Raw genomic sequence first — 113694 nt, 5'->3', positions numbered from 1 at the left:
AAAAGCAGCGTCCCCGTCCAAGCGGCGGCGAATAAGACGCCGCTGAACAGCAGGGCATTCGGAACGGGATCCCCATACAGCGCCGCCTCCCTGAAATTGATACTTTCCAGATTGGGCAGGACGAAATACAGCGCGTTCAGGATACCCTTGACCACCTGCGACTCGGTGTTTTTGGCGAACAAACGCAGATCGTTGCACCAATGGCCCAAAAAGGCCACTCCGGTAAGGAAAAAGTTGTGCAGAAGAGGGCTCGTAAAGCCCGCGAAGAAAATACTGAATGCCGCCAGAAGAACCCACTCGACAAAGATGAAAAACATCGCGAGGATGTGTTGTGCGCTCACCTCGATGCCTGAAAGCAGCATCACACCGATAAAGCTAAGGCTCAGAATGAAAAAGTTCGTGCCGAGAACCAGGATCATGCCGCAAAATTTTCCCAGCAAAAAAGAGCTGCGGGTGACAGGCCGCGATAATATCAGGTAAACAGTCCTGTTCTGTATCTCCATTCGGACGAGATTCGATCCCAGATACAAAACACCCAGAAGCCCAGAGATCCAGAGGACCCAGAATCCCATATCCTGTATCACCCTGGCATGGCTCCCGATCGCCATGCGGCTCAGGACAATCGAGAATGCCTGAAGGGTCAGGCCGATCACGCACAGGACCTGAATGACCCTGTCACGGAGCGCCTCGATCCAGACATGTCTAGCCAGAGCCCAAATCTGAAAACCCCAAGTATAGGTCACAGCCGGTCCCCAAAATTTACAGGGTTTCTGTCAAACCGGAAGAGCACTTCCTCCAGGTCCGCCTGGACCGGATTCAAGGATTCCAACCCGATTTTCCTGGCAACAGCCAACGCAAGGACCTCCTCCAACACCCACCCTTCGATGCGCAGGCGCCATCTATTACGCCGGTCATCCGCTACGAGAGCCCCTTTCCCCGACAATTCGGACAAGATTTCCTGATCCTCCGATTCAAATCGGATATCAAACGTTTGACCGCTCCTTTCGAAGACCGACAAATCGTCCATCCAGCGCACTACCCCCTGATCGATCAAGACCGCTTCGTCGCATATCTTTTCCACATCGGACAAGATATGCGAACTGAAGACTATCGTACGACCGTCCCGCTTCAACTCTTTTAAAATTTCCAGAAAGCGGTGGCGCCAATAGGGATCCAGCCCACTCATCGGCTCGTCGAGAAGGAGGATTGCAGGGTCATGCAGCAGGGCCTGCGCCAGGCCGGCCCGCTGCAGTTGCCCCTTGGAAAGCGTTTTCATCTGCCTCGGGCCCTGTTCCTGGAGATCCAGAAGATCGAGGCATCTGTCCACAGCACGGCGCCGCTCGACGAGGCTGATCCTGCTGAGCCCGCCAAGCATGTGAAGCCATTCGAAAAGAGTCAGGCGAGGATAAAAATAGGGCCTCTCCGTCAGATATCCGATCCCCCTCTTGGAAGCAGCATCGCCAGCTTCTTTTCCTGCCACTTTGACGCTTCCAGCATGGGGCTTCAGAAGCCCGGCCCCAAGCATGATGGTGGTCGTCTTTCCTGCGCCGTTAGGGCCCACCAGCCCCAAGGCCATACCCTGCATTACACACAGGCTCAGATCATCGATAATCACCTTTCTCCGGAGCCAAAAGCCCTGGCGGACGCCGAAGCTCACATGCTGCCACTCAACGGCCGGTAGCTTCATCGGAACGGATCTCCTCCAGTTTTTGCATCAGCACCTCCTGCTGGATAGGGTCGCTCGTTCTGCGCAGGGCATCCTCGAGAAATCGGACGGCCAACTCGTGCTGCCCTGCCCTGGTCGCCAGGGTGGCGGACAGCGCCTTCAGAAACGGGGGCGCTCCCGGCAAAAGAGCAGCCTCGTTCAGGGCATCCGCCGCACCCAGGACATCGTCGGCAAACTTCCAGAGATAATACCCTTTGTAGAACCAGAGCTGCCAATCGCTCCGGTGCTTCTGCAACCCTTTCTCAATCAGGTAGATGCCTTCGTCACGGGCCTGGACCTCCGTCGCAAATATGGCGGCCCCGAAGAAAAAGGGCCATTCCCACGCAGGTGAAAGATCCGTGATCAGATCCAGCATGTGCAAAAGATAGGGGTACTCCCTGTCTGTCAAGGCATGCTTTCCAAAATAGTAGGCGGTCCGGAGCCACAAGAGATCGGCGATGAAATTGGGGTCGGCCGGGGCCAAGAGGCGGAGCATCGAGGCTTTGACAGGCAGAAAGACGACGTCCTCGGCATGCCTTTCATCCTCACACCAAGGGCACTCAGGCACCGAGTTTTTGACCTCGCCAAACCTCAGCAGGACATAATGGCGCTGAATCCCCCAAGCGAGGAATAGAACGAGCATCAGGAGGATGGGTTGAACAACGGTCCGTTTGCTTGTCAGTTTCATTCCGCCTGGCAATATTCTCTGCGCAGTTCGTGAATGTGCACCCTGGTCTCCTGCGTAAGGTCCGCAGCGCCAATCCCGCCCAAGAGCCTGCAGCCTTCCGCCGTCTTCCCCGAGGTCATTATGGCTTCAGCATATCGAACGGCTGCCCCGGCATCGTCAGGACCTTTCCCTGCAGCGCGCCCAAGATCCGTCGCCGCCTCGTCCCACCGGCCTTCAGCCGCCAGGCATCGCCCCCGCAGCATCCACACCTTACCATAATCGAAATCCGGGAGCATCCGGTCAATTAGAAAAAGAGTTCTTGTATAATGACCGCCTTCATAATAATACGTGGCGAGATTCCACAGAGCCATCCCATCTTTTCTCAAGCCGAAACGCCCGGCCAGCAGAAGACCCTCAATCTGCTGATAAACCTCCTCCGCTAAAGCTTCATCCTTTAATTCGTACACCACATAGTTATGCCAGTTCTGCAGGACCTGGACGTCCTCGGGGTGCTCCTTCACCAACTCGGACAACAGTGCACCACCATCCTCCCGCGCACCGCTCTTTATCAAGGTGATCGCCAGATTCAGCTTGATGCGCTTCGACCCGGGTGCCTTGGCCAATTCAGAGGTGTAAAAGGTGATGGCATTCCTATAATCCATATTCCGCACAAAAGTAGAAGTCCCCAGCATAATAACGACGGCTGAGCACGCCGTCCAGAAAAGCCCCTTTCTAATCTGTAACCGCTCAAAAACATCGTATCCGACGATAACAGCGGCGAATGCGATGCCGACGCTTGGCAGGTACATGCGGTGTTCATAGATGATCTCTAGAGGGATAATCGACGACTCGATCGAATGCGACACGAAGTACCATGCAACAGCCCAGAGAAAGATAGGATATCTCTTTCGGTAGACAAAGGCAGCGCCCAAGCATCCAGTCCAACCCACGATGCTCACAAAGGTCGTGACAGGTCTGAAAAGCCCGCGCGAGATCTCATAATCGTAGAGCAGCCTGAAGCGCGACGCCTCGGGCCAAAAATAGAGGGACAAGTAGTGCCACAAAACGCGGGATTCGGTCAGCAGCCGCTCATACAAGGTAAAATCACGCTGCGCGTAGGTCGCTTGGAGACAAGCAATGGGCTCGATCCCTAAATAGAGAAAACCCAGCAAACCAAACAATAAAAAGCCCAGTAAGATCCACCGCCATTGGAATGTTGCCGTGGAACGCTGCAGCAATAGATATTCGTGGACTAAAATGAGGAACGGTAATACCGCGATATGCTCCTTGCAGAGAAGCCCGAGCCCCCAACTGAGTGTCGCGAGCACCCAGCCCGCCCAGGCCCGCCGGTGGTGTCCGGCAATCCACAAGGATCGTCCCTTCATCCACAGCACGAGGCTTAGAAGCGCGAACAGGACCGCCAAGCTCGTCATTCGCTGCACGATATAGGTTACCGCATTGGTCTGGATCGGATGAAGGGCCCAAACCATCGCTGCAAACCAGGCGAGCCAACGAGCATGTTCCTTAAATCTGTCTGCCAACCAATTTGATTGGAGAGTCTTTAGCAGAAAGGCGTAAAGTAAGATCGTATTGATGATATGTATTGAAATATTGACAACGTGATACCATAGTGAATCTTGACGATCAATATAATAATTAACTGCAAAGCTCAAGTATGATAATTTTCTATTGGTACAGCTAAAAGACGCACAAAATACCTCGAAAATTTCATTCCAACTGAGGCTATCTATTTTTACGAATTGATTATTTATTATATTAGGATAATCATCAAAAATAAATGCGCTCTTCCATGTATTCGAATAACAACAACAAGTTACTATTGCAATACCAGCAATCATACAGAATAATACTAATATTTCTTTTTTCTTTTTAACTCTCAATATTTTATACATTATGCATTTTAGGTTATTTTAATATATTGAGGCTAATCAGCCTCCCAAGGGTATAATTTGGAAGGCTGATTAGCCTCAAAAATGTTATATATGCAAATCAAATCATTGTTATTAGCAGCACTGACAACGCTATCCTCTTTAAACCTGGGATTTGGCAAGATGGATTTGAAATGCAGCTAGGAAATCGTTTTCTTACTGACATGCATTTTGGGTATTTGTCAATATGCGATCTTCAGTAATAGTCCATGTATCCAGGTTACCAGCAGAATCTTCCGGACCCTTGTTATCTATAGCTGTGGCTGTAGCTGTGAATGCAGTTGCACTTGCTGACACAGAATAATTATACCGCTCATCACCCTTACTGGCAAACCCTATAGCTCCTAAAACACCTTTATAGGTATCGTATTCAGTAAAGTAAGCCTCTTCTGCGGTCGCAATATTTCCGAGCAGGGTTTTCGCCTCGGACTGCTTCGCCTTGCACTGGTAGTTCAGGAAGTTGGGGATAGCGATTGCGGCGAGGATTCCGATGATGGCGACGACGATCATCAGTTCGATCAGGGTAAAACCTTCCATTCTCTTTCTCATTTTCTGCAGCATGGTCCGTCTCCTTTTTTAACGATAAGATGGTGTGCTCAAAGCAGCCTGGTGCCAAACAATGTGATCGGCGGTCGACCATCACCTCCTTTCGCCTGTCTGTTCACATCTATCAAACCGTCTTGACGGTTTTTAGGCATTTCCTTGAACAAATGACGTTGGCTTTCTTACCCTGGATGGTCATGATTGCGCTGCTCTATGAGATAGCAAGGAATATGCCTGCTTTGGCATCACTTCGATGCTGCTGTGGCTTTAGCTTCGTCTTACCTTATAGTTAGCCATTTGGGAACGTTCCCCTAGCGGATAAAGACTGCCGTACCACGCACAAAATTTTGTGATTCCTGCCAATTTTTGTCACAGTGGTACCAAAAATTGGCAGGAATCCTTTTTTCGGGCTCGATGCTTAAGATAGAATGATCTGTCGAATATGAAGGCAGCATGTCATCGGGTGTTTGATTCGATTTGCCAGGTAAATGCATCTACCACCCGGAAATCGTCGCCTTTGGGGATTGCCGCGTGAATTTGCACCTTTGTCTGTGGGGACCCTGCCTATCGCTTCCGCGCAGGGGCCTGATCTACGGGACATCGCGAAAATGCTCCTTTCCGGATCGGAAACTTCATTGTGCTGGATAATCAGTTCAGGAAGGAGGCAACCACGATGCGGTAGACCGGCCTGCAGCATCCAGGGACAGCACTCGAAGGCTTCGAGCCGTCAAAACCCCAGCTTTTCCATGCGGTAACGGAGAGAGCGCATGTTGACGCCGAGAAGTTCTGCAGCGCGCTGTTTGGAGCCTTGGGCAAGATTGAGGGCCTTCAGGATATAATCCCGTTCAATCTCGGCCATGGCTTTGTCCAGGTCGATGCCTTCGGACCCGAGGTCCAGGCGGCGGCGGTTTTCGCGGGGGGTCCCGCTGGAGGCCAGGTGGGAAAGGCTCAGGCTTTCCGGAAGCACGATATTGGAGGTCTCGAGGGCTGCGCTGCGCTCGATGATATTCTCCAACTCCCGGACATTACCAGGAAAGGGGTACTCTGCCAGGATGTCCATGGCGTAGGCCGAGATCTTCCTGATCTCCTTCCCGAATTCACGGGAAAACCGCTCGAGGAAAAACTGAGCGAGGAGAGGAAGATCCCCTTCACGCTTCCTGAGTGGGGGCATCGGGATCCGGATCACATTCAGGCGGAAGTAGAGATCTTCACGGAAATGCTTTTCAATGACGGCGTTTTCGAGATCTTTGTTGGTGGCGGAAACAAAACGGACGTCAACGGTCCTTTCCTCCGTTCCGCCTACAGCCGTGAAGGTCCTTTCCTGTATGACCCGCAGGAGCTTGACCTGGATCGCGGGGCTCAACTCTCCAACCTCGTCCAGAAAGACCGTGCCGCCGTGGGCCACATCGAACAAGCCCTGCTTGTCGGCCATGGCGCCCGTAAAGGCCCCTTTTCTGTAACCGAACAACTCGCTCTCGATCAGATTCTCGGGAAGCCCCGCACAGTTGATGACCACAAAGGCCTTTTCACGGCGCTCACTCATGCGGTGTATAGCGCGGGCGACCAACTCCTTGCCTGTGCCGCTTTCTCCGGATATGAAAATATTGCTCTTGGTCCTGGCGACGCGTTCGATCAGGCCGTATACCTTCCGCATCTCGGGGCTTTCGCCGATCAGACAGCCGAAATGGAGGCCCTCTGTGGACGATCCTGACTCGAAGACTGGTGAGGCGGAGCCCGATGCGGCAGCAGTTTTGCGGGATTCGAGGCCCTCTCGGATGATCCGCTGAAAATCGCGGATTTTGAAAGGCTTGGGGACAAAGTCATAGGCACCCTCGCGCATCGCTTCGACAGCCGTCTCGGCGGTCGCAAAGGCGGAGATGAGGACCACCACTGCACCGGACTGAACAGCCTTGGCCTTTTTCAGCACACCGATCCCGTCGATGTTCTTCATACGGATGTCCGTAATGACAAGGTCGAAGCCCTCCTCTTCCAGGATCCGGCAGGCATGCTCACCACTTTCAGCGAGCTGGACCAGATAGCCCTCCTGAATCAGCATGATCTCCAGGAACTCCCGCATGCTCCTGTCATCATCCACAACCAGGATTCTATGGGATCCGCCGCCAGACAACCTTGCCTCCCATCAGGGTCAAGTCGCTCCGGCCTTTGAGAACCCTGCCTATAAACGGCGAATTTTTGCTCTTGGACAGGACATCCGAAGCCTTGAATTCGTACTCGACATCCGGATCGATCACGGCCAGATCAGCGATTGAACCCGCCTCGAGATGCCCGCTTCCGAGTCCGAGGATCCTCGATGGGCGCAGCGACAGCTTGGCGATCGCCTCCGGCAGACCGAGCACACCCTCCCGCACCAACTCAAGGGTAAGAGACAGCGTGGTCTGGAGGCCGATCAACCCGAAAGCCGCCTTGTCGAATTCAACCTCCTTCTCGAGAACACTGTGCGGTGCGTGGTCGGACGCAATCACGTCGATGACCCCCTCGGCCAACCCGCGCTTGATAGCTTCCACATCCTTGAGCGCCCGCAAGGGCGGATTCACCTTGGCATTGGTGTCGTAGCCCCGCAATGCGTTGTGATCCAGGCTGAAATAATGCGGGGCGGTCTCCGCGGTGACGGGAAGGTTCTCTTCTTTAGCCCTTCGGATCAATTCGACGGAGGTCGCCGTGCTCACATGCGCGATGTGAACCGGACACCCTGTCAACCGAGCCAGTGAGATCTCCCGGTAGACCATGATGTCTTCAGCCGCATCCGGTATACCCGCGAGGCCGATCCGCGTGGAAACGAACCCTTCATGCATCACCCCGTCGCCGCTCAGAGTGCGATCCTCCGAATGCGATATGACCATGAGCCCGTGATACCGGCCATATTCCAATGCACGCCGCATCAGCTCACTACTGACGACCGGAAACCCGTCATCCGAAACCGCTAAAGCTCCACCTTCTTTCAAATCGCCGAAATCCGTCAGCATCTCACCTTTCTGACCGACGCTGATAGCGGCAATCGGATAGACCCTGGCAAAACCCGCCAGGGCCGCCTTTTTGAGAATAAACTCGGTCACCGCACGGCAGTCGTTCGGCGGAGATGTATTCGGCATGCAGGCAACTCCGGTGAAGCCCCCCGCCAGGGCCGCCAGCGTCCCGCTCGCAATCGTCTCCTTGTATTCAAATCCGGGCTCGCGCAGGTGCACATGCATGTCCAGAAGTCCCGGTACAACCACTTTGCCGGCCGCATCGATGACCTCGATCTGCTCCCCCTCGGGCTTGAAAACACCGCGCGGCGGCTGCTGGGCAATCCGCCCGTCCTCGATGACGAGGTCAAGCTGCTCCATTACCCCTTTGATGGGATCAACCAGCTGTCCGTTCTTTATCCACAGCATCCGCCTTCGATCCTCCGATTAAAAGATAAAGGATGGCCATACGAACCGCAACGCCGTTGGCAACCTGATCCAGTATCAGCGATGCAGGCCCGTCAGCAAGCTCCGAGGAGATTTCAACGCCGCGGTTGATCGGACCGGGGTGCATGATTACACAGTCAGGCTTCGCGGATTTGAGGGCCTCGGTGTCAAGCCCGAAGGCCGCGGAATACTCGCGCAGGCTGGGGAAAAGGGTCTTTCGCTGGCGCTCCAGCTGAATCCTCAGCATCATCACGACATCCTTCTCCCGGATCGCCTTTCGGGGGTCAGGGACCACCTCCACCCCAAAGGCCTCCATTCCGACGGGAATCATCGTCGGGGGACCGCCAATCGTCACATTTGCCCCCATCTTCGTCAACCCGATCATATTGGACCGGGCGACACGACTGTGCGCAATATCCCCGATAATGGCCACGTTCAACCCCCTGATACGCCCCTTTCGTTCGCGGATCGTATACAAATCCAAAAGGGCCTGAGTGGGATGTTCGTTGATGCCGTCCCCAGCATTGACGACACACGCCTTTACACCCTTTGCAAGCAAATGCGGTGCTCCGCTCGACGAATGGCGGATCACGATTACATCGGGGCTCATCGCCTGCAGATTGCGACCGGTGTCGAGCAGTGTCTCTCCTTTGACCATGCTGCTGGCCGACGCGGTGAGGCTGAACGTGTCAGCGCTGAGGCGCTTGGCGGCGACCTCGAAGGAAGTTCGCGTCCGGGTGCTGGCCTCATAGAAAAAATTCACGACGCTTTTGCCTCTGAGCGTCGGAACCTTTTTGATCTCACGCAGAGAGATGTCTTTAAATGAATCGGCCGTATCCAGAATAAGCTGGATATCGTCGACAGACAGCTGACCCATGCCGAGAAGATCCTTATGATTGAATTTCCTCACTGGAACCTCTCAAAAAAAACCCCCTTACCGTCGTGCGGCAAGGAGGTTTCTGTTGTAAACCCATCAGCAATCATGCGAGTGGATCTCCCCTTCTGCCCTCCAAATCAACAGGGCGTCGGACAGGGCTGCAATCAGTCCTGTTTCGCCTGACCCTTGACCTTCTCCTTCATATTCACAAGCTGAACGATGGACAACGGTGCGCCATCCCCTTTACGGGTGCCAACCTTGATGATCCGCAAATAGCCTCCCTGCCGGTCCGTGAATCGCCCCTTGAGCTCTTCGAAAAGCCGGTGCGCCACACGCGCCTCCTGAAGATAGGCGATCGCCTGCTTGCGCGCATGCAAATCACCGCGCTTGGCAAGCGTGATCATCTTCTCGGCGATCGGCCGGATCTGCTTCGCTTTTACGTCCGTCGTCTGAATCTGCTCATGTGCAAACAGGGAAGTCACCATATTCCGCAGCATCGCGCGCCGGTGGCTGGAGTTTCGACTCAATTGTTTCCCTGAATTCTTGTGCCTCATTCGTCCTCACCCTCTTCCTTTCCATCTTCCTCATCCGGCAACTCAAGCTCCGAAACATCTGGGAAACTCGACAGCTTCATCCCCAACGAAAGGCCCATCTCTTCCAAAATCGCCTTGATCTCGTTCAAAGATTTGCGCCCGAAATTCTTCGTCTTGAGCATCTCGCCTTCGCTCTTCTGAACCAGTTCCCCGATAAGCCGGATATTCGCATTCTTCAGGCAATTCGCAGACCGAACGGACAACTCGAGCTCGGAGACGGGCCTGAAAAGATTCTCATTGAGCTTCTCTTCCCGCTCCTCAATCTCTTCCTCGACCGGCTCGGGCTCCTCCTCGAAGTTGATAAACGGATTCATTTGTTCTTTCAGAATCTTCGCCGCATATGCAACCGCGTCTTCAGGTAAAATACTACCGTCCGTCCAAACCTCGAGCGTCAGCTTGTCGTAATCGGTAATCTGCCCGACCCGTGCATTGCTGACCACATAATTCACCTTTTCGATAGGCGAAAAAATCGCGTCGATCGGAATGGCTCCAATCTCGTCATCACGCCCCTTGTTCCGCTCAGCGGGCACATATCCCTTCCCGGTCCGAACAACCATGGTCATATCCAGCCGCGCTTCACTATTGAGGCTGGCAATATGCTGCTCGGGATTCATGATCTCGACAAGCCCATCGGTTTCGATATCACCGGCCGTTACCTTCCCATCCCCCTCCCGGAAAAGCCGGACAACAGCCTCCTCACCTTCCAGAAGCTTCAGATTGACCTCCTTCAGATTCAGGATAATATCGGCTACGTCCTCATACACACCAGGAATAGTGGAAAACTCGTGCAGCACCCCCTCGAACTTGACCGTTACGATACTGGCTCCCTGCAGCGAAGACAACAGAATTCGCCTTAAGGAATTTCCAATGGTAATGCCAAAACCTCTCTCCAGCGGTTCACATGTGAACTTCCCGTACGAGGTCCCATATGTCTCAGGATCGATCTCAATCCGCCGGGGCTTGATCAGTTCCCGCCAGTTCTTGCTTTTTAGAGCCACCAAGAGGTCTCCCCCATTTTATCTTATGCAAAGGTTCCGAAGCTTTTTCTCGAGCACGGAACATCCTATCCAGCTTCCGACCGGACCTTGCCGTGCCCTTACTTCGAGTACAGCTCCACAATCAGCTGCTCCTGGATCGGCATGGTCAAATCCTCACGGTTGGGCAGAGACTTCAACGTCCCGCTGAAATCGCTCTTATTTACATCAACCCAGTTCGGGATGCCACGCCTCAGTACAGTCTCCATCGCATCGACAATCTGATGAACCTTCTGGCTCTCAGCATGCACCTTGACTACATCCCCCGCCTTCACCTGATAGGAAGGAATGTTAACCTTTCGATCGTTCACGAGAAAATGGCCGTGTCTCACGAGCTGCCGCGCCTGCGTGCGCGAACTGGCGAATCCCATCCTGTATACGATATTGTCGAGCCGCGACTCAAGGCTCATGAGGAGGTTCACGCCTGTAATTCCCTTCTGGCGATCAGCCCGGTAATAATATCCTCGAAACTGCTTCTCGAGCACGCCATAGATACGCTTCACCTTCTGCTTCTCACGCAGCTGCGTACGATAGTCGGAATATTTCCCGGCACGCCGCTGTCCATGCTGCCCAGGCGCATAAGGCCTTCTCTCGAAGGCGCACTTATCGCTGTAACATCGATCACCCTTCAGGAATAACTTCAGATTCTCCCGCCGACATAATCTGCACGACGAGCCACAATATCTGGCCAAGACAGCCCCTCCTCATCAATCGCTTACGTTATCTTCTCTAGATCCCATGCTGAAACCCCATACCACCCTTTAGGGATCAGCCAGGTCCATATATCTCAAACCCTGCGCCTTTTCGGAGGCCTGCAGCCGTTGTGCGGGATGGGCGTCACGTCACGGATCATGTTCACACTGAAGCCTTCGACCTGCAAAGCGCGCAACGCAGCCTCACGACCCACGCCAGGCCCCTTGACGCGAACCTCAGCCGTTTTCATACCTTGATCCATTGCCTGCCGGATGGCGTCCTTCGCCGCCAGTTGGGCTGCGAACGGGGTGCTCTTCCGGGATCCCTTGAATCCGGACCTTCCCGCACTCGATTGGGCAATGACCCGCCCATCGGGGTCGGTAACCGTAACGATGGTGTTGTTGAACGTAGATTGGATATGCACCACCCCGGTGGGGACGTTCTTTTTCTCCTTCTTGACCTTTCCTCTTTTCCTAGCGGTCTTAGCCATCTCGCACCCTTCGTATCGTTATTTCTTTCGCTTCCCCATCACGGCACGTCTGGGACCTTTGCGCGTCCGGGCATTCGTACTCGTTCTTTGCCCACGCACGGGCAATCCTTTCCTGTGCCTCAAACCACGATAGGCGCCAAGATCCATCAACCGCTTGATGTTCATGGACACTTCACGCCGCAGATCACCCTCAACCTTGTAGTGTTCATCGATGACCTTACGGATCTGAGTCACCTGCTCACCGCTCAAATCATCCGATTTGACATCCCAATCGATCCCGGCTTCGGAGAGAATCCTCTGGGACGACGTGCGACCGATGCCATAAATATAGGTGAGGGCGATTTCGGCTCGTTTCCCTTTGGGCAAATCGACACCAGCAATTCTAGCCAATCTCAAACTCCTTTTTCTAACCGAGTGGTAAATGCAACGGTGAAACAGCACAAAGCCGTCCCTTACACTGCTTCAACACATGCTTCAACCCTGCCTCTGTTTGTGCCGCGGGTTCTCACAAATTACACGCACAACACCTTTCCGTTTGACGATCTTGCACTTCTTGCAAATACGTTTTACCGACGGTCTGACTTTCATGATCTGATTTCCTTCCTCAGTCCTGCTTCCGGCTACTTCTGTCCACGGTAAACAATGCGGCCCCTGCTGAGATCATATGGCGACAACTCGACCACAACCGTATCCCCAGGCAGTATTTTTATGAAATGCATACGCATCTTCCCTGAGATATGGCCCAAGACTCTGTGTCCGTTCTTCAGCTCAACCCTGAACATGGCGTTGGGAAGCGTCTCAATGACAGTCCCCTCAACCTCAATCGCCTCTTCTTTCGCCATACCCCTTCTTAGGCCCCCCGTGTCAGGCTGCACATCTTCAGAGTTAACGCGCCTTCCCGAACCCCTTTTTCATAAATCCTTCATAATGGCGCGTCAGCATGTGAGACTCTATCTGATTCGTCGTATCCATCGCCACACCAACAACAATCAGCAACGCCGTCCCCCCGAAATAAAACGGCACATTGAGCCGGTAAATCAGTATCTCCGGCAGTATGCATATCAGAGAGACATAGACTGCGCCTGCAAACGTGATCCTGGTCAAGACTCGGTCGATATATTCGGCGGTGTTCTTCCCGGGCCTGATACCAGGGATAAAACCACCGTACCGCTTCATATTGTCGGCGACATCAACAGGGTTGAAGTGTACGGCCGTGTAAAAATAGCAGAAAAAGAATATGAAGGCAACGTATATCAGCGTATACACAACGTGCCCGGGAGAAAGGGTGTTCACGATCCCCTGCAGCCACGGCAACTGCTCGACGTTCAGAAAGTTAGCAATCGTTGCTGGAAACATGATGATCGACGATGCGAAAATCGGGGGGATAACTCCAGCCGTATTGATTTTCAATGGCAGATGCGTGCTCTGTCCGCCGTACATGCGCCGCCCGACGACCCGTTTGGCATATTGAACCGGTATTCTCCTTTGTCCACGCTCGACAAAAACAATCACCCCGATCACCACGATCATAAAAACCAACAAAAGGATCATGAAGAAAGGCGCGATCTCTCCCGTCCCCATCAAGCGGAACGTATTGACTACAGCAACGGGCAGTCCGGCCACGATGCCGGCAAAGATGATCAACGAAATCCCGTTGCCAATTCCCCTCTCCGTTATCTGCTCACCAAGCCACATCAGGAACGCAGTCCCCGCCGTCAAGGTAACGACCGCCATGATGCGGAAGCCCCAGCCCCCTGCCGGCACCACCATCGCGCCGCCGGGGCTTGACATCCTCTCCAGCCCAACGGCGATCCCAAAACCCTGTATGACACTGAGCACGACCGTGCCGTACCTCGTGTACTGCACGATCTTCTTCCGACCCTGCTCCCCCTCTTTCTTGAGCTTTTCCAGATAAGGAATCACGACGGAAAGCAGTTCAATAATGATGGAGGCGCTGATATAGGGCATGATGCCAAGTGCCATAACGGACATCTGGCTCAATGCCCCCCCGGAGAACATGTCAAAAAGACCAAATAGCGTCCCCTGCTTTGAACTGAAGAACGCTGCGAGTGCCGTGCCGTCGATCCCTGGTGTCGGAATATGGCAACCAAGACGATAGACCGCCAGCAACATCAGCGTGAAGAGGATCCGCTTTTTCAGTTCAGGAATCTTGGGGATGTTCTGAAAGCCGCCTATCAACGCACTCCTCCCCGCGCTAAATAACCTCTACCCTGCCGCCAATGGCCTCGATTTTCTCTTTTGCGGTCCGGCTCACACGATGGACACGCACCACGAGCGGATGGTTCAACTCCCCGTTGCCAAGCAGCTTCACTCCCGCGCGATCCTTGCGAAGAAGCCCAGCCTGCTGAAGAGTCTCGACATCAACGGTCGCGTCACGATCAAAGCGGTTCAGGGCTTCAAGATTGACAACCGCGTACTCCGTTCTAAAGGGGTTCTTGAAACCGCGCTTCGGCAATCTCCGCTGCAACGGCATCTGTCCACCCTCGAACCCCGGGCTGGCCCCACCCCCTGATCGCGACAACTGCCCCTTGTTGCCGCGGCATGCCGTCTGCCCATGGCCGGATCCCGGCCCTCTCGCCACTCTCTTGCGCTTCTTTCTCGATCCCTCTGCGGGCTTCAACTCATTCAATTTCATAGCGTATTCCTAAATGCCTAATCGATCTTGACAAGAAACGAGACCTTGCTGATCATGCCTCGGATCGCGGCGGTATTCTTCAACTCCACTGTTTTGTGGAGCCGCGTCAACCCCAGCCCCTTCAGGGTCTCCCGCATCCTGCGGTCCTTCCCGATGCCGCTCTTCACAAGCGTTACCTTGATCGTGTCTGCTGCCATCGTATGCCTTCTCTTCTGGTTCCTAGCGCGTTAACTCTTCGGGAGTCTTTTCTCTTCTCCGTGCGATCTCTTCCGGTCCCCGGAGCGAGCGCAGCCCGACGACCGTCGCCCGGACGATGTTATGCGGATTATGGGAGCCCAGGCATTTCGTCAGAATATTCTGCACCCCGGCAGCCTCGAGAACCGCTCGCACCGCGCCGCCGGCGATCAAACCTGTTCCGGCCCTCGCCGGCCTCAAAAGGACCCGCCCGGCCCCCCATTGCCCGACGATCTCGTGAGGGATGGAAGTATTCAGCAGCGAAACCTTCTTCATATCCCGCTTCGCCCTCTCGACGCCCTTTTTGATCGCCTCGGGAACCTCATTGGCCTTCCCTAACCCAGTTCCCACGGTCCCTCTGCCGTCGCCGACAATCACCAACGCGCTGAAGCTGAACCGCCGCCCACCCTTGACGACCTTCGCTACACGGTTGATGTGCACGACCTTTTCAATCAGTTCCTTTTCTTCTTCTTTGAACAATGCCACTCTCCCCAATATATTTGACAGATTGCATAGAGGGCGCGAGCCCTGAAAGAAAAGCCGCCTAGAACTCCAACCCCTGACCACGTGCGGCTTCGGACAGAGCCTTTACCCGCCCGTGGTACAGAAAACCGTTTCTGTCGAATACTACCTTGCGGATGCCTTTTTCGAGCGCTCTCAGCCCGATCTCGGAGCCAACCACAGTGGCCTCGCCGATGTTTCCCTTCGGCTGCGGCAGCCTCTCCCTGAGCTCCTTCGACACAGTCGACACCTGAACGAGCACGCTTCCAGTCGAATCATCGATGATCTGGGCGTAAATGTGCCTCGCGCTTCTAAAGACACACAGCCTCGGCCTCTTCGAGGTCCCCAGCACCTTTCTCCGAACCCGCCTCTGCCTTCTCCTTCTAGCTTCGGCCCTGCTTACAGATCCCATCTAATCAACCTCTTGCCCGAAATTTTTCCAAAAAGGACGCATCAGGAAGGCATTGTCCATCCGGCGCCTCAACGGCCAGTTGAATCGCCCCTATTTTCCGCCGGCCTTTCCAGCCTTCCGCTTGATCTGCTCCTCGGCATATTTAACGCCCTTGCCTTTATACGGCTCAGGGGGTCGAAAATTGCGGAGTTTGGCTGCCGCCAAGCCGAGCTTCTCTCGGTCTATCCCACTCAAAACGATCTTGGTCTTATCGATCCGCGCATCTATCCCGTCCGGCAACTCAAAATGAATCGGATGAGAGAATCCAAGGCTCAAAACAGCCACACGCCCGTTCAACTCCGCACGGTAGCCGACGCCCACAATCTCCAACGCCCTCTCGAAGCCTTTGGTCACACCCGTCACCATATTGTCGATCAGGACACGATATAACCCATGCAGTGAACGGGCCTCGCGTGAATCGTCGGCAGCGCTGACACGGATATCATCCTCGCCGATCTCGACCCTGACCTTCGGATGAAGCTGCCGGGTGAGTTCCCCCTTCGGTCCACGCACCGTGATCACATCCCCATCTATGCTGACAGACACCTTTTCAGGATTCGCTATCGGCCTCTTCCCAATACGAGACATTCAAACCTCCGCAATTTCCAATCAAGCCACGACTACCAGACAGAGCACAAGATCTCACCGCCCACGCCCTGTCTCATGGCCTCACGGTCCGTCATCATCCCCTTGGATGTCGAAACGATGTTGATGCCGAGTCCGTTCAACACTGGCGGCATCTGGTCGTGCTTTCGATAAACACGGCAACTCGGCTTACTGACCCTCTTGATCCCGTCTATGACAGCAGAGCCATCCTTGTCGTAACGCAGAAAGATCCGTATCTGTCTGTGCCGCCCGTCGGAAACGATCTTGAAATTCTTGATATACCCCTCGGACTTCAACACCTTCACCATACTGAGCTTCACTCTTGAGGCGGGTACATCCAGGACTTCATGAGACGCGCGCAAGGCATTTCTGATGCGTGTGAGCATGTCCGCGATGGGGTCCGTCATTGTCATCCCAAACACTCCTTCAAACCATTGTCATTAAGGGTCGTCTTTTATCTACCAGCTGGATTTGACCACGCCGGGTATCTCACCGCTCAAGGCCAGATTTCTGAAACAGATTCGGCAGATCCCGAATTTCCTCAGAAACGCTCTGCTGCGCCCGCACATCGGACAGCGATTGTAGTTACGTGTAGAAAATTTTGCATTCCTCTGTGCCTTCACGATAAGCGATGTCCGAGCCAAAATAACCCCCTATCAATTGCGAAATGGCATACCAAGTTGCTTCAACATGAACAGGGCCTCTCCATCGGTCATGGCACTGGACACGATCGAGATATTGACGCCCTTAACCTTGTCGATCTTGTCGTACTCGATTTCCGGGAAAATGATATGCTCCTTGATCCCGATGGTGCAATTGCCAATTCCGTCAAAGATCTTATCTGAGATCCCGCGGAAGTCGCGCACACGCGGCATGGCGACATTGAACAGTTTATCCAGGAAGTCGAACATCCGCCCGTGCCGGAGTGTAACCATACAACCGATGGGCATCCCCTGTCGCAGTTTGAAACCTGCAATAGACTTCTTCGCCTTCGTGATGACTGCCTTCTGCCCAGCAATGCGGGTAAGCTCATCAACACCGTAGTCAAGCACCTTGATGTTCTGAATGGCCTCACCGAGTCCCATATTCAACACGACCTTGTCTATCCTCGGAACTGCCATGATCGACGTATATCCGAACTCCTTCATCAGAGCGGGCACAACCTCAGTATCATACTTTTCTTTCAATCGAGACACGTTGTCCTCCTCGAAACCGATCCATCACGAATCTGAATTATCAGCGGCCCCACCGTATCAGGCATCTACCGCTTCCCCGCACTTCCTGCAGGTTCGGATCTTCGTTCCGTCCTCAAGGACACGCTTGCCGATCCTGGTCGGCTCAGCACACTTGTTGCAGACAATCATGACGTTCGAGATGTGTAAAGAAGCCTCCTTCTCGATAATCCCACCCTGTCCCGTGCGCGGATTCGGCTTGGCATGCCGTTTCACTACATTCACCTTTTCAACGATCAGACGCTCTTTCTCCGCGTCGACCTTGAGCACGGTGCCGATCTTCCCCTTCTCTTTGCCAGCAATGACGATAACCTTGTCATTTTTTTTAATTGCAGGATGTTTCTTTAGCACTTTAAAGGCTCCTTCTCCGCAACGCCCCTCGGGACATCTACAGCACCTCGGGTGCCAGCGACACGATTTTCATAAAATTCTTCGCCCGCAGTTCCCTCGCAACGGGACCGAAAATTCTGGTACCGATCGGCTCTTTCTGCGTATTGATGAGAACCGCCGAATTGTCATCAAACTTGATGTACGATCCATCGGGGCGACGGATCTCCTTTTTGGTCCTGACAATGACAGCCTTGGCCACATCACCCTTTTTTACCTTGGAGTTCGGCATCGCCTCCTTGATCGAAACGACGATAATATCCCCGACGCCGGCATAACGTCTTTTTGCACCACCAAGCACCTTGATGCACGAAAGAAGCTTCGCGCCGGAGTTATCCGCAACCTTAAGCTGACTTTCCATCTGTATCATTTGTCGTCTCCAACCACAGGCCTGTGAACAGCTAAAGCGTCACTGCCTTCTCCAGAATCTCGATCACCTGCCATCTCTTGCGCTTGCTAAGCGGGCGACTCTCGATGATCCGAACCTTGTCTCCGATCTGGCACAAGTTTTTCGGGTCATGAGCCAAATATTTCGCGTGCCTGCGGATATATTTTCCATAGTTCCCATCCTGCGTCAAACGCTCGACAAGCACACCGGCCGTCTTATCCATCTTGTTGCTCACAACGGTTCCGACCAATTTTCTGCGTAATCCACGCTCTGCCATCGCTTCCTCGCCCTACTCAGTCATATTCCGGGTTGCATTTTCCAGGAGAATCGTCTTGACCCTTGCAAGATCGCGCTTCGTCTTACAGATCATCGCCGTATTTCCGAGCTGCCCTGTTGCCTTCTGGAACCTTAGGTTGAATATCTCCTGGCTCAGGTCTTTCTCCTTCTGCCGGAGTTCCTCCGCACTCAGATCCCTCAAATCTTTCGCCTTCATCGCCTCATGATCTCCTGCTGACAAAGCGGGTTGCAAAGGGAAGCTTAAACCCGGCAAGACGGAACGCCTCTCCCGCGATATTCTCGGCTACGCCCTCGAGCTCATAAAGGATCCTACCGGGTTTCACGACTGCAACCCATGCCTCGGGCGCCCCCTTCCCCTTGCCCATCCGAGTCTCAGCTGGTTTTTTGCTGATGGGCTTATCCGGGAAGATGCGAATCCAGATCTTGCCGCCACGCTTTACATGACGCGTTACAGCGACACGGGCGGCCTCGATCTGCTGCGCGCTCATATGGCCGCATTCGACCGCCTGCAGCCCATAATCCCCGAATTCAAGGGTGTTGCCACGCATGGCCTTTCCCTTCGTGCGGCCTTTCTGTTTCTTCCGATATTTGACCTTTTTAGGGCTAAGCATAACATCTATTCCTTCTTGCTCTTTTCAGGGAGTATCTCACCCTTGAAGATGGTTACCTTGACTCCAATCACGCCATAGGTGGTAAAGGCCTTGGCAAAACCGTAATCAATGTCGGCGCGGATGGTATGCAACGGAACCCTGCCCTCACGATACCACTCCCGGCGGGCCATCTCAGCCCCCCCCAAACGCCCGGCGCAGGCGATCTTGATACCCTGGGCGCCGAAGCGGAGTGATGAACTGACGGCCTTCTTCATCGCCCGGCGGAAAGCGATCCGCCTTACAAGCTGCATGGCGACGTTCTCCGCCACGAGTTGGGCCTCCACCTCAGGCTTCCGGACCTCCTGAATGTCGACGATGATATCCCGCTTGACCTGTTTTTCGAGTTCCTTTTTGAGCTTTTCAATCTCTGCGCCCTTCTTGCCGATGACAATGCCGGGCCTTGCCGTGTGAATCCTGATCCTGATCTTGCTCGCTGCCCGCTCGATCTCGATTTTAGCGACGCCTGCCTGCTGGAGCTTTTCCTTCAGGAATTTGCGGATTTTGAAATCCTCAAGTATGAACTCGCTGTATTCCTTCCCCGCAAACCATCGTGAATCCCAATTCTTGTTGATCCCCAACCTGAAACCGATGGGATGAACTTTCTGTCCCAATTGACACCTCCAGCACGGTCATACAATCCTGTCCAAAACAGCGTGACAGCGTATTATTTCCCAAACACCCCGCACCTCCCGCAGCCCATCGGGAGCGTCTTTTTCCAGCCCGGGGCTCACACGCGGCGCGCCGAATTCCTAAGCCTCGTCCAAAACAACCGTCAAATGGCTTGTCCGCTTCCTGATGCGCGTCGCACGTCCAAGCGCCCTGGGCCGCCATCGTTTCATCAACGGTCCCTCGTCGGCATAAATGCGCTTGATATAAAGCTTGTCGACATCCGCCCCAGCGTTCTGCTCCGCGTTGGCAATCGCCGATTGAACCAGCTTTCGAAGCATCCGCGCGCCTTTCTGGGGCGCGTACCCCAGCCTCTGCACTGCTTCATCGACCTTTATCCCCCTCACCTCATCCATCACCAACCGGATCTTCTGTGGGGAGATATGAACAAACCTCGCCTTTGCTATCGTTTCCATCTCTTTGCCTTCAGCTCATATCACCCGCAGGCTATTTCTTCTTGCCTTTGAGTTTGGATTTCTTGTCTCCGGCATGACCATAAAAGGTGCGCGTCGGTGCAAATTCGCCTAGCTTGTGACCCACCATGTCTTCCGAGACGAAAACAGGCAAAAACTTCTTGCCGTTATGCACAGCGAAAGTGATGCCGACAAATTCCGGTAAAATAGTAGATCTCCGCGACCATGTCTTGATGATCTTCCTGCTCTGCGTGTCTGCAGCCACCTGCGCTTTCTTCAACAGATGGTCGTCCACAAACGGGCCTTTTTTCAGGGATCTCGGCAAAGTTCTTCCTCCTCACACTCGGTAGCCGCAGTTCCACACACCCCCGCCACAGACGGCGCGGGCTGCTCCTACCTGCTTCAAATCACTTTTTGCTTCTTCGCTTCACGATGAGCTTGTCACTCGGCTTTCGCACACGAGTCTTGTACCCCTTCGTCGGGACGCCCCACGGTGTCACGGGATGGCGTCCCCCAGAGGATTTCCCCTCGCCGCCGCCATGAGGATGGTCAACCGGGTTCATGGCAACGCCCCTCACGTGGGGACGCTTCCCAAGCCAGCGGTTCCGTCCAGCCTTCCCAGCAGAAAGGATCTCGTGTTCAAGATTGCCGACCTGCCCGATCGTCGCACGGCACTCCTGCAACACCGCCCTGACTTCCCCGGAGGGCAGCTTGATCTGCGCATACTTGCCCTCTTTCGCCATCAGTTGTGCATAGGCACCCGCGCTTCGAACCATCTGACCCCCGTGCCCAAGATTCAGCTCGATGTTATGCACATGCGTGCCGAGCGGGATCAGGCGTAGCGGGAGGCAATTCCCCGTCCGGATCTCCGCGTCGCTCCCGGACACGACCTGGTCACCGATTTGGATCTTGTTCGGTGCAAGGATATAACGCTTCTCCCCGTCGGCATAATGCAGCAGAGCAATCCGCGCGCCCCGGTTAGGGTCATATTCTATGGCAGCCACCTTGGCCGGGATCGAGTCTTTGTCCCTGCGGAAATCAATCACACGGTAGCGGCGCTTATGCCCGCCCCCCTTGTGCCGGGCGGTCAACCTTCCGAGTGCATTGCGTCCGCCGGTACTTCTGAGCGGCCTAACGAGGCTTTTCTCAGGATCCTTCTTGGTAATTTCATCGAATGTCGATGTCGTCTGATATCGCCTTCCAGGGGAGGTCGGCTTGTGTTTTCTTATAGCCATGCTTTTCTCCGCAGCGCCCTCTTCGGAATCTTTCTAAATTAAAGTCCTTCGAAGAACTCGATATTCTCGCCGGGCGCGAGTTTGACGATCGCCTTTTTCCAGTCGGCGCGTTTCCCGAAATGTCGACCGACACGGCGCTTCTTACCCTGTACATTCACGGTCCGTACGTCCAAAACCTTGACCTTGAAAAGGGTCTCAACCGCCTTTCGGATTTCAATCTTGTTTGCGTGCTTATGCACCTTGAAGGAAATCCGATTAGCCTGACTCTTTTGCAGTCCGGACTTCTCGGTGATATGCGGGGCATCTATGACCTGATAGGTATCCACTACGATATCAGTGCCTCCTCTATCCTGTCGATGGCAGGCTTTTCAAGAAACAGATGCTCAAACTTCAAGAGATCATAAACGTTCAATCCCTCCGACCGCAGGACCTTCACCCAAGGAACGTTTCTCGAGGACTTCTCGAGATTTTCGTTCTTACCGGCCGTCACGATCAAAACCTTCGCAACGTCAAAGCGGCGCATGACCCCTACGAACGACTTCGTCTTGATCTCGGGCAGATTGAAATCCTCGACCACAAACAACTGACTGCCCGACAGCTTATCGCTGAGGGCCATACGCAGCGCCGCCTTCCGGACCTTCTTCGCAACCTTCCGAATATAGGCCCTGGGCTGCGGACCAAAGGCAACACCACCCCCCTTACGAGTCGGTGAGGAGGCCGATCCCGCTCTGGCCCGTCCGGTCCCCTTCTGCCTGAAAAGCTTGCGTGTCGATGCATTCACGAGCGACCGGCTTTTCGCCGCCGCCGTTCCTGCGCGCCGCCGGTTCAACTGGGCAACCACGACCTCGTGCAGGATATGATCTTTGACCGGCACGCCGAAGATTTCATCCTTCAGCTCCGTCTCAGATACCTTTTCTCTCTGAAGATTATATACGTCTATAAGACTCATTCTCGGCCTCTGCTCTCTCACCCTACCCGGTTCAGACCTTGCAGATCTCGACGATACTGTTCCGGCTTCCGGGGACAGCCCCTTTCAGCATGATCAGGTTCGTCTCAGGACGGACATCCACCACGCGTATGTTTTTGACCGTCAGGCGCTGTGTCCCCATTCTGCCTGGCAACTTTTTTCCCTTGATCACCCGCCCTGGGGTAGTATTGCAACCAATCGATCCCGGAACGCGGTGCGACCGGCTCCCGTGCGTTTTACGTCCACCGCCGAACCCCCAGCGCTTGATGACGCCGGCGAAGCCGCGGCCCTTGCTGGTACCGACGATGTTGACGGTCTCCCCGGGGAAGAACACATCTACCGTGATCTCTTGCCCAAGTTCGAACATCTGTGGGTCATCGACCCTCACCTCGCGCAGGTGAGCGAATCCCGCCGTGCCTGCCGCCTTGAAGTGTCCCTGCAAGGGTTTGTTAAGCCGCTTCTCTCTTTTCGATTCATAGCCCACCTGGACAGCGGCGTACCCGTCCTTCTCCGGAGTCTTTTTTTGCACGACAACGCAAGGACCCACCTGCAGCACCGTCACCGGAATGCTCTTGCCTTCCTCGACAAAAACACGCGTCATGCCAATCTTTTTTCCAAGCAGCCTGTTAAGCATCTGAATCAGCTCCAATCCACAGCACGGCAGCAAGCGGCCGTCTTACCATCTTTTACGACTCTACAGTTTAATCTCCACATCAACACCCGCAGCCAGATCAAGCTTCATCAACGCGTCCACCGTCTGCTGGGTCGGTTCGAGAATATCCAGAAGCCGCTTATGCGTTCTTATTTCGAACTGTTCCCGCGATTTCTTGTTGACATGTGGAGATCTCAATACACAGTATTTATTGATGATAGTCGGCAACGGAATCGGCCCCGCAACCCGCGCACCGGTTTCCCTGGCTGTCTCCAGGATCTCCATCGCCGACTGATCAAGCAGCTTGTGATCGTAAGCCTTTAAGCGTATCCGGATTTTCTGGTTGGCTAGCATTCGCTTATCCCTTATTCGATAATTTCACTGATAACGCCGGCGCCGACCGTCCTGCCGCCTTCCCGGATGGCGAAACGCAGTTCCTTCTCCATCGCGATCGGCGTGATCAGCTTCACTTCCATCGATACGTTGTCGCCGGGCATCACCATCTCGATCCCTTCAGGGAGCGTCACCACCCCCGTCACGTCCGTCGTCCGGAAATAAAACTGCGGCCGATACCCGTTGAAAAACGGCGTGTGCCTCCCGCCTTCCTCTTTCGTCAGAACGTAGGCCTCCGCCTTGAACTTCGTGTGCGGCGTGATGCTCCCCGGCTTCGCCACAACCTGCCCGCGCTCCACATCGTCGCGCTTCGTGCCGCGCAGCAGCACCCCAATGTTGTCCCCCGCCTGACCCTGATCCAGAATCTTGCGGAACATCTCCACACCCGTACACACCGTCTTCAGCGTGTCCCGGATCCCCACTATCTCCACCTCTTCGCCAACCTTGACCACACCGCGCTCCACACGGCCCGTCACCACCGTACCGCGCCCCGATATGCTGAAAACGTCCTCGATCGGCATCAGAAACGGCTTGTCCGTGTCGCGCACCGGCGCAGGTATGTAGCTGTCGATCGCGTCCATCAACTCGAAGATCGGCTTCGCCTCAGCTGAATCCGGATCATCGCTCTCCAAGGCCTTCAGCGCACTCCCTCGGATGATCGGTATGTCATCCCCCGGAAATTCGTACTTCGACAGAAGCTCGCGCAGCTCCAGCTCCACCAGCTCGATCAGCTCCTCGTCGTCCACCATGTCACATTTGTTCAAAAACACCACGATGCTCGGAACACCCACCTGCCGGGCCAACAGTATGTGCTCCCGCGTCTGAGGCATCGGCCCGTCGTCCGCCCCAACCACCAGGATCGCACCGTCCATCTGCGCCGCGCCCGTGATCATGTTCTTGATGTAGTCCGCGTGCCCGGGGCAGTCCACATGCGCATAATGCCGGTTCTGCGTCTCGTATTCCACATGCGCCGTCGCAATCGTGATCCCCCGCGCCTTCTCCTCCGGCGCCTTGTCGATCGCGTCAAAAGGAACAAAGTCCGCCCAGCCCTTCTTGGCAAGGTGCTTCGTAATCGCTGCTGTCAACGTCGTCTTCCCATGGTCGATATGCCCAATCGTCCCCACGTTTACATGCGGCTTCGTCCTTTCAAACTTCTTCTTCGACATCTCCTATCCTCCTTGATAGTCCCTCTGACTGCGGCATCGCTTCCCGGGACACGTGATCAGTTTCCTTCGGGGGCTCCCCTTGGGCAATTACCAGCGATAATGGGCAAAGGCCTTATTGGCTTCAGCCATCTTATGGGTATCTTCCCGCTTCTTTACGGCTGATCCGCGCTGATTTGCAGCATCCAGCAACTCGCCGGCGAGTTTGGCCGCCATGGTCTTTTCGCCCCTACCCTCCGCAAAAGAGATCAGCCATCGAATGCTGAGCGCCTGTCTTCTCGCTGGCCGCACCTCTGTCGGAACCTGGTATGTCGATCCCCCGACACGGCGCGATTTGACCTCCACGATGGGCTTCACGTTCTCGACCGCTTTCTGAAAAACGCCCAACGGGTCCTCTTTGGACTTGGATTCAATGATGTCAAATGCATCGTAGAGGATGGTGCGGGCAGTGCTCTTTTTCCCTTGTTTCATCAAATTGTTGATGAACTTCGCCGCAAGGACGTTCTTAAAGCGCGGATCCGGTGTAATCTCCCGCTTGGCGGCTACTCTCTTCCTCGACATGATGGAAACTCCGCAATTCCTGTATTGGTTGGTTCCGCTGATGCCTCAGCCATGACCTAAAGACCCTTCGGCCTCTTGGCGCCGTACTTGGACCGGCCCTGTCTCCTGTCACCCACACCCGTCGTGTCCATGGTGCCACGGATGATGTGGTACCGCACACCAGGAAGATCCTTGACACGTCCCCCACGGATCAGAACGACCGAGTGCTCCTGGAGATTGTGCCCCATCCCGGGGATGTAGGAGGTGACCTCGATCCCATTGGTCAACCGAACCCTGGCAACCTTCCTTAGAGCTGAATTCGGCTTCTTGGGGGTTGAGGTGTAGACCCGCACACAAACCCCTCTTTTCTGAGGTGCGCCCTGCAGAGCAGGTGTCTTGGTCTTCTTCTTGGGCGGTCGACGGCCTTTTCGGACGAGCTGGTTTATCGTCGGCATAGCATCTCCTCAACGCGCTGTCTATCGTAGACTAAGGGACCCCGCCGATGATGGGGTCCCTGAGTAATTAAAAGACTATACATATTATTAAAATTTAACTTTGTCAAGCGGTTTTAATCCGAGCCGTAAAAAATCATCATTCGACGGATAGATCGATATCCCGGTAGGCGTGTACGCCCGTGCCCGCAGGTATCAGGCGCCCCATGATGACGTTCTCTTTGAGCCCCTTGAGGTAGTCCACCTTTCCGGCAACGCTCGCATCGGAAAGGACTTTCGTCGTCTCCTGAAAAGAGGCCGCCGATATAAAACTTTCCGTGCTCAACGAGGCCTTGGTAATCCCGAGCAGCAGAGGCTCAGCGCTTGCCGGCGCGCCTCCGCGGGCGATGATGGTCTTGTTTTCCTCCTCGAACCGCCACTTCTCGATGTGCTCGCCCAGCAGGAACTGCGAATCGCCGACATCGGTGACGCTGACCTGCCGGAGCATCTGGCGTACGATCACCTCGATATGCTTGTCGTTGATCTTGACGCCTTGCAGGCGGTAGACCTCCTGGACTTCGTCCACGAGATATTTGGCAAGCTCCTTGACGCCACGGATCCTCAGAATGTCATGAGGGTTGACCGACCCGTCCATCAGCGGTTCGCCCGCCCTGACATAGTCTCCCTCGAGCACACTCACGTGCTTGCCGCGCCCGATAAAATAATCCACGGCTTCGCCTATGTCCGGCGTAATCGTCATTTTCCGCTTGCCCTTGGTGTACTTCCCGAAGGAGACGACCCCGTCGATCTCGCTGATGATCGCGGTTTCCTTGGGTTTCCGGACTTCGAAGAGTTCAGCCACGCGAGGCAGACCGCCGGTGATATCCTTCGTTTTCGTCGTCTCCCTCGGGATCTTGGCCAAGACCCCTCCGGCCCCGACCTCGTTCAGCTCGTTTACCATAATAATTGCACCGACCGGTAGATGATATCGGGCCTGCGCCTTGGTGCTGCTAGGCAGATTGGCGGTTTTTCCGCTGGCATCCTTGATGGATATGCGGGGACGGATGTCCACTTCACGGGATTCCACGATGACGCGACTGATCTTCCCGGTCACCTTGTCCCGCTTCTCCTGCATGGTCTTCCCCTCGATGATATCCCCGAATTTGACCACGCCGCCGACCTCGGTCATGATCGGGATGGTAAAAGGGTCCCATTCGGCCAGCACCTGATCCGGCTTGATGGGCATGCCGTCTCGAACCCGCAGCGTCGCACCGTAGATGATGGGATAGCGCTCCACCTCGCGGCCGCCCTTGCCAAGGATCGCAATCTCCCCATCGCGGTTCATCACCACGAGGTTCCCTTCAGAGTTTTCCACCGTCTTCAATTTGACGAATTTGACGTGCCCCTCGTTCCGGGGCTGGATCGTGGTCTGCTCCACGCGCTTGCTCGCCGTGCCGCCGATATGGAAAGTCCGCATCGTCAACTGGGTTCCGGGCTCACCGATAGACTGGGCAGCGATGATTCCAACGGCCTCACCGATATTGACCGCCCGCCCATGCGCCAGATCGCGCCCATAGCACTTGCGGCATATCCCGCGGCGGCATTCACACGTCAGCGCAGAGCGGATCTTCACCCTTTCGAGCCCGGCCGCCTCGATCGCCTCGACCTTGGCCTCGTCGATCTCGTCGTTAGCCTTCACGAGAAGCTCCCCTGTGATAGGATCGAAGACATCCTGCAGGGCAACGCGTCCGAGAACCCGATCGCCGACGCGCTGAAGGACCTCTCCGGCCTCCACCAGCGCATCGACCCAGATTCCGTCCATGGTACCGCAGTCTTCCTCCGTGATGATCGCGTCCTGTGCGACATCGACCAGCCGCCTCGTCAGATACCCGGAATTCGCCGTCTTCAATGCCGTATCCGCCAGACCCTTGCGGGCGCCGTGGGTCGAGATGAAGTACTGCAGCACCGTCAAGCCCTCGCGGAAGTTGGAGGTAATCGGCGTCTCGATGATCTCGCCCGAGGGCTTCGCCATAAGTCCCCGCATCCCGGCCAACTGGCGCATCTGGTCCTTGCTGCCCCGCGCACCGGACTCCGACATCATGAAAATGGCGTTGAAGCTCGTATCTCTGACCTTTTCACCGCTCGGCCCGATCACCTCCTCGGTGGCCATTTCCCTCATCATCTCCGAGGCCACCATTTCGGTCGACTGCGCCCAGATATCGACCACCTTGTTGTATTTCTCACCATTGGTGATCAATCCGCTCGTGTACTGTTCTTCGATTTTCTTCACTTCAGCTTCGGCCTTCTGGATGATCTCGGTCTTCCGCTGCGGAACCACCATATCGTTCATCGAGATGGAAATACCGGAGAGGCTCGCGTACTTGTACCCAATATCCTTCAGCCGGTCGGCGAGGATAACGGTCGATTTGATCCCGACCCGGCGGTAGGCCTCATTGATCAGCCCACGCAACTCCTTCTTCGACATCACCCGGTTGATCAGGCTGAAGGGCAGCTCCGGAGGCAGGATGTCCGAAAGGATGATCCTCCCGGTGGTCGTATCCTCGAGCCTCCCGTCCATCCGCACCTTGATGCTCGCATGGAGATCCAGCTCCCCGGCATCATAGGCGATCCTGACCTCTTTAGGGCTCGAAAAGGTCTTCCCGCTTCCTTTGGCAAAGGCCCGGTCACGGGTCATGTAATAGATTCCGAGAACGATATCCTGGCTTGGAACGATGATCGGATCACCGTGGGCGGGCGAAAGGATATTGTTGGTCGACATCATGAGAACCCGCGCCTCGATCTGCGCCTCGATCGACAGAGGCACGTGGACGGCCATCTGGTCGCCGTCGAAGTCCGCGTTGAATGCCGTGCAGACGAGCGGGTGCAACTGGATCGCCTTGCCCTCGATCAAAGTCGGCTCGAAGGCCTGTATCCCGAGGCGGTGCAGCGTCGGAGCGCGATTGAGCAGCACGCAGTATTCCCGAACGACTTCGTCCAATGCGTCCCACACTTCCGGCGTTTCCCGTTCCACCATCTTCTTTGCGCTTTTAATGGTGGTTACCAGGCCCTTTTCATCCAATTTGTTGTAGATGAACGGCTTGAAAAGCTCCAGGGCCATCTTTTTCGGCAGACCGCACTGGTGAAGGCGCAGATCGGGCCCGACAACGATCACCGAACGGCCCGAGTAATCAACGCGTTTCCCGAGCAGGTTCTGTCGAAAACGGCCTTGCTTTCCCTTCAGCATGTCGCTCAAGGATTTGAAGGGCCGCTTGTTCGCGCCTGTCACCACCTTACCCCGGCGCCCGTTGTCGAAAAGGACATCGACAGCCTCCTGAAGCATCCGCTTTTCGTTGCGCACGATGATGTCAGGCGCGCTCAGTTCCAGGAGCCGCTTGAGGCGGTTGTTCCGATTGATCACCCGGCGGTAGAGATCGTTCAGATCCGAGGTTGCAAATCGGCCGCCATCCAGCGGAACGAGCGGTCGCAGATCGGGAGGCAAAACCGGCACCACATCCAATATGGTCCATTCCGGACGGTTCTTCGACTCCCGGAAGGCGTCCACGATCTTGAGCCTCTTGGCCAACTTCCGCCGTTTCGCATCCGACTTTGTCGCCATCATTTCTTCGCGCAGCGATTCCGAGAGGACATCGAGGTCCAACTCTTTCAGCATGTTCTGAATCGCTTCGGCGCCGATGCCAGCCACGAACCGGTCACCAAAGTCCTCCCTCGCCTGCTGAAGCTGCTCGTCGCTCAGAAGAGTCCCCTTGATGAGGGGCGTATCCTTCGGATCGATAACGATGTAACTCTCGAAATAAAGCACCCGCTCGAGGTCTTTCAGGGTCAGATCAACCAGGTTGCCGACCTTGGAAGGCAGACATTTCAAAAACCAGATATGGGCTACAGGCGCCGCCAGCTCGATATGCCCCATCCGCTCCCTGCGCACCTTCGACTGAATCACCTCGACGCCGCACTTCTCGCACACGATACCCCGGTGCTTCATGCGCTTATATTTGCCGCAGTTGCACTCGTAATCCTTGATCGGTCCAAATATCTTCGAACAGAAAAGCCCATCCCTTTCCGGTTTGAACGTTCTGTAGTTGATGGTCTCCGGCTTCTTGACTTCTCCGTGCGACCATTCCTTTATCTTTTCAGGCGAGGCCAAGGAAATCCGCACCGCGTTGAAGCTGGACGGATCCTTCGGCTTGGCGAAAAAGCTATATAACTCTTCCAATGCTCAACTCCTTCGATACGCAAACACGTTAGGCCCCTGTCAGACCACAGATCCCGCATCTTCTTCAGGAACCCGTCCGAACAACCGACACTACAGGCCTTCAGGCCTGGCTGTCTTCGAAAAGCTGGATGTCCAGCCCCAGACTCTGCAGCTCTTTCATAAGGACCTTGAAGGATTCGGGGATACCAGCCTCGAGTACGTTGTTCCCCTTCACGATCCGCTCGTACATCCGGGTCCGGCCAGCGACATCGTCGGACTTCACCGTCAGGAACTCCTGCAGCGAATAGGCGGCCCCGTAAGCCTCCATGGCCCAGACCTCCATCTCTCCAAGGCGCTGACCTCCGAACTGCGCCTTTCCACCCAGGGGCTGCTGCGTCACAAGAGAATAAGGACCGATCGAGCGCGCATGCAGCTTGTCATCCACCAGGTGGTGCAGCTTCAGGATATACATGATTCCGACCGTCACCCGCTGATCGAAGGCCTCGCCTGTGCGCCCATCATAGAGAACCGCCTCACCCGTGACGGGCAATCCGGCCTCTTCGAGGCAGCGCTTGATTTCGTCCTCCTCCGCCCCGTCGAAAACGGGGGATGCCATGGGGACGCCGTCCCTCAGCAAACGCGCCTTATCAAGAACCTCTTCATCGTCCCTGCCGGAAAAATGCTCGCGGAAACTGTCGTCAGGGAATATCCGCTCCAATTTGGCCCTGAGTTCTTTCTTGTCGTGCAGCGAGTCGAGAAGCACCCCCACCTGCCTTCCAAGCTCCTTCGAAGCCCAGCCAAGGTGCGTTTCGAGCACCTGCCCGGCATTCATTCGAGAAGGAACCCCCAGAGGATTCAAGATGATATCTACAGGCGTTCCGTCGGCAAAATAGGGCATATCCTCGACAGGCAGGATACGGGAAAGCACCCCTTTATTGCCGTGCCGGCCCGCCATTTTATCTCCTACCGAGAGCTTGCGCTTCACCGCGATGTAGACCTTGACCATCTTGATCACGCCGGGCGCGAGTTCGTCCCCCAGGCTCAGCCGGTCGATTTTATCCTGGAATACGTTCGTTGTCCGCTCCACCTTTTCACTGTAGCTTTCCACTACCCCTTCAATCCGCTCGATGACCTCCATCGGTATTTTCAGATCAGCTGTAGCCCAGAGCTCGACGGGGACCGTATCGACCGTCTCCTCGTCGATGGTCCTGCCGGCCCTCACGAACGTATCGGTCGTGCTGCGGTCACGCAGATCCGTCTTGAGCTGTTTGCCCACCAGCAATTCCTTGAGCTTGTCACGCGTGCTTCGTCCGATCAGGGCAATTTCATCCTCCTGATCCTTCCGCAGTCGCGCCTCCTCCTCCGCCTCGATAGCAAGGCTGCGCTCATCCTTGTCGACGCCGCGTCGTGAAAAAACCTTCGCATCGATGACAATGCCTTCCACACCCGGCGGCACCCGCAGGGAGGTGTCCTTGACGTCTCCGGCCTTATCCCCGAATATCGCCCTCAGGAGCTTCTCCTCGGGTGAAAGCTGCGTTTCACCCTTCGGAGTGATCTTGCCGACCAGGATATCGCCGGCCTTCACCTCGGCGCCGACCTTGACGATCCCGCTTTCGTCCAGATTCTTCAGCGCCTCCTCCCCGACATTGGGGATATCACGGGTGATTTCTTCCTTGCCGAGTTTCGTGTCACGCGAAACGACTTCGAATTCCTCGACATGGATGGAGGTGTAAATATCCTCCTTTACCACCCGTTCGCTGATCAGGATGGAATCCTCGAAGTTATACCCCCCCCATGACATGAACGCGACCATCACGTTCTGCCCGAGCGCAAGTTCACCGAGCTCGGAGGCCGGGCCGTCGGCGATGATCTGGCCCTTCTGAACTGAATCTCCTTTCGCCACGATCGGCTTCTGGTTGTAGCAACTGTTCTGATTCGATTTCTTGAATTTGAGCAGCTTGTAGATATCCACCTCCGGCTCAGTTCCGTCCTCACCGCCGCCGGACCGGATAACGATCCGGGAAGCATCCACGTCCTCCACGACGCCGTTCCGCCGCGCGATAACGGAGATCCCCGAATCACGGGCGACTATGCGCTCGAGGCCCGTGCCGACCAGGGGCGCCTTCGCGCGAAGCAACGGGACCGCCTGGCGCTGCATATTGGATCCCATCAGGGCACGGTTGGCGTCGTCGTGCTCGAGAAAGGGGATCAATGAGGCCGATACGCTCACCAACTGGTCCGGAGACACGTCCATGTATTTAACCTCGGACACCGGAACTTTCGCCGCCTCACCTTCGATCCGGACGGCCGCCTCCTCCCGGATGAACCGTCCTTCTTCATCAAGCGGAGCATTGGCCTGCGCAATCGGATCTTTCCCCTCGTCCAGGGCAGAAAGGTATTTCAGCTCAGCCTTGGCGACGCCGCTTTCGACAAATCGGTAAGGGGTCTCGATAAACCCGAAATCATTGACGCGGGCATAGGTGCTCAACGATACGATCAAACCGATATTCGGACCTTCAGGCGTCTCGATGGGGCAGATACGCCCGTAGTGGGTCGGGTGGACGTCGCGGACCTCGAACCCCGCTCTTTCCCGAGTGAGACCACCGGGCCCGAGGGCGCTCAAGCGCCTTTTGTGGGTCACTTCGGAGAGTGGATTGGTCTGATCCATGAATTGTGAAAGCTGACTGGTCCCAAAGAACTCTTTGACAATCGCAGAAACAGGTTTGGAATTGATGAGATCATGGGGCATAAGGGTCTCCACCTCCTGGAGACTCATTTTTTCCTTGATAGCCCTTTCCATCCTGACCAACCCGATTCGGTACTGGTTCTCCAGCAGTTCACCCACCGCCCTGACACGCCGGTTTCCGAGGTTGTCGATGTCGTCGACCATGGCCTCCGCCGTCTTCAGATGGATCAGTTCCTTGACCGTCATCAGGATGTCTTCCCGCCGCAAGGTCCTCTGGTCGAGCGGGACATCGAGGTCGAGCCGGTGATTCAGCTTGAGTCGGCCAACTTTCGACAGGTCGTAAGTATTGATGTTGAAGAACAGGTTGTTCAGAAAGTTGTTCGCCACTTCCTGGGTCGGCGGGCTGCTCGGTCGCATTTTCCGGTAGATGTCGAGAACGGCCTCGTCCGGACTGTCGATTCGGTCGAGCAGCATCGTATCCCGGATCGTCGTGCTGACACCCTGTGCGTCCAGCACCAGACATTCGATCCGGGTGGCTCCCTTCTCGATCAGGGTTTCCACGACCTCATGGGTCAGGGTCTGGTTCCCTTCGATCAGGATCTCGCCGGTTTCTTGGTCCATCACATCCTGGGCCAAAACGCGCCCGATCACCTCATCGAGATCGATCGGAATGCGCCCGACACCGGCAGTTTCCAGAATTCGATGGAGTCGCTTGGTGTATTTATCCCCTTTCTTGGCCAGCACCTCACCGCTTTCGGGATCGACGATGTCTTTCGTGATCTTCTTCTGGTAGAGATTTTCGATCCGCGCCTCCTGCCAGCAGACCGTCCTCCCGATTTCGATGGTTTCCTTGTCATAAAATTGCTCGAGGATTTCCCTCGAGCTGTACCCAAGCGCCTTCAGCAGGATTGTGACAGGAAACTTCCTCCTCCTGTCGATGCGTACATATAGAAGGTCCTTCGGATCGAATTCGAAGTCCAGCCAGGACCCCCTCAGTGGAATGATCCTCGCAGAATAGAGCAGTTTCCCGCTCGAGTGGGTCTTGCCTTTGTCGTGATCGAAGAAAACCCCCGGCGACCGATGGAGCTGACTGACGACAACCCGCTCCGTCCCGTTCACGATAAAGGTCCCCCGCTCCGTCATCATGGGCAGGGTTCCGAAATAAATATCCTGTTCCTTGATATCCCGGATGCTCTTCGTTCCATCCGTGGAATCCGTGTCGAAAACCACCAGTCTTACGGTGAGCTTGACCGGCGCCTCGAAATTCATTCCCTTGTTCATGCAGTCGTCTTCGTCGTATTTCACCGGCTCAAAGCTGTATTTCACGAACTCGAGCGACGCCGTCCCGGCAAAATCATGAATGGGAAATACACTCTCAAAGGCCCCCTGAAGGCCGATATCCTGCCGCTCCTCGGGCGGTACACCCTTCTGCAGAAAACGCTCATAAGAGATCTTCTGCATCTCGATCAGGCTCGGAATCTCCATGACTTTCTTAATCTTCCCAAAATTCCTTCTTGGGCGGCTTCTGACACCATTTTTTCCCGGCATGGTATCTCCTCAATCTTTAATGTCTCAAAACGCGCCTTTTACCCATATTCGGGCAAAAGCACACTGGTTTGGAGGCGCCCTCTGAAAGAGAACCCCTCCAAACCACGACGGATGTCATCCCAAAACCTCTCGAGTCTCGGGCGACCCCGTCCGGGCACTGCTTACTCCCTCTCCCAATAAGGCCCTTAGGCCACCTACTCGAACACCTGGCAGGGAGAGGACGCTCTGATCTCTCGAAGATCGATCAGATGCGACCTGTTTTTCTCTCGTCAGCCTGCCTGGACATTCTTCCTTCGCCAAAAAAACTATGGCAGGGCCCTGAAATCCTGACAACACCCACCTGCCTTCTCTTCGAAAAGGACTTTGCAGCGCTTGAAGGCTTGGCATCAGGAAATCAGGATTTTTCTTCGCAGGCTTCCCCTGCTCAGTCCGACCTCTGCAGGAGTAGTCCTGCTTCGGCCAAGATTGACCAAATCGTGTGCTTGCCCGGAAGCGACCTGTATGGTCGCCTCGCAAGCAAACGGGCGAATCGACGCACCGATCGGCCTGAAAGAACATCTCCGCAGTGAAGCTACTTGATCTCGGCGGTCGCTCCGTTTTCTTCCAGTTCCTTCTTGATGTTCTCCGCTTCCTCTTTCGGAACACCTTCCTTGACCGGACTCGGCGCACCGTCAACCAGGGCCTTTGCCTCCTTCAGTCCGAGCCCCGTAATAGCCCGCACCACCTTGATGACCTGGATCTTCTTGTCACCTACCGCAGAAAGAATGACGTCGAACTCCGTTTTTTCCGCCGCCTCTTCCTGCGCCTGCGCAACCGGAGCCGCCGCTGCCATGGCCATCGGCGCCGCCGCACTCACGCCGAACTTGTCTTCAAGCTCTTTGACCAGTTCCGAGAGTTCCAAAACGGTCATATTCGCGATGAATTCGATTACATCTTGCTTCGTGATATGGTCTGTCATGATGTTTCTTTATCCTCCGTATGCTAAGGAGATCCGTCCTAGGCGGACTCTCCCTTCTGCTCTTCGATTGCTTTCAATACGTTCATAAATTGAACCATTACACCGTTCAGAACCCTGACAAAGCCCGCCGGCACGGCCTGCATGGCAGCCAGAACCTGAGAAAGCAGCACTTCCCGCGACGGCAATTCCGCCAAGCGCTTGATGCCTTCCTCGTCCATGGCTCTGCCTGAAATCTGGCCACCTTTAATACTGAACTGCTTCGCCGTCCTCCCGAACTCGACCAGTGCCTTTGCAGTCTTGACGACATCCTCATAGGACAGCGCCACAGCCGACGGCCCGGTCATATACTTCTCTATACAGGCCGTTTCCGTATCACAGCTGGCCAGTTTGAGAAGCCGGTTCTTGACGACCTGAACCTCGCCGCCGGCTTCCCTCAGCTCCTTCCTTAGCTTGCTCAAAGTCTCGACATTCAGACCCTGATAATTCACCAGAAAAGAACCCTGAGCCTTCTTAAGCCGCTCCTGAAGCTCAGCGACAAACTCTTCCTTCCGCTGTTTATCCATTTTTCACCTCCTCTCCGTGGGGCGTTCATTTGCCAAAGCCAGAGGTGCTGAAAGCGTCATCTCAAGCAGAACGTCTCGGTAGGCCTCGGGTTTAAGCCCTTCTCCAGCCAGCAACCGGTAAGGCTGCGACTGGTCAAGGCACCTACTGTCTTTGACATCATCCAACCAGCATCTGAAATCGAAATGCAATCGGCCAGGCCGACGCATCTCGAACGGGAGCACCTTTTTGAAACTGCGCTCCGAGCGTACCTTCATCCTATTTTCAGGAGGAAAATCCCTCAGGGAAACCATCGGGGTATCCCTCCCCAATCGGCTATCATTCATCAGCAGACGCCTTCGCACCCCCGCCGTTTAGCGGATCGGGGAGGCCCCGCTCACTGTGATGGCCCTGATAATCCCTTCCGGATGGGAGCTGATCCGCCTGAACCAGCATAAACAGCTATACTCTCGGATGGAACACCGCTCGCGTGCGCCGAATTTCAAGCGACAAAACCGAACGGCAGCTTCGAAAGGCAAAGCGGAAAGCGGAATCACGATCACAGAAGCACTGAAAGCCGACGAGATTCACCCGGACGGAGCCCCTCCGCCCCTCCAGTTCTCATCGGCGTTTCAATCTGTCAACTCGTCAGGAGGGCCTTCTCACTGCGCTGTAAGATCCTTTACGTAAGCCGGATCGATCTTGATGCCGGGACCCATCGTCGTCGCCACAGCGATGCTCTTGAGATAGGTTCCTTTACTTGCGGGTGGTTTCAATCTCTGTATCGTTTCAAAAAATGCGGCCAGGTTATTCAGAAGTTTCTCGACGCCGAAAGAGGCCTTCCCGATAGGCGCGTGTACGATGCCGGCCTTCTCGACCTTGAAATCGATCTTTCCGGCCTTGATCTCTCTGACAGCCTTCGCAACCTCAAAGGTCACCGTACCCAGCTTCGCATTCGGCATCATTCCACGGGGGCCCAGGATTCTGCCCAGTTTGCCTACGGCTCCCATCATGTCAGGGGTCGCTATGGCCTTGTCGAATTCCAGCCACCCCTTCTGAATCCTGTCAACCAGTTCGTCGGCACCAGCTACATCCGCGCCCGCATCGAGCGCCTCCTTTTCCTTTTCACCCTTGGCGAACACAGCGACCCTCACCACCTTCCCGGTCCCGTGAGGAAGAACCACCGTTCCCCTAACCATCTGATCGGCATGGCGGGGGTCGACCCCCAGCCTCACTGCCACATCGACGGTCTCGTCGAATTTCGCGAAGCGGTTCTCGACCGCAGTCCGCAAAGCTTCATCAAAGGCATATTTTTTCTGCCGGTCAACCTTCTGCAAACTCTCCCGATATTTCTTGCCCATCTTTTAAACGTCCTCCCGGGCTAAGCCTCAGCCACGATGATGCCCATGCTGCGCGCGGTGCCCTCGATGATTTTAGCGGCGGCTTCGATATCATAGGCATTCAAATCTTCAAATTTGAGTCTGGCAATCTCCTCGATCTGTTTCCGTGTCACCGTGGCGACCTTATCCTTGTTGGGAACAGAAGATCCTTTGGCGATCTTTGCGACCTGCTTCAGGAGAACAGAAGCAGGCGGAGTCTTCGTAATGAACGAGAAGGAGCGGTCCGCATAAATGGTGATCACTACGGGAATGACGGTACCCATCTGATCCTGCGTGCGGGCATTGAAGGCCTTGCAGAATTCAGCGATATTCACGCCGTGCTGACCCAGAGCCGGGCCGATCGGAGGTGACGGGTTGGCCTGTCCACCCTTTACCTGAAGCTTCACTGAACCGATGATTTTCTTAGCCATGATGCACCTCTTTAAATCTTCTTGACCTGAATAAAATCCAATTCGACAGGCGTGGGCCGTCCGAATATCGTAATGAGTACGCGCAATTTCTCCTTGTCAGGTTTGATCTCCTCAACAATGCCCTGGAAATTGCTGAAGGGGCCGTCAACAACCCGTACGTCATCGCCTTCCTCAAACCGAAAGCGCGGCTTGGGACGGCTCACCCCTTCCTCCATCTGGCGCAAGATCACTTCGGCTTCGGAATCCGGTATTGGGCTGGGTTTGACACCGCCTCCGACGAACCCGGTCACCTTGGCCGTATCCATGACAATATGCCAGGTCTCATCGTTAAGGATCATCTGGACGAGGATATAGCCGGGGTAGAATTTCCTCGAGGAAGTCCTCTTCTGCCCTTTCTTCAGTTCGACGACCTGTTCCGTCGGCACGAGGATCCGTCCGAACAAGGCCTCCTGCCCCAACGTCTTGATACGCTCCTCGAGGTTCCGTTTGACCTTGTTTTCAAACCCCGAATAGGTATGTACAATATACCATCTCAGTTCCACAAAGACACCCGACTAGGTATTGAATCAGCCACTGGTCATCCGGCAACGAGGTCCACATAACGCACCGGTGATCAGTCGACCAGGGAACACCATAAGACCCATCCCTTGCTAACCATACGGATGAGGAACCCGCTAGCCCACAATTCCTTTGATAATTTTAATCAGACCGAAATCCACCAACCCCAGATAAATAGAAATGATCATTACCAAAACGATAACCACAGTAGTCGAGGCGATCAATTCCTTGCGGGTAGGCCACTTCACCTTCTTCAGTTCGATCTTGACCTCTCTCAGAAACTGACGGGCCCTCTGGACGTAGATGGCAATGGATCGCTCTCTTCGCGTCGGCTTCTCTGGAGGCTTTTTCCCTCCTGCGCGATTGGCCGGTGTTTTGGACCCTGTCTTCGCACCTGCGCGCCCTCCGTGCTCGGACACCCCCTCGGACCCAGCCTTGATCTCGCCGCCCGTTTTTCCAACCTGCTCCTGGGTTCTCATCTGCCTCTCGAAAAGCTCCGCTGTTCCGGTTCAACCGCCTGGTCAGACGCGGCAGGAAATGGCCCAATAAAAAATGGCAGGCCAGGAGGGATTCGAACCCCCAACACCCGGATTTGGAGTCCGGTGCTCTAGCCGTTAGAGCTACTGGCCTGCAGGAACAAAAACGCTACTTCGTTTCCTTGTGCACCGTATGCATACGGCAGAATGCACAATATTTTTTGAAAGCGAGTTTGTCCGGTGTCTTCCGCTTATTCTTGGTCGTGGTGTAATTCTTGTTCTTACACTGCTCACAGGCCAAAGTGATGATATCTCGCATGCCCGAAGTGTCTCCTATTCGATAATTTCACTGATAACGCCGGCGCCGACCGTCCTGCCGCCTTCCCGGATGGCGAAACGCAGTTCCTTCTCCATCGCGATCGGCGTGATCAGCTTCACTTCCATCGATACGTTGTCGCCGGGCATCACCATCTCGATCCCTTCAGGGAGCGTCACCACCCCCGTCACGTCCGTCGTCCGGAAATAAAACTGCGGCCGATACCCGTTGAAAAACGGCGTGTGCCTCCCGCCTTCCTCTTTCGTCAGAACGTAGGCCTCCGCCTTGAACTTCGTGTGCGGCGTGATGCTCCCCGGCTTCGCCACAACCTGCCCGCGCTCCACATCGTCGCGCTTCGTGCCGCGCAGCAGCACCCCAATGTTGTCCCCCGCCTGACCCTGATCCAGAATCTTGCGGAACATCTCCACACCCGTACACACCGTCTTCAGCGTGTCCCGGATCCCCACTATCTCCACCTCTTCGCCAACCTTGACCACACCGCGCTCCACACGGCCCGTCACCACCGTACCGCGCCCCGATATGCTGAAAACGTCCTCGATCGGCATCAGAAACGGCTTGTCCGTGTCGCGCACCGGCGCAGGTATGTAGCTGTCGATCGCGTCCATCAACTCGAAGATCGGCTTCGCCTCAGCTGAATCCGGATCATCGCTCTCCAAGGCCTTCAGTGCACTCCCTCGGATGATCGGTATGTCATCCCCCGGAAATTCGTACTTCGACAGAAGCTCGCGCAGCTCCAGCTCCACCAGCTCGATCAGCTCCTCGTCGTCCACCATGTCACATTTGTTCAAAAACACCACGATGCTCGGAACACCCACCTGCCGGGCCAACAGTATGTGCTCCCGCGTCTGAGGCATCGGCCCGTCGTCCGCCCCAACCACCAGGATCGCACCGTCCATCTGCGCCGCGCCCGTGATCATGTTCTTGATGTAGTCCGCGTGCCCGGGGCAGTCCACATGCGCATAATGCCGGTTCTGCGTCTCGTATTCCACATGCGCCGTCGCAATCGTGATCCCCCGCGCCTTCTCCTCCGGCGCCTTGTCGATCGCGTCAAAAGGAACAAAGTCCGCCCAGCCCTTCTTGGCAAGGTGCTTCGTAATCGCTGCTGTCAACGTCGTCTTCCCATGGTCGATATGCCCAATCGTCCCCACGTTTACATGCGGCTTCGTCCTTTCAAACTTCTTCTTCGACATCTCCTATCCTCCTTGAAGAATCGGTCACTTGCTCGAGCTGGAACTCAAATTCGCACAAGGGCCACTGGCTCCACGCTCCGGAGAGCGATCCATTCAAACAACTGGAGCCCACGACCGGGATCGAACCGGTGAACCTCATCCTTACCAAGGATGTGCTCTACCTACTGAGCTACGTGGGCGTTCGGCTTGAGAACTCCGAGACCGGCAAAGCCTCGTCTCCTGAGCACACTACAAGCCCGCAGCACCTATCCGGTGCCTGATCAGGCTTTTCTCATCTTGGAGCGGGAAACGGGATTCGAACCCGCGACCCTCAGCTTGGAAGGCTGACGCTCTAGCCAACTGAGCTATTCCCGCTTGGATCCACAGAGGCGATAAATCCGAGGCGATACGCGAGGCTCACCACGATTGAGATCCTACAACGCAGGGCCTCCAGGGATTTGACTGGTGGAGAGGGGAGGATTTGAACCTCCGAAGGCTTCGCCGGCAGATTTACAGTCTGCTCCCTTTAACCACTCGGGAACCTCTCCATTCAAAACGGCTTCTTTGACGGCCCATCGCTGGGACCGGCCTTCACCCAACTTGGAGCCAGCGAAGGGAATCGAACCCCCGACCCACTGATTACAAGTCAGTTGCTCTGCCGTCTGAGCTACGCTGGCCAAAAGCGTAAATATGTACGTTAATGGCAAACATCAACAAATTCAAACTCGATTAAACCCGAGAACAGACGATCTCATCCTTCTCAATTCGATTATCTCGTGAATATTTCCAAAATCGCCTGTTTTCAGATAATACCATTAAAACAGGGCGCAGAAACGCACACAGCTCAGGTCGTACCGCCAAGCGGCCGCCCCGAGTCCGCTCATGCCCAATCATTCTTCGACTCTTCTCCGCAACGGGGTTACGGGTTGAGGAGACTCGAGGAATCACGCGTTTCATAGCCAGTTTCGATCCGGAAATGCTCCTTTCGCCCAATCTCGGCGTCAATCTGCACCTTTGCTTGTGCGGCGACCACCAGGTCGCTTCCGCGCAACCGCTTGATTTCCTTGACATTGGCCAAACCGGGACCCGCCGCGTAGCGGTGGGACTGAGCGGCGAAGCGGTCAAGAAATATCCTCATTTCCGGATTTAAAAATCGGTAGCGCTGGATAAGCATTTCCGAATGGAAACCCGCCACAGTGCACCAGACCCTGGAGTTGCACTGCTGCAAGCATGAACCACCGACCCGGCCAAGGGACTCGACCCTATATTTTCAAATATGGCATTATGCGCTTGAAAACGCAAGAACCTTATGGTAGAAGCTAATCTGGAGATGGGATGCGGCTGCCGGGCATCAGAGCTTCAGTGTGGCGTGTGCCATCTGAATCTTTTTGGATCATCCCTGTCGCTTTACATGTTCAGTGTCAGCGCTGATTTAGGGATTTTGCCTCCTCCAGCCTTGGGGATAATGCCAGTCTCATTGTCCAGCAAGAACGTTTTACAGTTCCAAGGTTCAATTTGCACATTTTTCTGGGTTGTCAAAGATTGTTAGCTGTAGGCACAGAAATATCGTGCCTAAGAGGATCGGTGTTTCAACCCGGAAACGAGGGGTTTTACACCAAGATCTGAAGAAATCGAGCAGTTGCGCTGAGTCGACATCTAGATCGTCGCGCCCGGAAACATGCAGAATGCTGCCGAGATTGGATGGAAGGACCCTTTCCGAATGGAAACCTGCCGGTGCCGCAACAGGCCGGGGCCCGAACGTTCGTTGCAGCAGTGCCGAAAGATGGCCGCTGCTTGGAATAATTATCATCATCACTTTTCACGTATGTTAAGGAGGATTTCAGAATGGTCGCATTAGCTGGTGGATTGGCGGCGTTCGTGCTGGGCGTCATCGGGATTTTCTTGTGGTGGGAAGCCTTCCTTCATCTCCTGATGGGCGCAGTGCCTGTCATGCTGATTCTCGGAGGTGCCCTCGCCGCTTATCTCGGCTTCGAAGAGATCAAAGACAAGAAGGCCGCCGAAAGCTTCGACGATAGCGGCTCAGGTCTGAAGACCGAGGTCGAATCCTTGAAACGTGAAATTGAAGATTTGAAGGCCGAGAAGAGTAAACTCGAAGGGCAAGGCGAATCCGCATCCTGAGTGCCTCTCGCTTACCGTGGCGGGTTTTGAATCATTCTGGGTTTTTTGGGCTTTGCGGGTGGGGCCGCCCCAGGCGAGGCGGCCTCGCATCTCATAAATTTTTACCGGATTTTAACCCACTTCCATCGCACTGAAGAAATATCCGATCTCGAAAGCGGCGGTCTCCGGAGAGTCCGACCCGTGTACGATGTTCTTTTCGATGTCGGTAGCAAACTCCTTTCTGATAGTTCCTTCGGCCGCTTTTTTGTAATCTGTGGCGCCCATGATGTTTCTATAGTGCGCAATGACATCCTCGCCCTCCAGAACCATCGCGACGCAGGGGCCTGATGACATGAAATCCGTAACGCTATCGAAAAAGGGTTTGCCCTCGTGGACTTTGTAGAAACCTTTGGCCTGCACTTTCGTGAGACGGATCATCTTGATCGCCGCCAAGTGGATAGCTTCGCGCTCCAACCTCTGGATCACCGTGCCAACGAGGTTGCGCGCTACGCCGTCCGGTTTGATAATAGCCAGTGTCCGTTCCATTGTGAACCTCTGCTCCTTTGCTCTCATTATTTGGTTGACCCCTCCATTTCTTTGCTGCTATAGACCTCCTGAAATCGCACGCAGGAACAGCATAACATGCTGTTTTTACATTAGCAGCGGTACGTGAAGGGGCTCGACGCTCCGCGTATGAGAATAGATCTCCACGCTCGAGTCAAGCGATTTATTTTCCGAAAAACACCTGCATCGAAAGGACTGAAAACCTCCATGAAACATGATATAACCCAAACTGCCCCTCAGATGGAAAGGATGGACGCGGATTTCACCTTCCAGTTCGACTGTTCTCCTGAGGTCCCCTGCTTTACCCAGTGCTGTAGCGATGTAACCATCGTGCTGACACCGTATGACCTTCTCAGGATAAAAAACAGCCTGGGGATGTCATCGGATGACTTTCTGGATCAGCACACACTTATCCTGCCCAAACCCAACCGCCTCATTCCCATGGTTGTTTTGAAGATGAACGAAGACGACAAGAAATGCTCCCTCGTCGGGCCGCGCGGGTGCCGTGTCTACGTCGATCGACCATGGGCCTGCCGCATGTTTCCACTCGACATGAACGACGACGGCAGCTTCCGCCTGATCACCGACTCATCCCGCTGCAAAGGGCTTCTGCAGCCCAAACGCTGGCGCATCGCCGACTGGCTCGTGGATCAGGGCATCCCAATGTATGACCAGATGAACACCCTTTTTACCGAAATCACGGCCCCTTTGAAAGCACAGAGCCCGGATATCGACAACCCGCAGATACTTAAAATGATGTTCATGGCGCTTTACAACCTGGACAAGTTCCGTGAGTTCGTCTTCAACAGCTCCCTTTTGCAGCGATTTGAAGTCGATCCAACCCGCATCCAGAAGATGCTGCGCAGTGATCTCGAATTGCTTAAATTCTCATATGATTGGATTCAATTCGGCATATTCGGGAAAAAAACCCTCACAGTCAAGGAAGCTGCGACGGTTACGGAATGAATCACTCCCCTGAGATCTCTGCGTCGAATCCAGACCCGTCCTGTCCGGGCCCCTCATCCAAGGCGCAGTTCGAGCCGATTGAGACCGACCGGGTCTTCCAGTTCGACTGCCATCCCGGAATTTCATGCTTCACGGCCTGCTGCGCAAAACTCCGTCTGATCCTGACGCCTTATGATATTCTCCGCCTCAAGCGGCGTCTCGGTATGACCTCCAGCGAATTCCTCGAGACCCACACCGAGATGATTTTCGCCACCGGCACACGCTTCCCGATGGTCAAGCTCCGGATGCTGGACGCTGAAGAGGGCCGCTGTCCTTTCGTCTCAGCGGCGGGCTGCACCCTGTACGAGGACAGGCCTTCTGCATGCCGCCTCTATCCCGTCGGACGCGCCTCAGCCTTTACGGAAGCGGAGTCCGCCGCCCGCGAACGCTTCTTCCTTGTCAAAGAGCCACACTGTAAGGGGTTTTCCGAAACCAGGAATTGGACCTTGCAGGAGTGGCTTTCACACGAGGGCCTTGATGACTACGGACGGATGAATGACGTCTGGTCGAGGATCGTAACGGCCTCAAAGCCGCTTGTCATGAAAACGGCCACGGAAAGAAGCATCCAAATGTTCTTCATGGCCTCTTACGACCTGGACCGCTTTCGCGCGTTTGTCTTCGAGAGCAGCTTCCTGCGCCATTTTCACGTCGATCCCGATCTGCAGCGAAACCTGCGCACCAACGATGAGGAACTCCTGCAATTCGCCTTTCGCTGGCTTCGCTTCAGCCTTTTCGGCGAACAAACTTTGGAGATTGCCCCAAGATAACTTCAGGAAGAGCAGATCGAGCGAGCCGCGTCGCCCTCTCGATCCGCCCCTTGAATCCGAACGGCCTGTGGTGCATGGTCAATCCTCCGCAAGGCGGCTGCCTATGTACCCCTGCCGCTCACAAATAAGCGCATCGAGTTCCTGCCCTTTCTGCGACAAGAACTTGAATATCCTCTGGGATTGCTCCTTGATAGCAGCCACATCCTGCTTTTCGATATCCCGCCCTTTGACGAGCACCCGGTTCTCATACAGAAAATCGATCACCGTATCGTCGGCATCCAGTTCGACTCCGAGTTTTTCTTGCACATAGTGCAGCCAGTACCCGAATTCCTGGGGATGCTCCAGATGGTCGGCCGGAATCCCCAATTCATAACTGAGCGCCCTCATCGAACCGGGCATCAGACCCGAGCCAACCACGTAATCCAAAACATGGGCGATCTGGTGGGCGAGAGCGCTCCGGCCGATATCGGGCGAGATCGCCACGTAAACATGCGCCGGGTCTGCCTGACGCGTCTTCAGAACATTGATCAGAACTCCGCCGGCAGCATCCTGCTTAGACTCGCCCCCTCTCTCTCCGCTAATCTCGAGTTCCTGATAGGCCTTCAGGTCGACGAACCGGATGCCTAACTCTCCCTTGGTCAAGCCTTCCAACGCCAGGGTTCGCACCATTTCATGGGCACCCCCATAATCCACTTCGGGCAATGCAATGATGCGGGCGCTCAATTCTGCAGCGAACGCTCCGCCTTCCTCCTGAACAAGCTCATCCTCACGCCCGAGGTGGCATTTCTTGAACTTCTTGCCGCTGCCGCAAGGGCAAAGGTCATTCCTTCCGATCTTTTTCATGCAAACCTTTCCGCCGGGCACAGGCAGTCAGTGCCGTCCCATCAGTCCTCGGGGATAATCTGATCCTTGTGGGCCTCCGGTGACCAGCACGGAAGCGGTCCACCGGACCCGGTATGAGGATCCTTTTTATATCGATAAGAGGCCTTTATATTCTGCGTCTTGAACATATGATCCCAGCCCCTCAGGTAATAGGGGCAGTCATCGTTGAAGCATACCCATTGAAATTCCGTATCCCAGGTGGAATTAGCCGGGGGCCGCCACTTGAGCAGTATTTCGCCGCAATGCGGACATCTTTCCGTATTTTCCGCCACCATTGCCTCCTTTTTTCTCCGTCCTTACGGATTCCCATAACGGCGGAAAAAAGAGAACCAAATCCGCACGGTCACAACCCGCCGAATTTGGTTCTCAGTAGAATTCCCAAATTTCGGATCATCCCAGAGCGGCTTGAATCACCGTCTCAGGCGGGATGATGTTATAGTCCAGCGCCGCGTCCTTCCGCATGTCCATCCCGAAAGCCACAGCCATCAATTGCGTCAAGTAGACGATAGGGACATCGAAATGAGACCCCAACGCCTTGTTGATCCGCGACTGGTAATTTTCGAGATTCATGGCGCACATGGGACAAACCGTCGAAACGAGCTTTGCCCCATGGTCAAGAGCGTCATCCAGGATATCCTTCACCAGATGCATGCAGTGCTCCATCTCCGTCAGAAAGATGCCGGAGCCGCAGCAGCGCATCTTTTTCGGAAAGGGAACCGCCTCTGCACCGAGGGCATTCAGGATCCGATCCTGGATCACGGGTCTTTCCACACTGTCGTACTCTCCGTAGGGCCTGACCGACTGGCAGCCGACATACCCCGCAACCTTCAGACCATTCAGAGGCTTGACAGCCCGCTCCTTAATCCTGTCCGTCCCGATATCGTTATACAGCACATCCAGGATATGGCGTACGCGAACCTTCCCGCTGTAATGCAGCCCGCCTTCGGCAAGGATCTCGTTCACCTGCGCGGCAAGGGTTTCGCTTTCCTGTATCTCGTGGTTCACCTTGACCATCTGGATATAGCAGGAACTGCAAGGCGCAACGATATCGTATCCGCCCAGCTTTTCCGCCAGTGCAAGATTCCGGGCGTTCAGGACCTTGATGGACAGATCGTTGGCGCCGACATAGGAGATGCTGGCTCCGCAGCAGTTCCAATCCTCGATCTCGACGAAGTCCATCCCAAGCGCCTTGCCGACCGGCTTCAATGAGACCAGAAAATTCGCCCCGCTGGACTCCAGGCTGCAGCCCCAATAGAGAAAATACTTCATGCCCGGGCACCTCCTTTCCCCATCTGCTCGGCCTTGTCGAGCATCCTGCGCAGAGACTTGATCCCCTTGATCGGGCGCTCCGGCAAGAGCTTCATGCGCTTGTGCAGAAGCATCTGAAGACCCATATCCATCATTTCCAGGCTCATCTTGATGCCAGGGACCAGTCCATCCGCGAAAAAGTAACGCCGGGAAAGGTCCTTTTCGTCGATTCGACCCAATTTATAGATCTGCCGCCAGAACTCCCCTGCGAAAACCGCGGTGTTCTTGCGGGGGACGAAACCCTGACGCAGGGCGTAATGCGCCAACCCGTGCATCACGTCCACCACCGGGATCTTCCTCGGACATCGAACCTTGCACGAGTAGCAAGAGGTGCACAACATGATGGCTTGACTCCCCAGAACCTCCTCACGCTTGCCGGCTCGGATCAAGGTGAAGATCTTGCGGGGCGAAAAGTCCATTTCGAGGCTCAGCGGACAGGATGCCGCACACACGCCACACTGCATGCACATCTTGATCTCTTCGCCAAAATCGACATTCCGGAAGACCTCCTCAGCGAAGGATGTGTTGTACCCCGCCGGTCGACCCTCTCCCTTGTTCTCAATCTTTCCCATAAGCGACCTCTTCCTGCTGGAGAATGTGAGGGTTTCAGATCTTCTGCCTTCTCACCTTCGACACGCCTACCAGCCTTTATAGGGGTTCGGTCCGACCGACTCGATCGTCTCCATGAACTCGCCGATGATCTGAGGGATCTTGTGGTAATCCGAGATCCCCACTTCAACGAATTTCACCCGATCGGACTCGAGTGCAAGGCGGTCCAGGGTCTCAGAGACCTTCCCCAAACGGGTATTGGCAAGTTCACTGCCTTTGATGAAGTGGCACTGATAGTCATCGCCGTGCCGGCAGCCGAAAAGCAGCAGACCGTCGATCCCGCGCGACAGGGCATCGGCCACCCACACCAGATTGACCGAACCGAGGCACCGGACCGGGATGAAGCGTACATAGGGGCTCCATTTCATCCGTTTGATGCCGGCCATATCCAGGGCGGGATAAGCGTCGTTCTCGCAGATGAGCGCCACCACTCTGGGCTTTTCCTCGTCTTCCTCGGGCACATGAATAGCCTTGATCATGTTGCCGATCATTGGCACAGAGTAATTCTTGAAGGAAATGATCCGCTCGGGACAAGCACCCATACACACACCGCATCGACGGCAGCGCGTGGGATTGGGCAGCGGATTCCCCTTTTCATCCTCGTTGATAGCCCCAAATGGACACTCTTCCGTACACCGTTTACATTGCGTACACCGATTCATGTTGAATTCGGGATAGCTCATGTCGCCTGCCCGCGGATGCACAGCAATCCCGTTGGCGGTCGCCTCACAGCACTGGATCGCCTTCATGGCTGCGCCCACCGCATCATCGACCACTTTTGCGGTTTCCATGGGTTTCCGCACACAGCCGGTCGCATAGATCCCCGTCCGTCTGCTTTCATACGGGAAACAGATAAAATGCGAATCCGGGAAACCGTATTTGAGCGTCGGCAGCTCGGGACCCTGACGATAGGCAAGCCTCAACGCCGGTGCTGCGAAGAACCCGGAATCGGGCTTCACCTCGATCATCCCCTCTTCATCCTTGTCAGGCGCATCCTGCGGCGCCTTGATTCTCGGGGTCACCAACGGCTTGGTCGCAGGGACCATCCCCACCGCGAGAACGATCAAGTCCAGATCCTCGATCCTGATCCTCTCGGCCAGCAGTTCGTCATTGGCCTCTATGTACAGCTTCCCTCCTGACTCGCCTACCTCCTCAGCGCTGCCGCGGATGAAGACGTTTCCATCGTTCTGCGCCTTACGATAAAAATCCTCGGCCTGCCCGACCGTCCGCATATCTTTATAAAGGATGTAATTGACCGCTTCCGGGTCCTGCTCTTTGAGGTAGGTCGCCTGCTTGAGGGACACCATGCAGCATACGGAGGAGCAGTAGGGCAGATGCTCGGGATCACGCGACCCGGCGCACTGAATGAACAGGGTGTTCTTGACCTCTTTCCCGTCCGATGGCCGTGTAATCTTTCCAGCCGCCGCCATCAGTTCGAATTCGACGTTCGTCACAACGTCCTTGCTCTTGCCGTAGCCAAGATGGCCCAGCTTGTTCGCGTCGTAGGGGACCCAGCCGTTGGCCTGCACGATGGCCCCGATCCGCTCGCTCACCACATTTCCATCCGTCTTGATCGCGACCGAAAACAGTCCCGGCCCGCCTTCGACCTTCTCGACATTCGCCGAGGTGTACACCTTGACCTTCGGGTTACCCGTCACGGCGGAGACCAGTTCTTCGATGCCCGTATCGCTCAGTTCCTTGTAGGGCATGGTGATCCGCTTCTTGTTCCGGGCCAGCCAACCCCCAAGAGTCGCCTCCTTTTCGACCAGAACGGCGTTATAACCCGCCTTCGCGGTCTCCAGAGCCGCAGTCAATCCGGCCAGACCTCCTCCAACCACCAGAATATCCTTTACATATTCTTCCTCGGCCTTGAACGCTTCGGGCAGTTTGGTGTCTTTGACCTTGGCACAGGCCATGCGCAGGTTATCCTCAGCCAGCATCTGCGTATCTTCATCCTGAGGCGGCATGCTCCAGGCAACCTGTTCCCTCAGATTCACACGCTCCACGATCGCCTCGGCCCCAAGGTTAAACACATCATAGTTCACACGTCCCGAACACGCTGCAAGCACGAAGGTATTGACTCCTTCGCTCTCCATATCCTGCTTCAGCATCGCCACGCCTTCCGGTCCGCAAAGAAAAGGATGATCCTTGCAGGGCAGGCTGAAGTCCTCGTCTACAACCTCTTTCAACTGATCCACATTCACGGCGTCGCCAATGCCGCATCCTGTGCATATATATACGACTGTCTTCTTGTCCATCGGGTTACCTCCTCGCGATTGATTGAATGGCCTTCAGGGCTGAGGCTGTGGCGTCCTGCACACAGGAAGCGACATCAGTGGGTCTACGAGCACATCCGGCACCGTAGATTCCGGGCTTTCCGGGGTCACAGGTAAAAAATCCGTATTCGTTCCAGGAAATATCCCCGGTAACATCTGCGCTCATCCGATTCGGGACCATTCCCGTAGCAAGGACCACCAAATCGAATCGCATACGGATCTGCTCGCCGGTCTGGGTGTTCTCACCTTCAAGCAGGAGGTCTCCTGTGCCTTCGTCCTCGGTGATCATGGCGATCTTGCTCTTCACAAAACTCACCTTTTCATCCTGCTTGACCCGGGTGTAGAAATCTTCCAGACGATCCAGCGCACGGATATCGATGAAAAAAATCGTCGCCGCGGATTCGGGGTCCTTTTCCCTCAGGTAGCTCGCCTGCTTCATCGAGGCAAGGCAGCAGATGCCGGAGCAGTATGCGAGGTGATTTTCGTCCCGCGAACCGGCGCACTGGATAAAGGCCACGTTTTTCGCCGGCTTTCCGTCAGACGGCCTCAGGATACGGCCAGCGGTCGGCCCCTCGAGGGAGGCCAGGCGCTCCATCATGACATTCGTGATGACGTTTTTGTAGCTACCAAATCCGTAGTACTCGATCTTCGACGCATCATAGGGATCCCAACCGCCTGCCCAGACAATAGCGCCCGCTTTCAGATCAAAACGGCTTTCCTGCATGTCCAGATCGATCGCATCATAGGTGCACGCCTCTTTGCATTTTTGCCCCTGTTCCGTCTTCACGATGGACGGATCGAGGACATAGCGCATGGGAAAAGCGAAATCGTGCGGCAGGTATGCCGCTTTCATTTTATCCATACCGTAATTGAACGGATTGTCGATCTCGGTTTCACAGACCTCGGCACACTTTCCGCAGCAGGTGCATCTCTCGTTGACGTAGCGGGGCTTCAAGGTGATCGTTACATCATAATCCCCCTCTTTTCCACCGATCTTGCTCACCTCGGCCATGGTAAAAAAACGGATCCGCGGGTTCGCCTTCAACCGCCGGAAATTGATCTCCAAACCGCAGTTCGGAGGGCACAGCTTCGGAAAGTATTCATACAGTTGGGCAACGCGGCCGCCAAGATAAGGCCTCTTTTCGACCAGGACCACATCATACCCTGCTTCCGCTGCTTCGAGGGCGGCCGTAATCCCGCTCATGCCCCCGCCCACAACCAATATGCTCTGGTTTGTCGTTTGTACATCTGCCATTGTATCCTCCAGGGTTGAATTTTTTCATCATCTCATCGTGCTGTATGCCCATCCATACAAAAAGCGTACCTCGTCCATACGCATCCAATGCCTCCGTCTTCCGGTCAGCGGAATGCCCATCGACCAAATACGCTTCTATTCGTTGTATTTATGGAGAGCAACAACCAGCATGCGCGCTGCTTTCCTAGTCGGCCGGATTAAGTCCTTCGCGAGACAACGCAAAGGATCTCCATGACGGAAATGCTCCAGGCAGCTGAAATGCCTGGAGCATTTTTTCAACGGTCAGCCATTACACACCGGGAATGTTCCACACGTCGCGCTTCATCATTTCCCATTCACCCTTCGCGGGGTCGAAGCGGCAGTTGGCGAAACAATGCCAGTTCTTCTCATCCATCTTCGGGGTATCGGCCCTGAAGTAGTAGCCCGGCCACCGGGTCTCCTCCCGGAAGAGCATCGTCCGGACATGGGCCTCGCCCTGCCACATTCTGTGGACATTCTCCCAGCATCTTTCGAGCTGATAGATATCCGCAGCACCCAATTTCTCTGCATCTTCCTTCAGGAAGACGAAGAGTTCCATAGCCCTGAGCAGGTTCGACTTGCTGGTCTTGAAGGCCGCAGTCACGCCGCCCGCGTATTCGTCCATGATCTTCTGCAGACGATGCATGAACTGCAGGGGCAGGATGTAGTTGGGGTTGATCTCGGGAGCCGTGGTCTCTTTGCAATGCGCTGCATAGTTGTCCAACGGGGCCAAAATCTTGGCCTTCAGTGCATCCAGCTTGCCGGCATCGACCTTCGGGTCGGCGCCCTTCTCCACGATGTACTTGATCGCAGCCTTGCCGGCGATGCGGCCTTCAGCATGCGAACCGGAGGAGAATTTGTGGCTGGAGGCACCGGAGGCGTCGCCGGCCGCAAACAGACCTTCCACCGTGGTCATGTTGGCATAACCCCATTTGTAAGGGGTGTTCATGTCCTCGGGACCGCTGACCCAGGCACCGGAGGCGCCGGAATGGGAACCGATGAAGTACGGCTCGCAGGCCGCGATTTCCGAGTGCTTCTCTTCGGGCTTGACGTTCTGGGATGCCCAGAGATGCGCCTGCGAGATCGTCATGTCCAGGAAGTCTTCCCAAGCTTCCGCCTCGAGTTCCTTCATCTTCTTCTTGAAGGCCTTCGGGTCGTCTTTGTAAGCATCGGCAATCTTGCCAATGGCTTCGGCCGTTTCCATATACAGCGGGCCAAGGCCGGCGTCCACGTCCAGCATACCGAGATAGTTTCTCAGGTTGGCCGGGATGGGTTTGGCCAGGCCATAGGGGGCCCAGTTCTGAAGTTCGTCCTTGCGGACGGCCATATACTCGCCGCCTTCAGCGCTGACGGCCCGGGACTTGAACAGCAAGAACCAGGCGCCGACCGGGCCGTAGGCATCCTTGAAACGAACGGGGATAAAGCGGACTTCCTGACAGGTCATCTCGGCGCCGGCCTTCAGGGTGAAATAGGCGCTGGAGCCGGTGTTGAACGGGGGATACCAGGAACGACCAAAGCCCTCGCCGACGGACCGCGGACGGAACACATGGACCGCACCGCCCATGGCGCAGATGACCGCCTTCGCCTTGAAGACATAGAATTTATCCTCGCGGGTGCTGAAACCGACGGCGCCCACGACCTTGTTGTTTTCGACCAGCGGCTCTACGACGAAAACGCGCTCGAAGATCTCGCCGCCCGCGTCCTTGATGGCGTTCTTGGCGGCTTCAGCGATGATGATCTTGTAGGATTCACCGTTGATCATGAGCTGCCAGCGGCCTTCATGGACATACTTGCCTGCCTCGTCCGTCCAGATCTTGAGGCCCCACTTCTCGAAAAGATGCACGGTGGAATCAACGTGACGGGCAATATTGAAAACCAGGTCCTCGCGGGAAATCCCCATCAGATCCTGGCGGACATAACGGACATAATCTTCACAGGTGTTTTCGCCGTCTTTGACGCCGACGTACTGGTTGATGGCGGAAAGGCCCATGGCCACTGCGCCGGACCTGTCCAGGGCGGCCTTGTCGACCAGGGTGACCTTCAAACCTTTCTTTTTCGCCCAATAGGCCGCCTCGGTGGCGGCGCCACAAGCTGCAAATCCCCCACCAACGATCAGGAGGTCGGTACTCACTTCAACAGTCTGAAAATTTGCCATAACTTACCCTCCTTAAACTACTTTATTGTGGGGACTTCCTTCAGTCCCAATGATGCCGGTTCGGTGGCCAGGGCCGGGCTGTTGAGGTCATCGTGTGCAGCAAAGCCGCCCAATGGATCCGCGGTCCCTTCTTCGGTCGTACGGATGGGAAACTTGAAGCGCTTGAGGCTGCCATCACGGAACTTGACCGTCCACATGATATCCTGAGAACCGCGCAAAGGCACAACACTGGCACCCATCGGGATAAAATCGGCATATCCGCGGACATCCATCGCCTGCTGCGGACAGATCTTGACGCAGCACTGGCATTCCCAGCACATGGACGGATCGCGGTTGTAGGCCTTCATCCTCTCCTTATCCAGCACCATGAGGTCGTTCGGGCAAATATACATGCAAGCGGTCTTGTCCTGCCCTTTGCAACCGTCACATTTCTCAGTGATCACATAACTTGGCATTATCTACACCTCCTGATAAGCAAATGAATGGATTCTACAAAGACAAGGGTGTTTAAGAACGTTGTGAGTGACACCTCCTTTCTCTAGAATACGATCTTTTTCTAGACTGCGATCTCACATAAACAAGGCCCAGGAACCGGTATCGATCTCAGGTAAACTTGCCACGCCCCCACAGCGTCAACGCCTCCCGGATTCAATCCGGCTCTCCACACCCCTGCGTCAGCCCTTCCGAGGGCATCCCGCGCGCACAGGCCGAAACCCTGCGCCTTGCCAGACTTTGAGCCGGTGGGAAGCAGCGCCGCAATCGCACAGGAGCGGTACCCGGTCCTCCTGCTCCGGCGGTGGCCTAGCTCAGCATCCCCACCGCCGCACTCCTCAGGGGCAAAAAGCAGGTTTGCGGCATGCCCTTCGGACATGAGCAACCTCATTGCCCTCGTTTTTGATTCGTCAACCCAAAAAGCTCTACTGCCAAGGTCTATCCCGCATACTTTGTGCTTTTTGTAACAAGCACCCTTTTATATATAATTCCCCTTTGGTGTCAAGAAAAAATGAGCCTGCCGATAATGAGTCTCCCATGGCTCCCCGTTTACGTACCCTCCCGGCATGCAGCCAATGCATCTCGCTGAGGGGTGCATTCAGGAACTTGATTTTTCACTGAAAATGCGCCTTCCTTTTGTCTGCTCGCCACGGAACGGGCGTACCAACTTCTATCCCTGGGTGAAATCCTCATCAAGAGACATGCCACTTGAGAGCATGGGCGGCAAAAAAACGCAACCTTGCGAGACGACAACCGATCCGAGAACCACGTAAGAAGACTGAGCAGACCCTCTAAGCGCAAAGATGTGTCAGGTTTTCTTACACTCTGTCAAGTTCCCGTTTCACGTTTTGTGCTCGTGGTCCATCAAGGATTGACCACGAACCGATTCATGGATAAGATGCCAGCCAGATAGTTTCCATCCTGAAATGGACTTTTTTGCCGATCCAGGCGTCAATCTGCACGTTTGCTTGTGCTGCGACTACCAGGTCGCCTCCGCGCAAACGCTGGATTTCCTTGATATTGGCCAAACCGGGACCCGCCGCGAAGCGGTGTGACTGAGCACGCGAAGCGTGTGAAGAAAAAATCCTCATTTCCGGATTGGAAACCGGCTTGTACCGCGAAATCATTTCCGGACAGATACTAATAATCGTCAAAGTGAAAGCAGTGGACCACCACCCCATGATGGACATCATCCTTCTCGGCACCGGAACCGCTTTGCCTTTGAGCGATCGCGCATCGCCCGCCATTGCGGTGCGCGACGCGGGGCATCTTTTCTGCTTCGATCTCGGACCTGGTACCCTGCGGCAAATGGCTCGCGCGGGGCTGCCCTTGACGTCTCTGCTAGGGGTGTTCCTGACGCACTTTCATCCCGACCATTGCGCCGATCTCGTTCCTCTTCTCTTCGCCCTGCGCAATCCGGTGTTCGTAGCCTCCAGGCCCCATCTGGTTCTAGCCGGCCCGCCCGGCCTGGTTGATTTGCTTTCCTGTCTCCAGGCAGCCTATGGAGGCTGTGCTTCACGACCGAACGACCCTGTATCGGTCAAGGAGATCCACCCCGAAAACGAAGAGGTCGTACACATCGGCCCTCTGGAAATCACGGTCGCCGGTACACGTCATTCTGCGCACGGCATCAGCTACCGCATTCGCTCGTCCGACGGGAAGGCCCTTGTATATTCGGGCGATACAGACTATAGTGATCAGATCGTCCGCCTTGCGCACGATGCGGATATCCTTATCCTCGAGTGCTCCTTTCCAGACCAATCCCCTGTGCCCGGGCACCTGACGCCTTCTCTCGCCGGCCGTATCGCCGAACAATCCGGCGCCCGGCACCTGGTGTTGACCCATTTTTATCCGGAGTGTCTCAAAACGGACATTGCGAGGGATTGCCGGCAGGCGTATAGTGGGATGCTCACTCTGGGCTCCGATCTGCTGCTTCTGAGAATTTGAACAGCTCGTTCCGCAAGGCTCCTGTCTGGAACGTACAGCGACACCCCTCCGGAAATCGGATTCCAAACGATATGCTTTTCGAGGAGAAGCTTTATGGCAGGCAAATACAAATCATCAGCGACCATCATCCCTGTCGACGAGGCCGTCGGGACCGTCCTGGCACATGACATCACCGAGATCAGACCCGGCCAGTTCAAGGGCCCGGCCTTCAAGAAGGGACATATCATCCGGGAGGAAGACGTTCAGCATCTGAAGCGTCTCGGGAAGGAACATCTCTATGTTTTGAAGCTCGAGCCGGGCGAACTCCATGAAGACGAAGCCGCATTCAGAATCGCCCGAACCATCGCGGGACCCGGCGTGCGCTTCGACGGCTCCCCTTCCGAAGGAAAAATCTCGCTGAAGGCGGCGTACGCCGGACTTTTGAAGGTCAACGTGGAAGCCCTGGTAGAATTGAACATGACGGCGGAGATCTCCTGCTCGTCCCGCCACACCCACACCGTAGTCCAGGCCGGAGATATCCTGGCCGCCACCCGCGCCATACCGCTCATCATGAAAGAAAAGACCCTCATGGATGCCCTGGAGTCCATTCGGCTCCATGGGCCCATTTTCACGGTCAAGGCACTGGCTCAACCTCCGGCGGGTCTGGTCGTGACGGGCAACGAGGTCTACACCGGCCTGATCGACGACAAGTTCGCGCCCATCATCCGCGGCAAACTGGCTGCCTACGGATGTGAAATATGCAAACTGGTCTTCTCGCCCGACAAAATGGACCGGATTGTGGACGGCATCCGTTCGGTCCTCGAGGCCGGTGCACGACTCGTATTGGTCGCCGGCGGCATGAGCGTGGACCCGGACGACATCAGCCGCCTGGCGGTGGCTGAAGCAGGGGCCGACCCTGTCGTTTATGGCACACCCGTCCTCCCCGGGGCGATGTTTCTTTACGGTCGGATCGGGAACATCCCGATCCTCGGTCTACCTGCATGCGTCCTTTTTTACAGGGCGACCGTACTCGACCTTGTCCTCCCGAGGGTGCTCGCCGGGGAAGAAATCACGAGGCGTGACCTGGCCGAAATGGCCCACGGTGGCATGTGCCTTCAGTGCGAGGCATGCCGCTATCCCGTCTGCCCCTTCGGAAAATGATCGGACCCCGATAAATCCACTTTTCCCCCTGCAGGAGCCGAATCGCCATCCGTCCGCCGGGAGGCCGTGCACCACCTCGGAGAAAAAGGACCGTCGCTTTCTTCCCTGCACCTCCCGTGAGCCAAGCGCAGGTCAGTAGCTCCGATCAACGATATAACGGTTCATTTGAAGCAGATCGCGCTTTGCAGGGGAGTCGGGAAAAATCGTCAGGCAGCCCGCCGCTCGGTCAACGCTTTCAGAGGCCTCCCGGCGAACCCTCTCCAGGCAGCCGCCGGTCCTCACCATCTCCAAAACCCAGTGGAAATCCGCCTCGCTCGGAAACGTTCCTTCAGGTGTAAGCCGCGTGCCAAGGGCCGTCCGATCCGTTTCTTCCAGATCCGCAAGCGCATAAATCAAAGGGAGCGTGATCTTGCCTTCCCGCAGATCTTTGACCACCGGCTTGCCGAATACCTCTTCTTCGGCCGTATAATCCAGGAGATCATCCATCAATTGAAAAGCCACGCCCATATGAAAACCGAACTGCGCGAGCGCCTCCCCGGCCTCTTCACCGCCACCGCTCAGAATCGCGCCGGACTCGCAGGCCGCTGAAATCAACACCGCCGTCTTGGCCTTGACAATCTCCAGGTAAGAGTCCCTCCCGATATCCCAGTCGAAGGTATGTTCGAGTTCCAGGATCTGACCTTCCGCCATGCGGGTGGTTGTCTCCGTCAGTCGCCGGAGAAACGGACGATGCCCCGTATCGAAAGCCACGGCGAAGGCCTTGGAGTACAAAAAATCCCCTACGAGCACCGCCGCATGGTTCCCCCAGAGGCGGTTGGCGGAGGGCCGGCTGCGCCGAGTTTCGGCGTTGTCCAGCACATCGTCGTGCAGGAGCGATGCGGCGTGAATGATCTCGAAGATGCCGGCCAACCGGTAGCACTCGTGGACCTGGGACCCAAAAAGGCCGCATGAAAGGACAAAGAGGAGGGGCCGGATCCTCTTTCCTCCGCCGAGGAGCGTGTGCCGGGATATCTCCTCGATCTTCACGACACGGGAGCCGACGGAATGGGCCAATTCGGCCTCGATCCGCTCGAGGTGATCTCTGTGTTTTGTCAATATGGCCAGATCTGGATTCATCCGAAACTCCCGATGGTGGCAGGCGCAGCCAGGTAGGGCTTAAAAAGGTAAATTTTTGAGGTTAAATGAGTCCAATCACGTTGTCAAAACAAATCCGACGGCATCCCGCTAGCCAACAATCTCACCGACAAGATCGTACGGATGGGCTTCTGTAATCCTTACAGGCAGGATCGCCCCCTCGACCCCCGTTCCTTTGTTGATCAGGACCTGTCCATCCACCTCGGGAGCCATTATAGATGCGCGACCGCTCAACAGGAGTTCCGTCTCGGGGCAGTACCCTTCGATCAGTACAGGCAGGATGTCGCCAATCAACCGCTGTTTGACCTTTTTCGCAATCCGGGACTGAAGCTGCATCACCTTGCGCCGCCTCGCGGCGGCGATTTTTCCTGGCACGATGTCCGTTTTGATCCGGGCCGCGCGCGTCCCACTTTCCGGACTGAATGAAAACACGCCGAGGTGATCGAACCTCCCATCTTGCACAAAGCGGAGAAGTTCGTCGAAATCCTGGTCCGTTTCGCCCGGGAAGCCCACCATGAGGGTCGTGCGGATGGCGACGCAACGCTTCAGGGAACGGATCCGCTCGATCAGATCCCAGGGGCTTCGCCCGGAGGATCCACGCCCCATGGCCTGGAGAACAGCAGGACTGACGTGCTGCAGAGGAATATCCAGATACGGGCAAATCTTCTCTTCCGCTTCGATCAGTTCTAACAATGCATCGGTAATCCCCTCCGGGTTGCAGTAAATCAACCGAATCCAGGCAAGCCCTTTCACATTGACCAGTCGCCTCAAAAGCCGCTCGAGACCGCTGCCCTCCGAACGATCTCGCCCGTAGGCCGTGATATCCTGGCCGACGAGGTTGATCTCCTTGACACCGTTCTCGACCATCCGCTCCGCTTCCAGCACCAGGGAGTCCAGGTTGCGGCTGCGAAGAGGCCCCCTCAAACGGGGAATGCAGCAGTAGCTGCAGCGATGGGAGCACCCTTCGGAGATTTTGAGATAGGCGCTGAAAAACGGCGTCGTCCGGAGGCGCGGCACGGTGTGATCCGCCTGGTAGCGGGGCGGCCCGATCAGGAAAAGAGGGCCTTTCCCTGCCTCCAACGCGCTCAGCACATCCACGATCCCGTGAAATTCACCGGTGCCCACCCATGCGTCCACCTCAGGTATTTCCCGCGCGAGTTTATACCCGTAGCGCTGAACGAAACACCCGGTTACGACAAGGTTTCTGAATGTGCCCGAGGCCTTCTCACGCGCAGCATCGAGGATGGCTCCGATCGCCTCTTCCACGGCCTCCTGGATAAAACCGCAGGTGTTGATCAACACGGTGTCCGCTTCGCTCAAGGCCTCGGTCAATCTGCAGCCGCCGGCCTGCATCAAACCCAGCATATGCTCGGTGTCAACGAGATTCTTCGCACAACCAAGGCTGATGCAGTAAACCCCGTGCATGTGCAGTGACTGATTTTCTACAACCATTCCAATATACCCCCTCAAAACCTGGGCAAAACCGCCTCCCACAAGGGGGAGCCGCACCCTCAACGCACCCGCTCCGCCTGCTCCAGAAGCCGCACGACATCGAGCTGATTGACGATATCGGTGAAAAGCTCGCTCATAACCGCATCAGCCTGCTTCCGGCCGATGATCTTGAGCCTCTCCGACTGGCCGTTTATCCGTTGGGAGGCCAGGAAGCGCCCGTTATCCATGATGCGGACCTCATAAGCCGCCTTGGCGAGCCAGCGCCAGTCAACGAGATCCAGGGAACACTCCTCGACACGCACGACGAGTTCCATCGCCCCGGGCACACTCTCCGACCGCACGGCCATCCCGAGATTCTCCAACCGCTTCGTGAAGGCTGCGGTGAATAAGCCGCGCAGATCATAGAGCCCCTGTTTGAAGCCTGCCTCACCATAGCGAGCATAGCTGAAAGAAACCTTCCCTGAAAAATGTTCAAACTCTTCTGCCGCGCCCTTTCCCATGATTTCCTTGATCGCACGTCCATCTTCCACAACGAGCGTCATACTGCGGCCCGAAAGGACGTTCGAGCCGGGCCGCAGTTCGTAGTGCACCTTCAATTCGGCAAGGGTGCTACACCCGGACACCGCAAAAATAATCAGAAAAGGCAAGGCGCAGCACAACCGGACTTGATTTCTGTTCACCATTTGCATAACCTCCCCCTTAGTCAGGCTGGTTTCCGCCCTGCAGAGGGCGTTTTTGTACTTTTACCCTTCATCACGAACGCCCATTCATAACCCTTGATTATGCGTGACGTCCATGCGCGAAAAATCGAACCATCGGCCCCCGATTCCCTGCACCCATGCCTCCCGCAGGACCGGCCTTGTTCAAGCCGGTCCAGAATTCGGCCCCGCCGACGAGGCGCTCTTCCGCGAGGCCTGGGGCACGGCAAGGAACCATCACGGTCGCGACATCACCTTCTACCTCCCCGGGATGATACGCTTCGGCAGCATTCGCGGCCGATATCCAGCCGTCTCCATTACAGGCAACCGCTGTGAACTTCAATGCCTTCACTGCTCAGGAAAGCTCCTCCAACCGATGCTCAAGGTCGAGGAACCCGAGGAGCTGCTGCGCCGCACCCGCCTGTTCGCTGCACACGGGAACCATGGTGTTCTTCTGACCGGCGGGTCCAACCGGATCGGAGAACTGCCCTGGAACCGCTACCTCGACGTCATCTCGTCGCTCCAACGTGAAACGACGCTGCATCTTTCGGCGCACACGGGCTTCCCGGACCTTCCCACCGCCAAGGCCCTCCAGGCCGCCGGCATCCGTCAAGCCCTCCTCGACGTTATGGGAGACGAAAAGGCCGCAAGAGAGGTCTATCACCTACCCGGTCTCCACAAGGTCATCGAAGCCATTGAAGCCGTCAAAGCAAGCGGCATGGCCTGGATCCCCCATATCGTCGCGGGGCTCTATTTCGGCCGCATCGATGCGGAGTACCGGGCGATCGAGATCATTCGCCGCTACCATCCCGCTGCGCTGGTGATCGTTGTCCTGAGTCCGCTCAAAGGGACCGCCATGTCTGCCGTCCAACCCCCCGCTCCCTTGGCGATCGCGCGTCTCATCGCCTCCGCGCGACTGCTGATGCCTGATGTCCCGATTGCCCTCGGGTGTGAAAGGCCACGAAACCGCGATGGCACCGCCCTCGAACGACTCGCCCTCCGAGCGGGGATCACCCGCATGGCGGTCTGGTCGGAAGAAGCCGTCGAGGAGGCCCTGGCGCTCGGGCTGCGCCCACGCTTCCAGGCGACATGCTGCTCCGTCGACTACCGACCCGCTTTCAGTTCCCCCGATCCGCACCCGTCCACCCTCGGCGACGGGGCGCCGGGGCGCACGATCCCGTGACACTCCAAGTCATCAGGCTCCCACCACGTCAGCCCTTGCAGTCTATGCAGTCTGCCACAGACAGGGGTTTATTGAAAGATCTTAAGAGGCACCCCTCGAGGCAATCTCCCCGTTTGAGGGCACCATCCATCCGGAAATGCTCATACACCACGACCCGGTTTCCATCCCGAAAATGAGGGCAGCCTTCGGGGCGGGTCCCGGTTTGGTCTGTCTTCCAGGTGGTTGGATAGAAACGACCTGCGGGCGGCCGCACAAGCAAACGTGCAGATTGACGCCGAGATTGGCAAAAAAGACCATTTCCGGATGGAAACAAGCTAGTCTCCATCCGGAAATGATTTCCCGGTACAACCCAGTTTCCAATCCGGAAATGAGGATTTTTTGCCAATATCAAGGAAATCAAGCGTTTGCGCGGAGGCGACCTGTAGGTCGCCGCACAAGCAAACGTGCAGATTGACGCCAAGATTGGCAAAAAAGACCATTTCCGGATGGAAACAAGCTAGTCTCCATCCGGAAATGATTTCCCGGTACAACCCAGTTTCCAATCCGGAAATGAGGATTTTTTGCCAATATCAAGGAAATCAAGCGTTTGCGCGGAGGCGACCTGTAGGTCGCCGCACAAGCAAACGTGCAGATTGACGCCGAGATTGGCAAAAAAGACCATTTCCGGATGGAAACAAGCTATCTTCCTGGAATCCGTCACATCCCACCCGAAAATGTCCTCTATCCCGCCGAGCCGCCTCGCATCGCCCATAGCAGACCTCCCTATCGCGAATGACGCATCCTCAGGCGCAGCCCAACCGCGGTTTCCCGTTGACATCTTTCGATCGATTCTATAGGATTTCCGTCAACTTGAGTCCATCCGAAACATTGTTGAAAATTTTCCAGGCCCTGATTTCCAAGTGAGCCGATCAGTGACCGGACAACCTGCCATTCAGAAGCGACTAGGTTCAGTTGCCACCCGACTGTCGATCACTTTCTGGCATTACACGGGCCAGCTGCCCGATTTGAACGGCAATCAACCTGTAACCTTCCACTGTCTGGAGAGCATCTCATGATCGATACCGCAATGCTTTTGAACGATGTAGAGTTCGCAAAACACATGCTCGAAAAGGAAACACTCAGCCATTCAGATGTTGTGTTCACTCTACGCAATCTTTTGAAATTCAAGTATTATCCCGTGGCAGTGAAATTCTTCTTCTCTGAAGAAGAACTCGAAGCTTTCAAACAGAATGCCGATTACAAGGAAGCGCTCCACCCCTTTACCATGTGTCACTACATTGCAGCTTCCCGGCAAGGCGGAGAGATCCTTCTCGGCACAAAGGAGAAGACAGGATGCTCCAACGCGAAATTCGTCCTTGGATGGAAAGAACTGGATGACTCCGAAATCAAAGGGCACCTGAAATATACCCAGAACGCGGAACAGGCCGAGCGATTTGTCAAAACAAAGAAACGCCTGCCCCCGGGGCTGCTCGCCTTTGCCACATCCCCACTGCACAAGAGCCCCTTCGAGCCGGATGTCATCCATGGCATGTGCGATGTCCTGCAATCCTATCATCTGGGCAATGATTGGTGCGCCGCTTTCGATACGCACCCGTTCCAAATGACCATGACCATGAATAGCTCCGTATGCCATGGAATCGTCCAGTGTTACGTGACCCAGGAGCCCAACATCACCCCGATGTGCAGCGGCAGCTACACCTCCGGCAAGACCGAACAGGGGGAAATCAACTGGATATGGCCCGGCGCCCATCTCCCAAAAACCGTCCGATGGACGCTTCAGAGAACGATGCGCGACGGCGGCGCCTCATTCCCCCGCACAGGAGAGACATACCCCGGTTTCGATATCTGCAAACTGTGTCCATTCATCGTCTGGAAAAAACCGAAGAAGCAGGCATAATCTTCCTCCCTCAGCCGGCCTTCCGGACTATCCGGAAGGCCCCCGGTATCCCGTCGAAGCGAAGGCGCCTCAGGAGCGTCAGAGCCAGAGGCCGAAGGTCGGATGCAACTTAGTCTCCATCCGGAAATGATTTCCCGGTACAACCCGGTTCCCCATCCGGAAATGAGGATTTTTTGCCAATATCAAGGAAATCAAGCGTTTGCGCGGAGGCGACCTGTGGGTCGCCGCACAAGCAAACGTGCAGATTGACGCCGAGATTGGCAAAAAAGACCATTTCCGGATGGAAACAACTTACATTTTCTGTTTCACGCTGCCCGTTCCCGGCTCTTTTTGTGACAGAACAACGTTTGTCTGCGCCCACGAACAGGTGCGCCCGGAGGTACCGCGATGGAAAAGTTGAACAACACTTCGATGCCCGCAGTCTTCCAGCAGCAAGTCCACAAATACGGCGACCGCGCATGCGTTGCCTGCAAAACGGGCAACCGGTACATCGAGATCTCCTGGAACCGGATGAACGCCATGGTCCGGAACCTCGCCTCCTTCCTGATTTCCAGAGGTATCGAACCGGGCGATCGGGTGGCCATCTTCTCCCCCAACCGCTATGAATGGTGGGTAAGCGACCTCGCCATCCTCTCCATCGGCGCCGTCGACGTCCCGATCTATGCCACCAACTCCGCCGAGGAGGCCTTCTATGTGCTGCAGCATTCCGAAGCCAAGGGGTGTCTGGCAGGGGCTTCCGAGCACCTGCAAAAGATCATGGAAATCCGGGATCGTCTTCCCGGCCTGGAATTCACCGTGGCTTACGACACCGCCGAAGGCTTTGGCCCGGACGTGATGCATTTCGAGCAGGCCCTGCAGGAAGGCGAAAAACTAGGCCTGAGCGACGTCTTCGAATCTCGGCTGGCCGCGGTCAAACCCTCCGACATGGCCACGATCATTTACACTTCCGGCACCACCGGTCCGCCCAAGGGCGTCATGCTCTCCCATGACAATTTCGTCTCGAACGTGCGGCAGGCCCTATTCGATTTCTGGGACAAGGTGTCGGACAAGGACGTCCTGCTTTCTTTCCTGCCGCTCAGCCATTCCCTCGAAAGGACCGCCGGCTATTACATGCCGCTTGCCTGGGGTGCAACCGTAGCCTTCGCAGAGGATTTCTCGAAGATCCAGGAAAACATGGCGGAGGTCAAACCCACAATCATCATCAGTGTCCCGCGCTTCTATGAAAAGATCCACTCCGGAATCCTGTCCAAGGTATCGGAGGCGCCCGCGACAAAGCAGGCGCTCTTCAAATGGGCCATCGAAACGGCCCGGATGAATCTCCCTTACGCCTGCACCCAGAAACCCCGTAAAGGCCTTTTCGCTTTACGGTATCGGTTGGCCGACCGAATCATCTTCTCGAAACTGAAAGCGGTGCTCGGGATGGATCGACTCCGATTTGCGGTCTCCGGCGGTGGCGCCCTTTCGGTCTCGGACGCGGAATTCTTTCTGGGCATGGGTATCACGGTCCTCGAAGGATTCGGACTCACGGAAACCACCCCGATCACCAATGTGAACCGTTTCTGGCTCATCAAACCGGGGACGGTCGGCCCCCCCGTGCCTGAAACGACCGTCAAGCTTTCCCCTGAAGGAGAGATCCTGATCAAGGGTCCGCAGGTCATGCTCGGTTATTATAAGGATGAAGCGGCGACGCGGGCGGCGTTTTCGGAGGACGGGTTTTTCCGGACCGGAGATATCGGCGCCATCGACGCGGACGGCTACCTTTCCATCACCGGCAGGATCAAGGACATCATCGTCACGGCAGGAGGGAAGAATATCGCACCCCGAAACATTGAGAGCCGGCTGATGGAGTCTCCCTACATCGAGCAGGTCGCAGTAATCGGCGAGAAGCGGAAATATCTCTCCGCGCTGATCGTTCCAGCCTTCGAAGAACTCAAGAAATGGGCCCGGACCAATCAGGTGCCTTTCTCAGAGCACGAAGATCTCATCCAGGATCGCTCGGTGCTCGATCATTATACCCGGGAGATCGAACGTCTCATGGCTGACTTCGCCCGGGTCGAGCAGATCCGCAAATTCCGTCTGCTTCCTCACGAATGGACCCAGGAAACCGGGGAGATGACCCCGACACTCAAGCTGAAACGAAAGATCCTCGAAGAAAAATTCAAAGAAGAAATTGAGAAATTGTATCCGCCGGAGACTTTTTCACCGCCCAGAAAGTAAAGGTTTTCGGCCCCCGCCCTCTCCATTCCGGTCGGCATCCTACCTCTCCGAAGGGTCCTGGATGCCGGCCTCCCGAAATCCCTTTCTTCTGAGCCGGCAGCTGTCGCACTCCCCGCAGGCACGGCCGTCCGGCAGAGGGTCGTAGCAGCTGTGGGTCAGTCCGTAGTCTACGCCCAACTCCAGACCCTTCAGTATAATCTCCCGTTTGGTCATGTGCAGCAAGGGCGCACGGACCCGGATCTTCAGCCGCCCTTCCACACCGGCCTTGGTGGCGAGACCGGCCAGCCTTTCGAAGGCCGACAGGTACTCCGGCCGACAGTCCGGATAGCCGCTGTAATCGATGCTGTTGGCGCCGATGAAGATGTGCCCGGATCCCAACACTTCGGCCCATCCCAAGGCAAGGGAAAGAAACACGGTATTCCGGGCTGGAACATAGGTTATGGGAATCTCGTTTGGGATTTCGTCTTCCTGGCGGCCCTTCGGGACCCTGATGTTGTCCGTCAGCGCCGATCCGCCGATACCGGCCAGATCCACCCGCAGCACCTTGTGCTCTTCAGCGCCGAGCACAGACGCAACCTTGCGGGCCGCCTCCAGTTCCACCCTGTGTCGTTGCCCATAATCAACCGTCAAGCTATAGACATCGAAACCTTCCTCAAGAGCAATCGCCATCACGGTGGTCGAGTCCAGCCCGCCGCTTGAAAGCACCACAGCCTTTCTCCCTGCCTCCATCGTTTCAGCCTCGCTTCCTTAATTTCCCTGATTTCTTTTCAGCCTGCGCATAAAAAAGGCCCTCACTGTTGTTCTAGAGAGGGCCCTTTCTATCGACTGGAGATCCGCGTCTGCGCTTATTTTTGAAGGATGGCGGCTACGCCTTCCTTGTTCCTAACGTGCACAGGAACCGGATGACATATAGTAATCCATCAGGATCTTGGCAACTTCCGGACGAGAGAATTCGGGCGGTGGCGCCTGACCATTGCACAGCATCTCACGGACCTTGGTCCCGGACAACAGGATGAAGTCCTCTTTGGTATGATCAGGAACGTCACGCATCATAACAACTTTCTTCAACTTTTTCGACCAAGCGGTATGGTCCGCCCTGTAGATTTCCAACTGGAGGGCATTCTTCGGAAGTTCGTCAAAGATGGTCTGCGCATCGAAGGGGCCGTAGTAATCGCCGACGCCGGCATGGTCACGTCCCACGATCAGGTGCGTACACCCACAGTTCTGACGGAATACCGCATGCAGCAGGGCTTCCTTCGGACCGGCATACAGCATGTCGAAACCGTATCCGGTAACCAGAACCGTATTCGCCGGGAAATAGAGTTCAACCATTTTCCGGATACAGGCATCGCGAACATCCGCAGGGATGTCTCCGGCCTTCAGCTTACCGAGGAGCATGTGGATCAGGATCCCATCGGTCTTCAGATCGTTGTATGCCATGCGGCAAAGTTCTTCATGGGCCAGATGCATCGGGTTACGGGTCTGGAAAGCGACGACCTTTTCCCAACCGAGCTTGGCCATATCTTCGCGGATCTGGTAGGCCGTCTTGAAGGTGTCCCCGAAATCCTTCTCGAAATAGGAGTAGCTCAGTACTTGAATCGGACCGGAAATCACCTTTCCCCCGACCGAGTTGAAAGCCTTCACGCCGGGATGGTTCTCGTCTTCCGTACGGAAGATCGACAGCGTCATCTCTTTCATCTGCGCCGGGGTGAACTCCTCGATGGCTTCCACTTCCTGAATCGCCAGCACAGGATTGCCCGCGACGTTAGGGTCTCTGAGGGCGATCTTCTTCGCGCCTTTGACAGCGGAGGCGTCCGGCACGACATTCAGGATCGGAACAGGCCAGAAAAGCCCGTTTTTCAGCTTCATGTCCTTGGCAACGCTCATCGCCTCTGCGGCGCTCATAAATCCCGTCAGGGGATTGAAATAACCGCCCCCCAACATGACGGCATTGCCGGCTGCGGCCGAACTGACCACGATGGAAGGCAGGCTCTCGGCTTCCTTGGTTAACTGGGCGCGCTTTGCGTCGTCCATGACATACAGCGGATTCAGTTTATCGGATCCATGCGGCTTAATCATCGTTTCCTCTCCTCTGGGTTTAGTTGGTGATTCCCTGCCAAAAAAGTATCGCTACAAACTCGGTGATCCCCGCCAAAACCGGTCATTGAAACCCCTTTGCATTGGCGCAAGCTTGGATGCTCCAAGCGAACCCGCTCCTCTTGCGCACCGGCTGCAGGCGGATCAAAGCGGTTTTGGCATGAGCTACCCGTATATGCAGCCGGCAAGGCCTTCTCCTGCCGGCCAGCGGCTTCTGCCGTCCACTTCGGTATGATCAGACCCCCACCTGCTCGGTCTCGACGCGCTTTACCGCAATCCCCGCCGGGTCAGGATCAGCATGTCCAATTGTAACGTGCGAGGAATACCAAAAGTTTCGAGCCATGTCAAGAAGGTATTGTTCAAATTTTCACAAAAGCCGTGCGCCTTCAAAATTTAACTCGTGTCCATCCGGAAATGAGAATATTTTCTTCACACCCTTCGGGTGCTCAGTCCCACCGCTGCCAAGTGGGTCGCGGTTTTCACAATACCGATGAAATCCAGCACTTGCTCGGAAGCGGCCTGTAGATCGCCGCCCCAGAAAACAACAGATTGACGCCCGGGTTGGAAAAAAGACCGTTTCCGGAAGGAAACTCACCACCGGTTCAAAATATCCTGTTCCCGGTGCCTCACCTCCTCTTCCAGGACTGAATGAAAAGGCCTGCAGATCGATCTCAAGGGCCTCATCATGACCCGCCAGCCCATTCCGGGATCATCCTCCAACAGAACCGTGCAAAGACTGGCGCTGTCGATCCTGATCACCCGGGAGGTCCTGCCGGCAACACCCCTGGATGAGCAGCGACCGAGGCTACTCAAAGCCCTTCAATAAAGCAACTTTACTCGGAAAACGTCACTCGGCATCGTCGACCCCTTGCATTCGAAACCCTTTCCCACCAAACCTCATCCCAAAGACCTGTATATGGCGAAGATCGGTGTTCACAATAACATGTGCAGTCTCTCCTTCCGCCCTGTTCCTCCGAGGCTGAGCAATTTTTCCTGCATCGGAAAAACAAGCAACAAGATTAGGCGCTTTCACCTCCATAGCCCATGTTGATGCCCAAAACAGGCAGTATTCAATACAAACGGTATCATTATTGCATTAACAAATCTAAAGACCATACTTTCAAGAAAGGAGACTATACATGAGACATGCAAATTGCAGCCTGTGTATTAGTATCGCCAAATTGTGTTTAATTTTTTTTGTTCTAATTTATTGTGAAAGGATTGCCAATGCTGAATACAATATCCAACCAGATGCAGAAGATTCAATCAGATCTACAATATTGCATTTGTTTAAAATGAGAGATATGTTATTAATAACAGGTGTAGATGAGGGATATAATTTTCCGATAACCGAGGCTATGGGGAGGAAATTTTCAGGCGATGAATACAAAACTACACTTATAGATTTATATAATACAATAAAAGAAGAGTCTGCAATTGCATACATATGGTCACAATCGGAAATTGTCGATATAATCGTAACAAAAAAAATCGGCAGAATGATATATATCAAAGTGCGCGAGAAAAACAAAATGCAGAGCCGACTTGTTCATTCACCTAATTTTGACGCTCCACTGACTGTAACTGTTATGGATCATGTGATGATCATAAAAAAGACAATGAGAGATTACGATGTTATCTACGATCAACAACATGATGAAATTTTCTATTCAAACTTAGATGACAAAAAAGATGTAACTTACCCAATTGTACCGGATACACCAGATGCCAAGATGCAGCTAGATGAATATATGGAAAACAATCCTGATGCTGTTGAACCTCTAGTATTGCCTCCCTTGGAAATTCCATTGCATCATCAAATGGATGAAAACAATGTCAAAAGTGAGGAAATATTAAATCACGAATTGGAAATTTACCCATATAATAGGGTATCGGCAGTGAATTATGCTATAGCTTATGCCCAAAGCTATAACCCCCATTATGGGCACCTATTACAAAAGGATTGTACCAATTTTGCATCACAATGTCTTTATGCTGGCGGTTGGTTTATGACAACCGGATGGGATAAAAAAAATATTTTAGAATGGTGGTTTGAAACAAGCGGTGCAGGTAACATATGCACTTACGCATGGAGTGCAGCCGATAATCTGGCATGGCATATGTATTTTAGGAATCGAGCATACAATGTCACTACAACCTGTGATATTCAATTGGGTGACATAGTAAGCGCTGATTGGAATAATGATTATATTATCGACCATCAAATGATGGTAACCAAGAAAGAAGGCTGCGTAATATATTTAAGCTATCACTCCAAAAATACTTTAAATAGATCGTTTTACGATATAGTTAAAAATGCACCAAATGCATGGTATTTCGGTTGGCATATTCTCCGAAGTGAATATTGGTAGGTGTTATAGATTCATCCGGGTGCATTACGGGTTTCTAAAATTTTCACAAAAGCCCTGAGCATCCAAAATACCCTCACCACTGGTTCAGAATATCCTGTCCCCGGCGCCTTACGAGTTCCTCCTGCAGTGAATGGAATCGCCTGCCGATAGCCCTCAGAAGCCTCATCATGACGCGGTAGCCCATTTCCGGATCCCCCTCGAACAAACGTGAAAGGCAGGCGCTTTGGATCTTGATTGCTCTGCAGGCCCTGCTGACACAAAACGCCGAATGCATATGCCGATAGGGTGGGACCATACTCGACCAGCCAAAGACCATGCTCGTCATCAGTGATGAAAGCGGAAATTCTGTGGAACCGGCTGTTTTCGACGATTCCCCCATCAGGGTCACCTCGCCCTTTTCCACCGCCCACAGGTACTCCGCATCGGTCCCGATACCGAACAGTTCGTCTCCCCTTTTGAATTCAGCCTCCTCGCAGCACGTCCGCAAGGCCGCAAGCCGGTCGTCATCCAACCCCCTGAAGACCTCTATCTCCTCCAAAAAATCAAGGCTGACCATCTAAACCTCCTGCTCCCGGGAAACATTTGTCTTGAGCACCCCACGCTGTCAGATCCCGACCCGAAAAAACACAGAAGCTCATTCATCCCTTGCACCCGAAAGTACCGGAATAAGAGGGACGGGGTGCAACGCTGCCCGATTTCTCGACTACGGATGTGGCACCGTGCGTCTGGCCATTACAAAACCCTGTAAACATCTCCGGGGAAAGGGTCAAACAGGGGTGAGCGGCAGAACAGCCCCCCATTCCTGCAATTGGTCAAAACGCCTGCTCACCACGGCTGCTAGATTCGACATCACCGTATATCCCAGCCGATAGTCCTGCTCTGAGAACCTGGTCAAGTCGTCCTTCGCAAGCATCAACACGTCGCAGCGTTTCGAGTTGCAGTATGCGGACAGGCTGTACCTGTAAGGCGGCATGAAACCGGACCAGCCCAGCGACTCACCAGCCGAAATGGACACCACAAGGTTTTCATCTGAGCGTTTGCGGCCGGGGAGGTTAAAAAAAAGCCCCACCTGGCCTTGTTCCACTATCCAGATCCTGTCCGCAGTCTCGTCTTCCTTGAAAAGTCTTTCACCCAACGTGTAGGACTTCCGCTGGCAACACCCCTGGATGAGCAACAGCTGAGGCTCCTCAAGGCCCTTCAATAAATCGACTTTCCCCAAAAAATCGACACTCGGCATCGTCAACCCCTCACGTTCGAAATCCTTTCTCACCAACCCTCACCCCACCAACCGGTATTGATGGACCCAAACCGTCTCGCTTCGGGATCGATGAGGCCATGCCCAAGTCCCGGCACGGATCAAACAGTCCAAACCATCTATGCGGAACCAGCGCCTTTGGCATCCGGATCAACCCTATCGACGTTGTAGCAAAGCAAACCGCAATCGAGGCATCGTTCGCTTTCCATACGCGCAGCCTCTTCGGTCAGCACCTGGTCCACTTCCACAAAGGATTGAACACGCATGTCCACCGGCAGTTCTTCCATTGTACAACGGGGTTTGTGCTCGACACCCGGCACCTGTTCGAAAATGGATTTGTCGATCATTTTTCGACCCAGCTCCTGCTGGTCAGCGTGCACCTCCTCCCCCATGACATACTGGTGAATCGAACGCGCGGCCCTCCGCCCGCCCCCGATGGCCTCCACTACAAGCGAGGGTCCCGTTGCGGCGTCTCCCGCTGCGAAGATATAAGGAATGCTCGTCTGCGTGGTGTAAGGGTTCCCCTCGATCGTGCTCCAGCGCGTGGTCTTGAGCTGCGCCAGGCGGTCCTCGGTTTTGTCCTTGAACCCGATGTCAGGCGCCTGGCCGATGGCCGTGATCACCATATCCGTTTTTAGAAGGGTCTCAGACCCTTCTACAGGGACAGGCCTTCGCCTCCCGCTGGCATCGGGCTCCCCAAGTTCCATCTTCAAATACTCGAGATGCGTCACTTTCCCGTTCTCGTCCCCCACCACCCTGACCGGGGCACAGAGAAAAAGCATCTCGATCCCCTCGTGATCGGCAGCCTCGATTTCAATTTCGTTGGCCGGCATCTCCTTGCGTGTACGCCGGTACACGAGATAGACTTTCTTGGCTCCTTTCCTCACCAGAGTGCGGGCACAGTCAATGGCCGTATTCCCGCCGCCGATGACCGCCGCCGTCTCACCGATCGCCACGGGCACCGCTCCCGCCATCCGGCTCAGGAAATCGATCCCCGTGTAGCATCCGCTGAGATCCTCTCCCTCGACCCTCAGTCTGGAGTCCTTCCAGGCCCCGATCCCCATAAATACGGCGTCATAACCAACAGCCACCAGGGAAGCCAGGTTGAAATCCAGCCCGAAAGTCACATTGGTGCGAACCTCGATCCCAAGGTTGACAATCCCCTCGATTTCCCAATCGAGCACCTTTTTCGGGAGGCGGTATTCGGGGATGCCGTAGCGCAGCATTCCCCCCAACTTCCGCATCGCCTCGAAGATCGTCACCTCGTGTCCGAGGCGGGCCAGGAAATAGGCACAGCTCAGACCCGCCGGCCCGCCGCCGATCACCGCGATGCGGCGGTTCGTCGGCGGCGCCTTGGTGATGGGCAGGCGTTTCCCGGAATGCATCTCGTAGTCGGCCACAAACCGCTTCAACTGGTTGATGGAAACCGGCTCGTCCTCGATACCCCTCCGACAACGTGTCTCACAGGGATGGGGGCACACCCGTCCGCAGGCAAGCAGCAGCGGATTACGCTCGCGGATGGTGTTGACGGCGCCCTCGTAATCGCCTTCACGGATTTGATGGATATATTTCGAGATATTGATCTCCGCCGGGCAGGTCTGCCGGCACGGTGCAAGGCATTCATCCGACCGGTTGAAATGGAGCAGGCGCTCCGACATAGTCTTGACCCGGATGATGCCCTTGGGGCAGATCCTCTGGCAGGCACCACACCCCACGCATTTCGCTTCGTCCACAACGGGCAGGCCTTCCGGCCCCATGCTCAGGGCCCCGAACTGGCAGGCCCTTACGCAGTCGCCTTGCCCGAGGCACCCAATTTCGCACAGGCGCTTCCCACCATAGAGCATCGCCTCTCCATGGCAGGTGTTAATCCCGATATAAAGGAACTTGTTGTCCGCACGATCTCCGCCGGTGCAGAAATTAAGCGCGCGTGCCGCCTCCGCCAGCCCCGCGTCGAGCCCCATGATGGCCGCTACCTTTCGGGCGGACTCCGGCCCTCCCACGATGCAGGCACTGGGTGGAGCCTCGCCCGCTACGATCGCCACAGCCGCAGCCGTACACCCGGCATACCCGCAGCCCCCGCAGTTGGCCCCCGCCAGGCATTCTTCCACCAACTCTATCCTGGGGTCCTGATCGACATGAAAGATCCGTGAAGCCAGGCTCAGGAGGAGGCCGCACATGGTGCCCAAACCCAGCATGACCAATGTCCCTTGAATCATCTTGTCCGCTCCTTTACGTTCTGGAAAACCCGTATTTGACCCGCTCTGCCTTCAGCGGCGGCCTTTTCAGCCGACCAGCCCGGCCACGGGTCCCCGCACCGGAAGACCCGCACCTCGAACCGGGAATAGACTGATCTGCAGGCATCACTGGTCTGATTCTCACGCCCATACATGGTCAAGGATCGGGGCGGGAAGGAAAGACGGAGATTCGTAGAAGAAGAACCGCCCCAAAAAACGAGACAGACAACCCGTTAAACGCTATTTGGTGTCCATCCGGAAATGATTTCCCGGTACAACTCAGTTTCCAATCCGGAAATGAGGATTTTTCTTCACACCCTTCGGGTGCTCAGTCCCACCGCTACGCGGCGGGTCCCGGTTTGGTCAATATCAAGGAAATCAAGCATTTGCGCGGAGGCGACCTGGTGGTCGCCGCACAAGCAAACGTGCAGATTGACGCCGAGATTGGCAAAAAAGACCATTTCCGGATGGAGACTATTTGGGAGATTAAAGACCCGGGATAGTTTTGTCAAGCGCCGCCTAAGGTCCCTTCGGGCCGCAGGAAGAGAGACCTTTTTGACTTTGTAGATCCGGCACTCGGGGATCCATTTAGACCATTGACTTGAAAGGATTCCTGCCGTCCGCGCAGACGGACGTGCAGGTTACCGCCGATAGACTTTTACAAACCGTCTTGACGACAGACGTCACCTCAGCTCATGGTCGACCGCCCATTGGCCCACTTCGATGGGGCTTTTCAGGACCGTCACCCCGGCCGCCTTCAGGCTTTCCGTCTTGCCCTGAACGGTTCCGGCCGAGCCCCGGACAATAGCCCCCGCATGCCCCATCCGTTTGCCTTGGGGGGAAAACCGGCCGGCGATATAAGCCGCGACAGGTTTGGTCATATGGCCGGCGATATACTCCGCCGCTCTTTCCTCCTGCTCCCCGCCGACCTCTCCCACGATGATGACGCCGTCCGTTTCGGCATCTTCCTGAAAAAGCTTCAGGATATCGGGCAGATTGGTCAATGCGACCGGATCCGCCCCCATACCGACGACAGTGCTCTGGCCGACCTGCTCACGGGAAAGAATCCCGGCAAACTCATAGGAGAGGGTACCGCTGCGGGAGATGATCCCCACCCTACCGGACGAGAAAAGAGAGGCGGGCATGATGCCCATCTTGCCTTTGCCCGGCACGAGGATGCCCGGGGTCGTCGGCCCCAGCGCGAAGGACCCTTTTTCCCGGGCGTAGGCCCGCATCTTCATGACGTCATGCACCGGCACATGCTCTGGAACGACCACAATGAACTCCACACCCGCATCGACGGTCTCGTAAAAGGCATCCAGCACGAACGCGGCGGGAACGAAAAAAACGGAGGCATTGGCGCCGGTGCTCTCGACGGCCTCCGCCACACTGTCGAATACGGGCAGCCCCTCCACTGTGGTGCCGCCTTTTCCCGGGGTAACACCACCCACCACCGCGGTGCCGTATTCGAGCATCCAATGGGTCTGCACCCGCCCGATCTTGCCGGTAATCCCCTGGACGATCACCCGGGTGTTGTCGTCAAGCAAAATACTCATAGATTCTACCTCTTCAAATAAAATGGAATACCTCTGAATGGCAATAGAACCGTTCCTGCAAATCGATGGCTCTGATAGAACACAGACCGCGTTGCACGGGGGCCTCCTTCATCCGGCCGCATATCCGTCTGCAAGAATCAGCGGCGCAGGAGCCCCACGCATGCCATGCTCTGCACCGGCCGCAGCCTTGCATCAGGGCTGGATCCATCCATCAGTTTCCGGGGCCCACCAGCTCGTACAGCCGCTCCACCGCCGCCTCGGAAGCGGGGTCCGTCACCACGTGCACCCCCGCCGAGCGGAAGATCTCCCAGGTCTCCTCCTGATGGTTGCCGAGCGCTTTGGCCACGATCGGCAGGGTGACCCCCTTCTCCTGGATATAACGCACAACCCCTTTGGCTCCTTCATGAATCGGATTGATCCCGCCGTATATGTTGATGAGAATCCCGCGCAGCCCCTCCTTCATCATCAGCAGTTCCATACAGTTGTAGAGAAGTTTGTCGGTGATCCCCCCACCGGTCTCGAGAAAATTGGCCGGACTCAAACGCTCGCCGATGATATCCATCGTGGCCATCCCGAGCCCTGCTCCCGAGGAGATCAGACCGATATCGCCCTCGAGGTCGACATACGTTACGCCGATCTCTTTGCCTTTGCGCTCGAGTGCGTTCTCGATGCGGCCGATGAGGTTCGGAAGGGAATAGCGCCGGATCCGCGAAAGGGCTGAGTTGTCAACCTCGAGAACGGCATCGACTGCCAGAACCCCGCCGTTTGCCAGCACCACAAGGGGGTTGATCTCGACGATAACGGCCTCGAGCTGCGTGAAAATCTTGTAGAGCTGAACGATCACATCCGCGCACGAGACGAGCAGACGCTGCGAGAGTCCCAGACCGCGCAAAAGGGTCCTCGCCTGATAAGGGTAAAAACCGAACTGTGGGTCCACCTTCATGGAAGCCACCTTCTCGGGCGACTTGCGCGCCACTTCCTCTATCCTGACGCCGCCTTCCGTGCTCGCGACAATCACGGGGAGACCCGAAAACCCATCGATGGTGATCCCCAGGTAGAGTTCCTTCTCCACCGCCGCCTTTTCGGCGATCATGATCTTGCGGACGGCGAGACCTTTGACATCCATGCTCAGGATATCGCCTGCAATTTCTTCCAACTCATCCGGCGAGTCAGCGACCTCGATCCCGCCGGCCAGGCCACGGCCACCCACCAGGACCTGCGCCTTGACAATCACCGGATACCCGATGCCGTCCGCAATACGCAGGGCCTCCTCGGTCGAATCGGCGACCCCACTGCGTGGGACGGGGATACCCTTCGATTCAAAGATCTCCGCAGCTTCGTATTCGAAAAGTCTCATGATTCTTTCCTTTGCCTGAATGCGCTGAGGTTCATGGTTACAGCCCGCGCGGTCGATCTCGCCGCCCCCGCCGACATCGGTCTTCAGAAAAAAGCTTGACAAAGAGCTTGTATCTATAATTAAACTTTTAATCAAGTTTTTAATTTGATTTTCAATCAGGAAATGAAACCCAACAAGACCACAAGACAGGGCGATACCCGGGAAGATCATGCCCAACTTGCCTACAAAGGCATTCGGCGCATGCTCTACCATAAAGAGATCGTACCCGGTCAGAAGGTCGCCTGCGGTGACGTGGCTGAAAGGCTCCAGATGAGCCCCACACCCGTCATACAGGCCTTGAAATGGCTGGAATTCCAAGGGTTTGTACGACATGAACCCAACCGTGGCTACTTCATGGAGCCCTTCAGGCTCGAGGAAATCGAAGAGATCTACGAATTACGCGAATTGATCGAACCTTCCCTGATCCAAGCTGTCGTAGAGCATCTGGACAAGGCGGGAGCAGATAAGCTGCGAGCCGCCTTGGAAGCCCACCGGTCCGTGGATCACGAGGTTTATCTGATACAGGAGCGGCTCTTCAAAAACAGGGAGTTTCACCTGACCCTCGCGTCGCTTTCCCGCAAACCGACGCAGATCCGCATCCTCGGTAATATCTTCGATCTCCTGTTTCTGAAATACGGCGGCAACTATTTCCCTTTCGAATCCACGGATTCGACCGACCAGGCGCACAAGCGGACGGTCGACTGCATCCTGGCGCGGGATGCAAAAGGGGCGCAGGAAGTGCTCTCCGCGCACATCGCCAGCGCCAAGGAAAAGGTCCTCGCCGGATTCCGTAAATTCCTGGAAAAGCGGGACAAACCTGTGATTTAGAGGTCATCCGAGCGCAGGTGCCGTCGTCATAAGGATCCGGGAGCGGTTGTCTTTATTATTCGTTTTTTCAAGGAGCCTGTCGGGCTTTCTTTTTGCCCTTCGGGATCGGTTTTTTCACGATTTTTGCCGCGGCGTAAAGGGAATCAAGAAACCCATCGATTAAAGCAACGCTCAAGGGGAAAACCGACTCACCCCCGGCGTTACTCACTCTCAAAGCTCACCAAGGAGGAAGTACAATGGGTCTGAAAACAAAGGAAGAATACATCGAATCTCTGCGCGGGATGAACCCGACCGCCTACATGTTCGGGCAGAAAATCACCAACGTGGTGGACAACCCCCGCCTGCGGGCTGGGATTGAAGCCACCGCCGCCACCTATGAAGTCGCCGAGATGGACGAATACAAGGACCTGGCGGTCACCCAGAGCCCTCTCATCGATGAACCGGTGAACCGCTTCACCCTGCCGCCTTCTTCCATCGAAGACCTGGTCGCCCGGGTCAAACTGAACCGCAAGCTGGGGGCCTATGTCGGCACCTGTCACCAGCGCTGCACGGGGCTCGATTGTCTTTCGACCCTTTCGATCGTCACCTACGACATCGACCAGAAGTACGGCACGCACTACTACGACAACTTCGTCGAATTCCTGAAATACATGCAGAAAAACGACCTGACCGCCAATGCCGGCGTAACGGACGTCAAGGGCGACCGTTCCAAGAGCCCCAAAGACCAGGACGACCAGGACATGTATGTCCACGTAGTGGAAAGACGGGATGACGGCATCGTGGTCCGCGGTGCCAAGGCGCATCAGACCGGGTCCCTTTCCTCGCACGAAATCATCGTGCTGCCGACCCGCGCCATGCGCAAAGGAGACGAGGACTACGCCCTGTCATTCGCCGTCCCGGCGGACGCACCGGGCCTCATCCACGTAGTAGGCCGCTCGAGCCTCGACATGCGGGAACTCGACGGCTGCGACATCGGCAACATCCGCTACTCCAAGTACTGCCCCACCCTGATATTCAACGATGTCTTCGTACCCTGGGAGCGGGTCTTCATGTGCGGGGAGACGGAGTTCGCCGTCGAGATGGTCGTCCGTTTTTCCTCCTTCCACCGCCAGAGCCACGGCGGCTGCAAATCCGGAAAAATCGACTGCATGATCGGAACGGCCTTGACGATGATGGAATATAATGGCACTACAAAGGCCGGACACCTCAAACAGAAGGTCATCGACATGATCCATCGGGCCGAAACCCTATACGGCTGCTGTCTCGCTTCCTCCTACGAAGGAAAGCAGGAGCCCTCCGGGACCTACTTCATCGACACGGTCCTGGCCAATGCCTCCAAGATCCATGAAGGTAAGGAGATGGCCGAGGCGATCCGGCTCATGGTCGATGTCTGCGGTGGTTTCGTGGCGGACATGCCATCCGACCGTGATTTCGAGAATCCCGAGATCGGTTCGCTGGTGAAAAAATACATGAAGGGCGCCGACGGCGTGCCGGTCGAAAACCGCATCAAGCTTTACCGCCTGGCGGAAAAGCTGGCCCTCGAAAGCGCCGACACCATCTCCGATATCCACGGCGGTGGATCGCCCGAGGCCCATCGGGTCACCATCTTCCGCGAGACCAATATCAGCGAGAAAAAATATGCCGCCAGACGTCTGGCCGGCATCGAATCCTGAGCCTGACCGATTTTCAGCGGTGAGCGCGGTCCGAAGATCATCAGGACCGCGCTTCTGCGTTTGCGACCCTTGAGCGAGCGTCCACCCGGAAAGGATGATCGAGCACGACCGGGTTTCCAGTCCGGAAACGAGGATTTTCACTGCTTGGCGCCGTGATCCTTGCGGCAAAGAAGGAAATGACGACAAGGGAAACCCCTTTCCGAGTGGAATCGAATGACGAGCCTGCCTACGGAACCCGGGCATGCCGATCGGTTGTATCGACTTGGGGGCATGAGGCCCCGCCGGCTCGATCACCCTTTTTCCGCATGGGAAGCACCCTGAACATTTAGAAGGAAAGCGAATCGTTATCGTATGATGGAACATACATATGACGCCCTGATCATCGGCGCAGGTGTTGCAGGCAACGCCATCGCACGGGAGTTGTCCCGCTACGAGATCCGCGTCGCGGTCCTCGAAAAGGAACTGGACGTGGGCATGGGCACAAGTTCCCGCAACAGCGGCGTGCTCCATTCGGGCATTCACTATAAACCCGGAACGCTACGCGCCCGGCTGAACGTGCGGGGCAACGCCATGATGGGCGGGTTGTGCGCCGAGCTGAAGGTCAAGATCCAGTATATCGGCAAGCTCACCGTCGCCCAGGACGAAGAAGACGTCCGCACCCTTTTCGCGCTCAAGGAGCAGGGCGAGGCCAACGGCGTCCCCGGCCTCGAGATCCTCGATACAGGCGCCATGCAGACGATCCAGCCGGGCGTGGGGGGCATCCGGGCCCTTTATTCACCGACTACCGGGATCATCTGCCCTTACGGTCTCACCATCGCCCTCGCGGACAATGCCAGGATGAACGGGGTCGATTTTTACCTCGGTCGGGAGGCCGCCGCCATCCGCCACGACGCAAACGGCTTCACCGTAAAGACCACGGAAGGCGATTCCTTCAAGGCCCGCGTACTGATCAACGCCGCAGGCCTCTACGCCGACCGCATCTGTTCACTGCTCGGGATCTCGCAGTACCGTATCTACCCCTGCCGGGGCGAATATCTGATCCTGGACAAGCGTCTGCAGGGGAGCCTCTCGGTGCTCGTTTATCCGGCGCCTCGAAAAGGCAGCGCGGGTCTGGGGATCCACCTCACCAACACCGTAGACGGAAACATTCTCATAGGCCCCAGCAACGAATACGTGGATGCGCCGGACGACTCCGCCTGTACATCGGATATCATCGCTCAGCTGAAAAAAGAGGGGCATGAACTCCTCCCCGGCATCTCGACGGCGGACTTCATCCGCAACTTCTCAGGCCTGCGCGCCAAACAAACCCCACCGGAAATCAAGGGCTTCAACGATTTCGTGATCGAGAGCCGCACCGATTATCCAGGGTTCATCAACCTTCTCGGAATCGAAAGTCCCGGACTCACCTCATCCCCGGCCATCGCCGAAATGGTGCGGGGCATGGTGGCGGAGCGGTTGCCGTTGAAGGAGAAGGCCGCATTCAAGCCCGAGCGTCCCGGCCGCACGGAACTCTTTCACGAACTGCCGGCGGAGGAAAAGGCCGATCTCGTCGCCCGGGACCCGGATTACGGGGAGGTCGTCTGCCGCTGCGAGCAAATCACCAAGCGGGAGGTCCTGGACGCCATCCAGAACCCCCTGGGTGCGCGGACCATCGCCGGTATCAAGTACCGTTCACGTGCCATGATGGGGCGTTGCCAGGGAGGGTTCTGCCTCCCGCGGATCGTGCAGATCCTGGAAAAGGAATTCGGCTACCGGCCGGAAGATTATCTATTGTTCAGCAAAGGCTCGCACCTCTTTTCGGGGCGCGTGCGCTAGGAACCGATACCTCATGCAAACGATAAAACGCGATCTGGTCGTCATCGGCGGGGGGCCGGCAGGCCTCTCAGCCGCCATCGCCGCACGGGAGAACGGTTGCAAGGACGTGCTCCTGGTCGAACGGGACAGGATCCTCGGCGGCATTCTCAATCAATGCATCCATGACGGCTTCGGCCTGCACCGCTTCGGCGAGGCCCTGAGCGGCCCCGAATACGCGCAGCGCTATATCGACGAATTCCATTCAATGGGCATCGACGCGATGCTCGAGACCATCGTCCTCGGCCTCGGCAACAACCGGCGTCTTCAGGCCAGCTCCCGCAACGGCTTCACGCAGATCGATGCCGGCGCCGTGGTCCTGGCGATGGGCTGCCGCGAGAGGACCGCCGGCGCCATTTCCCTTCCGGGCACCCGGCCCGCGGGGATCTACACGGCGGGGGCCGCCCAGAACCTGATCAACCTTCAGAACATCATGGTCGGCCGTCAGGTCGTCATCCTTGGTTCGGGCGACATCGGACTCATCATGGCCCGGCGGTTGACCCTGGAGGGGGCCAAGGTCGAGGCGGTCTTCGAGATCCTCCCATACGCGAGCGGTCTTCCCAGGAATATCCAGCAGTGTCTGAACGATTACGGGATCCCGCTGCATCTTGGCACCTCGGTGATCGAGGTCCACGGGAAGGAACGTCTGACGGGCGTAACAGTCGCGGAGATCGACCCCATGCGCCACCCCATCCCAGGCACGGAGCGCCTGGTGCCCTGCGACACGCTGCTCTTATCGGTAGGGCTTATCCCCGAAAACGAGCTTTCCCGGGAAGCCGAGGTGCAAATCGAGGACCGGACCGGTGGGGCAGCCGTAGACGATACGTTCATGACGAGCATTCCAGGGGTTTTTTCCTGCGGGAACGTCCTGCATGTCCACGACCTGGTGGACTGGGTCTCGGAGGAGGCCGCGTTGGCGGGTGCCTGTGCCGCGGCCTATCTCCAGGCTGATACCGGCCCTGCCAAGCCCCGGATGATCGCCCTGAACCCAGGACCCGGTGTCCGTTATGTGCTGCCTCAGGCGGTGAGCGGTCGGAGGGATTTTACACTCTCCCTGCGGGTGACGGAGCCCGCCCGCGAACGAGCCGTCTGGGTTCGGGCCGGGGACCGGCAGGTTGCGCGGAAGAAACTCATGCGTCTGCACCCGGCCGAAATGGTCCGGATCAAGGTCAAGGCGGACAAACTGCTGGAGGCTGAAAAGCTGGAGGTTTCGGTGGAATGAAGACAAAACAGCTGACCTGCGTCATCTGCCCGAACGGGTGTGAATTGACTGTAATTTATGAACAAACGCCTGAGATCGTCGTGAAGGAGATCTCCGGACAAACCTGCGACAAGGGCCCCGCCTGGGCGGAGCAGGAGCTCCGCAACCCCGTGCGCACCATCGCCAGCAGCATCGCCGTCGAGGGCGGGGCCTTCCCTCTGGTCAGCGTAAAGACGGACCGTTCGATCCCCCTCGACCGCATCGGTGACGTCATGCAGGCAATCCGCTCCATCCGGGTGAGCGCGCCGGTCCGGATCGGGGATATCCTGCTCCGGAAACCCGCAGGAATCGACTGCAATATCGTCGCCACACGCCATGTGGACCCTGCCTCCTTCAAAAAGCTTGACAACGCAAATCGTTTTGGATGATCATATTGCCAAATACCGCTTGTGGAGAATATCTGCCTGATTGGCTCATTCGAGCGAAGGTCGGTGGTGTGGTAAGTGTGACACCTCACGTATAGGCAGTACAACACCATAGAAAATCCGTTGCAAGGTCAGAATCCTGCGGAGGCATCCAAGCAGCGCTTGGAAGAAGGCCATCCGCCACCATAGAGAGAAGATCACGCATGTATACAATGGATCGTCAATCCGGGCTGTTTTTTTATTTTAGGAGGTGGACTGCGCCCATGGGTTGACCGGTCCTTTCTGTTTCAACAGGCCGTGGGCACAGCAAGTGCCCACGGCTTTTTTTTTGGGGCCATTCGCGGCGCAAACTTGCCGAAAAATCCGTAAGCGGCGTCAGAGGCCCACGAAGAACCCTACATCGTCATTATCGAGGTCCAAAATTATGGAAGAACATTCAAAACAGCATCCCCCCATCGCCGTAACCCCCCATCTCTTCCAACTCGGCATCCCGGCCTTTCCGGTATACCTTTCCCTGGGAGACTCCGGTATGATCATCGAGGGGGGGACAGGCCCTACGTCCACGGTCATCGCAGACCAGATCCTGAGCCTTGGCGTCGATCCAAATCGGATAGAATACATCTTTCTGACCCACACCCACGCAGACCACATCGGGGCCGTGCCCTACCTCAAACGGATCTGGCCGCACCTGAAGCTCATCGTCAGCGCCCCGGGCGCAGAAATCCTGAGTACTCCCGAACTACAGCGGGAATTCATCCTGGTGGATCTCGGGATCGCACAGCTCCTGAAGGCCAAGGCAGAGTTATCCGCAATGCCTCCGGCGCCGCGCGACTTCCGCTTCGAGGCAGACCTCATCATCCGGGAAGGCGACAGCATCGAACTCGGGCAGGGGGTCGTCTGGGAGGCGATCGCCACCCCGGGCCATTCCCCCTGCCATATGTCGCTTTACGAGAAAAAGGAAAAGACCATCGCCCTCGGGGACGCCGCCGGATTTTATGTTCCGGAAAAAGACATCTTCTGGCCCAACTACTTCGTTTCCCTGGGGCAGTACTGCGCGAGCCTTCGAAAACTCGAGACCCTCGAGGCCAAACGGGTGATCCTGAGCCATAACGGCGTAGTGAACGGCGGAGCCGGCCGATTCATCGCCAAGGCCATCACGGCGGCCGAAGAATACCATGCGGAGATTTTGAACCGCCTCGCCGCAGGGGAGGATGCAGGGGCTATCGCCCTCGAAAAGGCCCGCTTCGTGAGCAGCCTGACGGACATTCAACCCTTCAAGGTCATGTACGACCTCTCCCGCCTGATGATCAAACGCTCGAAGGACGTCGCGTCCGGACCCTCCCCTTGCCGCGCGGGCGCCGCTGCGGATGAGGGGCTTCCCGAACCCGGGCGCGATGCGGACTCGAGTTCCGTAATGCACCGTCAGATCGCCCCGCTCCGCCTGCCCATCGGCGAAAAGACCCTGAGCGCCTCCGAACGGCTGAGCCTCGTCGCGCTGGTCGACGAAGGCATGCGCCGAGGCCTGCCCGACGCCCCCATCGTGGCCGATCTCTTTAACGACCTCTGGGACCTTGTGGATGCCACCATCGCCGGCAGCCGGATAAGCCGCCAGAGACCCGGGGACTCCGAAAACGCCTTCCATCAGCTCGAGATCACGGCGGAGACGGGCGAAATCCTCGGGCGTCTCAACATGCTCTACCTCAAAAAACCAGCCCCCTGCTACTACCTGGTCTATGTGGAGGTCGCCGCCCCTTTCCGCAGAAAAGGGCTTGGGAACCGCATTATCGAGCATTTCGGGACGTTCCTGGCCGGGAAATCCGCCTTGGGGATCCTCGACAACATCATCCCGAATCAGGACCCGACTTACGATATCTACCTCAAGCAAGCCTGGCAGCCCGTTACGGACATCATCGGGGAAACGGCCCTTGAAAAGGATTCGAATTACATGGTCTTCATCCCGCCGGCCTTCCGGGGGCATGACCTGAAGCCCGCACTCTTGAAGCTCCTCTATCACCTCAAGCGGAAACGCGCCGTCATCGACGCGCGGGACAACGAGGTCATGGTGCGACGTACCCTGGAGGAGTTTCAAACTCTTTACAAGACTTTGTGCACCTACTTCGGGACGGAAATCGAAGCGAGGCAATCATCCGTCTACATGCGTTTCATGTTCACCCGCTTTGTCACGAAGTTCATCGCTTTCAGACGTCGGATCGGCTCGTTGATCGGGTACACGGGCGGAGAATCCGCCGGGCAGATCACCCTGGCGCCGGAGATCGCGAACCTTCAGATCAAGAGCTATGCCCCGCGGGAACTCGTGGATAAAAACCCCGTCTGCGCGGGCCGTCTCGCTCTGCTCTCACGCCTCCCCGCCGATCTGACGCAGGACCCGGCCCGCGCCATCGACACCCTGCCGAATTACCGGCGGCCAAGCTTCATGGCCTGGCTCGAGGAGCGGGGCAAATCCTACACCGACCCTCTGACGCTCGGCGACCTCATGGACCTCGGGTTCGATCCGACGCGGTTGAAAGAGATGACGATCGACAACGAACCTTACATCATCGAACGGGTTCAGGCACGTCAGGTCGAGGGGCTTCAGAAGAAAAACGAACTGCTCGAACGGATCGGGGCCTCGTTCAAGGATGTCAAGATCAAGGGCGCCTGGCTGAAAGCCAATCCGGTCCTCTTCATCATCCGGGACCGCGGCAACGGTTATGTCCTCCGCCGCCAGATCGATGCCATTCACTGGGATGAGGCGCTGGCGGAGCTGCAGAGCAATCCGAAACTCAAGGCGGTCAACGCCGCATCGCGGCTCGACCAGGTCTTGGTCGCCACCGTGAGGCAGGCCCTAGCCACCATCGCCGACCGCCTGGGGCTCGAAAAGGATGCCATCACCGACCAACTGGTGCCCTTTGTCTCCTGGAACCTGAAGAGCAATCAACCGAAGATCATGCTGGATTTCACCACGTCTTATCTCGAGGGTGTCTGGATAGCCTGAAAAAAGCGCTTCGGACGTAACATTTCATCAGGAGGGCATTCAACGCAAATCCACACATAAACGAATCTTCGTGGAAGGGAAATCTTCACTCCCTATTTCTGCCGCTGACTCAAACGAGGGTACTGTGTATTTGAATTCCCTGCCGTCTTGCCCCAGGCATGGACTTGCTCTGGAATAGAGGATCGCCTTCTCTCACGTTCTCACCTTGCCGGGGCGCGGCAGCTGCGGACATCAAATCCGGTCTTTGCCCATCATGCAAGGTGTCCCTGGGGACTTAACCAGGGTAAAAAACGGCGTCCAACTTACCTAGTTTCCATCCGGAAATGGTCTTTTTTGCCAATCTCGGCGTCAATCTGCACGTTTGCTTGTGCGGCGACCACCAGGTCGCCTCCGCGCAAACGCTTGATTTCCTTGATATTGGCAAAAAATCCTCATTTCCGGATTGGAAACCGGGTTGCACCGGGAAATCATTTCCGGATGGAAACTACCTAGAAAACCAACGCCAACTATACAGAATGACTGAGAGAAATAGTCAAATCACCCTATAGTACAACATCTTCTTCCATATTTTCCTTGACCCTCAAAGGCGAATCGGTTATAAGGCCTCTTGCTGTCAGGTTCTGTTGGCTACGGAATCCTCATGAAGAGGTTCCCGTAGAGGATGTAATCTCAGCCAGCAGTTGCGAACCGCGAACATAACAGACTTGGGCGCAGTATTCGTCCTGGGTTTGGCGCCCTGTAATTCTCGAAATCGACCAATTATGCCACGAAGGCTTCCGATCAAGGCGATCGGTGACCTTTGTGGTTTTTTTTTGCCGGAACATGGTGCCATGAATGTGAGTTTTTTGTCTGCAGAATCCACTGCAGAAAACATTCGGGATCTGGCCACAGATCCTGAAGCTTTTTGCGTGTTTCCCCACATAAATCCATTGACTCGGTCACTCACCCGATCGCCAACAAAGGGTCTCCGTGCCGAATCGGTTCAGGCGGAAAGGATCAAAGGGCAAAGGAGGTGACGCAGAAAAGCTACTGAAAAACATAAAAACAGAGGAGGCAGTCGGTTCTTGCCGGAAGCCGTAAACTGCCTCCCCATCCAAGCCTCTTGGGGAGACTTAGGGGATTGTTATAATTCATATCGCTTTCCAATTTCAAGAAACTTGTTCCTTTTTCCCCCTGAGGTTCGATTGACCTAATAAAGAACCAGCGGAGGAACAAATGCGATTCTATGAAAAAATGGCTCAGCTCGCCATGCTCGGAATTTTCGTCCTTATGGTGCCCATAACAGCCATGGGGGAGGAGAAAACCATCGAGATTGGAGAAGTCCTCGTTACCGGAGAAAAGCTCTTTGTCCCCACCATGCAGTTGGATGACACGGTCTACACAGGTACCGAAGTGACCAAAGAGGGCATAGACAGCCAAGGAACCAGCGCCAAAACCAGTGTGTACAAAGCTATCGACATCCTTCCCGGCATCAGTGTGGAGAGTGCCGATCCATATGGCCTGAGCGCAGAACAAAGTTCCACCCGAATCCGAGGGATGCGAGGCTCATTAGGTGCCATGACAGTTGAAGGGGTACCCAATTATGGGGGAAACCCCATCGGCCCCCGCGATTATATCTATGATACAGAAAACTTGGAATCGATATCGGTCTATAAAGGGGCAGTACCCGGAGACCTCGGGACGGGCGTCGGAGACCGGGGTGGGGCGATTGAACTGAAACCGCAATGGCCCGGGGAGGAATTCGAAGCCGTCATTAATCAAGGCGTGGGTACAGACAGCTATAACCGCACCTTTCTAAGGATCGATTCAGGATCCCTGCCAAAGTTGAATACACAACTTTCGGGGTCTTATTCCTATACCCAAGCCGACAAATGGAAAGGTCCGGGTGAGATTGGCCCCAGAAATAACGCTAATCTGGCATTGTCACAGCCTCTTGGCCAAGATGTGGCCATGAAAGTTTGGTTCAACTACAACGATCTAAAGCAGGATCTGTATCGGTCTCTCAGCTATAATCAGATTCAGAACCTTTCAGATAATTACGAATTCGACTACAGCCCGGATTTGATCGGAAAGAAATCCCAAGACATCTATTATTACAAGTACAACACTGGATCCTATAAGAACACCGATGTTCTCGGTCTCATCACCATCAAACATTTTCAGGATTTGCTCTTTACCATCAAACCCTACTACAGCGTCGAAGACTCGCAGATCTATCAGGGGGTCACTTCGGGCGGCGGGCGCATTCAAAAAAGAAACCGAGACATCGAACGTCCGGGCGCGATCGCTGAAGCGAAATGGGATGCCGAAATGTTCACGACAACCTTCGGCTATCATTTTGAGAAGAACGATATGAATATCTTCACAGAGAACTATGGCATCACATCATCCGGACTTACCTGGCAGGGCTATGGAAATTGGGCCTCTCCGAGCGCTTCCTACATCAACAGTCCTTACTTCAAGATTGCAGGCAACTATAAAGACTTCGATCTGCAAGCCGGGCTCAAGTATTTCAGATATGACGAGGGTGCCAGCCAAGGGTACGTTACAGATTCTAAAACCTATGAACTGGTGCGGGCGTCCGATCTCGACCGAGAAGAAAGAGTCTACGACATCGTGCTTCCCACACTGGGGATTGGATATAGTTTTTCAGAAACTTTCCAAGCCTATGCAAGTTACGGGAAAAGCTTTATTCGACCCTATTCATACATGCCTCTGGTCAATCTTTACAACACCTACCGGCAGCGATTTATTGACGCGGGCATCACACTGAACGACCTTTTCAGCGGATATGAAATGGAAGAGACAGATACCATTGATTTGGGCGTCCGCTGGAATACTCCCTGGTTCGACATCACACCCACAGTTTTCTTCAACAAGAGCAAAAACCTCTTCACCAATGTCTACGACCCGCGGGTAGATCTCAGCTACCAACAGAATTCCGCGGAGGCCAGCGGCTACGGGATCGATGTCGGTGCGAATTTTTACCTGGCTAAGCCTTTGACGTTTTTCATCAATCCGAGTTGGACTGTGTTGCGGTACGATGAAGACATCGATTCAAACGGGAGCATCGTCACCATAAAAGACAACCAAGTGGTGGATACGCCTGAATTCCTTGTGAAAGCTGGTTTGTTGTTTAAGTTCGAGAACCTGGAGATCATTCCGATGGTGAGATTCATGAGTTCGCGTTATGCGAATGCGGAGAACACTCAAAAAGTCGATGCCTATGCAATCGCGGATCTGCGATTCACTTACGAATGGGACAAAATCCCCATTGCAAAGGCTCTCAAATTGTCTCTGGATCTCAACAACCTGTTCAACAAGGAATATATCTCCTACATCAGCGCATCTGACTATACCACGGGTGGAAGCGCCAGCTACTACCCGGGCGGCCCCTTCACAGCGGTATTTATGGCGTCTTTGGCGTTTTAGGCCTTTTGTATGGTCGTCTTTCTCTGAAGGTGTGAAATTGCGTTGAAAGGAAGGTCCGAGCGAACCTGTTGAAGAGAATAGGAGCAGTCAGGCATTGTCGTCCAACGGTAACCAACACAACTGCAACGCGAAGCTGGAGAAAAGGATCGTGAAAAAATCAAGTATACTGACATGGGTTTTGGCAGGTGTGTGTAGTCTTTTTATGGCCTGCGCCGCCTCTTCGGAGATGCAAAGAAGACCGGCAACGACCCAAGGCGCTTTTTTCGTGGTGGGTATCGGGCCAGGGGACGCAGATCTTTTGACTGCCAGAGCTCTGTCAACTATCCGGAATGCGGATGTTGTCTTTTGCAGTGCTGACATCCGTGAAAAGCTATCCTGCCTTGTGGACTTCAACAAGAAGCAGGTGTTGGATGGCTTTGAGGGTCTGAGCCATTTCTACGGGCTTGACTGCAACGCCCTCGCTGAGGATCGACGCAAAGAAAACGGCATCCCCTGCGAAACCTATCGGAACAAACAGGCGGAATTGGCGGAGATCGTCCGCAAGGCTGTAGCGGTGGGGAAAAACGTGGCCTTTTTGAGCCGTGGAGACCCGACCCTGTATGGAACGGATGCTTGGACGCTTCAAGAATTGGCCGACCTCGACCCAAGCGTCGTGCCGGGCCTGAGTGCCTTTAACGCCGCCAACGCTGTCCTCCAGGCAGGGTTGGGCGAGGTGATTCTCACAACGCCATTTCGCTGCAAAAACGCGGAGAAACAAAAGGATACCATCGAAAACTTAGCCCGGTATGATCGGGCGACCTTGGTGATATTCGCGCGCAGAGATATGGACCATCTTTTGAAAAGGCTTTCGGCCTCGTTTCCGCCGGATACGCCTGTGGCGGTTGTCAACCATGCAGGCCAACAGGAAAAGGTCGGAGTGTTTGTGGGTGCAGTCGGAGACCTGGGGCGGAAACTCCCTTGGAGAGACGCGGGTCTTTCCTTGGTTTATGTTGGAAAAGCTGTAAAAGAAGCCCCCTACAGAGGGGCCGTTTCCGAAAAGGCAGAGGGGCCCGGCAAATTCTACCTGGTCGGGACGGGTCCCGGCGATTCGGATTTGGCCACCCTCCGGGCCCTCGAGGTCATCCGGAAGGCGGATCTGGTCTTCGCCTCGGAAAAACTCAGTGATCGCTTCCAGAAGGAGCTATCGGGAAAGGAAGTGATCTTTGGTTTTCACCGGCTCTTTCCCTTTTATGGGCAAAACTGTTCGGAGGTAAGCGAAGCGGAAAAAAAGAAGGAGAGAATGAGTTGTGAAGAGTACCATCAAAAACAGGCGGAATTTGCCGCACAGGTTCGAAAGGCTGTCGCAGAAGGCAAAACCGTTGTCATGCTGGACAGCGGCGACCCTCTCATTTACGGCCCCTCCTCCTGGACCCTCAAGGAGTTAAAGGATGTGGATACTGAAGTCGTACCCGGCCTGAGCTGCTTCAACGCTGCCAATGCAGCCCTGGCGCAAGGAATCGCCGACGAGAAGCGCTTTCACTCCGTCGTTCTCGCCTCGGGCTGGTCCGTAGAGGAAATGGCCCCGCTGCAGGGCACGATGGTCCTCTTCACCATGCGCACAGAATTCAAAAAATTCATCGACATCATATCCGCGCACTATCCGCCCGATACGCCCGTCGCCATTATTTCCAGCGCCGGTTACACCGACAGGGAAAAGGTCTCGAGGAAAAGGCTGGGCGACATAATGAAACAAGGGGCAATGGAAAATCAGCCTTTTGAGTACATGATCTATATAGGGGATTGTCTTGATATGGGCGCGGGAAGTTAGACCGCTCCACTCCCCGCCCGAGTTGAGGTTTTCCGGACTTTCGGTTGTTCTACCAACAGGAGAACCGTGAGATCTCGAATCAGTGGAATTGAACCGTCATAGACGATGGATTCAAAACCTTTGAAGGACGGCCCATAACGGTGTGATTGCATCTTGGAGATCCCCGGCGGATCTTCAAGACCATCCATTTCGGCGTAATCGACAAAGGAGGTTTGTGATGAAGCTCAAAAACTTGTCTGTTTTTGTACTGTTGTGGTTTTTTCTGTTTGGCGGATCCCAAGCCCTGGCCCACAACATTTGGATCAACCCTGAAAACCATTACCCACAGGTAGGGGAAACGGTGGATATCGGCCTGGGCTGGGGGCATACCTACCCCGTCAGCCGCGTGGATCAGGAAATGAAACCTGGAATCCTAGCCTATATTCATGTGCTGGATCCGGATGGCAGCAAGGTGGAGCCTGAGATGATATCTGAGACACACTATAAGCTGAAGATCGAAAAGGAAGGCGTCTATCTCGTAACCGCAGGAATCAAGCCTGGCATCTTCACAATGACGCCCAAAGGAAGGCAGTGGAGCGACAAGAAAGGCGTGGAAAACGCCATTTCCTGCACGAGTTTCTCCATCGAGGCAAAAGCGATCATTATTGCAGGGGAAAATGACGAGCGCCTCGGCGCGGTCACCGGCCAAGAATTGGAGATCATCCCTCTTTCAAACCCCAAAACCACGAAGCCTGGTGAAAAACTGAACTTAAAGGTCTTGTTTCGTGGAAAACCGGTAGAGGGGGTTACAGTCAACGCCACGTTCGCGGGATACACCTCCCAGGGGGAATCCAAGGACATCGCCCCTCACCGGGACCCCAAAGGCCATAAGCCCTCTTTTCCAGTAACCGCCGTCACCGACGACGAAGGAAAGGCTGCGTTCTCCGTAAACCAGGCCGGTTACTGGATGATCGTTGTTTCCCACAGAAGTCCCTACCCGGACAAAGAAACCTGTGACGAGTACATGCACAATATGGCCTTCACCTTTGAGGTCCGGTGAGGGCAAAGGGTTGTCAGCAGATCCCCCGCTGCAGACCGTGAGGAGGCGATATCCCGGGCCCTGACCTTTTTCGCACTGCAAACAAACGGGCAATCGGGGGCTGAATCATAACCCCAAGCACAATAGGCTGAAGTAAAACCGGTGAGAATGCTGAGACAGCATGCGGGACGTCGTTCATCTATAGCATCTCCCTCGGTTGTCCGGTGGAAGACAGAACCGTGCTCCAAAAGCGACCGTCAGGGTTGATCCTCTTTCTGCTGGATGTAGCCATGCAAAGCGGCACATGGGTGAACTCCCCTTTCCAGGTGCCGACGAGCATGTTCGTGCGGCCCGTCATCCCCGCGTGGGCCGCGTGGTGTCCCAGCAGAACGCAGAAGGCGGAGTCCCTGGCATTGGCCGGGAGGCTGCGGATGGTGTAGCTCGGGTCGATGTACTTCAGGTTCACCTCGATGCCGAGCCCCCTGAAGTGGCCGTTGATCTTCTCCTTCAGGAAGGGGCCGATATCGTTGAACCGCACGTTGCCCGAGGCGTCCCGTTCGCCGGTGGCCTGCATGAGGTCCTGCCCGGCACCTTCTCCCACGACGATCACCGCGTGGGCGCGCCGTTCGATCCGCTCCTCGAGGGAGCGCAGGAACCCGTGCAGTGTAAAAGGGACCTCCGGAACCAGGCAGTAGTTGACATCGCTGCTCGCGATCGTCGCCCAGGCGGCAATGAAACCGGACTCACGCCCCATCAATTTCACGAGGCCGATGCCGTTCCGGGCGCCTGTCGCCTCCGTGTTGGCCGAATCGATCGCGATCCGCGCCTCGGAGACGGCCGTATCGAATCCAAAAGAAGACTGCACGTAGGAAATATCGTTGTCGATGGTCTTGGGGACGCCTATGACCGCGATCTTCAACCCCCTTCGTTCGATCTCCTCGGCGATGGCCATACCGCCCCGCAAGGTGCCGTCCCCCCCGATGGTGAAAAGGATCCCGATGTTCATCCGCTCGAGGTTGTCGACCATCTCGGAGATATCCTGCGGACCTCGGGACGAGGCCAGGATCGATCCCCCCATTTTGTGAATGTCCTTGACCCCTTCCGGTGTCAACTCGAGCGGGACATGGTGGTGGCGATAACTCAGCCCTTCGTAGCCGTACCGGAAGCCGAAAACGGTCTGGACGCCGTAATGGTAAAAAAGGCCGAGGACAATGGCGCGGATGACATCGTTCAGCCCCGGACAAAGCCCCCCGCATGTGACAATCCCGCACTTGAGCTTCCACGGATCGAAGTAGATTTTCTCCCGTGGCCCGGCCAGTTCGAACTGCGGCGGATCGAGACCGGCTTCGGCGCAGGCCAGGATATCCCGGGCATCCCGGTGGTAAGCGACATACTGATCATCTTTCACGAACTGGGTGTTCGTCATAGGGGAAGGGATCATGCCCTCCCCGAGCGTCCGAATCGTGAAGTCCATTTCCATGTCCGTCATCCAAACACCCCCACATTGAAGACTGGTTCCAAACCGCCCGGATGTCCCTTTATCGTTCCAAAACCTCCCGGAGTATAGCACCGCCGTGCCCCGTTTGGAAAGATCGATGCCGTGGCCGAATCCGCCACAGCCGATATGAGCATTTGACAGCCGCCCAAAGCGGTCTTAGAATTCAAGGCCGTCACGGATTAAAACCGCCAACGTCGGCAAAGGGGGGAGAAAGCGATGGGATCCTGCCAGACCCGGGCAGGTTCACGTTTTCCTTTTGGAATGCAATACTCGCAGGAGGGAACGAATTTTTCCTTTCCCTGCCGGTACGCACACAGCGTGGAACTGCTTCTGTTCGAAGATGCGCTCAGCAAGGAACCCTTTCAGGTCATCCAGCTCGACCCGCAGATCAACCGGACCTATTTCACCTGGCACGTCTTCGTCGAGGCCCTGCCCATCGGCACCGCCTATACCTGGCGCGCGGACGGCCCAAGCAATCCGTCCACCAGCGGTCTGCGCTTCGACAGCGGAAAATCGCTCCTCGACCCATGGGCTGTGGCGGTATCGGACGCCTTGTGGGACCGGCAGCGCGCCTCCGCACCCGGAGACAACACCGCCACGGCCATGCGCGGCATCGTGGTCGATGTGAGGGATTACGACTGGGATGGCGACGAGCCCCTGAACCACTGCCTGGAAAAGGCCGTGATCTATGAAGCCCATGTGGGAGGATTCACCCGCCATCCGTCTTCCGGGGTACACCAGCCGGGAACCTTCGCAGGCATCGTGGAACAGATCCCCTATCTCGAGGCGCTCGGGGTCACGGACATCGAACTGATGCCGGTGATGGCCTTCGACGAACAGGACGTCCCGGAGGGCCCGCGTGCACGCGGGCTCCACAACTTCTGGGGATACAGTCCGCATTCCTTCTATTCGCCCCACCCGGGTTACTGCACGGCGCCTCACCTCGGGTCCCATCTGAAGGACTTCCGGGGCATGGTCAAGGCCCTTCACCAGGCGAAAATCGGCGTCATTATGGATGTGGTCTTCAACCACACCGCCGAAGGCGGTGCAGACGGCCCCACTATCAACTTCAAAGGCTTCTGGAACAACGCCTTTTATCACCTCGACCGCAATGACCGCAGCGTCTATCGCGATTACACGGGCTGCGGCAACACCATCAACTGCAACCATCCGCTCGTATCCCTCTTCCTGATTCGCTGCCTGGAATACTGGGTCGAGGAAATGCACGTCGATGGGTTCCGGTTCGATCTGGCAAGCGTGTTCACGCGGGGTGAGGACGGCCAGGCCATGCGCAACGCCCCGTTCGTATGGGGCGTCGAATTTTCCCAGGTCCTCAATCAGACCCGGATCATCGCCGAGGCGTGGGATGCCGGCGGTCTCTACCAGGTCGGGGCCTTTCCCGGTCTGCGCATGGCCGAATGGAACGGGCGCTACCGGGATGTCATCCGGCGCTTCGTCCGGGGGGACAGCGGTCTCATCGGGGAAGTAGCCACCCGCATCTCCGGCAGCAGCGACCTCTACGAACCTAGGGATCGGCTTCCCATCAACAGCATCAATTTCATCACCTGCCACGATGGGTTCACCCTCCAGGACCTGGTCAGCTATAACCGGAAACACAACGAAGCCAACGGAGAGGACAACCGGGACGGAACCGACGAAAACCTGAGCTGGAACTGCGGCTTCGAGGGCGAAACCAAAGATTTGGCGATCGTTTCCCTCCGACGCCGTCAAACCCGCAATTTCGTGGCGATTCTCCTCCTGAGCCAAGGCGTGCCCATGCTCCTTGCAGGTGACGAGGTCCTGCGCTCTCAGCAGGGAAACAACAACGCCTATTGCCACGACAATCCGATCGGCTGGCTCGATTGGCACCTGGCCGTCCTGCAGGAAGATATGCTGCGGTTCGTCGGCGAGATGATCGCCTTCCGTAAACGCCACCCCGCGCTCATGCGCCGGCGCTTCCTGACCGGCGCTCCGACGGGGCCAGAAGATCTTCCCGATATCTCCTGGCACGGGCCGGACGGAAACGACCCGCACTGGAACGATCCGGAGGGCCGGTTCCTGGCCTATACCCTCGCCGGCCTGACGTCCGAAGAGGAGTCCATACACGTCATCTTCAACCTGTCGAACCGCTCACTGCGGGTACCGCTCCCCGCCCTCTCCGGCAAAGAGTGGCATCTGGCCGTCGACACCTCGCGGCGTTCACCCGAAGAGATCATTGGAAAGGACCGTCAGCAGGCCATCCCTCACCCATCGACTATCCTGGCCCCGACCCACAGCGTTGTGGTCTGCGAGGCCAGAAAGCCGGCGCAAATCCCGTCCGGTTGAATGACCCTCCAGGGCAAAAGCCGACACGTTCCTGAAAGCTCTACGGTGTTCTGCTCGGACCTCAATCCGGCGTGTCGATTCCAGGCCTCGCTACCCTGCGTCGGAAGTGACTTACCTCTTGATTTCCACAGGTTGCAGAGCACTTCGGGCATGGGCCGGTCCGCCGGCCGAGCTGTTTGGCATGCGGCAGCGACCTCACGGCAGCGCCCCGTGAACACCCTCCGCGACCCGGCGCAGGTTCGCGGCCCAATCGCCTGCAAGCGGATCGGCAACGAGGACCTTTCCCCCGATCGCCTCGGCGATCACCTCGGCGCTGCGGGTCGAAAACTGGGGCTGAACGAATAAGGCGGTAATCCCCTCTTTCCGGGCATAATCGATCAGCTCGGACAACTCGGACGGTTTGGGCTCCTTCCCCTCGACCTCCACAGGGATCTGCCTGAGCCCATAGGCCTCCGCAAAATAACCCCATGCCGGGTGGAACACGAGAAAGGCCCTTCGTTCCCGCTTATCGGCGAAAACCAACCGGATCTCGGCGTCGAGATCGACCAGTTCCACAATCAGCGATTTGAAGTTCGCTTCGAAATACACCCTCCCGGACGGGTCTTCACGAATCAGGGCATCGAGAATGTTGCGGGCCTGCAGCATAACGAGCGGAGGCGAAAGCCACACGTGCGGGTCCTTCCCACCCTCGGCCGGACGGCCGGCCGCAGGATGTTCATCCGCATGACGATGGTCTTCCATCGCCCGTTTTTCGATGCCCCGGTCGGTTCGCACAATCCGCATCTCCGGATTCATAGAGGCGAACCGGGGAAGCCATGCATCCTCGAATGGAACTCCTGTTGCGAAGTAAATGCGAGTCCGGGCGAGCGTGACCATCTGGTTGGGCTTTGGTTCGTAGGTCGCGGGACTCGCCCCGGGTTTGACCATGACATGAACCTCCACCCGCTCCCCTCCGATCTTCCCTACAAAATAGCCCTGTGGAACGACGCTCACGAAGACCTTCAGCGGCTCCGCCCCAGCTGCAGGCGATCCATTCGTCAAACAGGACAACAGAAAAACCAGAACCGGCATCATCCCCACCCATATCGAACCTTTCATCGAATAACCTCCTGAAATCCAAGATCCGAGTGCATAGGACCCTTCACTTACTCTTCCTCCCCCGACGTCCAACGACTCCCCTGCGGCGGATGGCAGCCGCGTCCCTGTTTGTCGGGTATTGTGGCACAACCCGGGCGCAGACGCAAACATCGGCCGTCCGTGACCTCTGGCTCCGCTCAGACCTCGAAACTCGCGACCCGATCGGGCCTCGACACCCCGATGCTACGAAGCGTCCGCTCAGGCGCCCGCTATGCTGGATATTGCCCGAGGCCACCTCTGTCGCTGTTTCCACTCGGAAGGGCCAAACCGACAAGAATCCTTCCCGGACACCGGCCCCGGTTCCATTCCGGGCGGCCTCTGCCCCTTGGACAGCCTCCGGAGGGTCCAGCACATCGATCATTGAGTCGAAAAACCGCAAAAGGCCTTGACTTTTGAGAGCCGATTTATTATGAATCTACGGTAGCATCGCCGCAGCAGAAGCTGCCGGCCTTTCGCTCGCGGCCCGGACCGGATGTCCGTGGCTGGAAAGGCACCTTCCCGTTCGTGTCTCTCGATACGGATGGGTGGATTAACACTCGATCGGAACCTGACCACGAAGGTCTTTCCCGCTCTATGGGGGGATATCTTCGTGTTTTTTTTGCCTATGGCCCAAACCCTGAATAGAGGTTGAAGGAAAACACCCGATGAATGCAAAATGCCCTAAAAAAATCGCACTGATGAAAAATACCATCCTTGCATGGATCGCCCTGTACTGCATGACCTTGGCCTATGCGGGTTCACTTGGGGCGGCCGATGTCGAGCAGGGCAAGGAATTCCACCAACTCGACGCCGTCGTCGTGTCGGCGACCCGGAGCGAAATCCCGGTCTTCGACGCGCCGCAGGACGTCTCCGTCATCACGGCCGAGGAGATCATGGCCTCGCCTTTCCAGAGGGTCGAGGACATCGTACGCAGCGTCCCCGGCGTATCCAATTTCCGCCATTACGGACTTCAGACCAACGGCGTCGTGAGCCCGCTCATCATGCGGGGTGCGGGGAAAAACCGGGTCCTGCTGCTGGTGGACGGCGTCCCGCAGAACGACAATTTCAACAACGCCATCGCCTGGGTCGCCTGGGGGCATATCCCGAAGGAGACCATCGAACGGATCGAGATCGTCCGCGGCCCCACCTCCGCGCTCTATGGGTCGGAAGGTCTGGGCGGCGTGATCCACATCATCACGCGCAACCCCACCGCCAAGCGGCAGACCTCCATCAGCGGGGAGGCCGGGACGGCCGACACCTACGCCGGATCCGTTTTTCACAGCCAGAAAGGAGACCAGCTCGGTATGATGCTCGCCGGCGGCTATGAAGACAGCGACGGCTTCCTCATGACCGACCGCGTGGAGAGTTACACCATTAAGCGCTATCGTGATGCAGGCAAGGTCTTCGGCAAAGCCACCTACGACATCAGTCCCGAATCGGAAGCGACCTTCTCCGCCCTCTACTACGACCATGAAATGGGAAAAGGGCGGGAATTCTTCTATGATGAACTTCAGTTGGACCAGTACTCGGCGACCTACTCACGGCAGACGGGCGGATTAGGCCTGAAGGGGCTTCTATATCTGAATCACGCGGACAAAACCGCCTACCAGGATACAGCGAAAGACGATTACACATCCCTTTACCGGGTGGAAAGCATGCCCTCCACCTACACGTGGGGGGCCGATCTTCAGGGCACCCTGCCGGTCCTCGCCTGGGCCGATCTGACCCTCGGCGCGGCCTATAAAGAAGCCTCCTGGAAATACGATGAAGACTATCCCGGGCTGACAAGAGATGCCGGGGCGGAAGGCACCCAACGCTTCGTGTCCCCTTTCGCGAACCTGAACCTCAACCTCCTTGACAAGCGCCTGCTCATGAGCCTGGGCGCGCGTTACGACTGGATCGAGACCTCGGACGGCGCCAACTGGGACACCAAACCGGACGGCGGCATCAAACCGTACCGCAACACCTACCAGACGCAGGACGAGGGCAACTTCTCGCCGAAGCTCGGTATAGCCTTTCACCCGGATGCAAAGACCACCCTGAGGACATCCGGAGGCAAAGGCTTTCGAGCGCCAAGCCTCTTCGAGCTTTACAAGGTCCATGTCCGCGGGGGAGGAACCTATTACCGGACGGCCAACCCCGACCTGCAACCGGAGGAAATCTGGTCGTATGACTTCGGGGGGGAGCGCTTCCTTTCGGATACCGTCTGGGCGAAAGCCACCTTTTACCAATCCTTTGCCAGTGACTATATCGGAGACCGTCTGACAGGATCCTACGTCAAAAGCGGCAAAACCTACTACGAGTACGAACTCGACAACATCAGCAAGGTGGACATCTACGGGCTGGAAACCGAGCTGCAGTGGTATCCTCTCGAAAATCTGACCGTGTTCGGGAATTACAGCTATACGGTCTCGAAGATCGAGGAAGATGAAGAAAACAAAAGTCTGGAGGGGAATCACCTACCGAACGACCCGAAACACAGCATCCACGTCGGCCTGAACTACAACCATCCCCGATTTGCAACGATTACCCTTCTCGGCAACTATTATGCCGACATCTATTACGACAACGAAAACACGCTCAAGACCGAAGATTACTGGACGGTCGACCTCGGTCTCTCCCGCAGATTCATGGATCAGCTCACCGTCTTCCTGAACGTGGAAAATCTTTTCGACAAAGAGTATCCTATTTTCCTGTCCGCCTCTGAAGGCAACACCATCGCCCCCGGGGCGATCATCACCGGCGGCGTCAAATTCGAATTCTAATCCGGGAGTCCGGACCTCATGAAAATCACGAAAACGAGTCTTGCCTGCCTTTTCGCCCTTCTCTTCCTCACCGGTCCGGCATACGCCCACCACCTGTGGGTTGCTTCAAATGACGGGACCTACACCGTCATGCGCGGGCACATGCCGGATCAGCCCATGCCCTATTCCCCGGAATGCGTAAAGGACATCGCGGCCTTCGATTCCGAGGGCACCGCTATCCCCGTGAAACGGACCGACGCGGCGGAAGCGGTATCGTTCCAGACCCCGGAGCCGCCCGCCCTCGTCACCGTCACCTGCGACTGGGGCTACCGGGTCCTTACCACCCGGGGTAAGAAATTCATGACACGCAGGGAGGCCGTGGAAGCCGGGCACACCGTCATCGAGGCCTTCTTCTCCACCCAGTTCGCCAAAATCCTCTTCGATGATTCTCAGGCGGCCATCAAGGCCACCGGGCTCAAGCTGGAGTTGATGCCCCTCACGGACCCCTCAGAAGCCTCGCCAGGAAGCGTCCTGCAGATCAAGGTCCTCCTGGATGACAAACCCCTGGCCGATGCCGCCGTTCTCACCGCCTCGAACACGGAGATTCGAAGCGATGCAGAGGGGATCGCCGCCGTCCCGATCGAACAGGCCGGGCGGCAACTGCTCTCCCTGCGGCACAAAATCCCCGTCCAGAACGACCCTGACCGGGATTACCACCTATTGACCACTTTCCTGATATTCGAGGTGAAATGAAACCGATCAACCCGCGCTGCACCCTCTTCACGGCTGGAGTGCTTCTCGTCCTACTGCTCCTTCCCACAGCCCTCCTGGCCCACGGGACCGGCCACCGCATCCTCGAGGACGAGGCCGCGCTGACCGTGGAGTTTTTCTACGCCGACGGCGAGCCGATGCGCTACGCCGAGGTCCTCATCTTCAATCCGCAAGACCCGAAAATCGAATACCAGAACGGCCGGACGGATCTGCATGGACGGTTCGCCTTTCTTCCGGACACGCCTGGCATCTGGCGGATCACCGCCGACGACGGGATGGGGCATCTGGCGCAGGCAACCCTTGACGTCGCATCGCCTAACCCCGCGGTTGCGCCGGAGGAAGCTCACCCCAAAAAAGGCGTGGTCTTTCAAGGATCGGCCCCATCGCGCCTCACGGGCATGATCGCCGGGCTGAGCATCCTCCTCAACATCGTGCTGCTGGTCTTATGGTGGAAAGGAAGGAAACCCCGATGACACCCTATAAATTCCCGCTCATTCTCAGCCTGCTTCTCTTTACGGCCCTGCTGTTCCTTTCCCCCGGCCTTCGAGCAGCCGAACCCGGCAAACTTTACGTCGTCGGCATGGGACCCGCAGGCCCGGATCTCACGGCCCCGCGCGCCCTCGCGATTGTCGAAAAAGCCGACGTTCTGCTCTGCTCACCGCGTATGCCCCAGCGGTTTGCGGCCTTTGGGACTCACATCGATCCCCGGAAGGTCGCCTTCGACCCGTGGGAAAAGATCCTTGGAAAAGACGTCCGTGATCTGAAAAAGAAGGATCCCGCCCGGTGGGCGCTGGAAAGGGATGCTCGGATCAGGGAAGTTCAGGGTTTTATCCTGGGAAAACTGGATGAGGGAAAGACCGTCGCCCTGCTCGACGGAGGAGATCCGTGTGTGTACGGCCCGAGCCTTCAATATCTGCTGCAGGGCTTCGACGACGCACGCTTCGAGGTCATTCCGGGCATGGGGGCCTTCAACGCCGCGGGCGCCGCCCTCAAACGCAGCTTGACCTCCGATAACGTGCGCTTTGCATTCCTCACCTCGCCCGAGTCTCTTTTCGGAGAATCCTGGGAAAAAGATGACGGGATCCTGGGGGATCTTGCCAAATACGACACCACGATGGTCCTTTACATGTCGCTCAAGTCCCTGAACAAAGTTGTCGAGAGACTCAGCCGCCATTATCCGCCCGATCTTCCCATCGCGATCGTCTATTACGCCGGCTATTCGGACAAGGAAAAGGTCCTCAGAAGCCGTCTCGGCTCCCTGCTCAACGATATCGAGACGATGGATGAAAACTGGCTGGGACTGTTTGTGGCCGGTCCCTGCGCAAAGTGATGGGCGCCCGGCGGCGAGCCGTCCCGTAGATCCCGCCGTCAGCAAAATGCCCTACCCAGCGGCTCACGGCGATGATCATGACGGCGTCCACCGGACGCGCACCTCCTTCGGACGGGGATCCATCGGCATCGATGTGCAGGCCCGGAAATGGCGCCCGCCTCACTTGAGGAACGATTGGTCCTCGAAGGCCTTTCCAGCCCACTCGCCCCTTCCACCCTACATCAGTTCGAAAAGGATGCTGACCTCGAGCGAAACCGGCCCGCTGAAAAGTCTGCGAGGAGGGGGAGGAAACGGCGCCGAGGCCCGCACGGCCTCGAGCGCGGCCTCATCCAGCATCCCGTGGCGGGAGCCATCGGAAAGGCGCAGATCACTGACACTGCCGTCCGATTCGATGACAAAGCGCACCTTGACCCGCCCTTCGACCTGCCGTTTCCTGGCGACGGTCGGGTACTTCTTGTTGCCTTCGATCTTCATCCGCACCATCCCGAAGTAGTCTTCGGTCGAACCATAGACCGCCGCCCCCCCGGAAACGGCCTTGGGCATGGACCAGGCGGCCGCACCGGGCTTCGACATCGCGGGGTGTTTCGGCGCGGCTATGGGCTCGACCACCGACGGGTTCGGGGCCTTGAAGGATTTAATGGCCCGCGGGGCGGGCGGAGCCTTGACAGGCTGCGGGGTCAGCGGAGTGGGCTCTGCGACGTCCGTCTGCGGAGGCTGGCGATTTTTCTGCGGCGGACGCGGTATGCTCCGGGCTGCCGGTTCGGCTTCATTCTGCAGCGTCAACTCGATGAAGGCATGATCCCGCGCGTCGTATATCCCGGCCACATAGACAAAAACGACGGCGTGCACCGCAATCGACACCGCGATCAATCCGCGCAAAAGCCAGTTGGACCTCTTTCCCGGGCTGTTGGCCGCTTCCACTCAGAAACCCCTCAGAAGGCCTTCTCGGTCGCGAGGCAGAGACGGCCGGCGCCGGCGGCCTTTGCCACATCCATGACCTGGACCGCTTTGTTCAACACCACGCTTCGCTCAGCCTTGATGAGGACCATCTGGTCCGGGGCATTTCCGATCAACTGCTGAAGACGCTTGAAAAGCTCACCCAGGCTCAATTCGGTGTTTTCGAGGAATGCCCGACCCTCCCCATCCACATAGACCGTGATTTCGGTCCGGGTCTGCGGACGCGAAGCGTCCGCCTGAGGCAGCTTGACGTCGATCCCCTCGTCGACCATGAAGTTGGTGGTCAGGAGAAAATAGACCAGCAGCAGGAAAACGATGTCGATCAACGATGTCAACGGGGTCTGCACGCCGTAGCGCGGCCGTTTTTTCCGATGCACCAGCATGGCTCAGTTCTCCTGAAAACGCCCAAGGCTCTTGATGAAGCGCACGATGCCGGTCTGAAGACGCGCCTCGTAGCGGTCCACCTGCACCAGGAGCCAGCTGTGGGCAACCATGGCCGGCAGCGCCACCGCCAACCCGAGGGCCGTGGTCAGCATCGCCTCCCAGATCCCTCCGGCCAGAACGGCTGCATTGACCTTGCCCCCCATCTGCTGGATCACCATGAAGGCCTTGATCATCCCGATGACCGTGCCGAGAAGCCCGAGCAGCGGCGCGATATTGGCGATCGTCGCGAGCGCCTGCAGGTAGCGCGACAGATCGCGCACCTCTTCTTCGGTGGCATGAGCGAGAACGGTCTCGAAGGTCTCCCGGTCCTGATCGGCCACATCCAACCCTTGTGCGAGGATACGCCCCATGGGTGAGCGGCTTTCGCTCGCCGCCTGCCGGGCGCCATCCCGGTCACCGCTTTCGATGCTGGTGGCCACCCGTTCCGCCACAAAGCGGCCCCTTTTCCGTAAAACGCTGAAACGGATGACCCGTTCGATGAAAATCGCCAGGGCCAGAACGGAGCAAAGCAGTATGGGCGTCACGAGCACGCCGCCCTTTGCAAGAAACGCAAACATTGAGTCCCCCTCAACCCTTCAAAAAGGGTTTCCCTTTCAAAAAGTCCTTTCGATATCGCCAATCCCGTCAAAATCGAGGTCTTCGCTGCGGGAAATCACCGCCTCGGAAGCATCGTAATTTTCCCAGAGATCCGGTTTCCCATCGCGGTTTCTGTCTTCGGCCACCCGTTCGATGCGCCCCTCGGGGCTGTAGTGGAACCACACATCGGTCTTCCCGTCACCATCGGAATCCTTCTCGGCCTCGACGGCCTTTTCGTTTTCATCGAAACGCCAGGTAAGCGTTGCACCCGTCTCACCCGCAAGGACCTCCCGCGACCATTCGATACGCCCCCGTTCGTCATAGGCCTCCTCGAAAACCAGGCGGGTTGGATCGCCGTCGAAAAGCGTTTTCAAGCGCAGGACGTCGTCCGAATAGGCATAACGCTCCTCGGGCTGCCCATCGCCGCTTCGATCCACCTCGGTGACCATGGACCATTTTGCATGGTCGAAACGCTGTGCGGTTTCGAAGCGACCGTCATGGTCCGTGTCTAACTGGATGGTCGACCGTTTTCCATTCACGTAAACCGTCTTCGCATCGACCTTGCCGTCGTGGTTCCGGTCCTGCTCGGTGCGGCTCAGATTCCCGGCCGCATAAACCTCCCAGGTATCCTTCCGACCGTCCTGGTTGGTGTCCCGCTCGGCCTTGGCAATGCGACCTTCCCGATCGAAGTGGATCGTCTGCTCGGGCCGGCCGTCACCATCCTCGTCGATCGTTTGCCGCGCAGGGTGGCCGCCCTTGTATTCGGTGAAAACGATCCGGCCTTTTTCAGTCTCCTCGACACTGAGGATCTCACCCTTCAGAAAGCGGGTGGTGCGGTGCCTTTCGCGGACGACAAGCGGCCGGCCGGCGCTGTCGAATTCGGTGATCCGGTCCATCCGCCCGTCATGATCGGTATCCTCCTCGCGGGAAACGGGTTTGCCCTGCTTGAAGCTCAACTCCACATCATACACTCCGTCCCCGTTCGTATCCTGTCTGTCGAGCGTTGGATGGCCGCCGCTGTATTCCACGATCCGCTCCGGGGGAGACGCTCCATCCTGATCCACCTCCTGCCGGATCAGTTCCCCGCCGCGGTAGAACCGGACCGTTTCCATACGCCCGTCTTCGTCCGAATCATGCAGGCTCTTTTCGGGCTGCCCCTGGCTGTCGTAGTAAACCACCTGATCCAGGCGGCCGTCGCCGTCCCGGTCCGTCCGCTGCTCTTTCGGCTGTTCGTTCTGAAAATCCTGCCACATGTTCACGCGGCCGTCGCCGGTCGTATCCCGTGTGATCCGCTGGATCCTGCCCTCCTGATATTCGGAGATCATATCCATGCGGCCGTCACCGGTCGTATCGCGCTCCCAGCGAAGAGGCCGCTCCTCCGGATCGAATAGAACGACGTCCGTTACCCGTCCCTTCGCGTCAACCTTTTCCTGGCGCACCCGTTTGCCGTTCTCGAGGAAGTGGCTCTCGTTCCGTTTTCCATCCCGGTCGACATCCTTCTCGATGCGCACCAGCACGCCCTTTTCATAGTGCTGCCGGGTTTCGAAAAACTCATCTCCGTCAAAATCCACCTCAAGCAAAACGACGGTTCCGGATGCATCCAGGTGGGCGATGCGGTCCATCCGCCCATCGCCGTCCGCATCCTGCCTGACGACCCGCTCCTCACCGAAGGCCTCGCCTGGCCGCAGGCCCCCCGACAAAACGAAACAGATACTCGCGGAGAAGACGACCATACATACAGCCCGCCTCCATCCGAAAACAGCATCGTTCGATTTCCGTGGCAGTCTCCGCCCTACCCTCCAGGATGAGAATCGGCTGACTGCCACACCGTCCGTATGATTTCTCATCGCACACACATCAAGCCTCATGTAAACCACCGCCTTTTTCCCCCGGGCGCAGAGACAAAAAAAGCCACGAAGCGACCGAGGACCGCTCTTGGCGATCCAGGCCTTCGTGGCCGTTCTTTCTCTAAAACAGGAGATTGAATCCTTCGGCAGGGTGCCTTCTTGACACTCTATGTTGTTTTTCTACTCATTGTCAGCCGAGGTGTCAACCACTAATTCGTTTCCATACGGAAATGGCTTTTTTGCGAATCTCGGCGTCAATCTGCACGTTTGCTTGTGCGGCGGCCACCAGGTCGCCTCCGCGCAAACGCTTGATTTTCTCTCTATTGGCAAACCGGGACCCACCGCCAAGCGGTGGGACTGAGTACACGAAGCGTGTGAAGAAAAAATCCTCATTTCCGGATTGGAAACCGGGTCGTGCTGGATAAAGCATTTCCGGATGGACACAAACCCGAACCCGCCAAGCCGCAGCGGAACAGCACGGCAACGCCCGTCAAGAGGAAACCATTCACGGGCGGGAGGTCCGACTATACGCCGGTTCAAAGGCTCAAAAAAAAGCGGGCACCCCGCGATGGGCTACTCGCTCAATAATTCCAAGCTGCGCCGGACGCCTCCCCCCTCCTGGAAGGGAATCAGCGATGAAGGTGACCCAGCCCGCTTTTCAATTTTCTGGTCGGGACGAGAGGATTTGAACCTCCGACCCCCTGAACCCCATTCAGGTGCGCTTCCAGACTGCGCTACGTCCCGGACACATAAGGTCTTTATTTATATCCCTCTCCCGATTCTTGTCAAGCCTTAAATCCTCTGTCCACCTATTTCATCTGCGCTTTCCGCGGATAAAGGACCTTGTCAGCCGGCTTCCCTGCGGGTACAATCTCTTCCATCATTTTAAGCCCGCGAGGGTTCATCCCGGTTTCGGAGGAGTTTTCACCATGGTAGGCCATCAACTGCTCAAAGCGCTCATTATCGAAAAGGACATGGAAACCGCCCAAACGATCCAATCCATCCTCGAAAAACGAGGCATCGCCGCTTCAATCGAACCCAGCGCAGAAAACGGACTGCGGGTTTTAAAAGGAGGTCCGGTTGCAATGGCCTTTGCCGGAAAAGCCGAAGAGGGTATATCCCCTTTGGAATTGATGCGCAAAATCGTCATCCAGTCGCCCATGACATCCCTGATCCTCATCTCGGAGCTCAGCGAGGCGGAACTGCACGATAAGGCTGAGGGTTATGGCATTCTGGGCAACATCCATCCACAGCACCCGGCCGAAGGACTGGACAAACTCATCGACACCTTCGAAAACATCCATCAGGCCTTAAGCGCCCGGAAATAATCAGCTGACGCACAGACAACCAGCGCCGAGTCCCGACCCGCGCGGGTTATGCATGCCCGTTCGAAGATCTTCAAGACAAAAAGGTTGGTTTTCGTTTGTGGCAGAGGGATGGATGGGATTTTGGAACGGGCCTCGCGCGATCGCAGAGGCCCGACCGATTGGAAAGCACTTTGCAGCCCCGGACGGGAAACCCGGTTGTGCTGGATCATCGTTCCCGGAGCGTATTGGCTAGGGTTCCAGATCCTTTCGAAGGTTGATGAAGCTGCTGCGGTCGAAGCCAAGCGTCTTGAAAAAGGACAAAAGATCCACGGAATCCCACCGGACAGAAGTGAAAATATGGGTAATGCCTTTGTCCCTGTAAATGCGCAGGATCTCTTCGGCCAACGCCTTGCCGATCCCCTGCCCCATAAATCTTGGATCCACGCCCAAGGAGGCAATCCAGGCGCTCTTTTCGAGTCCGAAACCGCTGTAGATGAGGTAGCTGATCATATAGCCGGCAACGTCACCATCGACTTCGGCCACGCAGCTGATGTCTTCGTCTTTCCTGACCATCTCTTTGATGATATGGCAGAAATCGATCCGTGAAGGCTTCTTGATGATCGCAGAATCAATCCGCCCGAGGGCATCGGCATCTTCAACCCGTATCTTTCTGATCAGTAACCTATCGACCACTTTCAGCCCTGTCTTCTGAAAATCACCTGTCCATCAGGTTAATCGATTCTGATAATCTTGACCCTGCATCCCACCCAATCGGGCGGAAGGTAAACCCGGCCGCTGTTTCCGCTCAGCTTGACATATTTCTCGACCATCTCCTCGCCATAGACCTCGAATTTGACCTTTCCAGTGACCATGGCGTCATCGACGGGAGCGGCTTCACTTTTAGGCTTTTTCTCGTCAGGCATCGTGCAGTTTCTTCGGGTATAGGATCACTGACCGCCATCAGGATGCGAAAGATTATTGGAAGAGGCTTTCAGGACGCCCGTCTCGTCTTTCTCAACACAAGCCCTTTCGGCACATGAGCCCCAAGACCTTTTCGTGGACAAAAACGCGGCGCACAACCTAACACCGTTCGAGATCCAACTCAGCCTAAGAAGCCCGCCCAGCCTCTTCTCCAAGATGGTACCGCGCTCATGACCGCACAAATCGTCATAAGACAGGTAACCGCGACACCTCGGACACCCCGCATTTTAAGGAGGGCCGACAGAGAAATTCAAAGGGCAACCTGACTGCAATTTAGCTATAAAGTGGCTACCTGTCAAGGAAAAAACAATAGATCAAATATACATATTCTTACATACAAAACAAAAATCATCCTTAATTTTCAAAAGCATTATTCCACAGTACAGCGTTTGAAAATAAAACCGCTCCAACATCGATCCCCATCATCGAATCGCAGAAGGTGTCATGACGTGGTTCAGAATCAGGGCATACCCGCGCACCAAGAACATAACACGGAAGGAATACGGTGTCCGGAATCGGTCGGCAAAGACCGATATTCAGATAAGGGAACGTAGGAGAGGGGCTCCTGCTCGAGCCTGCAAGGACCCCCGGGTTGATCAGGGTCGCTCTCCGCACATAATCCCGGAGTCATTCGGGCCCCTGAAGGCAAGCCTTTCGATGTTTCCGAGACCTGCATCGGCCATGATATCCCGAATCTCCGATTGCGCGTAAGACCGCCCATCGCTGGTGTTCACCAGCATGTTCAGGGCGAATAGAGCGGGGAACAGCGGCCCGTCGAAGCTGTCGTCCATGATGAACTCGTGGATGAAAAGAAGGCCCCCTGGCTCCAGGGCATTTACTGCCTTGGCCACGATCCTGGCCGCGCCCTCCGGTCCCTCTGCGTGCAGGACATGAGAAAGCCAGGCCGCATCGTAGGAACCGGGAATCGGGTCACAATGATAATCCCCTGCGGCAAAACCAACCCGATCTTTAACCTCGAACCGTGCGATGGTTTGCTCGGCAAAGGGTCGGGTGTCTGGCAAATCGAAGACAACAGCTCGCAGTTCCGGGTTTTGAAGGCAGAAGTGAATGGCATAGGTGCCTGGACCCCCGCCGATATCGATCATTCGGGAGCGCCCCATCAGATCGATCCTCTTGACCAGATCAGGAGCAATCCCCATCGCGAGATTGAACATCCCCATGAGAAAGCTCTCGCGCTCCCGCCCTTCCCTCAACCCCTGCCGCTGCGTCGGCTTCCCGGTCCTGACGGCTTCATCGAGCCTGGACCAGGGCTCCACCAGAAAGTGATGGTGCATGATCATATGCCCGATATACTCAGGCGAATCCTCGACAAGAAACTGCCGGGCTTCATCCGAGGGCGTGTAAAAGGCTCCTTTTTTTTCGACCAGGCCCATAGCAGCGAGCGCGTTCAGGAGATAAGTAAGCGCCCTAAGGGCAACGCGATAACGTTCGGCCAACTCCTCGACGGTGGATCTCTCGTCCTCCAGCCACGAAAAAACCTTCAGCTTGACTGCGGTCTGAAGTGCGCAGCCCTGCCAGTAAGCCCCGGACACCCCCAGTAGCCGGCCTGATGTCCAGTGCTCATGGCCCTTCATAACGCCTCCAGCCTGCCCCGAACGGAGGCGACAAGCGTTTGGAGATTCTCTTCCCCCAGCTCCAACAAAAACCCCAGATCACTATCCGTCTGCAGGAGTTTCTGGAGAATTTCAACCAGCTCTTGCTTGGTCATTTGCGGCTCTCTTCTCCCGTTTCCAAAAAACCTCTCAAATATCCCCTCTGACCTCGTACCATATCGGAAAAAACATTCCTTTTCGACCGTCATCCAAAGTGAGCCTATTCCAAGGGGTTCTCCCCCCCACCATTCAAACTCAGTCGTTCGTCACGGAATCCATTATGAAGCCGGCAAAGCGCCTCCCAAACTTCAGGAATCCCATGCATCACCAAAAAAGCACCTTCTTCGGAAGCAACTGCAAAAAGCGGCGGCAATCGGTCGCGCTATCTTTAGAGCAAAAATCCGTTTTCGTCAATCGTATTTCCAGCATCATGTCTTTGCCTCAGTTGGATAGAGCTGAGCAGCCCTTCAATTTGAACAATAATGTTGATAGGATCATTTGTCATTCGGAACCGATCAGCAATGCCTTCAAAAGTTTCGTCTTTCGCAGGAGGCAGAGGAGCGACCCAACCCGTTGCACAAACGCAACGATCTAGAGTTGAATAGCGTAAAGAGGTAGGGATGAGTCAGCAGGATATCAAACAAAGATTAAAAGCGAACTCAAAATCGATTAAGGATAATCTATCGATCATGCCTGGAATGCCGATTTCAACAAAACAGGGATTCTTCAGGAAGCACTGGATCCCGCTCATTTCATATTCTGCCCGCCAAAATTGCTTTTTTCCAAACCTTTTCCACCTGCCATTTGCTCACTCCAACGTACCGCGCAACCGAGCGGATGCTCCACGTGCCTCCATGGGAAGGTGACTTTCCCATCACCGATCGGACAATCCTTTCGATTTCCTGTTCGCTCAACTTGGATGGTCGCCCGGATCTGGGACAATCCCGCAGGCCACCGAGGCCTTTTTCCCTGTAGCGACTCACCCAACGGTAGACTAGGGCGACACTCACGCCGAGTGAATTCGCCACTTCAGTTGCCGACTTCCCGCGGTCGAAATCCAGTATGATGCGGACCCGGACCGCTACCCGCTTCGAAGCCTTGCTCGACTGCAACCAACGATTCAGTCGCTCGCGGTCGAGATCAGTCAAACTAATTTTTATCCAGCATTTTTCCTTCATGCCCCTTGCTCGTGATCGGCCAGCCGTTGACTATTCTCCTGCAAGCCGTTTCACCAGGTTTGCAGAGTCAGAAACAGTGCCATCGAAACTCAAGGCTCTTCGAACCTACCATCCCTACAAGCAAGCAATTTGCGTGCCTGGCCATCCTGAAAAATCCGTTTCGCGGCCAATCCCTTGTCTTGCACGCAAGCATGAAAACGCGCATACACCAGCCATGTCATAAGCATGCATATCGCTTCTAAAACCCGCAGAAAAAATCAAGCGTACTCCGAGTCAACAGTTTTTCATTTATGCGCAGTTGCTGATCAGAGAGTTATTCTTCCAATACATTTCCAGTTTAATCACATTATTGTAATTCACATATCTTTCACGTAATTGAATAATCTCTCACACATGAAAGTAAAGCAATATACGCTCTCTTATTACAATTATCATTACAACATAATTTCGTATTTCTGAAAGAAAAACCAAAAAGCAAAAAAGCGAGTTGATGTTCGAATTAAAATAATAATAGAAAATCAATTTTGCCAAACAGAAAATTATTTCATTACTTTAGACTCTGCATTTCTAGTAAATACACATTGCATTTTTAGCTATAAACAAATAGTATTATATGCTATTTAGCAAATATATTTTTATATAACTAATTGCAAACTTATTTTTTACAATTTACATTTTATATGTATTGCGTTTTACAAACAATTTTGCAAATATTACAATTGACATAATTTCTATAAATAAAGCAATTAACATTCATTCTGCTAAAACTCGAAATCTTATAGGTGCAATTTAGTTGCATACAAATTATAAATAACCCAAAAAACTCCAATCTTGCTCTATATTTCTACTTCAAAACTCTGGGGCCTAATTTGTGCGACCATATCATTGATTCATTTGATGTGTGCACAAAATTTTCCGGACATCCGAATATGGATTCTGCCGTCTACATAACGGATTAAATCATTTCATCTAGCCCCTTGTACTTTATTACTTGACATCGAAGAAAGAGTCCCATATAGACATATTAAAGTTTTACTCTAAATTTCGGTGCACAATACTTATCACTAGAAGAAGCCAAACCCATCGCGAGATGGGGACGGAAAGCCACGGATCTCTCGGAGATAGCCGGGTTGCCTAGTAGCGGGCAACTCGGCTTTTTAATTGGTTGACCGACCCAGTTTTTTTGATATCCTTATTCATATCCAGCCATTATTAAGCTTGGTCGTTGGTTGATGGCCCATCGCTAGCCCAACAAGCATACTCGCTGGGTTTCAGAAAAAGCCAAACCCTCTGTAAAGAGGGGGCGGAAAGTCACGGGTCTGAAAATGACAGCCGGACTGCCTGAATCCTTCAGGTAGTCCGGCTGTCATTTTTATAGGGTAGTTTCCATCCGGAAATGGTCTTTTTTGCCAATCTCGGCGTCAATCTGCACATTTGCTTGTGCGGCGACCTACAGGTCGCCTCCGCGCAAACGCTTGATTTCCTTGATATTGGCAAAAAATCCTCATTTCCGGATTGGAAACTGGGTTGTACCGGGAAATCATTTCCGGATGGAGACTAGGGTAACTAATCGAAATATCGCATGAAATTTGCGCACCTCAAACATTTCTCTAAATTCGACACCAAACACCATACCCTGACCTGGATTATAGTGGGACATTTAATCTTAACTGAGACACTTCATAATTGGCATTCAAACAGAAATGGACTTCCCACTTGTTTTAATTCAAGGAGAAAAACAATGAAAAATCGTTTTCTTGGTTGTGTTTTGTTTTCTATCGTTTGCCTCTCCTATTCAATAGCCACTGCACATGACATAATTGAAATATCCACTACGGGGTCTAATGGACATACCAGCATACATATTTTTGAATATATTGGTGTCACTTACAACTATGAATCTAAAACATCGACTTGGTGCTATAAAGTTACATCCGGAACAAGCCCATCGCTAAGCCATTGGAATTTGATTCTTCCAGATTGCTTTATTGAAGAGAATGTTCTCCAATCTAATGAAGTTGTCGAATGGGTTGATAAAAATGGCATCAAATTTGATCAAGGTTATCAGGATGGAGAATCAAGAACTGTATGTTTCACAACAGATAATTTATATCCGGTAAAAAGCAATTCACTTTATGTTATTGCAAAGGCTTCTACGTCTGAAGTGACTTCAACTGACTTAATTACCGGGCCCGATTGCTATGTCAATGGATCCATCACCGCATTCAAGTTCGAAGACATCGATCAGGACAAGGTCCAGAGCGCCGACGAGGAACCCCTTTCCGGCTGGGAAATGACCCTCTACTCCGGTTCCAACTGCCAGACCGGCGAGGAGATCGGCCCCCCCGTCAATACCGACGCCAACGGCAATGCCCTCTTTGACAACCTCGCCCCAGGCGAGTACTCCGTCAAGGAAACCCTTCAGTCCGGATGGGGCGCTTCCACCAGCCTCTGCCAGAACATCACCCTCCAGCCAGAACAACCCGCCACCATCACCTTCGGTAACTACCAGCTTCCTGGATCCATCACCGCCTTGAAGTACTGGGATGAAGATGCAAATGGAGTGAGAGATATAAATGAAATTGGCATCTCAGATTGGGAAATGCAACTCTACGAAGGTCACGGCTGTAATGATCAAAATGCGACAACAACGATCATGACAACCAACGGAGATGGTATCGCCACCTTTTCGGACCTCTCTCCGAGCGAGTATTCCATCAGAGAAATCATCCCACCGGACGAAGGCTGGGTTGCCGTCAACGGAACTTGTCGTGATGTAACACTGGGCCGAGGTGAGTCAGTCCAGGTTGAATTCGGCAACCAGCTCGTTATCGGTGAAATAAAGGGACGCATCGAGGTGCTAAAGTTTTACGATCTAAATGGTGATGAAATCCAGGACGATGGAGAACAGGATCTGCCCGGATGGACCATGAAATTGTACAGTGGCTCTGGTTGCGTAACTGAGCCCTATCTGCAGGAAGCCGAGACCGGCCTCGATGGCACCGTCGCCTTCATAAACCTCGCACCGGGAACCTATTCCGTCCAGGAAGTGCTCCAGGATGGATGGGAGGCGACCAACGGCACCTGCAAAGACGTCATTATCCCGCAGGAACCTGAAAATCAGACTGTGACCATCTCTTTCGGCAACCGCGAACTTCGCAGCATCACCGCCCTGAAGTTTTATGACGATAATCTGGACGGCGTGAAACAGATTGATGAGGAGGTTATTGAACAATGGCCTATCACCCTTTATGAAGGGGAGGCGTGTGACGGTGAACCCTTGCAGCAACTGTCGACCGATGAGAACGGTGTCGCCCTATTCGAAAATCTTTCCCCTGGGACCTATTCTATCCAGGAATTCGTTCCCGACGATTGGGAAACGTCAACATCCGTTTGTCAGACAATCTCTATCGTGGAGAATAGTGCAGACATTCTTTTCGGAAACAGGAAAGAGATCACCGATCCAAACGGCCCCCCCCCTCCGCTTCCAGTGCCTACGATGTCCCATTTGGGCCTGACTGTCTTTGCGCTGCTGGCTGGCGGCCTGGGCGCCCTGGCAGTGCGCAGGAAAGGCGCTTCACCGTTCAAGAAAGGCCCCGCAAAGTAATCCTGCTCCAGCACCCATCGGCTCAAAA

115 protein-coding genes, 6 tRNA genes, 1 pseudogene and 2 riboswitches (1 of these 124 cut by a window edge) are annotated in these 113694 nt (G+C 55.6%); of the genes and pseudogenes, 31 read left to right on the top strand and 91 right to left on the bottom strand.

The genetic code is table 11. The features are described from left to right. The 55 genes from ACZ500_RS23605 to ACZ500_RS23335 form a co-directional block, all read right to left on the bottom strand. A protein-coding gene (locus tag ACZ500_RS23605) for an ABC transporter permease (RefSeq protein WP_464229872.1) crosses the window boundary here: on the bottom strand, positions 1-743 show its 5' portion. The gene continues 40 nt to the left of window position 1, outside the view; 743 of the gene's 783 nt are visible here — the first part of the coding sequence; its start codon is at positions 741-743; the stop codon falls past the left edge of the window. Next, entirely contained in the window at positions 740-1687 is a 948-nt protein-coding gene (locus tag ACZ500_RS23600; protein WP_464229871.1) for an ABC transporter ATP-binding protein, read from the bottom strand. The genes ACZ500_RS23605 and ACZ500_RS23600 overlap by 4 nt, the downstream gene beginning before the upstream one ends. After that, a complete protein-coding gene (locus ACZ500_RS23595; RefSeq protein ID WP_464229869.1) occupies positions 1668-2393 on the bottom strand; it encodes a hypothetical protein in 726 nt (241 codons plus the stop codon). Before ACZ500_RS23595 ends, ACZ500_RS23600 begins: the two co-directional genes overlap by 20 nt. Further along, complete coding sequence (locus ACZ500_RS23590) at positions 2390-4285, bottom strand: hypothetical protein (RefSeq protein ID WP_464229868.1); 1896 nt, start codon at positions 4283-4285, stop codon at positions 2390-2392. The genes ACZ500_RS23595 and ACZ500_RS23590 overlap by 4 nt, the downstream gene beginning before the upstream one ends. Before the next feature lie 192 nt (positions 4286-4477). Further along, positions 4478-4882, bottom strand: a complete 405-nt coding sequence (locus ACZ500_RS23585; protein ID WP_464229867.1) for a type IV pilin protein — start codon at positions 4880-4882, stop codon at positions 4478-4480. Between the two features lie 709 nt (positions 4883-5591). Further along, on the bottom strand, positions 5592-6992 hold the full coding sequence (locus ACZ500_RS23580) for a sigma-54-dependent transcriptional regulator (RefSeq protein ID WP_464229866.1): 1401 nt from the start codon (positions 6990-6992) through the stop codon (positions 5592-5594). Then, the gene (locus tag ACZ500_RS23575; RefSeq protein WP_464229865.1) at positions 6970-8256 is read right to left on the bottom strand and encodes a dihydroorotase; all 1287 of its coding nucleotides are present in this window, start codon (positions 8254-8256) and stop codon (positions 6970-6972) included. Before ACZ500_RS23575 ends, ACZ500_RS23580 begins: the two co-directional genes overlap by 23 nt. Then, a complete protein-coding gene (locus tag ACZ500_RS23570) occupies positions 8225-9151 on the bottom strand; it encodes an aspartate carbamoyltransferase catalytic subunit (protein ID WP_464229864.1) in 927 nt (308 codons plus the stop codon). The genes ACZ500_RS23575 and ACZ500_RS23570 overlap by 32 nt, the downstream gene beginning before the upstream one ends. 164 nt (positions 9152-9315) lie before the next feature. Then, positions 9316-9705, bottom strand: a complete 390-nt coding sequence (rplQ, locus tag ACZ500_RS23565) for a 50S ribosomal protein L17 (protein WP_464229863.1) — start codon at positions 9703-9705, stop codon at positions 9316-9318. Beyond that, positions 9702-10745: a DNA-directed RNA polymerase subunit alpha gene (locus ACZ500_RS23560; protein ID WP_464229862.1), complete on the bottom strand. Its 1044-nt coding sequence runs from the start codon at positions 10743-10745 to the stop codon at positions 9702-9704. Before ACZ500_RS23560 ends, rplQ begins: the two co-directional genes overlap by 4 nt. Positions 10746-10840: 95 nt before the next feature. Next, positions 10841-11470: a 30S ribosomal protein S4 gene (rpsD, locus tag ACZ500_RS23555; RefSeq protein WP_464229861.1), complete on the bottom strand. Its 630-nt coding sequence runs from the start codon at positions 11468-11470 to the stop codon at positions 10841-10843. Positions 11471-11565: 95 nt separating this feature from the next. After that, positions 11566-11961: a 30S ribosomal protein S11 gene (gene rpsK, locus ACZ500_RS23550; RefSeq protein WP_464229859.1), complete on the bottom strand. Its 396-nt coding sequence runs from the start codon at positions 11959-11961 to the stop codon at positions 11566-11568. A gap of 18 nt (positions 11962-11979) precedes the next feature. Then, on the bottom strand, positions 11980-12351 hold the full coding sequence (gene rpsM, locus ACZ500_RS23545) for a 30S ribosomal protein S13 (RefSeq protein WP_464229858.1): 372 nt from the start codon (positions 12349-12351) through the stop codon (positions 11980-11982). Between the two features lie 84 nt (positions 12352-12435). Next, positions 12436-12549 (bottom strand): 50S ribosomal protein L36, encoded by a 114-nt coding sequence (gene rpmJ / locus ACZ500_RS23540; protein WP_464229857.1) that lies wholly within the window; start codon positions 12547-12549, stop codon positions 12436-12438. Positions 12550-12581: 32 nt separating this feature from the next. Next, positions 12582-12803, bottom strand: a complete 222-nt coding sequence (gene infA / locus ACZ500_RS23535; RefSeq protein WP_464229856.1) for a translation initiation factor IF-1 — start codon at positions 12801-12803, stop codon at positions 12582-12584. Between the two features lie 43 nt (positions 12804-12846). Then, the gene (gene secY, locus ACZ500_RS23530) at positions 12847-14160 is read right to left on the bottom strand and encodes a preprotein translocase subunit SecY (RefSeq protein WP_464229855.1); all 1314 of its coding nucleotides are present in this window, start codon (positions 14158-14160) and stop codon (positions 12847-12849) included. 16 nt (positions 14161-14176) lie between these two features. Further along, entirely contained in the window at positions 14177-14617 is a 441-nt protein-coding gene (gene rplO / locus ACZ500_RS23525; protein WP_464229854.1) for a 50S ribosomal protein L15, read from the bottom strand. Positions 14618-14634: 17 nt separating this feature from the next. Then, a complete protein-coding gene (gene rpmD / locus ACZ500_RS23520) occupies positions 14635-14814 on the bottom strand; it encodes a 50S ribosomal protein L30 (RefSeq protein WP_464229853.1) in 180 nt (59 codons plus the stop codon). A gap of 22 nt (positions 14815-14836) precedes the next feature. Continuing rightward, positions 14837-15331, bottom strand: coding sequence for a 30S ribosomal protein S5 (rpsE, locus tag ACZ500_RS23515; RefSeq protein ID WP_464229852.1), 495 nt, complete (start codon positions 15329-15331; stop codon positions 14837-14839). A 64-nt stretch (positions 15332-15395) separates the two neighbouring features. Beyond that, positions 15396-15764 carry a 50S ribosomal protein L18 gene (rplR, locus tag ACZ500_RS23510; protein WP_464229851.1) on the bottom strand — a complete coding sequence of 123 codons (369 nt, stop codon included), beginning with the start codon at positions 15762-15764 and terminating at the stop codon, positions 15396-15398. 90 nt (positions 15765-15854) lie between these two features. After that, positions 15855-16391, bottom strand: coding sequence for a 50S ribosomal protein L6 (rplF, locus tag ACZ500_RS23505; protein WP_464229850.1), 537 nt, complete (start codon positions 16389-16391; stop codon positions 15855-15857). Between the two features lie 32 nt (positions 16392-16423). Then, positions 16424-16822, bottom strand: coding sequence for a 30S ribosomal protein S8 (rpsH, locus tag ACZ500_RS23500; protein WP_464229849.1), 399 nt, complete (start codon positions 16820-16822; stop codon positions 16424-16426). Between the two features lie 45 nt (positions 16823-16867). Beyond that, a complete protein-coding gene (locus ACZ500_RS23495) occupies positions 16868-17053 on the bottom strand; it encodes a type Z 30S ribosomal protein S14 (protein ID WP_464229848.1) in 186 nt (61 codons plus the stop codon). Positions 17054-17065: 12 nt separating this feature from the next. Further along, on the bottom strand, positions 17066-17605 hold the full coding sequence (gene rplE / locus ACZ500_RS23490; protein WP_464229847.1) for a 50S ribosomal protein L5: 540 nt from the start codon (positions 17603-17605) through the stop codon (positions 17066-17068). A gap of 57 nt (positions 17606-17662) precedes the next feature. After that, positions 17663-17992: a 50S ribosomal protein L24 gene (gene rplX, locus ACZ500_RS23485; protein WP_464229846.1), complete on the bottom strand. Its 330-nt coding sequence runs from the start codon at positions 17990-17992 to the stop codon at positions 17663-17665. Positions 17993-18029: 37 nt separating this feature from the next. Further along, positions 18030-18398, bottom strand: a complete 369-nt coding sequence (gene rplN, locus ACZ500_RS23480) for a 50S ribosomal protein L14 (protein ID WP_028322667.1) — start codon at positions 18396-18398, stop codon at positions 18030-18032. Between the two features lie 31 nt (positions 18399-18429). Beyond that, positions 18430-18693 (bottom strand): 30S ribosomal protein S17, encoded by a 264-nt coding sequence (gene rpsQ / locus ACZ500_RS23475; protein WP_464229845.1) that lies wholly within the window; start codon positions 18691-18693, stop codon positions 18430-18432. 12 nt (positions 18694-18705) lie between these two features. Continuing rightward, positions 18706-18909, bottom strand: coding sequence for a 50S ribosomal protein L29 (gene rpmC, locus ACZ500_RS23470; RefSeq protein WP_464229843.1), 204 nt, complete (start codon positions 18907-18909; stop codon positions 18706-18708). A 4-nt stretch (positions 18910-18913) separates the two neighbouring features. Next, entirely contained in the window at positions 18914-19324 is a 411-nt protein-coding gene (gene rplP / locus ACZ500_RS23465; RefSeq protein WP_464229842.1) for a 50S ribosomal protein L16, read from the bottom strand. A gap of 5 nt (positions 19325-19329) precedes the next feature. Then, positions 19330-19974 carry a 30S ribosomal protein S3 gene (rpsC, locus tag ACZ500_RS23460; protein ID WP_464229841.1) on the bottom strand — a complete coding sequence of 215 codons (645 nt, stop codon included), beginning with the start codon at positions 19972-19974 and terminating at the stop codon, positions 19330-19332. 138 nt (positions 19975-20112) lie between these two features. Beyond that, positions 20113-20445, bottom strand: a complete 333-nt coding sequence (gene rplV, locus ACZ500_RS23455; protein WP_464229840.1) for a 50S ribosomal protein L22 — start codon at positions 20443-20445, stop codon at positions 20113-20115. A gap of 31 nt (positions 20446-20476) precedes the next feature. After that, positions 20477-20767, bottom strand: coding sequence for a 30S ribosomal protein S19 (gene rpsS / locus ACZ500_RS23450; RefSeq protein WP_464229839.1), 291 nt, complete (start codon positions 20765-20767; stop codon positions 20477-20479). 82 nt (positions 20768-20849) lie between these two features. Continuing rightward, complete coding sequence (gene rplB / locus ACZ500_RS23445) at positions 20850-21677, bottom strand: 50S ribosomal protein L2 (RefSeq protein ID WP_464229838.1); 828 nt, start codon at positions 21675-21677, stop codon at positions 20850-20852. 38 nt (positions 21678-21715) lie between these two features. Beyond that, positions 21716-22003 carry a 50S ribosomal protein L23 gene (locus tag ACZ500_RS23440; RefSeq protein WP_464229837.1) on the bottom strand — a complete coding sequence of 96 codons (288 nt, stop codon included), beginning with the start codon at positions 22001-22003 and terminating at the stop codon, positions 21716-21718. After that, a complete protein-coding gene (gene rplD / locus ACZ500_RS23435) occupies positions 22003-22626 on the bottom strand; it encodes a 50S ribosomal protein L4 (RefSeq protein WP_464229836.1) in 624 nt (207 codons plus the stop codon). Before rplD ends, ACZ500_RS23440 begins: the two co-directional genes overlap by 1 nt. Positions 22627-22657: 31 nt before the next feature. Further along, on the bottom strand, positions 22658-23278 hold the full coding sequence (rplC, locus tag ACZ500_RS23430; RefSeq protein ID WP_464229835.1) for a 50S ribosomal protein L3: 621 nt from the start codon (positions 23276-23278) through the stop codon (positions 22658-22660). A gap of 60 nt (positions 23279-23338) precedes the next feature. After that, a complete protein-coding gene (rpsJ, locus tag ACZ500_RS23425; RefSeq protein ID WP_464229834.1) occupies positions 23339-23650 on the bottom strand; it encodes a 30S ribosomal protein S10 in 312 nt (103 codons plus the stop codon). 11 nt (positions 23651-23661) lie between these two features. Continuing rightward, on the bottom strand, positions 23662-24855 hold the full coding sequence (gene tuf, locus ACZ500_RS23420; protein WP_464229820.1) for an elongation factor Tu: 1194 nt from the start codon (positions 24853-24855) through the stop codon (positions 23662-23664). An 87-nt stretch (positions 24856-24942) separates the two neighbouring features. Beyond that, a complete protein-coding gene (gene rpsG, locus ACZ500_RS23415) occupies positions 24943-25413 on the bottom strand; it encodes a 30S ribosomal protein S7 (RefSeq protein ID WP_464229833.1) in 471 nt (156 codons plus the stop codon). Positions 25414-25469: 56 nt separating this feature from the next. Continuing rightward, entirely contained in the window at positions 25470-25847 is a 378-nt protein-coding gene (gene rpsL, locus ACZ500_RS23410) for a 30S ribosomal protein S12 (protein WP_028322752.1), read from the bottom strand. Between the two features lie 136 nt (positions 25848-25983). Beyond that, on the bottom strand, positions 25984-30054 hold the full coding sequence (gene rpoC, locus ACZ500_RS23405) for a DNA-directed RNA polymerase subunit beta' (protein WP_464229831.1): 4071 nt from the start codon (positions 30052-30054) through the stop codon (positions 25984-25986). Positions 30055-30154: 100 nt separating this feature from the next. Continuing rightward, the gene (rpoB, locus tag ACZ500_RS23400; protein WP_464229829.1) at positions 30155-34267 is read right to left on the bottom strand and encodes a DNA-directed RNA polymerase subunit beta; all 4113 of its coding nucleotides are present in this window, start codon (positions 34265-34267) and stop codon (positions 30155-30157) included. A gap of 571 nt (positions 34268-34838) precedes the next feature. Then, complete coding sequence (gene rplL, locus ACZ500_RS23395; protein ID WP_464229828.1) at positions 34839-35225, bottom strand: 50S ribosomal protein L7/L12; 387 nt, start codon at positions 35223-35225, stop codon at positions 34839-34841. A 38-nt stretch (positions 35226-35263) separates the two neighbouring features. After that, complete coding sequence (rplJ, locus tag ACZ500_RS23390; protein ID WP_464229826.1) at positions 35264-35788, bottom strand: 50S ribosomal protein L10; 525 nt, start codon at positions 35786-35788, stop codon at positions 35264-35266. A gap of 639 nt (positions 35789-36427) precedes the next feature. After that, positions 36428-37126 (bottom strand): 50S ribosomal protein L1, encoded by a 699-nt coding sequence (rplA, locus tag ACZ500_RS23385; protein WP_464229825.1) that lies wholly within the window; start codon positions 37124-37126, stop codon positions 36428-36430. A 20-nt stretch (positions 37127-37146) separates the two neighbouring features. Further along, complete coding sequence (gene rplK / locus ACZ500_RS23380) at positions 37147-37575, bottom strand: 50S ribosomal protein L11 (RefSeq protein WP_464229824.1); 429 nt, start codon at positions 37573-37575, stop codon at positions 37147-37149. An 11-nt stretch (positions 37576-37586) separates the two neighbouring features. After that, entirely contained in the window at positions 37587-38117 is a 531-nt protein-coding gene (gene nusG / locus ACZ500_RS23375; protein WP_464229823.1) for a transcription termination/antitermination protein NusG, read from the bottom strand. A gap of 132 nt (positions 38118-38249) precedes the next feature. Beyond that, positions 38250-38612 carry a preprotein translocase subunit SecE gene (gene secE / locus ACZ500_RS23370; protein WP_464229822.1) on the bottom strand — a complete coding sequence of 121 codons (363 nt, stop codon included), beginning with the start codon at positions 38610-38612 and terminating at the stop codon, positions 38250-38252. Positions 38613-38686: 74 nt separating this feature from the next. After that, a tRNA-Trp gene (locus ACZ500_RS23365) sits at positions 38687-38763 on the bottom strand. Positions 38764-38778: 15 nt separating this feature from the next. Next, the gene (gene rpmG / locus ACZ500_RS23360; RefSeq protein ID WP_464229821.1) at positions 38779-38928 is read right to left on the bottom strand and encodes a 50S ribosomal protein L33; all 150 of its coding nucleotides are present in this window, start codon (positions 38926-38928) and stop codon (positions 38779-38781) included. Between the two features lie 14 nt (positions 38929-38942). Beyond that, a complete protein-coding gene (gene tuf / locus ACZ500_RS23355; protein WP_464229820.1) occupies positions 38943-40136 on the bottom strand; it encodes an elongation factor Tu in 1194 nt (397 codons plus the stop codon). Positions 40137-40238: 102 nt separating this feature from the next. Beyond that, a tRNA-Thr gene (locus tag ACZ500_RS23350) sits at positions 40239-40315 on the bottom strand. A 98-nt stretch (positions 40316-40413) separates the two neighbouring features. Beyond that, positions 40414-40490, bottom strand: a tRNA-Gly gene (locus ACZ500_RS23345). Between the two features lie 88 nt (positions 40491-40578). Then, positions 40579-40663: transfer RNA gene (locus tag ACZ500_RS23340), tRNA-Tyr, on the bottom strand. A gap of 53 nt (positions 40664-40716) precedes the next feature. Continuing rightward, positions 40717-40792: transfer RNA gene (locus ACZ500_RS23335), tRNA-Thr, on the bottom strand. A gap of 299 nt (positions 40793-41091) precedes the next feature. On the opposite strand from ACZ500_RS23335, the gene ACZ500_RS23330 reads away from it, so the two are divergent. Beyond that, a complete protein-coding gene (locus tag ACZ500_RS23330) occupies positions 41092-41265 on the top strand; it encodes a hypothetical protein (protein ID WP_464229819.1) in 174 nt (57 codons plus the stop codon). A 695-nt stretch (positions 41266-41960) separates the two neighbouring features. Beyond that, complete coding sequence (locus tag ACZ500_RS23325; RefSeq protein WP_464229818.1) at positions 41961-42254, top strand: hypothetical protein; 294 nt, start codon at positions 41961-41963, stop codon at positions 42252-42254. A 111-nt stretch (positions 42255-42365) separates the two neighbouring features. On the opposite strand, the gene ndk is transcribed toward ACZ500_RS23325, so the two are convergent. Beyond that, positions 42366-42779 (bottom strand): nucleoside-diphosphate kinase, encoded by a 414-nt coding sequence (gene ndk, locus ACZ500_RS23320; RefSeq protein ID WP_464229817.1) that lies wholly within the window; start codon positions 42777-42779, stop codon positions 42366-42368. A 225-nt stretch (positions 42780-43004) separates the two neighbouring features. Here ndk and ACZ500_RS23315 point away from each other — a divergent pair, with 225 nt between their 5' ends. Together ACZ500_RS23315 and ACZ500_RS23310 are read left to right on the top strand one after the other, a co-directional pair. After that, on the top strand, positions 43005-43763 hold the full coding sequence (locus tag ACZ500_RS23315; RefSeq protein WP_464229816.1) for a YkgJ family cysteine cluster protein: 759 nt from the start codon (positions 43005-43007) through the stop codon (positions 43761-43763). Further along, a complete protein-coding gene (locus ACZ500_RS23310; protein WP_464229815.1) occupies positions 43760-44569 on the top strand; it encodes a YkgJ family cysteine cluster protein in 810 nt (269 codons plus the stop codon). The genes ACZ500_RS23315 and ACZ500_RS23310 overlap by 4 nt, the downstream gene beginning before the upstream one ends. 756 nt (positions 44570-45325) lie before the next feature. Here ACZ500_RS23310 and ACZ500_RS23305 read toward each other — a convergent pair. The 8 genes and pseudogenes from ACZ500_RS23305 to aprB all read right to left on the bottom strand — a co-directional run. After that, positions 45326-45406 (bottom strand): annotated as a pseudogene (locus ACZ500_RS23305) (SEC-C metal-binding domain-containing protein); the annotation flags it as partial. Between the two features lie 47 nt (positions 45407-45453). Next, a complete protein-coding gene (locus ACZ500_RS23300; protein WP_464229814.1) occupies positions 45454-45726 on the bottom strand; it encodes an ogr/Delta-like zinc finger family protein in 273 nt (90 codons plus the stop codon). 115 nt (positions 45727-45841) lie between these two features. Continuing rightward, complete coding sequence (locus ACZ500_RS23295; RefSeq protein ID WP_464229813.1) at positions 45842-46720, bottom strand: CoB--CoM heterodisulfide reductase iron-sulfur subunit B family protein; 879 nt, start codon at positions 46718-46720, stop codon at positions 45842-45844. After that, complete coding sequence (locus ACZ500_RS23290; protein ID WP_464229812.1) at positions 46717-47331, bottom strand: 4Fe-4S dicluster domain-containing protein; 615 nt, start codon at positions 47329-47331, stop codon at positions 46717-46719. The genes ACZ500_RS23295 and ACZ500_RS23290 overlap by 4 nt, the downstream gene beginning before the upstream one ends. A 66-nt stretch (positions 47332-47397) precedes the next feature. After that, a complete protein-coding gene (locus ACZ500_RS23285; protein ID WP_464229811.1) occupies positions 47398-49626 on the bottom strand; it encodes an FAD-dependent oxidoreductase in 2229 nt (742 codons plus the stop codon). Positions 49627-49630: 4 nt separating this feature from the next. Next, positions 49631-50899, bottom strand: coding sequence for a CoB--CoM heterodisulfide reductase iron-sulfur subunit A family protein (locus ACZ500_RS23280; protein WP_464229810.1), 1269 nt, complete (start codon positions 50897-50899; stop codon positions 49631-49633). Between the two features lie 289 nt (positions 50900-51188). Beyond that, positions 51189-53072: an adenylyl-sulfate reductase subunit alpha gene (gene aprA, locus ACZ500_RS23275; protein ID WP_464229809.1), complete on the bottom strand. Its 1884-nt coding sequence runs from the start codon at positions 53070-53072 to the stop codon at positions 51189-51191. Between the two features lie 17 nt (positions 53073-53089). After that, complete coding sequence (aprB, locus tag ACZ500_RS23270; protein ID WP_464229808.1) at positions 53090-53527, bottom strand: adenylyl-sulfate reductase subunit beta; 438 nt, start codon at positions 53525-53527, stop codon at positions 53090-53092. A 963-nt stretch (positions 53528-54490) separates the two neighbouring features. Here aprB and ACZ500_RS23265 point away from each other — a divergent pair. The 3 genes from ACZ500_RS23265 to ACZ500_RS23255 all read left to right on the top strand — a co-directional run bounded on the left by ACZ500_RS23265 (position 54491) and on the right by ACZ500_RS23255 (position 56651). Beyond that, positions 54491-54619 (top strand): hypothetical protein, encoded by a 129-nt coding sequence (locus tag ACZ500_RS23265; RefSeq protein ID WP_464229807.1) that lies wholly within the window; start codon positions 54491-54493, stop codon positions 54617-54619. Positions 54620-54719: 100 nt separating this feature from the next. After that, positions 54720-55511: an MBL fold metallo-hydrolase gene (locus ACZ500_RS23260; protein ID WP_464229806.1), complete on the top strand. Its 792-nt coding sequence runs from the start codon at positions 54720-54722 to the stop codon at positions 55509-55511. A 93-nt stretch (positions 55512-55604) separates the two neighbouring features. Then, positions 55605-56651 carry a molybdopterin-binding protein gene (locus tag ACZ500_RS23255; RefSeq protein WP_464229804.1) on the top strand — a complete coding sequence of 349 codons (1047 nt, stop codon included), beginning with the start codon at positions 55605-55607 and terminating at the stop codon, positions 56649-56651. A 132-nt stretch (positions 56652-56783) separates the two neighbouring features. Here the strand turns inward: ACZ500_RS23255 and ACZ500_RS23250 are convergent, their stop codons facing one another. The 3 genes from ACZ500_RS23250 to ACZ500_RS23240 form a co-directional block, all read right to left on the bottom strand. After that, positions 56784-57767, bottom strand: coding sequence for a polyprenyl synthetase family protein (locus ACZ500_RS23250; protein ID WP_464229802.1), 984 nt, complete (start codon positions 57765-57767; stop codon positions 56784-56786). A gap of 108 nt (positions 57768-57875) precedes the next feature. Further along, positions 57876-59237: a 30S ribosomal protein S12 methylthiotransferase RimO gene (gene rimO, locus ACZ500_RS23245; RefSeq protein WP_464229801.1), complete on the bottom strand. Its 1362-nt coding sequence runs from the start codon at positions 59235-59237 to the stop codon at positions 57876-57878. A gap of 59 nt (positions 59238-59296) precedes the next feature. Further along, entirely contained in the window at positions 59297-59920 is a 624-nt protein-coding gene (locus tag ACZ500_RS23240) for a hypothetical protein (RefSeq protein WP_464229800.1), read from the bottom strand. A gap of 112 nt (positions 59921-60032) precedes the next feature. Here ACZ500_RS23240 and ACZ500_RS23235 point away from each other — a divergent pair, with 112 nt between their 5' ends. Next, the gene (locus ACZ500_RS23235; protein ID WP_464229799.1) at positions 60033-61118 is read left to right on the top strand and encodes a hypothetical protein; all 1086 of its coding nucleotides are present in this window, start codon (positions 60033-60035) and stop codon (positions 61116-61118) included. 81 nt (positions 61119-61199) lie between these two features. On the opposite strand, the gene ACZ500_RS23230 is transcribed toward ACZ500_RS23235, so the two are convergent. Genes ACZ500_RS23230 through ACZ500_RS23220 form a run of 3 tightly spaced genes read right to left on the bottom strand, consistent with a single transcriptional unit; the run spans position 61200 to position 61779 of the window. Beyond that, complete coding sequence (locus tag ACZ500_RS23230) at positions 61200-61415, bottom strand: hypothetical protein (RefSeq protein WP_464229798.1); 216 nt, start codon at positions 61413-61415, stop codon at positions 61200-61202. Positions 61416-61432: 17 nt separating this feature from the next. Beyond that, positions 61433-61597, bottom strand: a complete 165-nt coding sequence (locus ACZ500_RS23225) for a hypothetical protein (RefSeq protein WP_464229797.1) — start codon at positions 61595-61597, stop codon at positions 61433-61435. Positions 61598-61614: 17 nt separating this feature from the next. Next, entirely contained in the window at positions 61615-61779 is a 165-nt protein-coding gene (locus ACZ500_RS23220) for a hypothetical protein (protein ID WP_464229797.1), read from the bottom strand. A gap of 390 nt (positions 61780-62169) precedes the next feature. On the opposite strand from ACZ500_RS23220, the gene ACZ500_RS23215 reads away from it, so the two are divergent. Beyond that, a complete protein-coding gene (locus ACZ500_RS23215; protein WP_464229796.1) occupies positions 62170-63015 on the top strand; it encodes a DUF169 domain-containing protein in 846 nt (281 codons plus the stop codon). Positions 63016-63124: 109 nt separating this feature from the next. Here ACZ500_RS23215 and ACZ500_RS23210 read toward each other — a convergent pair whose 3' ends face one another. Beyond that, on the bottom strand, positions 63125-63289 hold the full coding sequence (locus tag ACZ500_RS23210) for a hypothetical protein (protein WP_464229795.1): 165 nt from the start codon (positions 63287-63289) through the stop codon (positions 63125-63127). A gap of 113 nt (positions 63290-63402) precedes the next feature. Here ACZ500_RS23210 and ACZ500_RS23205 point away from each other — a divergent pair, with 113 nt between their 5' ends. Next, complete coding sequence (locus ACZ500_RS23205) at positions 63403-65232, top strand: AMP-dependent synthetase/ligase (protein ID WP_464229794.1); 1830 nt, start codon at positions 63403-63405, stop codon at positions 65230-65232. A gap of 39 nt (positions 65233-65271) precedes the next feature. Here the strand turns inward: ACZ500_RS23205 and queC are convergent, their stop codons facing one another. Together queC and sat are read right to left on the bottom strand one after the other, a co-directional pair. Further along, positions 65272-65961 carry a 7-cyano-7-deazaguanine synthase QueC gene (gene queC / locus ACZ500_RS23200; RefSeq protein WP_464229793.1) on the bottom strand — a complete coding sequence of 230 codons (690 nt, stop codon included), beginning with the start codon at positions 65959-65961 and terminating at the stop codon, positions 65272-65274. Between the two features lie 153 nt (positions 65962-66114). Further along, positions 66115-67311, bottom strand: coding sequence for a sulfate adenylyltransferase (sat, locus tag ACZ500_RS23195; RefSeq protein ID WP_464229792.1), 1197 nt, complete (start codon positions 67309-67311; stop codon positions 66115-66117). 1157 nt (positions 67312-68468) lie between these two features. Between sat and ACZ500_RS23190 the strand changes: the two genes are divergently transcribed. Next, positions 68469-69701, top strand: coding sequence for an amidase domain-containing protein (locus tag ACZ500_RS23190; protein WP_464229791.1), 1233 nt, complete (start codon positions 68469-68471; stop codon positions 69699-69701). Positions 69702-69774: 73 nt separating this feature from the next. Here the strand turns inward: ACZ500_RS23190 and ACZ500_RS23185 are convergent, their stop codons facing one another. The 6 genes from ACZ500_RS23185 to ACZ500_RS23160 all read right to left on the bottom strand — a co-directional run bounded on the left by ACZ500_RS23185 (position 69775) and on the right by ACZ500_RS23160 (position 76103). After that, complete coding sequence (locus tag ACZ500_RS23185) at positions 69775-70257, bottom strand: Crp/Fnr family transcriptional regulator (RefSeq protein ID WP_464229790.1); 483 nt, start codon at positions 70255-70257, stop codon at positions 69775-69777. A 210-nt stretch (positions 70258-70467) separates the two neighbouring features. Then, on the bottom strand, positions 70468-70971 hold the full coding sequence (locus tag ACZ500_RS23180) for a cyclic nucleotide-binding domain-containing protein (RefSeq protein ID WP_464229789.1): 504 nt from the start codon (positions 70969-70971) through the stop codon (positions 70468-70470). 104 nt (positions 70972-71075) lie between these two features. After that, complete coding sequence (locus tag ACZ500_RS23175) at positions 71076-73172, bottom strand: FAD-dependent oxidoreductase (protein ID WP_464229788.1); 2097 nt, start codon at positions 73170-73172, stop codon at positions 71076-71078. Positions 73173-73501: 329 nt separating this feature from the next. Next, positions 73502-73651, bottom strand: a complete 150-nt coding sequence (locus ACZ500_RS23170) for a hypothetical protein (RefSeq protein ID WP_464229787.1) — start codon at positions 73649-73651, stop codon at positions 73502-73504. Positions 73652-73873: 222 nt separating this feature from the next. Further along, positions 73874-74746, bottom strand: coding sequence for a succinate--CoA ligase subunit alpha (sucD, locus tag ACZ500_RS23165; protein WP_464229786.1), 873 nt, complete (start codon positions 74744-74746; stop codon positions 73874-73876). A gap of 211 nt (positions 74747-74957) precedes the next feature. Beyond that, positions 74958-76103, bottom strand: a complete 1146-nt coding sequence (locus ACZ500_RS23160) for a succinate--CoA ligase subunit beta (protein ID WP_464229785.1) — start codon at positions 76101-76103, stop codon at positions 74958-74960. A gap of 162 nt (positions 76104-76265) precedes the next feature. On the opposite strand from ACZ500_RS23160, the gene ACZ500_RS23155 reads away from it, so the two are divergent. The 10 genes from ACZ500_RS23155 (at position 76266) to ACZ500_RS23110 (ending at position 91393) form a co-directional block, all read left to right on the top strand. Next, positions 76266-76970, top strand: coding sequence for a GntR family transcriptional regulator (locus ACZ500_RS23155; RefSeq protein ID WP_464229784.1), 705 nt, complete (start codon positions 76266-76268; stop codon positions 76968-76970). A 236-nt stretch (positions 76971-77206) separates the two neighbouring features. Beyond that, positions 77207-78643 (top strand): 4-hydroxyphenylacetate 3-hydroxylase family protein, encoded by a 1437-nt coding sequence (locus ACZ500_RS23150; RefSeq protein ID WP_464229783.1) that lies wholly within the window; start codon positions 77207-77209, stop codon positions 78641-78643. 354 nt (positions 78644-78997) lie between these two features. Then, positions 78998-80458 (top strand): FAD-dependent oxidoreductase, encoded by a 1461-nt coding sequence (locus ACZ500_RS23145; RefSeq protein WP_464233110.1) that lies wholly within the window; start codon positions 78998-79000, stop codon positions 80456-80458. 13 nt (positions 80459-80471) lie between these two features. Next, positions 80472-81716: an NAD(P)/FAD-dependent oxidoreductase gene (locus ACZ500_RS23140; RefSeq protein WP_464229782.1), complete on the top strand. Its 1245-nt coding sequence runs from the start codon at positions 80472-80474 to the stop codon at positions 81714-81716. Continuing rightward, entirely contained in the window at positions 81713-82123 is a 411-nt protein-coding gene (locus ACZ500_RS23135; RefSeq protein WP_464229781.1) for a DUF1667 domain-containing protein, read from the top strand. Before ACZ500_RS23140 ends, ACZ500_RS23135 begins: the two co-directional genes overlap by 4 nt. A 421-nt stretch (positions 82124-82544) precedes the next feature. Continuing rightward, positions 82545-85115, top strand: coding sequence for an MBL fold metallo-hydrolase (locus ACZ500_RS23130; protein ID WP_464229780.1), 2571 nt, complete (start codon positions 82545-82547; stop codon positions 85113-85115). A 323-nt stretch (positions 85116-85438) separates the two neighbouring features. Then, positions 85439-85663: a hypothetical protein gene (locus ACZ500_RS23125; protein ID WP_464229779.1), complete on the top strand. Its 225-nt coding sequence runs from the start codon at positions 85439-85441 to the stop codon at positions 85661-85663. Between the two features lie 667 nt (positions 85664-86330). Then, positions 86331-88547, top strand: coding sequence for a TonB-dependent receptor (locus ACZ500_RS23120; RefSeq protein WP_464229778.1), 2217 nt, complete (start codon positions 86331-86333; stop codon positions 88545-88547). A gap of 298 nt (positions 88548-88845) precedes the next feature. Then, positions 88846-90354 carry an SAM-dependent methyltransferase gene (locus ACZ500_RS23115; RefSeq protein ID WP_464229776.1) on the top strand — a complete coding sequence of 503 codons (1509 nt, stop codon included), beginning with the start codon at positions 88846-88848 and terminating at the stop codon, positions 90352-90354. A gap of 217 nt (positions 90355-90571) precedes the next feature. Further along, positions 90572-91393, top strand: a complete 822-nt coding sequence (locus tag ACZ500_RS23110; RefSeq protein ID WP_464229775.1) for a DUF4198 domain-containing protein — start codon at positions 90572-90574, stop codon at positions 91391-91393. Positions 91394-91571: 178 nt separating this feature from the next. On the opposite strand, the gene ACZ500_RS23105 is transcribed toward ACZ500_RS23110, so the two are convergent. Next, a complete protein-coding gene (locus ACZ500_RS23105; protein WP_464229774.1) occupies positions 91572-92861 on the bottom strand; it encodes an ATP-dependent 6-phosphofructokinase in 1290 nt (429 codons plus the stop codon). A 225-nt stretch (positions 92862-93086) separates the two neighbouring features. Here ACZ500_RS23105 and glgX point away from each other — a divergent pair, with 225 nt between their 5' ends. Continuing rightward, positions 93087-95195: a glycogen debranching protein GlgX gene (glgX, locus tag ACZ500_RS23100; RefSeq protein ID WP_464229773.1), complete on the top strand. Its 2109-nt coding sequence runs from the start codon at positions 93087-93089 to the stop codon at positions 95193-95195. A 195-nt stretch (positions 95196-95390) separates the two neighbouring features. Here glgX and ACZ500_RS23095 read toward each other — a convergent pair whose 3' ends face one another. Continuing rightward, the gene (locus tag ACZ500_RS23095; protein WP_464229772.1) at positions 95391-96293 is read right to left on the bottom strand and encodes a metal ABC transporter solute-binding protein, Zn/Mn family; all 903 of its coding nucleotides are present in this window, start codon (positions 96291-96293) and stop codon (positions 95391-95393) included. Between the two features lie 716 nt (positions 96294-97009). On the opposite strand from ACZ500_RS23095, the gene ACZ500_RS23090 reads away from it, so the two are divergent. Genes ACZ500_RS23090 through ACZ500_RS23075 form a run of 4 tightly spaced genes read left to right on the top strand, consistent with a single transcriptional unit; the run spans position 97010 to position 101156 of the window. Then, the gene (locus ACZ500_RS23090) at positions 97010-99076 is read left to right on the top strand and encodes a TonB-dependent receptor plug domain-containing protein (RefSeq protein WP_464229770.1); all 2067 of its coding nucleotides are present in this window, start codon (positions 97010-97012) and stop codon (positions 99074-99076) included. A gap of 18 nt (positions 99077-99094) precedes the next feature. Further along, positions 99095-99808, top strand: coding sequence for a DUF4198 domain-containing protein (locus ACZ500_RS23085; protein ID WP_464229769.1), 714 nt, complete (start codon positions 99095-99097; stop codon positions 99806-99808). After that, positions 99805-100299: a hypothetical protein gene (locus ACZ500_RS23080; RefSeq protein ID WP_464229768.1), complete on the top strand. Its 495-nt coding sequence runs from the start codon at positions 99805-99807 to the stop codon at positions 100297-100299. The genes ACZ500_RS23085 and ACZ500_RS23080 overlap by 4 nt, the downstream gene beginning before the upstream one ends. Continuing rightward, positions 100296-101156 carry an SAM-dependent methyltransferase gene (locus ACZ500_RS23075; RefSeq protein WP_464229767.1) on the top strand — a complete coding sequence of 287 codons (861 nt, stop codon included), beginning with the start codon at positions 100296-100298 and terminating at the stop codon, positions 101154-101156. The genes ACZ500_RS23080 and ACZ500_RS23075 overlap by 4 nt, the downstream gene beginning before the upstream one ends. 216 nt (positions 101157-101372) lie before the next feature. Here the strand turns inward: ACZ500_RS23075 and ACZ500_RS23070 are convergent, their stop codons facing one another. From ACZ500_RS23070 to ACZ500_RS23055, 4 genes are read right to left on the bottom strand one after another with little or no spacing between them, the layout of a single operon-like run. Beyond that, positions 101373-102035: an energy transducer TonB gene (locus ACZ500_RS23070; protein WP_464229766.1), complete on the bottom strand. Its 663-nt coding sequence runs from the start codon at positions 102033-102035 to the stop codon at positions 101373-101375. Between the two features lie 53 nt (positions 102036-102088). Continuing rightward, positions 102089-102496, bottom strand: coding sequence for an ExbD/TolR family protein (locus ACZ500_RS23065; RefSeq protein ID WP_464229765.1), 408 nt, complete (start codon positions 102494-102496; stop codon positions 102089-102091). A 3-nt stretch (positions 102497-102499) separates the two neighbouring features. Further along, on the bottom strand, positions 102500-103114 hold the full coding sequence (locus tag ACZ500_RS23060) for a MotA/TolQ/ExbB proton channel family protein (protein WP_464229764.1): 615 nt from the start codon (positions 103112-103114) through the stop codon (positions 102500-102502). A 36-nt stretch (positions 103115-103150) separates the two neighbouring features. Beyond that, on the bottom strand, positions 103151-104866 hold the full coding sequence (locus ACZ500_RS23055) for a hypothetical protein (RefSeq protein ID WP_464229763.1): 1716 nt from the start codon (positions 104864-104866) through the stop codon (positions 103151-103153). 283 nt (positions 104867-105149) lie between these two features. Here ACZ500_RS23055 and ACZ500_RS23050 point away from each other — a divergent pair, with 283 nt between their 5' ends. Beyond that, complete coding sequence (locus ACZ500_RS23050) at positions 105150-105341, top strand: hypothetical protein (RefSeq protein WP_464229762.1); 192 nt, start codon at positions 105150-105152, stop codon at positions 105339-105341. 306 nt (positions 105342-105647) lie between these two features. Here ACZ500_RS23050 and ACZ500_RS23045 read toward each other — a convergent pair. Then, positions 105648-105724, bottom strand: a tRNA-Pro gene (locus tag ACZ500_RS23045). Between the two features lie 185 nt (positions 105725-105909). On the opposite strand from ACZ500_RS23045, the gene ACZ500_RS23040 reads away from it, so the two are divergent. Further along, a complete protein-coding gene (locus ACZ500_RS23040; RefSeq protein WP_464229761.1) occupies positions 105910-106308 on the top strand; it encodes a hypothetical protein in 399 nt (132 codons plus the stop codon). Positions 106309-106536: 228 nt separating this feature from the next. Here ACZ500_RS23040 and ACZ500_RS23035 read toward each other — a convergent pair whose 3' ends face one another. The 4 genes from ACZ500_RS23035 to ACZ500_RS23020 form a co-directional block, all read right to left on the bottom strand. Next, positions 106537-106980, bottom strand: a complete 444-nt coding sequence (locus ACZ500_RS23035; RefSeq protein WP_464229760.1) for a GNAT family N-acetyltransferase — start codon at positions 106978-106980, stop codon at positions 106537-106539. A gap of 38 nt (positions 106981-107018) precedes the next feature. Continuing rightward, complete coding sequence (locus ACZ500_RS23030; protein ID WP_464229759.1) at positions 107019-107210, bottom strand: DUF2080 family transposase-associated protein; 192 nt, start codon at positions 107208-107210, stop codon at positions 107019-107021. 654 nt (positions 107211-107864) lie between these two features. Further along, entirely contained in the window at positions 107865-108863 is a 999-nt protein-coding gene (locus ACZ500_RS23025; protein WP_464229758.1) for a methyltransferase, read from the bottom strand. After that, positions 108860-108997: a hypothetical protein gene (locus tag ACZ500_RS23020; RefSeq protein ID WP_464229757.1), complete on the bottom strand. Its 138-nt coding sequence runs from the start codon at positions 108995-108997 to the stop codon at positions 108860-108862. Before ACZ500_RS23020 ends, ACZ500_RS23025 begins: the two co-directional genes overlap by 4 nt. Before the next feature lie 504 nt (positions 108998-109501). Between ACZ500_RS23020 and ACZ500_RS23015 the strand changes: the two genes are divergently transcribed. Then, positions 109502-109747: a hypothetical protein gene (locus ACZ500_RS23015; protein ID WP_464233142.1), complete on the top strand. Its 246-nt coding sequence runs from the start codon at positions 109502-109504 to the stop codon at positions 109745-109747. Here the strand turns inward: ACZ500_RS23015 and ACZ500_RS23010 are convergent. Then, entirely contained in the window at positions 109634-110059 is a 426-nt protein-coding gene (locus ACZ500_RS23010; RefSeq protein WP_464229756.1) for a helix-turn-helix domain-containing protein, read from the bottom strand. The two genes, ACZ500_RS23015 and ACZ500_RS23010, sit on opposite strands and share 114 nt — an antisense overlap. A gap of 1063 nt (positions 110060-111122) precedes the next feature. After that, positions 111123-111197, top strand: a riboswitch (cyclic di-GMP riboswitch). A 132-nt stretch (positions 111198-111329) separates the two neighbouring features. Then, positions 111330-111404, top strand: a riboswitch (cyclic di-GMP riboswitch). A gap of 51 nt (positions 111405-111455) precedes the next feature. Here ACZ500_RS23010 and ACZ500_RS23005 point away from each other — a divergent pair. Together ACZ500_RS23005 and ACZ500_RS23000 are read left to right on the top strand one after the other, a co-directional pair. Continuing rightward, complete coding sequence (locus ACZ500_RS23005) at positions 111456-111620, top strand: hypothetical protein (RefSeq protein ID WP_464229755.1); 165 nt, start codon at positions 111456-111458, stop codon at positions 111618-111620. Between the two features lie 180 nt (positions 111621-111800). Then, positions 111801-113666, top strand: coding sequence for an MSCRAMM family protein (locus tag ACZ500_RS23000; protein WP_464229754.1), 1866 nt, complete (start codon positions 111801-111803; stop codon positions 113664-113666). Positions 113667-113694: the final 28 nt, after the last annotated feature.

This window comes from Desulfatiglans parachlorophenolica (assembly GCF_055394735.1).
This window is presented reverse-complemented; position numbering and strand designations above follow the sequence as displayed.

Bases quoted from the DNA above. Each gene is read 5' to 3' on its own strand.
- ndk (WP_464229817.1), bottom strand. From the start codon at position 42,779: ATGGAACGGACACTGGCTATTATCAAACCGGACGGCGTAGCGCGCAAC.
- ACZ500_RS23090 (WP_464229770.1), top strand. From the start codon at position 97,010: ATGAAAAATACCATCCTTGCATGGATCGCCCTGTACTGCATGACCTTG.
- ACZ500_RS23175 (WP_464229788.1), bottom strand. From the start codon at position 73,172: ATGATTCAAGGGACATTGGTCATGCTGGGTTTGGGCACCATGTGCGGC.
- ACZ500_RS23230 (WP_464229798.1), bottom strand. From the start codon at position 61,415: ATGGTCTTTTTTGCCAATCTCGGCGTCAATCTGCACGTTTGCTTGTGC.
- rplN (WP_028322667.1), bottom strand. From the start codon at position 18,398: ATGATACAGATGGAAAGTCAGCTTAAGGTTGCGGATAACTCCGGCGCG.
- ACZ500_RS23585 (WP_464229867.1), bottom strand. From the start codon at position 4,882: ATGCTGCAGAAAATGAGAAAGAGAATGGAAGGTTTTACCCTGATCGAA.
- ACZ500_RS23010 (WP_464229756.1), bottom strand. From the start codon at position 110,059: ATGAAGGAAAAATGCTGGATAAAAATTAGTTTGACTGATCTCGACCGC.
- ACZ500_RS23130 (WP_464229780.1), top strand. From the start codon at position 82,545: ATGGAAGAACATTCAAAACAGCATCCCCCCATCGCCGTAACCCCCCAT.
- rpsJ (WP_464229834.1), bottom strand. From the start codon at position 23,650: ATGCTAGCCAACCAGAAAATCCGGATACGCTTAAAGGCTTACGATCAC.
- ACZ500_RS23135 (WP_464229781.1), top strand. From the start codon at position 81,713: ATGAAGACAAAACAGCTGACCTGCGTCATCTGCCCGAACGGGTGTGAA.
- rpsG (WP_464229833.1), bottom strand. From the start codon at position 25,413: ATGTCGAGGAAGAGAGTAGCCGCCAAGCGGGAGATTACACCGGATCCG.
- rpmC (WP_464229843.1), bottom strand. From the start codon at position 18,909: ATGAAGGCGAAAGATTTGAGGGATCTGAGTGCGGAGGAACTCCGGCAG.
- ACZ500_RS23285 (WP_464229811.1), bottom strand. From the start codon at position 49,626: ATGGACAAGAAGACAGTCGTATATATATGCACAGGATGCGGCATTGGC.
- ACZ500_RS23220 (WP_464229797.1), bottom strand. From the start codon at position 61,779: ATGGTCTTTTTTGCCAATCTCGGCGTCAATCTGCACGTTTGCTTGTGC.
- ACZ500_RS23040 (WP_464229761.1), top strand. From the start codon at position 105,910: ATGGTAGGCCATCAACTGCTCAAAGCGCTCATTATCGAAAAGGACATG.
- ACZ500_RS23125 (WP_464229779.1), top strand. From the start codon at position 85,439: ATGGTCTTTTTTGCCAATCTCGGCGTCAATCTGCACGTTTGCTTGTGC.
- ACZ500_RS23110 (WP_464229775.1), top strand. From the start codon at position 90,572: ATGAAGCTCAAAAACTTGTCTGTTTTTGTACTGTTGTGGTTTTTTCTG.
- ACZ500_RS23205 (WP_464229794.1), top strand. From the start codon at position 63,403: ATGGAAAAGTTGAACAACACTTCGATGCCCGCAGTCTTCCAGCAGCAA.
- ACZ500_RS23310 (WP_464229815.1), top strand. From the start codon at position 43,760: ATGAATCACTCCCCTGAGATCTCTGCGTCGAATCCAGACCCGTCCTGT.
- ACZ500_RS23190 (WP_464229791.1), top strand. From the start codon at position 68,469: ATGAGACATGCAAATTGCAGCCTGTGTATTAGTATCGCCAAATTGTGT.
- ACZ500_RS23590 (WP_464229868.1), bottom strand. From the start codon at position 4,285: ATGTATAAAATATTGAGAGTTAAAAAGAAAAAAGAAATATTAGTATTA.
- ACZ500_RS23160 (WP_464229785.1), bottom strand. From the start codon at position 76,103: ATGAGACTTTTCGAATACGAAGCTGCGGAGATCTTTGAATCGAAGGGT.
- ACZ500_RS23240 (WP_464229800.1), bottom strand. From the start codon at position 59,920: ATGGTGAACAGAAATCAAGTCCGGTTGTGCTGCGCCTTGCCTTTTCTG.
- secE (WP_464229822.1), bottom strand. From the start codon at position 38,612: ATGAGAACCCAGGAGCAGGTTGGAAAAACGGGCGGCGAGATCAAGGCT.
- ACZ500_RS23295 (WP_464229813.1), bottom strand. From the start codon at position 46,720: ATGAAGTATTTTCTCTATTGGGGCTGCAGCCTGGAGTCCAGCGGGGCG.
- rpsK (WP_464229859.1), bottom strand. From the start codon at position 11,961: ATGGCTAAGACCGCTAGGAAAAGAGGAAAGGTCAAGAAGGAGAAAAAG.
- rpmG (WP_464229821.1), bottom strand. From the start codon at position 38,928: ATGCGAGATATCATCACTTTGGCCTGTGAGCAGTGTAAGAACAAGAAT.
- aprA (WP_464229809.1), bottom strand. From the start codon at position 53,072: ATGGCAAATTTTCAGACTGTTGAAGTGAGTACCGACCTCCTGATCGTT.
- infA (WP_464229856.1), bottom strand. From the start codon at position 12,803: ATGGCGAAAGAAGAGGCGATTGAGGTTGAGGGGACTGTCATTGAGACG.
- ACZ500_RS23105 (WP_464229774.1), bottom strand. From the start codon at position 92,861: ATGACGGACATGGAAATGGACTTCACGATTCGGACGCTCGGGGAGGGC.
- ACZ500_RS23315 (WP_464229816.1), top strand. From the start codon at position 43,005: ATGAAACATGATATAACCCAAACTGCCCCTCAGATGGAAAGGATGGAC.
- rpsL (WP_028322752.1), bottom strand. From the start codon at position 25,847: ATGCCGACGATAAACCAGCTCGTCCGAAAAGGCCGTCGACCGCCCAAG.
- ACZ500_RS23075 (WP_464229767.1), top strand. From the start codon at position 100,296: ATGACACCCTATAAATTCCCGCTCATTCTCAGCCTGCTTCTCTTTACG.
- ACZ500_RS23065 (WP_464229765.1), bottom strand. From the start codon at position 102,496: ATGCTGGTGCATCGGAAAAAACGGCCGCGCTACGGCGTGCAGACCCCG.
- sat (WP_464229792.1), bottom strand. From the start codon at position 67,311: ATGATTAAGCCGCATGGATCCGATAAACTGAATCCGCTGTATGTCATG.
- ACZ500_RS23185 (WP_464229790.1), bottom strand. From the start codon at position 70,257: ATGGTCAGCCTTGATTTTTTGGAGGAGATAGAGGTCTTCAGGGGGTTG.
- tuf (WP_464229820.1), bottom strand. From the start codon at position 40,136: ATGTCGAAGAAGAAGTTTGAAAGGACGAAGCCGCATGTAAACGTGGGG.
- ACZ500_RS23005 (WP_464229755.1), top strand. From the start codon at position 111,456: ATGGTCTTTTTTGCCAATCTCGGCGTCAATCTGCACATTTGCTTGTGC.
- rpmJ (WP_464229857.1), bottom strand. From the start codon at position 12,549: ATGAAAGTCAGACCGTCGGTAAAACGTATTTGCAAGAAGTGCAAGATC.
- ACZ500_RS23215 (WP_464229796.1), top strand. From the start codon at position 62,170: ATGATCGATACCGCAATGCTTTTGAACGATGTAGAGTTCGCAAAACAC.
- queC (WP_464229793.1), bottom strand. From the start codon at position 65,961: ATGGAGGCAGGGAGAAAGGCTGTGGTGCTTTCAAGCGGCGGGCTGGAC.
- rpoB (WP_464229829.1), bottom strand. From the start codon at position 34,267: ATGCCGGGAAAAAATGGTGTCAGAAGCCGCCCAAGAAGGAATTTTGGG.
- rpsQ (WP_464229845.1), bottom strand. From the start codon at position 18,693: ATGGCAGAGCGTGGATTACGCAGAAAATTGGTCGGAACCGTTGTGAGC.
- ACZ500_RS23325 (WP_464229818.1), top strand. From the start codon at position 41,961: ATGGTCGCATTAGCTGGTGGATTGGCGGCGTTCGTGCTGGGCGTCATC.
- rimO (WP_464229801.1), bottom strand. From the start codon at position 59,237: ATGGTTGTAGAAAATCAGTCACTGCACATGCACGGGGTTTACTGCATC.
- ACZ500_RS23290 (WP_464229812.1), bottom strand. From the start codon at position 47,331: ATGGGAAAGATTGAGAACAAGGGAGAGGGTCGACCGGCGGGGTACAAC.
- ACZ500_RS23150 (WP_464229783.1), top strand. From the start codon at position 77,207: ATGGGTCTGAAAACAAAGGAAGAATACATCGAATCTCTGCGCGGGATG.
- ACZ500_RS23120 (WP_464229778.1), top strand. From the start codon at position 86,331: ATGCGATTCTATGAAAAAATGGCTCAGCTCGCCATGCTCGGAATTTTC.
- ACZ500_RS23095 (WP_464229772.1), bottom strand. From the start codon at position 96,293: ATGAAAGGTTCGATATGGGTGGGGATGATGCCGGTTCTGGTTTTTCTG.
- ACZ500_RS23235 (WP_464229799.1), top strand. From the start codon at position 60,033: ATGCGCGAAAAATCGAACCATCGGCCCCCGATTCCCTGCACCCATGCC.
- ACZ500_RS23080 (WP_464229768.1), top strand. From the start codon at position 99,805: ATGAAACCGATCAACCCGCGCTGCACCCTCTTCACGGCTGGAGTGCTT.
- rplL (WP_464229828.1), bottom strand. From the start codon at position 35,225: ATGACAGACCATATCACGAAGCAAGATGTAATCGAATTCATCGCGAAT.
- rpsH (WP_464229849.1), bottom strand. From the start codon at position 16,822: ATGACAATGACGGACCCCATCGCGGACATGCTCACACGCATCAGAAAT.
- ACZ500_RS23225 (WP_464229797.1), bottom strand. From the start codon at position 61,597: ATGGTCTTTTTTGCCAATCTTGGCGTCAATCTGCACGTTTGCTTGTGC.
- rplC (WP_464229835.1), bottom strand. From the start codon at position 23,278: ATGCTTAACAGGCTGCTTGGAAAAAAGATTGGCATGACGCGTGTTTTT.
- ACZ500_RS23600 (WP_464229871.1), bottom strand. From the start codon at position 1,687: ATGAAGCTACCGGCCGTTGAGTGGCAGCATGTGAGCTTCGGCGTCCGC.
- ACZ500_RS23570 (WP_464229864.1), bottom strand. From the start codon at position 9,151: ATGGGTCAGCTGTCTGTCGACGATATCCAGCTTATTCTGGATACGGCC.
- rplD (WP_464229836.1), bottom strand. From the start codon at position 22,626: ATGAGTCTTATAGACGTATATAATCTTCAGAGAGAAAAGGTATCTGAG.
- ACZ500_RS23575 (WP_464229865.1), bottom strand. From the start codon at position 8,256: ATGCTGTGGATAAAGAACGGACAGCTGGTTGATCCCATCAAAGGGGTA.
- sucD (WP_464229786.1), bottom strand. From the start codon at position 74,746: ATGAGTATTTTGCTTGACGACAACACCCGGGTGATCGTCCAGGGGATT.
- aprB (WP_464229808.1), bottom strand. From the start codon at position 53,527: ATGCCAAGTTATGTGATCACTGAGAAATGTGACGGTTGCAAAGGGCAG.
- ACZ500_RS23050 (WP_464229762.1), top strand. From the start codon at position 105,150: ATGTTGTTTTTCTACTCATTGTCAGCCGAGGTGTCAACCACTAATTCG.
- rplK (WP_464229824.1), bottom strand. From the start codon at position 37,575: ATGGCTAAGAAAATCATCGGTTCAGTGAAGCTTCAGGTAAAGGGTGGA.
- tuf (WP_464229820.1), bottom strand. From the start codon at position 24,855: ATGTCGAAGAAGAAGTTTGAAAGGACGAAGCCGCATGTAAACGTGGGG.
- rplO (WP_464229854.1), bottom strand. From the start codon at position 14,617: ATGAAATTGAATGAGTTGAAGCCCGCAGAGGGATCGAGAAAGAAGCGC.
- ACZ500_RS23145 (WP_464233110.1), top strand. From the start codon at position 78,998: ATGGAACATACATATGACGCCCTGATCATCGGCGCAGGTGTTGCAGGC.
- ACZ500_RS23265 (WP_464229807.1), top strand. From the start codon at position 54,491: ATGGACTTTTTTGCCGATCCAGGCGTCAATCTGCACGTTTGCTTGTGC.
- rpmD (WP_464229853.1), bottom strand. From the start codon at position 14,814: ATGGCAGCAGACACGATCAAGGTAACGCTTGTGAAGAGCGGCATCGGG.
- ACZ500_RS23300 (WP_464229814.1), bottom strand. From the start codon at position 45,726: ATGGTGGCGGAAAATACGGAAAGATGTCCGCATTGCGGCGAAATACTG.
- ACZ500_RS23025 (WP_464229758.1), bottom strand. From the start codon at position 108,863: ATGAAGGGCCATGAGCACTGGACATCAGGCCGGCTACTGGGGGTGTCC.
- ACZ500_RS23140 (WP_464229782.1), top strand. From the start codon at position 80,472: ATGCAAACGATAAAACGCGATCTGGTCGTCATCGGCGGGGGGCCGGCA.
- ACZ500_RS23170 (WP_464229787.1), bottom strand. From the start codon at position 73,651: ATGGTCTTTTTTGCCAATCTCGGCGTCAATCTGCACGTTTGCTTGTGC.
- ACZ500_RS23020 (WP_464229757.1), bottom strand. From the start codon at position 108,997: ATGACCAAGCAAGAGCTGGTTGAAATTCTCCAGAAACTCCTGCAGACG.
- rplP (WP_464229842.1), bottom strand. From the start codon at position 19,324: ATGCTTAGCCCTAAAAAGGTCAAATATCGGAAGAAACAGAAAGGCCGC.
- rplF (WP_464229850.1), bottom strand. From the start codon at position 16,391: ATGTCTCGTATTGGGAAGAGGCCGATAGCGAATCCTGAAAAGGTGTCT.
- ACZ500_RS23595 (WP_464229869.1), bottom strand. From the start codon at position 2,393: ATGAAACTGACAAGCAAACGGACCGTTGTTCAACCCATCCTCCTGATG.
- glgX (WP_464229773.1), top strand. From the start codon at position 93,087: ATGGGATCCTGCCAGACCCGGGCAGGTTCACGTTTTCCTTTTGGAATG.
- ACZ500_RS23255 (WP_464229804.1), top strand. From the start codon at position 55,605: ATGGCAGGCAAATACAAATCATCAGCGACCATCATCCCTGTCGACGAG.
- ACZ500_RS23250 (WP_464229802.1), bottom strand. From the start codon at position 57,767: ATGAATCCAGATCTGGCCATATTGACAAAACACAGAGATCACCTCGAG.
- ACZ500_RS23210 (WP_464229795.1), bottom strand. From the start codon at position 63,289: ATGGTCTTTTTTGCCAATCTCGGCGTCAATCTGCACGTTTGCTTGTGC.
- ACZ500_RS23055 (WP_464229763.1), bottom strand. From the start codon at position 104,866: ATGGTCGTCTTCTCCGCGAGTATCTGTTTCGTTTTGTCGGGGGGCCTG.
- rplJ (WP_464229826.1), bottom strand. From the start codon at position 35,788: ATGGATAAACAGCGGAAGGAAGAGTTTGTCGCTGAGCTTCAGGAGCGG.
- ACZ500_RS23060 (WP_464229764.1), bottom strand. From the start codon at position 103,114: ATGTTTGCGTTTCTTGCAAAGGGCGGCGTGCTCGTGACGCCCATACTG.
- ACZ500_RS23000 (WP_464229754.1), top strand. From the start codon at position 111,801: ATGAAAAATCGTTTTCTTGGTTGTGTTTTGTTTTCTATCGTTTGCCTC.
- rplB (WP_464229838.1), bottom strand. From the start codon at position 21,677: ATGGCTATAAGAAAACACAAGCCGACCTCCCCTGGAAGGCGATATCAG.
- ACZ500_RS23085 (WP_464229769.1), top strand. From the start codon at position 99,095: ATGAAAATCACGAAAACGAGTCTTGCCTGCCTTTTCGCCCTTCTCTTC.
- ACZ500_RS23330 (WP_464229819.1), top strand. From the start codon at position 41,092: ATGCTCCTTTCGCCCAATCTCGGCGTCAATCTGCACCTTTGCTTGTGC.
- rplQ (WP_464229863.1), bottom strand. From the start codon at position 9,705: ATGAGGCACAAGAATTCAGGGAAACAATTGAGTCGAAACTCCAGCCAC.
- ACZ500_RS23015 (WP_464233142.1), top strand. From the start codon at position 109,502: ATGAGTCAGCAGGATATCAAACAAAGATTAAAAGCGAACTCAAAATCG.
- ACZ500_RS23280 (WP_464229810.1), bottom strand. From the start codon at position 50,899: ATGGCAGATGTACAAACGACAAACCAGAGCATATTGGTTGTGGGCGGG.
- rplV (WP_464229840.1), bottom strand. From the start codon at position 20,445: ATGGAAACGATAGCAAAGGCGAGGTTTGTTCATATCTCCCCACAGAAG.
- rplR (WP_464229851.1), bottom strand. From the start codon at position 15,764: ATGGGATCTGTAAGCAGGGCCGAAGCTAGAAGGAGAAGGCAGAGGCGG.
- ACZ500_RS23030 (WP_464229759.1), bottom strand. From the start codon at position 107,210: ATGCCTGACGAGAAAAAGCCTAAAAGTGAAGCCGCTCCCGTCGATGAC.
- rplA (WP_464229825.1), bottom strand. From the start codon at position 37,126: ATGGGCAAGAAATATCGGGAGAGTTTGCAGAAGGTTGACCGGCAGAAA.
- ACZ500_RS23155 (WP_464229784.1), top strand. From the start codon at position 76,266: ATGAAACCCAACAAGACCACAAGACAGGGCGATACCCGGGAAGATCAT.